This is a genomic window from Paraburkholderia sp. GAS32 (assembly GCF_050434225.1).
In the GTDB taxonomy this organism is placed as follows: domain Bacteria; phylum Pseudomonadota; class Gammaproteobacteria; order Burkholderiales; family Burkholderiaceae; genus Paraburkholderia; species Paraburkholderia madseniana.
In genome coordinates this window covers 1-112,038 of sequence record NZ_JBNPVS010000017.1, presented here as the reverse complement: position 1 = coordinate 112,038, position 112,038 = coordinate 1, and the positions used below count along the sequence as shown (strand labels likewise).

Sequence of the window (112,038 nt, the reverse complement as noted above, 5' to 3'; positions counted from 1 at the left end):
CGCCTTGCTCGATACGCCGGATGGCGCGACCACGGTCGTATCCGGGCAGCAGCTCGGTACCGAGCGCGTCACGCGGCTCGACGCGCTCAGCATCACGCTGGTCAATGGCGGCGCGACACGTACGCTGGCACTGGCGGAGACGTCCTGATGAGGCTGATGAAACCGTTCGGTCTCGCTGCCTCGCGTGTCGGCGTTCGTGTGTGGTTTGGTTCTGGCGTGTGTCGCGGCTTGCCTGGAAGGATGTGTGGGAGCCCGTTTCGCAACGTGGCTCGCAGCTCGATTCACAATTCGCTTTGCGACCTGCTTCGCGGCCTGGTCGCATGCATGGCGATAAGCCTCGGCATCGCGCACGCTTCAACCCCACCGTTGCCGCCGCTGCCCGCATACATGCCGCTCGACGACGCCATTGCGCCGCCCGATGCTCGATACGACGTGCCGCCGTTACCACGCGGCACCGCTGCTGAAGTACCCAACCCGTTCCGCGACAATTCCGTAGACGACTCCGTCGCTGACTCTGGCGTATCCCGAGCGGCGGCAACCGCTGACATCGGACGCGCCGACGACCTGGCCGGCGACGCAGACGGTTCACTGCCGCTACGGAGGCAATCCGCGGCGTCGGCGCACAACAACGCCACTGGAATCTCGGCGCTCGAAGGGCCGCCGGTGCCACTGCCTCCGCTTGCGCGCCTGAGCGACGCACCGAAAACGCAGGCAGACGCCAAACTCGCCGCCGACGACAAACCGATTTCGCTTAACTTCCAGCGCGCGGAACTCGGCGCGGTGCTCAACGCGTTCGCCCAGTTCACCGGCCTGAACATCGTCGCGAGCGAGAGAGTGCGTGGCGCCGTATCCCTGCGACTCGACAAGGTGCCGTGGCGCACCGCTTTCGATACCTTGCTCGACGTAAACGGGCTCGCCATGGAGCGCCACGGCAACGTGATCTGGGTCGCGCCGATCGCGGATCTGGCTGCGCGCGAACGGCAGCGTTTCGAAGCGCACGCGAGAGCCGCTGACCTTGAGCCGCTCGCAAGCCGCACGTTCGAGCTGCACTACGCTCGGGCCGAAGACGTGCGGCGCTTGCTGACCGGTGCCGGAAACCAGCGCGTGCTGTCCAAACGCGGTGCCGCGACTGCCGATCCGCGCACCAACCTGTTGTTCGTCACCGATCTCGAAGGACGCCTCGCGCAAATCACGGCGTTGCTTGCGTCCGTCGACCGGCCAACCCGTCAGGTATTGATCGAAGCGCGTATCGTCGAGGGTGAGCATGGTTTTTCGCGCAATCTCGGTGTGCGGCTCTCCATGGCGGCCACCAACGCCGACGGCACCGCCAGAGGCTTGACGGGCGGCACGGACGGCACCGTGTACGATCTGTCGGCGCGGCCGATTTCCGGTTTCGACGCCGCCACCGCCGGGCTGACCTTGTTCGCAGCCGGGGCGACGCGGCTCCTGAACATCGAGCTGAGCGCGCTGGAGGCCGAAGGACGCGGCGAAATCGTCTCGAGCCCCCGGGTCGTGACGGCGGACCGGATGAAAGCGGTCGTCGAGCAGGGCACCGAGCTGCCCTATCAGGCGAAAGTGGGGCAGGGCGTGTCGGGCGTGCAGTTTCGCCGCGCCACGCTCAAACTGGAGGTCGAGCCGCAAATCATGCCGGACGGCAGAGTGGTGCTGGACCTCGACGTCGCCAAGGACAGCGTCGGCGAGCAGACCGACGCCGGGCCCGCGATCAACACCAAACACGTGCAAACGCGCGTCGAAGTCGAAGATGGTGGTACGGTGTCGATCGGCGGAATTTACGCGACCGACAACCGGGACGATGTGACGCGGGTGCCGGTCCTGGGCAAAATACCGGTTTTAGGCGCGCTTTTCCGCCATCGGGCCCATCGGGACCAGCGCAGTGAACTGGCAGTTTTCATCACGCCGCGCGTCGTTCAGACAAATTAGGGGCACGCTGCCGCCGCTCTCCCGCGGCGGCCGGCAGGCTCGACAAGGCAGCCGCTTTGCCAGTAAGCTGCGGCACGAACCATACCGGATTAGCCAGAGGGACACCGTTGCAAGCGCGGGACGCACACGCCAATGTATTTTTTGTAGGGCTCATGGGGGCAGGCAAAACCACCGTGGGCCGGGCCATTGCGCGCCGTCTCGATCGCCCGTTCTTCGATTCCGACCATGAAATCGAGGCGCGTACGGGCGCGCGCATCCCTGTGATCTTCGAACTGGAAGGTGAAGCGGGCTTTCGCGATCGCGAGGCGCATGTGATTTCCGACCTGACCGGGCGCGAAAATATCGTGCTGGCCACAGGCGGCGGCGCGGTGCTGCGGCCGGAAAACCGCGAAGCGCTGCAAAATCGGGGCGTGGTGATCTATTTGCGCGCCAATCCGCACGATCTGTGGCTGCGCACCCGGCGCGACAAGAATCGCCCGCTGTTGCAAACCGAAGACCCCAAAGCGCGCCTCGAGGCGCTCTACGAAGTGCGCGATCCGCTATACCGGGAATGTGCGCACTTCGTGATCGAAACTGGCCGGCCTTCGGTCAACGGACTCGTCAACATGGTTCTGATGCAGCTCGAGATGGCCGGCGTCGCCAAACATCCTGCGTCATAATGGACCGTATGATTACCGTCAATGTCGAACTGGGCGAGCGCGCCTACCCCATCCATATCGGTGCCGATCTCATCGGCCAGACCGCGTTGTTCGCGCCGCATATCGCCGGCAGTTCGGTCACGATCGTCACGAATACCACGGTCGACCCGCTTTACGGCGACAAGCTGCGCGCCGCGCTGGCGCCGCTCGGCAAGCAGGTCTCCACGGTCGTTTTGCCCGACGGCGAAGCGTACAAGAACCTCGAAACCCTGAACCTGATTTTCGACGCGCTGCTGGGCTCGCGCGCCGATCGCAAGACCACGCTGATTGCCTTGGGCGGCGGCGTGATCGGCGACATGACGGGGTTTGCCGCGGCCTGCTACATGCGCGGCGTGCCGTTCATCCAGGTGCCGACTACGTTGTTATCGCAGGTGGATTCGTCGGTGGGCGGCAAGACGGGCATCAACCACCCGCTCGGCAAGAATATGATCGGCGCGTTCTATCAGCCGCAGGCCGTGATCGCCGACATCGGCGCGCTGCGCACGCTGCCGGCGCGCGAACTGGCCGCGGGCGTCGCCGAAGTGATCAAGACCGGCGCGATTGCCGACGCCGGTTTCTTCGGCTGGATCGAAGCGAACATCGAGGCGCTCAATCGCTGCGAGCCCGAAGCGCTGGCCGGGGCGGTCAAGCGCTCGTGTGAGATCAAGGCTTCGGTCGTGGCGCAGGACGAGCGCGAAGGCGGGCTGCGCGCGATCCTCAATTTCGGCCACACGTTCGGCCATGCGATCGAAGCCGGACTCGGCTACGGCGAATGGCTGCACGGCGAGGCGGTCGGCTGCGGGATGGTGATGGCGGCGGACCTGTCCGTGCGCATGGGTTATCTCGACGAAGCGGCGCGCAAGCGTCTGGTCGATGTGATCGTTGCCGCGCATCTACCCACCCGGGCGCCTGCGCTCGGCGAGTCGCGTTATGTCGACCTCATGCGGGTCGACAAGAAGGCGGAAGCCGGCGCGATCAAATTCATTCTGCTGAAGCGTTTCGGTGAGACGCTGATCACCCAGGCGCCCGACGCCGAGGTGCATGCCACGCTGGTCGCCGCCGTCTAAACCGACTCGGCAGAGGCTTAGCAGCAAGGCAACACGCACCAGCGTCACGAGGCGCCGCCCATGTTTCGGAGAATCCGGTGACTGACAGGCGCAGCGACGATGTAAAGCATGACCCCGCAGGCACGCCGGTGAGCGGCGTGCCTTCGCAGGAAGCACTGGAAGCGCATCTCGCGCCGTATGCAGCGCATTCCGCGCAGTCGCGCGGCCGCCACTATCCCGAAGCCGCGCCAAGCGCGCGCACCGAATTCCAGCGCGATCGCGACCGCATTGTCCATTCGACGGCGTTCCGCCGGCTTGAATACAAAACTCAGGTATTCGTGAATCACGAAGGCGATCTGTTTCGCACGCGACTCACGCATAGCCTGGAAGTCGCGCAGATTGCCCGTTCGGTGGCTCGCAACCTGCGCGTCAATGAAGACCTCGTCGAAGCCATTTCGCTTGCGCACGATCTCGGTCATACGCCGTTCGGCCATGCGGGCCAGGATGCGCTGAACGAATGTATGCGCGAGCATGGCGGCTTCGAGCACAACCTGCAAAGCCTCGCGGTGGTCGACGATCTGGAGGAGCACTACGGCGCGTTCAACGGCCTGAATCTCTGCTTCGAAACGCGGGAGGGTATTCTCAAGCACTGCTCGCGTGAGAACGCGCGGCGGCTCGGCGCGCTCGGCGAGCGCTTTCTGGAGGGGCGGCAGCCTTCCATCGAAGCGCAGATCGCCAATGTCGCCGATGAGATTGCGTACAGCAACCACGATGTCGACGACGGCTTGCGCTCAGGCTTGCTCACGGTGGAGCAGCTTGCCGAAGTCGAGTTATGGCAGACGCACTACGTGGCGGCGCGCGGCGACTTTCCGCAGATCGAAGGGCGCCGGCTGATTCACGAGACGGTGCGCCGCATCATCAATACGTTAATCGTCGACCTGATCGATACGACCTCGCTCAATCTTGCAAGGCACGCGCCAGTCTCGCTGGACGCAGTGCGCGCCGCACCGCCGCTGGTCGCGCATAGTGAAGCGATCGCCGCGCAGGCGGCGGCGCTCAAGCGGTTTCTGTTCAAAAACCTGTACCGCCACTATCGCGTGATGCGCATGGCCAACAAGGCGCGTCGCGTGGTGGCCGGTCTGTTCGATGCGTTCACCGAAGATTCGCGGCTATTGCCACCCGGTTATCAATCGACGGACGCGTCGCAGCAACCGCGCCTGATCGCCCATTACATCGCGGGCATGACGGATCGATACGCGGTGAAGGAGTATCAGCGGCTGTTCGTGATCGACGACAACTGAACGGGCCCCGCCGACGGGTGTCGGTGCAAGAAGTCCGCCGGCAGGTAAGGCTACCAGTGGGAGTCGGCCCGTCTCGCTGCTCGTTGCAACATCCCGCCTACCGCAGCCGCGACGCGAACAGCGCGCCGGCAATCAGCGCAACGCCGCCGACGATTGCAATTGTCTGCCAAGGGTTTTCATGCACGTAGTCGTCGGCATCGGCAATCGCCACTTCAGCGCGTTCGCGCATGGCTTCACGGGTGTCGTTCAGGCGCTCGCGTGCTGCGCCGAGCTGCTTGTGCAGTTTGCTGCGCAGCGCCACCGCGTCGGCCTGGGTGCCGTCCGCCAAGGTGGATTCGAGTTCCGACATCAGCGTGCGCAGTTCACCTGCGATATCTGCGGCCGCATGGCGGCTACGGCGAGCAATACGCCGCGCACGGCGGCTCGTGGTGGTCCAGGATTCGCCGAGGGCGTCTCGCGTGTTCGGAAGTGTTGTCATGGTCGCTCCGTCGATGAGGATGATAAAAGTCTCCGCATACTCATGCGAAACATGGCGTCACGCAACTTCGATGCCAAAGGCTGCGCGGTGTTCCAGCGAGGTCATCACACACGTGCCGACGGTTGCTGGCGGCAGAAATTGCACTGGAAAGGTCGATCGGTGGTCAAAATTACAACGCATCCGGCATTTACCAAAATAGGTGACAGAGGCATAGAATCAAAAACGCCGTCACGTGTGTGACGGCGTTTGGCCGAGGTGCGGACTGTTCGCGACGGTTCGATCCATGCAGGCACAGCCTGCCTCCCTAGAAGACGTAACCTATCTTCGCGAAAGTAACGATCGGGTTGAGTCTGATTTTTGCCTCGGACGTCACGGTCAGGTTGCCAACCGGAGTCGCAGCGTTCGAGGTCAGTTTCGCGGTTACGCTGAGCGGTATGTATGAGACGGAGAGGCCTGCGAACCAGTGTTTGGTGAACGCATAGTTGAAACCGAGATTAAACACCGGTGCCCAGGAACGATCCGTCGATACCGAGGTCGGACCATGCAGTACGCCTTGTTCAAACGCAGTGTTGGTGATCTTCGCGTCCGTGAACCAGACGTACGTGACGCCGAGCCCGGCATACGGTCGGAACGCCGCGGTGGCGTCGTTGAAGTAGTATTTGAACAGGAGAGCAGGACTCCATTGCTTCGCGGAGCCGAGCGTACCGAATTGCCCGAAGGTGCCTGTGCCTAGCAGGTTGAATTTCGGCGGAATGCCAATTTCGGCTTCCGCGGAGATGTGATCGGTGACAAAGTAGCCTAGGCTTAAGCCGAGGGTGTCGGAGCTGTCGATGCCAGCGCCTGTGCCGGGTACTGAGATGTTGACGGGTGTCCCGCCGACGCTTGTTTCTTTCAAAGGATCGCTACTGTCTTGAGGGGCGAAATGGAACCACCCCGTCGTAGCGTAAAAACTGCCGGCCGATTGCGCGTGAGCTGCCGTCATGCAGGCGAGCGCCGCGATCCCCGTTATGGCCTGTTTTAATTTCATATGTGCTCCTCCAAAAAAGGCCCGCTCATTATGACCACAACGTTTGAAACAAACCATACGCGGCAGTTAGAGCTTTCTCCCTAAGCGCCGGGCGGTTTCTGGCTAAGCCGCGCCGCGCCGAACCCAGCGCCCACGCGGCTTTTCGGACCTTCGGGTATATACCAACGCGACTATTGGATACTCCAGCATGGCACGGCTTGCACGTCTCTATGTCCCTGACCAGCCGCAGCACGTCATCCTCCGTGGACTCGATCAGCAGCCCGCATTTGTCGACGACCAGGACTACGAGCTTTTCATCGACTGCTTAAAAGCGGCTTCACGCGACCATCACTTGTCCATCCACGCGTATGCGTTGATGCCGGGCTCAGTCCAACTGCTCGTCACACCCACTGAGGAGTCGAGCCTGCCGAAGGCAATGCAGGCGGTGGGGCGCCGCTACGTTGCGCACTTCAACCGGCGTTATGCGCGTCGCGGCACACTGTGGGAGGGCCGCTACCGTGCCACGGTAATCGAAGGGGAGCGGTATTTCCTGCTGGCGAGCCGCGTTGTCGAGATGTCGCCGGTGCGCGCCGGGCTTGTAAGCGCGCCCGAGGACTACCGCTGGTCGAGCTACCGCCATCACATCGGCCTCACGCTCGACAGCCTGATTACCGACCATCCGTTGTACTGGTCGCTCGGCAATACGCCGTTCGAACGACAGCGCGCCTACCGGGAGTTGTGCGAGCAACCGCTCGACGAACGCGAAGCCAGTCAGCTTCAGCAGGCCACCCTGAAAGGCTGGGTTTTGGGCAGCGACACCTACCGCGAATGGGCGGCGCGGGCGGCCAACCGGCGCGTTTCGCCGCTGCCGCGCGGGCGGCCGCGCAAGGTCCGCGAAACGCCGCAGACGCAATAAAGCGTTCCATATCAAAGGGCTGCACCCGAAACGGCATCTTCGCATGCCGTTTTCTTCTGCACCTTTTTGATATGGCACCAATAAAAAATAGCCGCAATGCACCAACTTGATAATTGGGGCTCGAACATCACGTTTTATTTGCTATTCCGTTGATTCGTCGCGTATATTCCGAATTTCGGCACTTTTTGGCACGCGTAGCATTCAAGCGTACTGAGTCGCCGTCGCGGTTGCGGTGCGCACTGCGGCAATAGAAAACGGTTTTAACGGCCTGTCCGGCCCCTCACAGACGGTGTCCCCATGAACGACCACCAGCAACCGACTCACCCGGTTCCCGCCGCGCAAGGTCTGTACGACCCGCAAAACGAACATGACGCCTGCGGCGTCGGCTTCGTCGCCCATATCAAGGGCAAGAAAAGCCACGAGATCATCGAGCAGGGCCTGAAGATTCTCGAGAACCTCGACCACCGGGGCGCCGTCGGCGCCGATCCGCTGATGGGCGACGGCGCGGGCATCCTGATCCAGATTCCGGACGGTTTCTATCGTGAGGAAATGGCCAAGCAGGGCGTCGTGCTGCCGCCGAACGGCGAGTACGGCGTGGGCATGGTCTTCCTGCCGAAGGAACATGCATCGCGTCTCGCCTGCGAACAGGAGCTGGAACGCACGGTGAAGGCCGAAGGCCAGGTCGTGCTGGGCTGGCGCGACGTGCCGGTCGACCACACCATGCCGATTTCGCCCACCGTCAAGGCGAGCGAGCCGCTGATTCGCCAGATCTTCATCGGCCGCGGCAAGGACATCATGGTGACCGACGCGCTCGAGCGGAAGCTGTACGTGATCCGCAAGACCGCGAGCCACCGTATCCAGGCGCTCAAGCTCAAGCACGGCAAGGAATACTTCGTGCCGTCGTGCTCGGCGCGCACGGTCGTCTACAAGGGGCTGCTGCTGGCCGGCCAGGTTGGCGTGTATTACCGCGACCTGCAGGACGAGCGCACGGTGTCGGCGCTGGCGCTGGTGCACCAGCGCTTCTCGACCAACACGTTCCCGGCGTGGGAACTGGCTCACCCGTACCGCATGATCGCCCACAACGGCGAAATCAACACGGTGAAGGGCAACGTCAACTGGCTGAACGCCCGTACCGGCGCGATCGCGTCGCACGTGCTCGGCGACGATCTGCCCAAGCTGTGGCCGCTGATCTACCCGGGCCAATCCGACACAGCATCGTTCGACAACTGTCTCGAACTGCTGGTGATGGCCGGCTACCCGCTCGTCCACGCGGTCATGATGATGATCCCGGAAGCGTGGGAACAGCACACGCTGATGGACGACAACCGCCGCGCGTTCTACGAATACCACGCCGCGATGATGGAGCCGTGGGACGGCCCCGCCGCGATCGCCTTCACCGACGGCCGTCAGATCGGCGCCACGCTCGACCGTAACGGCCTGCGTCCGGCGCGCTACATCGTCACCGACGACGACCTGGTCATCATGGCGTCGGAAGCGGGCACGCTGCCTATCCCCGAGTCGAAGATCGTCAAGAAGTGGCGTCTGCAGCCGGGCAAGATGTTCCTGATCGACATGGAACACGGCCGCATCATCGACGACAAGGAACTGAAGGACAACCTCGCCAACGCCAAGCCGTACAAGAGCTGGATCGACGCCGTGCGCATCAAGCTCGACGAAATCGAGCCGAAGGCCGAAGACGTCGTCACGGAACGCCGCGAAGCCGCTGCTTTGCTGGATCGCCAGCAGGCGTTCGGCTACACGCAGGAAGACCTCAAGTTCCTGATGGCGCCGATGGCGCAAGCCGGTGAAGAAGCCGTCGGCTCGATGGGCAACGACTCGCCGCTGGCGGTCATGTCCAACAAGAACAAGACGCTCTATCACTACTTCAAGCAGTTGTTCGCGCAAGTCACGAACCCGCCGATCGACCCGATCCGTGAAAACATGGTGATGTCGCTGGTGTCGTTCGTCGGTCCGAAGCCGAACCTGCTGGACACGAACAACATCAACCCGCCGATGCGTCTCGAAGTGTCGCAGCCGGTGCTCGACTTCAAGGACATCGCCAAGATCCGTGCGATCGATCAGTACACGGGCGGCAAGTTCAGCTCGTACGAACTGAACATCTGCTATCCGGTGGCCTGGGGCAAGGAAGGCATCGAAGCGCGTCTGGCTTCGCTGTGCGCGGAAGCCGTCGATGCGGTCAAGTCCGGCTACAACATGCTGATCGTGTCGGACCGCAAGACCGACCGCGACAATGTGGCGATCCCGGCGCTGCTGGCCACCGCCGCGATCCATACGCACCTCGTCCAGCACGGTCTGCGCACGAGCGCGGGTCTCGTCGTGGAAACCGGCTCGGCTCGTGAAACGCACCACTTCGCGTTGCTCGCGGGCTACGGCGCGGAAGCCGTGCACCCGTACCTCGCGATGGAAACGCTCGGCCAGCTCGCAGCGGGCCTGAAGGGTGACCTGTCGGCGGAAAAGGCGGTCTACAACTTCACGAAGGCGGTCGGCAAGGGCCTGCAGAAGGTCATGTCGAAGATGGGCATTTCGACCTACATGTCGTACACCGGCGCGCAGATTTTCGAAGCTGTGGGTCTGGCTGAAGGCCTTGTGTCGAAGTACTTCAACGGCACCTCGTCGAAGGTCGGCGGGATCGGCCTGTTCGACGTCGCGGAAGAAGCGATCCGTCTGCATCGCGACGCGTTCGGCGACAACCCGGTGCTCGCGAACATGCTCGACGCGGGTGGCGAGTACGCCTATCGCGTGCGCGGCGAAGAACACATGTGGACGCCGGATGCGATCGCCAAGCTCCAACACTCGGCGCGCAGCAATTCGTACCAGACGTACAAGGAATACGCGCATCTGATCAACGATCAGACCAAGCGCCACATGACGTTCCGCGGCCTGTTCGAATTTAAGTTCGATCCGGCCAAGGCGATCCCGCTCGACGAAGTGGAATCGGCGAAGGACATCGTCAAGCGTTTCGCCACCGGCGCCATGTCGCTGGGCTCGATCTCGACCGAAGCCCACGCCACGCTGGCTGTCGCGATGAACCGCATCGGCGGCAAGTCGAACACCGGCGAAGGCGGCGAGGACGTGAACCGTTATCGCAACGAACTGCGCGGCATTCCGATCAAGAACGGCGACACCATGAAGTCGGTGATCGGCGATGAAGTGATCGTCGACATTCCGCTGAAGGACGGCGATTCGCTGCGCTCGAAGATCAAGCAGGTGGCGTCAGGCCGTTTCGGCGTGACGGCGGAATACCTCGCGTCGGCCGATCAGATCCAGATCAAGATGGCGCAAGGCGCGAAGCCGGGCGAAGGCGGTCAGTTGCCGGGCCACAAGGTGTCGGAATACATCGGCAAGCTGCGTTACTCGGTGCCGGGCGTCGGCCTGATTTCGCCGCCGCCGCACCACGACATCTACTCGATCGAAGATCTGGCGCAACTGATTCACGACCTGAAGAACGCCAACTCGGCCGCCAGCGTGTCGGTAAAGCTGGTGTCGGAGTCGGGCGTCGGTACGGTGGCAGCGGGTGTCGCCAAGGCGAAGGCCGATCACGTTGTGATCGCCGGTCATGACGGCGGTACGGGTGCATCGCCGCTGTCGTCGGTGAAGCATGCCGGTACACCGTGGGAACTGGGTCTGGCGGAAACGCAGCAGACGCTGGTGCTGAACCAGCTTCGCGGCCGTATCCGCGTGCAGGCCGACGGTCAGATGAAGACCGGCCGCGACGTCGTGATCGGCGCGCTGCTCGGCGCGGACGAATTCGGCTTCGCGACGGCGCCGCTGGTCGTCGAAGGCTGCATCATGATGCGCAAGTGCCACCTGAACACCTGCCCGGTCGGCGTCGCGACGCAAGATCCGGTGCTGCGTGCGAAGTTCCAGGGCCAGCCGGAACATGTCGTCAACTTCTTCTTCTTCGTTGCGGAAGAGGCGCGCGAAATCATGGCGCAACTGGGCATCCGCAAGTTCGAGGACCTGATCGGTCACGCCGAGCTGCTCGATATGAAGAAGGGCGTCGAACACTGGAAGGCGAAGGGTCTCGACTTCTCGCGCGTGTTCTATCAGCCGCAGGTGTCGGCAGACGTGGCACGCAAGCACGTCGACGTGCAGGACCACGGTCTCGACCGCGCACTGGATCACGTGCTGATCGAGAAGGCCAAGGCCGCCATCGAGAAGGGCGAGCACGTCTCGTTCATCCAGCCGGTGCGCAACGTGAACCGTACGGTCGGCGCGATGCTGTCCGGCACGATCGCGAAGAAGTACGGCCACGACGGCTTGCCTGACGACACGATTCACATCCAGTTGAAGGGCACCGCAGGCCAGAGTTTCGGCGCGTTCCTCGCGAGAGGCGTGACGCTGGATCTGGTTGGCGACGGCAACGACTATGTCGGCAAGGGCCTCTCGGGCGGCCGCATCATCATCCGTCCGACTAACGATTTCCGCGGCAAGTCCGAAGAAAACATCATCTGTGGCAACACGGTGATGTACGGCGCGATCGAAGGCGAAGCGTTCTTCCGCGGCGTCGCCGGCGAGCGTTTCTGCGTGCGTAACTCCGGTGCGACTGCGGTCGTCGAAGGCACGGGCGACCACGGTTGCGAATACATGACGGGCGGCACTGTGATCGTGCTCGGCGAAACGGGCCGTAACTTCGCGGCCGGTATGTCGGGCGGTATCGCTTACGTGTACGACCCGGACAGCACGTTCGCGGGCAAGTGCAACAAGTCGATGGTCGCGCTCGATCCGGTTCTGCAACAGGCTGAACAGGAACGCACGGTCGACAAGGGCTTGTGGCACAGCGGCGCAACCGACGAAGCCCTGCTCAAGGGTCTCATCGAACGTCACTTCCAGTTCACGGGTTCGCCGCGCGCGAAAGCGCTGCTGGAAAACTGGGATGCGTCGCGCCGTCAGTTCGTGAAGGTGTTCCCGACCGAATACAAGCGCGCACTGGGCGAAATGGCTGCGAAGAAGGCGAACAAGGAAGTACTCGCCGCTTAACTGACCCGCCCGCGGCTCGACCCGCAGACGTCACACTTAGCCGTACCCGCCGCGCTCGACGATTCGATTGTTCGACGCGGCGGGTGTAGATCACCTCACCTGATACAGATAGAGAAGAGAACCACATGGGCAAGGCAACCGGTTTTCTCGAGTATGAGCGCCGCCACGAGGCGTACGAAGCTCCGCTCACGCGTGTGAAGCACTACAAGGAATTTGTCGCGGCACTGACCGACGACGAAGCCAAGATTCAAGGCGCACGTTGCATGGACTGCGGCATTCCGTTCTGCAACAACGGCTGCCCGGTGAACAACATCATCCCGGACTTCAACGACCTGGTGTTCCATCAGGACTGGAAGAACGCGATCGAAGTGCTGCACTCGACGAACAACTTCCCCGAGTTCACGGGCCGCATCTGCCCGGCGCCGTGCGAAGCGGCATGTACGCTCGGCATCAACGACGACCCGGTGGGCATCAAGTCGATCGAACACGCGATCATCGACAAAGCGTGGGCCGAAGGTTGGGTCGCGCCGCTGCCGCCGAAGCACAAGACCGGCAAGAAGGTCGCCGTGGTCGGATCAGGCCCCGCCGGTTTGGCCGCCGCGCAGCAACTCGCGCGCGCGGGGCACGATGTCACCGTGTTCGAAAAGAACGACCGGATCGGCGGCTTGCTGCGTTACGGCATTCCTGACTTCAAGCTGGAGAAGTGGCTGATCGACCGCCGCATGCGTCAGATGGAAGCCGAAGGCGTGACGTTCCGCGCCAACGTGTTCGTCGGCAAGGCGGATTCGCTGCCGGAACACATCGGCAACACCGCGAAGGAAACCATCACACCGGCCGAGCTGAAAGAACAGTTCGACGCGGTCGTGATCGCCGGCGGTTCGGAAACGCCGCGCGATTTACCAGTGCCGGGCCGTGAACTGGAAGGCATCCACTACGCAATGGAATTCCTGCCGCAGCAGAACAAGGTCAATGCCGGCGACAAAGTCGCGAACCAATTGCTCGCCAAGGGCAAGCATGTGGTCGTGATCGGCGGCGGCGATACGGGTTCGGACTGCGTCGGTACGTCGAACCGTCATGGCGCGAAGAGCGTCACGCAATTCGAACTGCTGCCGCAACCGCCGGAAGAGGAAAACAAGCCGCTCGTGTGGCCGTACTGGCCGATCAAGCTGCGCACGTCGTCGTCGCATGACGAGGGCTGCTCGCGCGATTGGGCTGTTGCTACCAAGCGCCTCGAAGGCAAGAACGGCAAGGTCGAGAAGCTGATCGCGGCGCGCGTCGAATGGAAGGACGGCAAGATGCAGGAAGTGCCGAACTCGGAATTCGAAATGAAGGCCGATCTGGTGCTGCTGGCCATGGGCTTCACGCAACCGGTGTCGCCGGTGCTCGAAGCGTTCGGCGTCGACAAGGACAACCGTGGCAACGTGCGCGCGTCGACTGAAGGCGACAAGGCGTATTACACGTCAGTGGACAAGGTCTTCACCGCGGGCGATATGCGTCGTGGCCAGTCGCTCGTAGTGTGGGCGATTCGCGAAGGCCGTCAGTGCGCACGCTCGGTCGATGCGTTCCTGATGGGTCATTCGGAACTGCCGCGCTAACGTCTCCAGCTGGTTTTCGCTCTTCAACGCGGAAACCGGCCACTGCTTGCAGGAAGAGGTGGAGACGACAAAGCCGTAAAAACAAAGCCGGGCACCTGAGAGGGTGACCCGGCTTTTTAATTGCTACTTCCGATAGCGCGCCAACGTCAGCCCTTCCAGATCGATCTCCGGCGTGCGCTGCGTAATCAAATCCGCGACCACCCGGCCCGAGCCCATCGACATTGCCCAGCCCGTCGAGCCGTGCCCGAGATTCAGCCACAGATTCTCCACACCGGACGGGCCGAGTAGCGGCGTGCCATCGGGTGTCATCGGCCGGCGGCCCACCCAGAAATGCGCGGAGGTCGGATTGGCCGCGTGCGGAAACCAGTCCCTGAGCACTTTCATCAGCGTCTGCAAGGCCTGTTCGCGCAAGGTCGTCTGGCGATTGCCGAGCTCCGCGGTGCCGGCCACGCGCAGGTTGTTGCCGAAGCGCGTGATCGCCGTTTTCAGCGACTCGTCCATCAGTGCCGCATGCGGGGCCTTTTCATCGTCGGTGACCGGCAGCGTCGCCGAGTAGCCTTTGACCGGGTAGAGCGGCACCTTCACCCCGAGCGGCGCGAGCAGCGCTGCACTGTCGACGCCCAGCGCCACCACTACCGCATCCGCTTGCAACGTCTCGCTGCCGCGTTCGCTGTCGACATGCACCGCGCGAACCGTACCGCCTCGCACATCGAGCGAGCTCACCCGTGTATCGAAGCAAAAGCGCACGCCGTTGCGCTCACAGATCGCGCGCAATTCGCGGGTGAAGCGGGCGCAATCGCCGGCTTCGTCGTCGGGGAGGTAGAGACCCGAGAGCGGCGTTTGCCGCGCCCAGCGCAAACCCGGTTCGATCTCAACGCACTGCGCCGCGCTGACTTCACGATGCGCAATGCCCGCGTCGCGCAGTACCGCCAGCGCCGGTTGCGCGAGCTCGACGTCGTACTCGCTGCGGAACAATTGCAGATAGCCCTGGCTGCGGCCATAGTCGAACGGATGTCGGCCACGGAATTCGTGCAGGCACTCGCGGCTGTAATAAGCGATGCGTTGCATGCGCTGCTTGTTGACGCGAAAACGTTCGAGGTCGCATTCACGCAGCCAGCGCGCGATCCAACGCCATTGAGCCGGATCCAGGGTGGGGCGGAAAATCAGCGGTGAGGCCGGCTCGAACAGATACTTGAGGATCTTCGCCGGCATGCCGGGCGCGGCCCACGGCGTCACATAGCCTGGCGCGATCACGCCGGCGTTGCCGAAGCTGGTGGAGAGCGCGACGTCCGGCTCGCGCTCGATCACGGCGACGTCGCAGCCTTGCTGGCGCAGATAAAACGCGGTGGCGACGCCAATGACGCCGCCGCCCAGAACAATCGTTTTCATGGTTGTGTACAGCGATTTTCAGGCGATGGGGCTGGTCGCACCAAGCACTTTACCCTTGGTCTCCGGCAGACACACCGCGGCGACGATCACCAGCAGATAGCCCGAACCGGCGACGATACCCATCGCCTTAACCAGCGTCATGGTTTGCGACAGCGTACCCACCAGGATCGGAAAGAACGAGCCGAGACCGCGGCCCAGGTTGTAGCAGAAGCCCTGCCCCGAGCCGCGGATCGCATTCGGATAGAGCTCCGACAAATACGCGCCGACTCCCGCGAAAATCCCCTGCACGACGATGCCGAGCGGGAAGCCGAGCGCGAGCATCATGCCGTCGGTGATCGGCAGCATCGTGTAGACCATGCCGAGCACGAACGAGCCGATTGCGAACAGCACGAACGACGCGCGCCGGCCGATCTTGTCGCACAGAACCGCTCCGACCATATAGCCGGTGAACGAGCCGACGATCAGCACGATCAGATAGCCGCTGGTGTTGAAGACCGACAGATGCCGCACGGTCTTCAGATAGGTCGGCAGCCAGGTGGTGATCGCGTAATAGCCGCCGAGCATGCCGGTGCACAGCACGCTGCCTAGCAGGGTGGTTTTGAGGTGCGGGAAGGAGAAGATCTGCAGGAAATGCGAGGTATCGAAGCCGCTTTCGCGAGCGCGGCGCGTTTCGAGAAAGATTTCTGGATCGCTGACATTGCGGCGAATGTAGAAGATCCACAGCGCGGGCAGCAGGCCGATCCAGAAGCAGGCGCGCCAGGCGACCTGTTCCGGCAGCAGCGCGAAGAACGCCCAATAGATGATGGCCGCCGCGGCCCAACCGAACGACCAACTGCTCTGCACGGTGCCGACGGCTTTCGCGCGATGCTGAGGTGAACGGATGGTTTCGGCCATCATGATCGTCACGACCGACCATTCGCCGCCGAAGCCGATGCCTTGCAGCGTTCGGGTGGTGAGAAGTTGCCAGAACGAATGGGTGAAACCTGACAGGCAGGTGAAAATCGCGAAGGTGGCGATGGTCCACTGGAGGACACGGACGCGTCCGTAACGGTCGGCCAGAATGCCGGCGAGCCAGCCGCCGATCGCCGACGAAATCAGCGAACTGGTCGCGATCATGCCGGCTTCGCTTTTGGTCATGCCCCAGGTCGCGATCAGCGTCGGGATAAGGAATGAGTAGATCATGAAGTCGAACGCGTCGACTGCGTAGCCGCCGAAGCCAGCGTAGAGGGTGCGGCGTTCGCGCTGGGTCAGTTCGGTGAACCATTGGAGAGAGGGCATGTTTTTTTGTGGTCTCCAGGCGGTTTTCGCCTTCCGGCGGCTTGATCGTGAGTTTTTTGTATTCTAAGGGGATGGGGTGTTGTGCGGCCAGTTGTGGTCAAAAATGGCGGCGGCATAAGAAACTCCATTCCGGTTCCTTACGAACTACTACCATGTAACCCAAAAATTATTTTCCGCCGTTAAACTGCGCCGGCAGCACTCGAGCTGCGAAAGTCCTCCTCACGCCCGCGCTCGTCACCCTTAATGCACGCAACCGCAAAAACCTGCTCGCCATCCCGCCACTCCGCGAGCACGCCTTTGCGGGCTTATCAGTCGCGCCGCACATTCCTGAAATCGTCGGCAAGCGTGTTGCTGCTCTCCGGCATGAGCAGTTCACTGCTGTCGGCTTGCGGGGGCGGAAATCTGGACGCCGATCAGCCGGAAACGCCACGCCTCACCTCGGTGAGTAACTTCCGCGATGTGGCAGGCGCGGCCGCCGGCTATCCCACGGTTGACGGCAAGCAGATGCGCCGCGGCGCCTTTTATCGCGCGAACGCGCTGACCCTTAGCGCCGCCGACACGGCCGCGCTCGACAAACTGGGCATCGCTTCCGTCTACGATCTGCGCACGCCCGGCGAAACCGCGCGTACCGCGGATATCCTGCCCGCCGGTGCGACATCGCAAGCGCTCGACGTGCTGGGTGTCAGCGACTTCGTCGCCCCAACGTTCGACACGGCAGGCGCCGCCGTCGCGTTCATGGAAGCCCAGGCGCGCGCCTATGTCACCGGCGCCGCCCAGCGCGTCGGCTACGGCGAGCTCCTCACGCGACTCGCCAATGGCGCGGGCGCGCAACTGTTTCATTCCAATGCGGGTAAAGATCGCGCCGGCTGGGTCGCGGCTCTCCTGCTCAGCATTGCCAACGTGCCGCTCGACGTCATCATGCAGGACTATCTGCTGAGCAACGTCTATCTGGCTCAGTCGATTGCGGCGCAGACCGCGACGGTACGCGCGCAGGACGGCGACGCGGTCGCCACGATCGAGTCGCCCTTGTTCACTGTCCAGGACAATTATCTGCAGGCGGGGTTCGATCAGGTGCAGGCGAGCTACGGCACGATGGCGAGCTATCTGACACAAGGCCTGGGCCTGTCTCAAGCGACGATCGACACGTTGCACGACCGCCTCGTCGTCTGACTCGCGCTCGCTGCGCCTGGTGTTGCGCGGACTACGCCGGCAGGTATAGACGAAAAAAAGTCCGCCCCAAATAAGCGGGCGGACAGAGAAGGGCGGCATCGAGGTTGCCGGGAGCCACTATAAGGTCGCAACCATCACAAAAGCCCATCCAGTAAGGGCATGTAAGTGCCCGTGCTCAACGCCGCTTCACCCTTCTTGATCATCCTTACGCGTATGCCGGTCCAACCGGCAATTCGATTCGTACTTCCAGCCCGCCTTGCGCGTGATTGCGCACATGGCAGCGTCCGCCGCGATCGTGCGCGAGCCGCGCGACAATCGCGAGACCCAGGCCGCAATGACCTTCGCCCCCGCGTGCCGCGTCGAGCCGTACGAACGGTTTCATCGCCGCGGCGATGCGGTCGTCGGGAATGCCTGGGCCGTGGTCGCGCACGCTGATCACCCAATGCCGTTCATCGCGCGCCGTGGCGATATCCACCGGCGGTGAGCCGTGCTCGAGCGCGTTGTCGACAAGGTTCGTGACCAGCCGGTCGAGCAAGGTGCGCGGCAGCGTGAACGACGAACCGGCGCGCAGATCGAGCGTGAAGAGCGGCGTCTCGGTGCTGTCGCTGGCGGAAAACTGTTCCTGCAGGAATTCGTCGACTTCGACCGGCGGCCCTGCGTCGGCGGACTGGCCCGCAAACTCCAGAAACTGCTGGACGATGTTGGTCAGCGAGTCGACGTCGCGGATCAGGCCGGCGCGCTCGTTTTCCGCGACCAGTACGCTCGCACGCAACTTAAGCCGCGTGAGCGGCGCTTTCAGATCGTGCGCGACGCCGGCCAGCATCACCGCCTGGTCGTCTCCGGCTTCGTTCAGGCGCCGCATCATGTCGTTGAAGGAGCCGATCAGATCGCGCAGTTCGCGCGGGCCCTGCACGGTCACGGGTTCCGGCCGGCCACCTGAACCGAACGCGCGGGCGGCATCGGCCACGCGCGACAGCGGCCGTTGCATCTGCCAGACCGCGAACAGCGACAGAATCAGCGCGGCCAGCAGCATCGAGATGGATTCGACCACGAAGCGCGGGCGCGGCGGCACGTCCACCGGCACGACAACCCAGTTCGATTTGCCGGGGAACAGCACCCATAGCTGCGGCGGGCGCAGGTCGTCGACGGCGATTTGCGTGCCGGGCGGCAGGTTCTCGCGCAAGTGCCGGCTCAGTTCGACCAGCGGACGCTGATCCGGCGTGCGCAGATGGACGCTCGACGGCATGTTCCAGGTGGGCACGAGGTGCACGCGCATGGCGGGCGCGAGCGCGGCGCCCTTCATCGGCTCGCCGTTGATAGCTTGCAGCACGAGCAGAATGCCGCGCGCGAAGCCGTCGATTTCGTGGCGCGGCGGCTGCATCACCACCAGCACGAACCACCCGGCCTGAATCGCGAACAACACCGCTGCCGACAGTAACGCCATTCTGCCGAACAGCGTGTTCAGCGGGTTTCTCATGCGCTTGAGGCAGCCTCGTCGGCGAACGGCGTGCCGTCGGCGTCGGGCACGAATACGTAGCCTTTGCCGCGCACCGTCTGCACATAGCAGGGATTGGACGGGTCGTCTTCGATCACGCGGCGCAGGCGCCAGATCGGCACGTCGAGGCTGCGGTCGCGGAAGGCGAGATTGTCGCGATGCACGAGATCGTGGATCAGCACGCGCGACAGCACCTTGTACGGATTGTTGACGAAAATCTTTAGCAGGGCGAACTCGCTGTCGCGCAGCGGCAGCTTCGAGTCGTCGCGTGACAGCGAGCGGGTGGCGAAGTCGAGTTCGAACGGCCCGAAGCGATACGGCTTGCGGGCTTCCGGCGCGCTCGTAGTGGACGGCCCGCGGCGGCGGAGCACCGTATGGATGCGCGCGAGCAGTTCGCGTGGGTCGAACGGCTTGGTCAGGTAGTCGTCCGCGCCGAGCGAAAGCCCGACGATGCGGTCGGCCACCGTACCGCGCGCCGTCACGAAGATCACCGGAATGTCGTCGCCGGCGGCACGCAGCGCAGTGAGCGCGCGTAAGCCGTCGGTGTTCGGCATCATGATGTCGAGCACGACGACCGACGGCCGTTCACGTTCGAGCCGGCGTTGCAAATGGGTGCCGTCGTGCAGCACTGACGCGTCGAAGCCGTTCGTCTGCAGAAACTTGCAAAGCAGATCGCGCACAACCGGGTCGTCGTCGACGATAAGGACCTGTGGATTCATGGCGAAATTCTAGACTGGCACGCGCGGCGCGCGACCGACTGTTTTCTTACCAATGCTTACGCAAACTCGCGCTGTGCCCGCCGGTCCGGGCGTGAGGCCCGTCAACAAAGGCTCACGGCATATTTCACGGCCGCCACATCTGGCAACGCATCTGCAATGCGTTGGCCCATTTGCCCATGCGCAGCGCGGCGTGGAAGTCATTTTGCACCGCTGGAATTCCTCCGGGGAAAGAATCTGCGCGCAATTGCTACTGACGGCAAGGGGTCGCAACGGGTCGTAAGAACCGCGGAAAAGCGCGCGTTCCTTCGCGCATCGCCACCGCGTGCGCGGCGAGATGATTCGTCGTGCAGTACGTTGCGCCGCATGTCGAAAACAGCCTAACGCCTTGGGCCCACGGCAGGCGGCGTGAAATCGAAACCTAGCGCCACGCGAGGCTCATCATGACCGTTCATAGCAATCTCAGCTCAACCCGCTTTTCTTCGCTCGCGCCCACGCCGCCAGCGGAAAAACCCGCAGCCCCAAACAACTCGCTGGCCACGCCGCAAGCACGGGAGTCCGCCAGCGAGGCGCTCCCGTCGCTGCCGTCGGGGCTGGTCGGGCATCACGTCAACACGACTGCCTGACGCACCGAGGCCCGTGTGTCGACCCCGAGCATTCCTGACTGTTTCATCCGTGTCGCTGCGTGGTTGACGCTCGGCGCGGCGCTGCTGCCACTCGGCGGCTGCGCCGTCGCCGCGCTGCCGTGCCGGCTGACAGCGGCCACGCTGAAAATCGTCCCGGTCGTCGGCCATGCCGCGGCCACCCCGTTCGACATGTGTTCATCTGCCATCGACTGAATCATGAGATCCAAACGGATTGCCTGCGCGCTGGCGCTGCTGGGCGGCGCGCTCTCGATGCTCGCTGAGGCGCAGCCCGTCGCGCGCGAAGCGAATGCGGCCAGCGCCGCGTCGAAGGCTGCTTCCGCTGACGCACGCCGGCGCTCGCAGGACACGCCGTTCGCCTTTCGCGGCATTGCGCTCGGTATCACGCTCGACGAGTTCCGCGCGGGTTCGACCGTGCGCGCTACGCCGATTGGCAGCGTGCCCGTCTGCGAGACAGACGTGCAGGCAGGTGCGCTCGGCATGCGGCTGAAATCGCGCGAGAGTCTGACGGTGGCCTGCCGCTGGGCGCATCGTGCGGACGATGGCTGGGCGGTGTCGCAAGCCGTCGTCGACGGTGCGCCGGCATTGGAGCATGTGCTGCGCTTTGCGCGTGTCGACGGCCAGAGCGCGCTGCGTCTGTACGAGATTTCCTTTGTGATCGACGAGATCACCGCCGAAGACTTGCGCGACGCGCTCGCGGACCGCTATGGCACGCCGCGTCTGGTGACGCAAAGCGTGTCGTCGTCGGGCGCGATGCCGGTCTACGTTTGGGAAAACGCGGTGAGTTCGATCACGTTGTGCTTTCTGCCGGGCACTCGCAACGGCACGCTCACCTATCTGCTGAAAGGCTCGGACGCATGGGTGAAATCGGTCGTGCGGCAATGGCAGGCGAGCGGCGCCGAGGCGGGGTGATGTGCCGCCTCACCTGTCGCGCTGGTTGCGGGCGCATGCGTGGCTCAGATTGCATCGTTGAACAAAGCATCGGCACCACGACTGCAAAGTCCGTTTTTTACCCGGCCGACCCGGCCAAGGAGCATGCATGACTGCGCTACGTCTCACTGTCGCGCTAGGCGTGGCGGCCTGCCTCGCGGCTTGCGGGAGCGGCCAACAGCCGTCAATCGTCGAAACGCCGATGTCGCCGCCGCTCGCGTCGGCGCCGCTGAACGTCAATTCGCAGGGCGCGATCTATCAGGCCGGCGCGCCCTTGCTGCTCTACGAAACACCGCGTGCGCAGCATATCGGCGATGTGCTGACGATCCGCTTGTCGGAATCGTACAGCGGCAACAATAGCGCGACCGCTGCCGCGAGCCGTTCGAGCAGCATCACCGCGACTGCAGCCGATCAGTCGACCAACGCAGCCGCGCGGCTCGCGAGGCTGTTCAACATCGGCTCGGCCAGTACTGACTACAAGGGGCAGGGCAGTCTCACCGACGTCAGCGGCATGACCGGCACGTTGGCCGTGACCGTGATCGGGACGATGTCGACCGGCAATCTGGTGGTGTCGGGCGAGAAGGTGATCGCGATGAGCGGCAACCGCGACCGCTTGCGCCTGTCGGGCATCGTCAATCCGAAGGATATCGAAGCAGGCAACTATGTGGCGTCGAGCAAGGTCGCGAATGCGCGCATCGAGCAGGCCGGCGTGGGGATGGTGTCCGACTCCACCACGATGGGCTGGCTGCAGAGAATGTTTCTGAGCGTGCTGACGTTCTAGCGTCGACGCGGTGTGCGCGAGATGCGAGACACGCCGCGTAGGTTTACCTAAGTCCGAGGCCTGGCGCCGAGGTCTCGCCAGGCAAACATCACGCAAGCGGTGGCGCGTTACGTTCCGCTGCGCCGATTTCACCGTCCGGCACGAACACGTAGCCGCGTCCCCAGACGGTCTGCACATAGCGAGGCTCGGACGGATCCACTTCGATCAGCCGCCGCAAACGCCAGATCGAGACGTCAAGGCTGCGGTTGCGATGCACCTCGCTATTGCCGTGCAGTTTCTCCAGCAACTGCGCGCGCGTGAGTACGCTCATCGCGTGCGTGACGAACACCTTGAGCATCGCGAATTCGCTCGAACGCAGCGCAATCCGCTCACCGTCGCGGCGCAATTCGCGCGCCGGAAAATTCACCTCGAAACGACCGAAACGATAGGGCGCGCGTTGCTCCGGCGCGCTCGGCGCAATCGTGCCGCGGCGGCGCAGGACCGTGCGAATCCGCGCGACCAGCTCGCTCGGTTCGAATGGCTTGCCGAGATAATCGTCGGCGCCGAGTTCGAGGCCGATCACGCGGTCGATCGGATCGGCGCGCGCGGTTAGCAGGATCACAGGAATATCGTCGCCGGCGACGCGCAATGCACGCAACGCGCTAATGCCGTCGAGCTCCGGCATCATGATGTCGAGCACGACCAGCGCGGGACGCTCGTCCTGCAAGCTGCGCTGCAGCGCCATGCCGTGTTCGAGCGTGGACACCTTGAAGCCACGCCCCAGCAGATATTCGCTGACGAGCTCGCGTACGACGGGGTCGTCGTCGACGACCAGAATGGATTGGTTCATCCAGGTCATCTTAGTGATCCACGCGCGCGGCGCAAAGCGCGAAACGCTTTCGAATCCTTGCTCGCGTAAGAGAAAGCAAGCAGGCCGTGCGCCTAGTTTGCCAGCGACGTCTGGATGGTCTGCATCGGCTGCCGGGCCAGATCGGTCTGATCGACCACCATCTTGTCGATCAGACCATTGAGCTTGGTCGAGGCGGTAGAGAAGCGGTCGGTGTTGAGGCCGCCGGTCTGGTAACGCGCGGTGACGAGAATGCGCCCGTGCTGGATCAGCGTCAGATCGATGATCGACAGATACTGGATCGTTTCGTCGCTGAACGAACGGCGGCCGTAGTCGATCGCGGCGTTGTAGACGAGGCGCGCTTCGCATACGGCGGGTGAGGTGCCCGGATTGTAGACGTCCGAACGAATACCGCGCCGGTCGAGCGCAAGCTGCAGCGCCGGCACGAAATCGCCGACCGTCACAGTCTGATTCACTTCGATGCAGACGTTATGCACGTTCGCCGGCCGGCCGTTGACGAAGGTCGGCGACGAGTAGTTCGCCGCGATCGCGTAGCCGGCCTGAATCACGGAGCCGGTGGCGTCGGCCGCCGAGATCAGCGTCCACGCGCAGCCGTTCAGACCGAATGCGAGGGTCGCCGAGGCGGCGAGCCACGCACAAGGCCGCCGCAACATGACCCACGCGGCCATTGGGGCCCGCGTGAAAGCGTAAGCGCACAAGCTCGGCATAGAGGTCATGATGCGGTGCCTTGTGGCGGTGAGGAAGTGCGGCGAATGACAACGGGTCTCAGCGGAAAAGCAGCGGAACGTGGCAAAAACGGCCGACGCTCAGCGCGTGACGCGCAGGCGCAGTTCGTTTTGCCCTTGCACGCTGGCCGTCACGTTCACGCGCCGATCTTCGGTGGTCACGATGAAATGTTGACGCGTCGGCGTGTTGACGTCGTGCACGACGTTGGGAAAGCAGGCAGCGATATCGGCGCCGAATTCTTCGAGCGGATCGTTGACGACACCGTCGGCTTGCCAGTGTGCGCGCCAGTGGCAATCGTAGGCGTGCGTGTTGGCGCGGCAGTCGTCCACGGCCGATACGCCCGGCAGTTGCGCGGCAGGTTGCGCGTGCAACTGCTTGAAATCGGGTGCGTCGACGATGTGTTTGAGCGCGGGGCAAACATCCGCCGGCTCATTGGGCTGGGTGGCTTGCGCAGCGTACGCGGCGCTCGTGAGCAGCAGGGCTGCGCCAAGCGCAAGCGCTGCGCGCTGGGTCAAAGGATGGAAGCGGCGATCGAATGACATGTGCGGAGAGTCCAGTAGCAGTGAGGGGCGGGGCGGGCGGCGCATGGTACAGCCCGCACGACTATCGTCGCTGCTACAGGGGATTTTCAAAGCGCGGAACAGCTTGCCCGCTTCGCAAATGCTTTCGAACTGTTCTCGCGTGTTTCCGGATGTTGCGGCGTGCTGCCTAGCCGAGCGTCAGGCCGCCGTCGATATGGATCACCTGGCCGGTGATGTGACGCGCTTCGTCGGAGAGCAGGAAGGCGATCAGCGCGGCGATATCCGCGGGCTCGGCGACGTGACCGAGCGGTGTCGCTTCGGCGGCGCGAGTCCACACCGATGCATTATCGGCACTTGGGCCGCGATCTTTACGGGTATAGCCGGGCGCCACGCAATTGACCGTCACGCCATGCGGCGCAAGTTCGGCGGCTGCGGTTTTAGCCAGTGACTCGAGCGCCGCTTTCGCTGCAGCCGTTGCGGCGAACGGCGCATCCACGCGATAGCGATGCGCGACGAACGAACTGAGCGCGACCACGCGACCGCGCTTCGAGGTTTCCAGGGCGGGCGTTGCACGCTTGACGAGCGCGGCGAACGCGGCCGGCATGGCGGCGAAGGCGGCGCTGAACACGTCAGCGTCGAGTGCGTTGAGCGTTTGCCGTTGCGCGTGGCCGGCGTTCGCTACCAACTGATCAAGCGCGCCGAAGCTCGCGAGCGTTTGATGAATCACGTGCTCGGCGGCGCCGCGTTCGGCGAGATCGCCGAATACCGTCGCGCAGCGCGCGCCGTTTGCGCTGCAATCGGCGGCGACTTGTGTAAGACGCTGGCGCGCTTCGTCGTCGGCGCCGCGGGCGTGCAGCATCAACGCGGTGCGCGGCGCGGCGATGCGCCGGGCCAGTGCGGCGCCGATGCCGGAGCCCGCGCCGGTGATCAGGACGACCCGATCGAGTTCGGCACCGCTCATGCCGGTCGTGCTGCTCGCGTCACCGGTGCCGCTCATGTCGCTCGCGTTGTTCATGCTGTTCACGCTGTTCACGCGGCAATCGGTTCGCCCGAGCGCTCGACGTCGAGCGTTTCGCCATGGAACGCCGCCAGCGATTCGCGATGTGCGACGCTCACGATCGCCGCCTGCGGCAGTCGCTCGGTGAACAGGTGATAGAGGCGTGCTTCGTTTTCCGAATCGAGCGCGCTGGTTGCTTCGTCGAGGAACAGATAGTCCGGCTTGTGCAGCAGCACACGGGCGCCGGCGAGACGTTGTTGTTCGCCCGGCGAGAGAACGCGTGTCCAGTGTCCCGATTCCTGCAGGCGGTCCGCGTATTCCGACAGGTGGCAGGTGACGAGCGCTTCGCGGCATTCTTCGTCGGTGTAGGTGTCAGCAGAGGACGGATAGGTGAGCGCGGCTTTCAGCGTGCCAATCGGCATGTAGCTGACCTGCGGGATGAACATCATGCGCGCGTTGACCGGTGCGTCGATTGAGCCGTCGCCGAACGGCCACAAGCCGGCGAGTGCGCGCATCAGCGTGCTCTTGCCCGAGCCGGACGGACCACGCACCAGCCAGCGCGAGCCCGGCGTGATCGCGATATCGCGGATGCGCGACAGCGGGTTGCCGTTCGGCAGCGCAAGCTGAAGGCCATCTGTGGAGAGCTTGTCTTCGTCGACAAAATGCAGGTTGATGCCGCCGTGCGCGGTGGCGGGCGACACTGATTCCTTCAAACGCGGCGCATGCACGACGCGGCTGAATTCACGCAACCGGTTCACGGTAGCGCGCCACTCGACCAAGGTGCCGTAACTGTTGATGAACCACGAAAACGAATCGCTGACGGTACCGAATGCGCTCGAAATCTGCATCAGCACGCCGAACGTGAAAGCGCCCGCGAAGTAACGGGGTGCTGCCACCACCAGCGGAAAGATGATCGCGATCTGGCCATAGAAGCTCAGCACGAAGGTGAGCCGCTTGGTGTACTTCATCACCTGCCACCAGTTGTCGCGGATGCGGCCAAACAGCGATTGGGTGTTCTTCTTCTCGGTCTCCATACCATCGTAGAAGGCGATCTGCTCGGCGTTTTCACGCAGACGGATCAGGCCGAAACGGAAATCCGCCTCGACTTTCTGCGCCTGGTAATTGATCGACACGAGCGGATGGCCGACCTTCTGGATGATCAGCGAGCCGACCACCGCGTACAGCGCCGCGGCCCACACCATGTAGCCCGGAATCTGTATCGGCATGCCGCCGAGCGAGACGGTCAGCGCACCGGCCAGCGACCACAGGATCGTGATGAACGACACCAGCGTGACGACCGTGGACAGCAGGTCGAGCGTCAGCGAGAGCGTGGTGGTGGCGAACGATTGCAGGTCGTCGCTGATCCGCTGGTCGGGGTTGTCAGCGAGCCGGTCGCGTTCGATACGGTAGAAGGCGCTGTCGTGCAGCCACTCGTTGAGATAGCGCGTGGTCAGCCACTGGCGCCAGCGGAAGCCGAGCATCTGGCGCAGATAGCGGCCGTACACGGCCAGAATGATGAAGCCGAACGCAAGCCCCGAGAACACCATCAGCAGATGCGGGAAGTCGTGGACGTTCTTGGTCTGCAGCGCGTTGTAGAAGTCGGCGCTCCAGCGGTTCAGGCGCACGTTGATCCACACGACGAGCAGATTCATAACGATGATCGCGATGAGCAGCCCCCACGCCGTTTTTCGTTCTTCGGAAACCCAGTAAGGTTTGATCAGGCTCCATGCGGAGACTTTATCGTCCGGCGGCAGCGCGGGGCTGGAAGCGGTATTCGGTGTCATGAGCATCCTGGTGAAGTGCTGGCCCGTGCCGGGCGGGCCCCAGTCGGGCCGGCCCCACGGCGGGTTTGCGGTGCGTGCCCCGGGCGTCGTGCTCGACGAACGCACGTCCGGGTAAGCGCCCGATTCTGGCGCGAAGCCCTTAAGTGAAAATTAATTTCCGCTCAGAGGTCCCGCCTCGATGCCGCTGGCGCTCGGGCGGCGAAGCATGTCACCCGCGCGCCAGCGGCATCCGGTCCTGGCATTGTGCCAGAGCGTTGCAGTCGGCCGTATTGATGAATCGAAAGATAGTGACGGATCAACGGCGTGTGCCCGCAGAGGCCGTTGGTTTGCGGGCGCTGCGCCTTTTATGGTCTAATGACCTTCGACGAAACAGGGGTGCTTTGCCCACAGGCTGCGTGATTTTCATGCAGCGGCGGCGAGGCTGAGAGAGACCCTTTGCACCCGATCCGGGTAATACCGGCGCGGGAAGTTTCCGGAAGCAGCCAGTCTTCCATTCCCCGCCGGGCGGCGTCCGTCATTGGACGTGCTTATTGCCCGGCCGGCCTCACCCGCCGGTTTCGTCCTGGGTACGTGCGTTTCTTTGCCGTACGGAAAGGACTCGATGACCGCCTATTCTTCAGACATGTGTTTTGCTCTTCGCCACGCTTTCGTCGGTTGTGTTCGCGCGCCGTGCTGCTTTAGCGTTGCTTGCCGCTGTGACTCGGAGTGCGCGCGATGAATCGTTCTGCTCAACCCGATTTCGCCGTGCTCGGCGGTGGGCTGTGCGGGCGCCTCGTCGCGTGGCGTCTCGCCGGTGAAGGGCATCGCGTGGCGCTCTATGAGCGCGGCGATGCTGCAGGTACGCAAGCGGCGGCCTGGGTCGCCGCCGCCATGCTGGCGCCGCTGGCCGAAGCCGCCAGTGCTGAACTGCTGATCACCCGTCTCGGCGCGAGTTCGCTCGATTCCTGGCCGCGAGTGCTGGCCGAATTGCCCGAACCAGTGTTCTTCCAGCGCAATGGCACGCTCGTCGTATGGCATCACGCCGACCGCACCGAAGCGCCACTGTTCGAACGCCGGGTGCGCTCGAACGCGCCTGCTGAATTGCTCGACGGCGGTTTCGTGACGCTGGCGGGCGCTCAGATCGGCGCCGCCGAGCCCGCATTGGCGGGCCGCTTCAACCAGGGCTGGTTGCTGCCGCGCGAAGGCCAACTGGATAACCGTCAGGTGCTGACCGCGCTCGCCGCGGGCCTCGCCCAGCGCGGTGTCGAAACGCACTGGAACACGCCGGTCGACGATCATGCGCTGCCGTCCGCACGCATTACGATCGACTGCCGTGGGTTGGGCGCGAAGTCTGTGCTGCCCACGCTGCGCGGCATTCGCGGCGAAGTTGTACGCGTGCATGCGCCCGGTATCAAGCTGACGCGGCCGGTGCGCCTGCTGCATCCGCGCTACCCGCTGTATATCGCGCCGAAGCAGGACGATCTCTACGTGATCGGCGCCACCGAAGTGGAAGGCGAGGACATGTCGCCGGTCAGCGTGCGCTCGGCGCTCGAGTTGCTGAGCGCTGCGTTTTCCGTGCATCCCGGCTTCGGCGAGGCACGCATCCTCGAACTGAATTCGCAGTGCCGCCCGACTTTGCCGGACCACCGTCCGGCCTTGCTGTGGGATGGCGCGCAGACATTGCGCGTGAACGGCCTGTACCGGCACGGCTACATGATCGTGCCCGAAGTCGCCGACGAAGCCGTGCGCTTCGCCGCGGCGCTGCTCGACGGCCGCATTGGCGACGCCGATGCTTTCGCCGACTGGCAAAGTGCCGCGCGCTGGAGCGAGCTGTTTCAACTGGACTCCACGCGGGAGCCGGCATGAGCGTTGCGCGCCTGCTGGCGAAATAGCCGCGGGATAAACAAGCGCGCGCCGCTGCCCCACTCGATTGAACCGTATTCGAACACCATGGACATTCATATCAATCAAAAGTCGTTGTCGTTGCCCGAAGGCGCGACTGTCGCCGATGCGCTTGCCGCGTTCGGCGCGCGTCCACCATTCGCGGTCGCGCTGAACGGCGACTTCGTCGCACGTACCCAGCATGCGGCGCGCGCGCTGCAGCCGGGCGACAAGCTCGATGTCGTGCAACCCGTGGCCGGCGGTTAAGCCCCGCGCCACGCCTTGCCGGAGACCAGGATTATGCAAATGACTGCCCCCCAAACCGCCGACGCGCTCACGCTCTACGGCCAGACTTTCGCGAGCCGTGTGCTGCTCGGCACCTCGCGCTATCCATCGCTGCAATCGCTGTCCGATTCGATCGACGCGGCGCAGCCCGGCATGGTGACCGTCGCGCTGCGCCGGCAGATGAATGAAGGCGGCGCCGAAGCCGGTTTCTTCGACCTGCTCAAGCGCCACGGCGTGCCGCTGCTGCCCAATACCGCCGGCTGCCTGACCGTCGGCGAGGCGGTGACGACCGCACATATGGCGCGTGAAATCTTCGAAACCGAGTGGATCAAGCTCGAACTGATCGGCGACGACTACACGCTGCAGCCCGACCCGGTCGGATTGATCGAAGCGGCTGCACAGCTGATCAAGGACGGCTTCAAGGTGTTGCCGTATTGCACCGAAGATCTCGTGATCGGCCGCCGCCTGCTCGATGCGGGCTGCGAGGCGCTGATGCCGTGGGGCGCGCCGATCGGCACCGGCAAGGGCGTGATCAATCCGTACGGCCTGCGCGTCTTGCGCGAGCGCTTGCCCGACGTGCCGCTGATCGTCGATGCCGGCCTCGGCGTGCCGTCGCACGCGGCGCAAGTGATGGAGTGGGGCTTCGACGGCGTGCTGCTGAACACCGCCGTTTCCCAGGCGACGCATCCTGACGCGATGGCGCGCGCCTTCGCGCTGGGCGTCGAAGCGGGCCGCCAGGCTTTTCTGGCGGGGCCGATGGCCGAGCGCGAAAGCGCGCACGCGAGCACGCCGGTGGTCGGCATGCCGTTCTGGCATCAAGACGGGAGCGCCGCATGACGCAAACTTTGCCTTTGACCGGCCGCGACCTCTTCTGGCCGCCTGCTGACGAACTCACCGAAGCTGCCGAGCGGATCCGCGCCCGCTTGGGCGAGTGGCCGCCGACCCATGCGCCGTGGCGCATCTGCCTGACCGCGCCGGACGAGCCGAACGGCGGCGACCTGATCATCGTCGCCGACGCGCAGCAGCATGGCGAGCAAGTGGCGCGCTGGCAGGTGCAGGGCGCAGGCGTGATCGTCGCCGCCGAGAACGCGGCGACGTTGCATCTGGGCGGCGAGAAATACAGTCTGGAAGGCCATCTGGCGGAAGATTGGATCCCCGCGCTGGCTGCGTTTCTGGACTGCGGCTTCGATCCGCACGACGCGCTGGTTTTGGCGCTGGCGTGGCGCGACGGCGACGAAACCAAAGCGGAGGACGCATTTCCGGCCGATATCGCGCACTTCCCACGCCTCGCTGGTCTGCCGGCTGCGCCGACGCAAGCGTTCGCGCATTGCCCTGACCGGCTCGGCCTGTACCCGGTGCTGCCGACCGCGGAGTGGGTCGAACGGGTGGTGGGTTTTGGCGTGAAAACGGTCCAGTTGCGCCGCAAATCGGCCGAACCTGCCGACGAACTGAAGCGCGAAATCGCCCGCTGTGTCGCCGCGGGCCGTGAGCACGATGCCCAGGTGTTCATCAACGATCACTGGCAAGCCGCGCTGGAAGCGGGCGCTTACGGCGTCCACCTTGGTCAGGAAGACGTGCATACGGCCGATCTGCCGGCACTTGCCGCCGCCGGCATCCGCCTCGGTTTGTCGACGCACGGCTTCTACGAGATTCTGAAGGCACTGCATTTCCGGCCAAGCTACATTGCATTGGGCGCGGTGTTTCCGACCACCACCAAGGTCATGCCGACCGCGCCGCAGGGCCTCAAGCGTCTGGTGCGGTATGTCCGCCTGCTCGACGGCGTCGTGCCTCTGGTGGCGATCGGCGGAATCGATCTGCAGGTGCTGCCGGACGTGCTGGCGACGGGCGTGGGTTGCGCGGCCGTGGTGCGCGCCGTGACCGAGGCCGCCGACCCGGCTGTCGCTGTTTCTGCGCTGCAACATGCGTTTACGCAATAATCGTCAAGTTCAGTAAAGGGACAGGGCACCTCACGGCAGCATTTCCATGATGGCCCTATAATTCGGCCTTCCGTGTAAAAGGACTGTCAGTTTCGTGTCTTCCTCCCCCGAGACCTTACTCGAGCTGCGCGACGTCGACTTCGGTTATGGCGACCGGCTCGTCCTGTCGAACCTGAATCTGCGCTTCAAGCGCGGCCAGGTCGTTGCGGTTATGGGCGGCTCGGGTTGCGGCAAAACAACGGTGCTGCGTCTGATCGGCGGTCTGGTGCGCGCGCAGCGCGGCCAGATCCTGTTTCATGGCCAGGACATCGGCCAGCAGACGCGCGACGGCCTCTACGCGCTGCGCCGCAAGATGGGCATGCTGTTCCAGTTTGGCGCGTTGTTCACCGATATGTCGGTGTTCGAAAACGTCGCCTTCGCCTTGCGCGAGCACACCGACCTCCCCGAAGAACTGATCCGCGACCTCGTGTTGATGAAGCTCAACGCGGTCGGGTTGCGCGGCGCGCGCGACCTGGCGCCTTCGGAGATTTCGGGCGGTATGGCGCGGCGTGTGGCGCTCGCCCGGGCGATTGCGCTCGACCCCGAGCTGATGATGTACGACGAGCCGTTCGCCGGCCTCGATCCGATCTCGCTCGGCATCACCGCGAACCTGATTCGCGCGTTGAATCAGGCGCTTGGCGCGACGTCGATCCTCGTCACGCACGACGTGCCGGAATCGTTCGCGATCGCCGATTACGTCTATTTCCTTGCCAACGGCGGGGTGCATGCCGAAGGCACGCCGGCTGAGCTGCGCGCGTCGACCGATCCTACGGTGCGCCAGTTCATCGACGGCGCGCCGGACGGCCCGTTCAAATTCCACTATCCCAGCAAGACGCCACTCGCGGCGGACTTCGGCATTGGCGGAGGTCAGTCATGATCAGCGCGCTTGGTCGCTCGGTACTCGACGGGCTGGGCACGGCCGGCTACGCCACGCGGTTCTTCTTCCGGCTGCTGCTCGAGTTTTTCCCATTGCTGCGCCGGCCGCGCCTTGTCACGAAGCAGATCCACTTTGTGGGTAATTATTCGCTGGTGATCATCGCCGTGTCGGGGCTGTTCGTCGGCTTCGTGCTCGGCTTGCAGGGCTATTACACGCTGAACCGTTACGGTTCCGAACAGGCATTGGGCCTCCTGGTCGCGCTTTCGCTGGTGCGCGAACTCGGGCCGGTGGTCACGGCGCTTCTGTTTGCGGGCCGCGCCGGCACGTCGCTCACGGCCGAAATCGGCTTGATGAAGGCGGGCGAGCAATTGACCGCGATGGAAATGATGGCGGTGGACCCGGTCAAGGTCGTCGTCGCGCCGCGCTTGTGGGCCGGGATTATTTCCATGCCGATTCTGGCCGCGATTTTCAGCGCGGTCGGCGTGTTCGGCGGTTATGTGGTGGGTGTGCTGCTGATCGGCGTCGACGCCGGCGCGTTCTGGTCGCAGATGCAAGGCGGCGTCGATGTCTGGCGCGACGTGGGCGCCGGGGTCATCAAGAGCGTGGTGTTCGGCCTCGCGGTGACCTTTGTGGCGCTGTTTCAGGGCTACGAAGCCAAGCCGACGCCGGAAGGCGTGTCGCGCGCCACGACCAAGACGGTCGTGTACGCGTCGCTTGCGGTGCTCGGCCTCGATTTTCTGTTGACCGCACTGATGTTCAGCTAAAACTGCGCTGCACGTTTCCGTTCGGCGGGCGCGCCTCGGTTTGCGCGTCACGGGAGCGGGAGCAGCGTGGCGGATTCACTTTGGGATGACGATGAAAAAGACTGCTCTCGACTTCTGGGTCGGCCTGTTCGTGGTGTTGGGTTTCGTGGCGTTGCTGTTTCTCGCGCTGAAGGCCGGCAACATGAGCTCGTTGTCGTTTCAGGCAACGTACCCGGTCAAGCTCAAGTTCGACAATATCGGCGGACTGAAGGCGCGCGCACCGGTGAAGAGCGCGGGCGTGACGGTCGGCCGGGTTGCCTCGATCGGCTTTGACAGCAATGCGTATCAGGCTGTCGTCACGATCGATATCGACAAGCAATACCCGTTTCCGAAAGACACGTCGGCGAAGATCCTGACCTCGGGTCTGCTCGGCGAGCAATACATCGGGCTCGAACCCGGTGGCGATAGTGAGATGCTTAAAGCGGGTGACACGATCTCGATGACACAATCGGCAATCGTGCTGGAAAACTTGATCGGACAATTCCTGTATAGCAAGGCCGCGGACTCGGGCGCATCCAAGCCGGGCGCGGGTTCGGCCACACCTGCGGCCGCCCCTGCCACGGCACCCGCGTCGGCGGCGCCGACTCTGCCCGCCTCTGGCGCGGCCGGTCAATAAGGAGAAAAAAAATGCAGACCCTACGCAAACGAGGCGTGCGCACCGTCCAGATAGCGACCTTCGCGCTCGCGGCCGCTACGCTCGCCGGCTGCTCGACCGTGCAGACGCCGACCAAGGGCGATCCGCTCGAGGGCTTGAACCGCACCATCTTCACCGTCAACGACAAGCTCGATCAGTACGCGCTGAAGCCGGTCGCGAAGGGCTACGTCTTCATCACGCCGCAGCCGGTGCGCGACAGCGTCACCAACTTCTTCTCGAATATCGGCGACGTCTACATCGCGGCGAACAATCTGCTGCAGTTGAAGATCACCGATGGCGTCGAAGACATCATGCGGATCGTGATCAACACGGTGTTCGGCGTTGGCGGTCTGTTCGACGTGGCGACGCTCGCTAAACTGCCCAAGCATGACAACGACCTCGGCCTGACGCTCGGGCACTACGGCGTGCCGCCGGGTCCTTACCTCGTTCTGCCGCTGTTCGGTCCGAGCACGGTGCGCGACGCGGTCGGCTCGATCGGCAACTACTATGTGAATCCGCTCAGCTACATCAATCCGCCAGGCCTGACGTGGGCGCTGTACGGCGTGAACGTGATCAATACGCGTGCGAACCTGCTGAACGCGAGCGATGTACTGGAAGGCGCCGCGCTGGATAAGTACTCGTTCGTGCGTAACGCGTATCTGCAGCGCCGCCAGTATTTGTTGTCGGACGGCAAGCAGTCGCAGTCGCTGCCGAACTACGGCGACGAAGCGCCGCTGCCGAAGTACGACGACGTCGATAGCGGTGCGGCTGCGGCGCCAGCAGGCACGCAGGGTGCTGCCGCGAAAGCATCGGCTGCGTCCGGTGCGGCCGCCGCAACGCCGCCGCAAGCTGCTTCGGCGGCTGGCGCAACCACGGGCGCAACCGGCACGGCGGCTGCGCCTGAAGCCGCCTCCGGCGGCTCCGAAACACCGCCGCTCGACCTGAACGGCGGTCCGGAAACGACGCAGATTCCGGCCGGCCAACTGGTTCCGCCGACGCGTTTCAACTTCCCGTCATTCAAATTGCGTTGATCGTGCGGCCGTAACACCTCGATACGACTCTCGCAGTTTGCGCATGGATTGCTGCTGAACTCGCGTGTTAATGTCGGCTCCAACGGTTGCACTATTTTTAAGGCAAGCAAGGTTCGATATGAAAAAACTATTCCTGATTCCGTTGTTCGCAGCGCTGTTTTCGTTCGCCAGTGCCGGTGCCTCGGCGCAAACGGTGGACTCCAATTCGCCGGACGGCCTGGTCAAGACCGTCACCCAGCAGGTGATCGATGCGATCCACGCCGACAAGTCGATCCAGCAAGGCGACATCACCCACATCACTCAGCTCGTCAACGAAAAGATCCTGCCGTACACCGATTTCCGCCGCACCACGCAACTGGCGATGGGCCGCAACTGGCGCACCGCGACGCCGGAGCAGCAAAACGCCGTCGTCGAGCAGTTCAAGATGCTGCTGATCCGCACGTATTCGGGCGCGTTGGCACAAGTGCGCGACCAGCAGATTCAGTACAAGCCGTTCCGCATGAACCCGGACGACACCGACACGGTGGTGCGCTCGGTGGTGATGAACAACGGCTCGCCGATCGAACTCGACTATCGTCTGTACAAGACGCCGAACGGCTGGCGTGTGTATGACATCAACGTGCTCGGCGCGTGGCTGATCCAGGCGTATCAGCAACAGTTCAGCGAACAGATCCAGCAGAAGGGCGTGGACGGACTGATCCAGTTCCTCACGCAGCGCAATCAGCAACTGGCCGCGGGCAAGCAGTCGTGAGCGAAGTGCTGAACGCCGTCGTCGCAAGCCGCTTCGAAAGCGGCGCGACGCTGACCCACGAGAGCGCGAAAGCCGCGCTCGAGGCGGGTTTGCAGCGCATCGCAGCGGGCGCGACCGGCGTGGATTGCGCGCCGCTCGCGCAATTCGACTCGTCCGCGCTTGCCGTCCTGCTCGCGTGGGAGCGTGCCGCCCAGGCGCGCGGCATCGCGTTCGAGATCGTCAATCTGCCGGCTGGTCTCGCCAGCCTCGCACAAGCCTACGGCGTCGATACCCTGTTATGTCGACCGGAGTTAGCGCTTTAGCGGTTACTCCGGTCCCATGCTGCTTGCAGCGCGCGCGACATTGACGCTCCCCTAGCGTCACTTCCAATCGCCCCGGCCGAGCCGGGGCTGCCGATTTTTGCCCTATAATCAAACGTTTTTCGGGGCATATAACCGGCCCCAATTTCGTCCCTTCCAGCACTTTTGCGCCCCCTCGGGGCTCCTTTAGGCGCCGCGACGCACGCGGCCCACAGTCATGTCAGCCATAGAAATTCGTAACGTCAAGAAGCGCTACAAGGATTTGCAGGCGCTCAAGGGCGTCAGCCTCACGGTGGAAGAAGGCGAGTTCTTCGGACTGCTCGGTCCGAACGGCGCGGGCAAGACAACGCTCATCAGCATACTCGCGGGTCTCGCGCGCGCCGATGAAGGCAGCATTGCGGTGCGCGGCCATGACGTAGTCAGCGATTTTCGCGACGCGCGCCGCGCGCTCGGCGTGGTGCCGCAGGAGCTCGTGTTCGATCCCTTCTTCACGGTGCGCGAAACCTTGCGCATCCAGTCCGGCTACTACGGGCTGCGCAACAACGACGCGTGGATCGACGAGATCATGGCCAATCTCGACCTCACCGAGAAAGCTGACGCCAATATGCGCGCGCTGTCGGGCGGCATGAAGCGCCGCGTACTCGTGGCGCAGGCGCTGGTGCACCGGCCGCCGGTGATCGTGCTGGATGAGCCGACCGCGGGCGTCGACGTCGAGTTGCGTCAAACCTTGTGGAAATTCATCTCGCGCCTGAATCGCGAAGGTCACACGATCGTGCTGACCACGCACTATCTGGAAGAAGCCGAATCGCTGTGCGACCGCATCGCGATGTTGCGGCGCGGCGAGGTCGTCGCGCTCGAGCGCACCAGCACGCTGCTGCAGCGCTTTGCGGGCATGCAGCTGTTCCTGCGTTTTACGCAAGGTGTGTTGCCGGCCGAGTTGCGTCCGCTCGAAGTGGAAAGCGGCGCGGGTAACGGCAATGGCCGGCAGCATCTGCTGCGGCTCGCGAGCTATGACGACGTCGAGCGGATTCTCGCGCAGTGTCGCGCAGCGGGCTGCGCATTCGAAGAAATCGAGGTCCGCAAAGCCGACCTCGAAGATGTGTTCGTTCAGGTGATGAACGGTCCGGAAGTGATCGAGGGGCTGGCATGAGCGGCTTTCGCACGCTGTTTTACAAGGAAATCCTGCGTTTCTGGAAGGTGTCGTTCCAGACCGTGCTGGCGCCGGTCATCACCGCGCTGCTGTATCTGACGATTTTCGGCCACGCGTTGCGCGGTCACGTTCAGGTCTATCCGGGCGTCGAGTACACGAGCTTTCTGATTCCCGGTCTCGTGATGATGAGCGTGCTGCAGAACGCATTTGCGAATAGCTCGTCCTCGCTGATCCAGTCGAAAATCACGGGCAACCTGGTGTTCGTATTGCTGCCGCCGTTGTCGCACTACGAGATGTTCGGCGCGTATGTGCTCGCCGCCGTGGCGCGCGGATTGGCGGTCGGCTTCGGCGTGTTCATCGTGACGATCTGGTTCGTGCCGGTCAGCTTCAGCGCGCCGCTTTACATCATCGCGTTCGCGATTTTCGGCGCGGCGATCCTGGGCACGCTCGGTTTGATTGCCGGCATCTGGGCCGAAAAGTTCGATCAGCTTGCCGCATTTCAAAACTTTCTGATTATGCCGCTCACGTTCCTCTCGGGCGTGTTCTACTCGACGCATACGCTGCCACCGGTGTGGCGCGAAGTGTCGCGGCTCAATCCTTTTTTCTACATGATCGACGGCTTTCGCTACGGTTTCTTCGGGATGTCGGATATCAATCCGCTCGTGAGCCTTGCGATCGTTGCCGGTTTCTTTGTGGTGCTGGCCGTGGTGGCGATGCGCATGCTCGCCTCCGGCTACAAACTGCGCCACTGATCAGGAGCATCTCTCATGTTGCCGACTCCCGAACAGGTCAAGCAATACATCGCGGCTGGGCTCGCTTGCCAGCATCTCGAAGTCGAAGGCGACGGTCAGCATTTCTTTGCGACCATCGTTGCCGAGAGCTTCGAAGGCAAGCGTCTGATCCAGCGCCATCAACTCGTGTATGCGGCGCTCGGCGACCGCATGCGCGAAGAAATCCACGCGCTCAGCATGAAGACGCTGACGCCCGCCGAATGGCAGAACGCGTAATCTGGAAATTTAGTGCGAATTACTCAAGAAGGGCGCGACGCCGGTAGCGGCGCGTCGAACACAGTCAAAGCGGGCCCGGCTGAAGTCCGGGTCAATCAGGAACTGACAGGCATGGATAAACTCGTCATTGAAGGTGGCTACCCGCTGTCGGGTGAAGTCGTCGTCTCAGGTGCCAAGAACGCGGCGTTGCCGATTCTGTGCGCGAGTCTGCTGAGCGCGGAGCCGGTGCATCTGGAGAACGTGCCCGACTTGCAGGACGTGCGCACGATGCTCAAGCTGCTCGGCCAGATGGGCGTGCAGATCGAGAGCGGCGAGGGCTGCGTGTCGCTGGATGCGTCGAAGGTCGATAACCTCGTCGCGCCGTACGAAATGGTGAAGACCATGCGTGCGTCGATCCTCGTGCTCGGCCCGCTGGTCGCGCGCTTCGGTCACGCTCGCGTGTCGCTGCCGGGCGGCTGCGCAATCGGCGCGCGTCCGGTGGATCAGCACATCAAGGGTCTGCAGGCCATGGGCGCCGAGATCACGATCGAGCACGGCTTCATCGAAGCGCGTGCGAAGCGTCTGAAGGGCGCGCGCATCGTGACCGACATGATCACCGTGACGGGCACCGAAAACCTGCTGATGGCAGCGGTGCTGGCCGAGGGCGAAACGGTCATCGAGAACGCCGCGCGTGAGCCGGAAGTGGGTGACCTCGCGCATCTGCTGGTCGAGATGGGCGCCAAGATCGAAGGTATCGGCACCGACCGTCTGGTGATCCAGGGCGTCGACAAGCTGCATGGCGCAAAGCACACGGTGATTCCGGATCGTATCGAAGCCGGCACGTTCCTGTGCGCGGTCGCGGCTGCCGGCGGCGATGTGACGCTGCGTAAGGTACGTCCGCTGATTCTCGAAGCCGTCACCGAAAAGCTGCGCGAAGCCGGCGTCACGATCGAAGAGGGCGACGACTGGATGCGTGTGCGCATGGACAAGCGTCCGAGCGCGGTGAGCTTCCGCACGTCCGAATATCCGGCGTTCCCGACCGACATGCAGGCGCAGTTTATGGCGCTCAACACGCTCGCGGACGGCACCTCGCAAGTCGTCGAGACGATCTTCGAGAACCGCTACATGCACGTGCAGGAATTGAACCGCCTCGGCGCGAACATCACGATCGACGGCAACACCGCGCTCGTGACCGGCGTCGAGAAGCTGTCCGGCGCGAAGGTGATGGCGACCGACCTGCGTGCGTCGGCGAGCCTCGTGATCGCCGCGCTGCGTGCCGAAGGCGAAACGTTGATCGACCGTATCTATCACCTGGATCGTGGTTACGACCGGATGGAGACCAAGCTCAACGCCATCGGCGCCAGGGTGCGCCGTATCTCGGGGAGCCAGGCATGAGTTCGATGCCGCAAACGTCGTCGTCGCCGGCGGTGAGCGCACCGCTCACGCTGGCTTTGTCGAAAGGGCGTATCTTCGAAGAGACGCTGCCGCTGCTCGCCGCAGCCGGCATTGAAGTCGCCGAAGATCCGGAAACCTCGCGCAAGCTGATTCTGCCCACTACGGATGCGAATGTGCGCGTGATCATCGTGCGCGCCACGGACGTGCCGACCTACGTCGAATACGGCGCAGCCGACTTCGGCGTGGCCGGCAAGGATGTGCTGCTTGAGCACGGCGGCAGCGGACTGTATCAGCCGGTCGATCTGGATATCGCGCGTTGCCGGATGTCGGTCGCAGTGGCGGCCGGTTTCGACTACGCGAACGCGGTGCGCCAGGGCGCACGTCTGCGCGTGGCGACCAAATATGTGGAAACCGCACGTGAGCATTTTGCCGCCAAGGGCGTGCACGTCGATCTGATCAAGCTGTACGGTTCGATGGAGCTGGCGCCGCTGGTCGGCCTCGCCGATGCGATCGTCGACCTGGTGAGTTCCGGCAATACCTTGCGCGCCAACAATCTTGTCGAGGTGGAAGAGATCATGCAGATTTCGTCGCGCCTCGTTGTGAACCAGGCAGCGCTGAAGCTCAAGCGCGCGGCGCTGCGGCCGATCCTCGACGCGTTCGAACGCGCGTCGAAGGCCGGCGCTGCGGCCTGAAAAGTTTGACTACGCTCGTTTGACCACGCTTTAGCGCGCCTTACCGAAACGGATACCCGTATGTCTATCAAGATTCGCAAACTCGATTCCAGCGCTCCCGACTTCCAGAAGTCGCTGCATGCGGTACTCGCGTTCGAGGCGAGCGAAGACGAAGCAATCGAGCGCTCGGTCGCGCAGATTCTGAACGACGTGAAGGCACGCGGCGACGCCGCGGTGCTCGAGTACACGAGCCGCTTCGACCGCGTCGAGGCGAAGAGCGTCGCGGCGCTCGAGTTGCCGATGTCCGAACTGGAGGCGGCGCTCGAAGGCCTCGAGCCGAAGCGTCGCGCAGCGCTCGAAGCGGCGGCGGCGCGCGTGCGCGGTTACCACGAGAAGCAGAAGATCGAGTGCGGCAGCCATAGCTGGCAGTACACGGAAGCTGACGGCACCGTGCTCGGCCAGAAGGTCACGCCGCTGGATCGCGCGGGTATTTACGTGCCGGGCGGCAAGGCGGCGTATCCGTCGTCGGTGCTGATGAACGCGATTCCGGCGCGCGTGGCCGGTGTGCGCGAAATCGTCATGGTTGTGCCCACGCCGGACGGCGTGAAGAATCCGCTGGTGCTGGCGGCCGCCTTGCTGGGCGGCGTGGATCGCGTGTTCACGATCGGCGGCGCGCAGGCGGTGGGCGCAATGGCATACGGCACGGAAACGGTGCCTGCGGTCGACAAGATCTGCGGCCCCGGCAACGCGTATGTCGCGTCGGCCAAGCGCCGGGTGTTCGGCACGGTCGGCATTGACATGATCGCCGGGCCGTCGGAAATTCTCGTGCTGTGCGACGGCACGACGGACCCGCGCTGGATCGCGATGGACCTGTTCTCGCAAGCCGAGCACGACGAACTCGCGCAATCCATCCTGCTGTGTCCGGACGATGCATTCATCGCCCGCGTACGCGATGCGATCAACGAACTGCTGCCGAGCATGCCGCGCCAGGACGTGATCCGCGCTTCGCTCGAAGGCCGCGGTGCGTTGATCAAGGTGCGCGATATGGCCGAAGCCTGCGCGATCGCCAATGACATCGCGCCGGAACACCTCGAAATCTCCGCGCTGGAACCGCATCAATGGGGCCAACTGATCCGCCATGCCGGCGCGATCTTCCTCGGCCGCTACACCAGTGAAAGCCTCGGCGACTACTGCGCGGGGCCGAATCACGTGCTGCCTACGTCGCGTACCGCACGGTTTTCGTCACCGCTGGGCGTCTACGATTTCTTCAAGCGTTCGAGCGTGATCGAGGTCAGTGCGGAAGGCGCGCAGACGCTTGGCGAGATCGCCGCCGAACTCGCTTACGGCGAAGGCCTGCAGGCGCATGCCCGCAGCGCCGAATACCGGATGCGGCAGAACGGCTAAGCGCGGCTGACCGCGACGAGCCGGAGTACGGAGCAGGCGGGCATCGAACCGATGTCCGCGAACCCTGCCGACGGATTTCGCGCGGTTTCCCGTTAAATAACGACAATACAGACCAACCTGGGGCAGTCCGCAAGCCGCCGATACCCGCCGGCGTCTCCCGCGCGGCCCGGTACACTGACTTATGACGACACCTCAAGACATCATCCGCCGCGACGTGCTCGCGATGACGAGCTATCCGGTTCCGGACGCCACGGGCTATATCAAGCTCGATGCGATGGAAAATCCGTTTTCGCTGCCTCCGGTGCTCGCCGCCCATCTCGGCGAGCATCTGGCCGGCGTTGCGCTGAACCGTTACCCGGCGCCGCGCCCGGAAGCGCTGATCGAAAAGATCAAGCGCGTGATGGGTGTGCCCGCGGGTTGCGACGTGCTGCTCGGCAACGGCTCGGATGAAATCATCAGCATGGTGTCGGTGGCGTGCGCGAAGCCGGGCGCCAAGGTGCTCGCGCCGATGCCGGGTTTCGTCATGTATCAGATGTCCGCGAAGCTGGCGAATCTGGAATTCATCGGCGTGCCGCTGAAGCCCGATTTCACGCTCGACACCGAAGCGATGCTGGCGGCGATCGCCGAGCATGAACCGGCGGTCATCTATCTGGCCTACCCGAACAACCCGACCGGCACGCTGTACGACGGCGCGGATATGGAGCGCATCATCGCCGCGGCGAACAAAAGCCTGGTGGTGATCGACGAGGCTTATCAGCCGTTCGCGCAGCAAAGCTGGCTGCCGCGCGCCGATGCCTTCGACAACGTCGTCGTGATGCGTACGGTGTCCAAGCTCGGTCTGGCCGGCATCCGCCTGGGTTATCTGGTCGGCAAGCCCGCCTGGCTCACCGAATTCGACAAGGTGCGGCCGCCCTACAACACCAACGTGCTGACGCAGGCCGCCGCCGATTTCCTGCTCGACCACGTCGACGTGCTCGACGCCCAAGCCGAGCAACTGCGTGAAGAACGGACGAAACTCGCGCAAGCCGTCGCCCAATTACCGGGCGCCGAAGTGTTTCCGAGCGCCGGCAACTTCCTGCTGGTGCGGGTGCCTGACGCATCCGTTATGTTCGAAACGCTGCTGGCAGCACGGGTTTTGATCAAAAACGTGAGTAAAATGCATCCATTGCTGGTCAATTGCGTGCGTTTGACCGTGGGTTCACCGGAAGAAAACGCCCAATTGATCGCTGGACTGAAACTCGTGCTGCATTGAACGGCGAGCTGAATGGCCGCGTGAGCGCTTTCCCCTACTGCGAAAAGTGCGCGCGGTCCGCCGTGTTCCCATCCCACACTACTATCGCTTTCTAGCTAGATTCGAGGAATTACCATGCGCCTTGCGGAAGTCGTTCGCAACACAAGCGAAACGCAGATCCGTGTGAAGATCAATCTGGACGGCACCGGTCAGCAGAAGCTGGCCACCGGTGTGCCGTTTCTTGATCACATGCTCGACCAGATCGCACGCCACGGGTTGTTCGATCTCGACATCGAAGCGCATGGCGACCTCGAAATCGACGACCACCACACGGTTGAAGACGTCGGCATCACGCTCGGCCAGGCCGTCGCGAAGGCAATTGGCGACCGCAAGGGCATCCGTCGCTACGGTCATTCTTACGTGCCGCTCGACGAAGCGCTGTCGCGCGTCGTGATCGATTTTTCCGGACGCCCGGGTCTCGAATTCCATGTGCCGTTTACGCGCGCGCGCATCGGCACCTTCGACGTCGATCTCTCCATCGAATTTTTCCGCGGCTTCGTCAATCACGCCGGCGTCACGCTGCACATCGACAACCTGCGTGGCCTGAACGCCCATCATCAGATGGAAACGGTGTTCAAGGCCTTCGGGCGTGCATTGCGTATGGCCGTCGAGATGGACGAACGCGCGGCGGGACAGATTCCGTCGACCAAGGGCAGCCTTTAAGCGCTCATTTACCAGCCTCGTGACCAGGACCGGCTGCGCTTGCCCGCACCCGGTGTGCGATGGATATTCTGAAGTCGTTTATTTCGCTGCTGGCGTTGATCAACCCGGTCGGCGCCATCCCGTTCTTTATGAGCCTGACGGCGCTTCAGAGCGACGTCGAGCGGCGCAGAACCATCCGCATCGCGGCAATTTCGGTGTTCTGCGTGATTGCGGTGACCACGCTGCTCGGGCAGCAGATCATCAGCTTCTTCGGCATTTCGGTCGGGTCGCTCGAAGTGGGCGGCGGGATCATCATGCTGCTGATGGCCATCAACATGCTGAACGCGCAGATCGGCAACAGCCGTTCGACGGAGGAAGAGCGCGATGAGGCCGAGCAGAAGAACAACATCGCGGTTGTACCGCTGGCGATCCCGCTGTTGACCGGTCCGGGCGCGATCAGCACCACGATCATTTATGCGGCCGGCTCGGCGCACTGGTACGACCGGCTGAGCCTGGTCGCGATCGGTGCGGTGCTGGCGGCGATCTGCTTTTTTTCGTTGCGCCTCGCCGAACCGATTGCCCGTTGGGTCGGTCGCACGGGTATCAACATCGGTACGCGGCTCATGGGTTTGATGTTATCGGCGCTGGCGGTGGAATTCATCGTCGATGGATTGAAGGCATTGCTGCCTAACTTGAAATGAAAACTTCGATAGCGATTGTGGATTACGGAATGGGCAACCTGCGCTCGGTTGCCCAGGCGCTACGCAAAGCCGCGCCGGAGGCGGACGTGGCGATCGTCGATCAGCCGGAAGCGATCCGCTCGGCCGACCGCGTGGTGCTGCCCGGCCAGGGCGCCATGCCTGACTGCATGCGCAGTCTGGCCGAATCCGGCCTGCAGGAGGCGGTCATCGAGGCCTCGCGCAGCAAGCCGCTGATGGGCGTGTGCGTCGGCGAGCAGATGCTGTTCGACTGGAGCGCCGAGGGCAATACGCCCGGTCTGGGTCTGTTGCCCGGCAAGGTGCTGCGCTTCGACCTGGAAGGTCAGGTGCAGGACGACGGCTCGCGCTTCAAGGTCCCGCAAATGGGCTGGAACCGCGTGCGCCAGGCGCAGCCGCATCCCTTGTGGGACGGCGTCGCGGATAACGCGTTCTTCTACTTCGTGCACAGCTACTACGTCGTGCCGGACAACGCCGCCCATACCTCGGGCGAAACGGTGTACGGTGTGCCCTTTACCTCGGCGGTGGCGCGGGATAACATCTTCGCGACCCAATTCCACCCGGAAAAGAGCGCCGAAGCGGGGCTGCGCGTGTATCGCAACTTCGTGCACTGGAAGCCGTGAGCGCCTTTCTTCATCCTGTTGTCCTACGCCGTTCCGCCATAAGCGGGGTGTTGGCGGTGCGCCACAACCGCAGCAAGACGATTCCGCTCCATGCGTTCCAATACGGCGCTCCGCAAGGGCGTCGAAAGAGTTGTACTAAACTAGCGAAACGGCGTTATGGCGGGCTGGCTTGTCAGCCGCTGCCGCCGACCTTCAACCACCTCCCAGACAACACCCGATTGCTATGCTGCTGATTCCCGCCATCGACCTGAAAGATGGTCACTGTGTACGCCTCAAACAGGGCGATATGGACCAGGCGACGATATTTTCCGAGGAACCGGCGGCGATGGCCCGGCATTGGGTCGATCGCGGCGCCCGCCGTCTGCACCTCGTCGACCTGAATGGCGCGTTCGCCGGCAAGCCGAAAAACGAAGACGCGATTCGCGCGATCATCGAGGAAGTGGGTGGCGAGATTCCCGTCCAGCTGGGCGGCGGCATCCGCGATCTGAACACGATCGAGCGCTATCTGGACGACGGTTTGTCGTACGTCATCATCGGCACGGCTGCGGTGAAGAATCCCGGCTTCCTGCAGGATGCGTGCACGGCTTTCGGCGGCCATATCATCGTCGGTCTGGATGCGAAAGACGGCAAGGTCGCGACCGACGGCTGGAGCAAGCTGACCGGCCATGAAGTGGCCGATCTGGCGCGCAAGTTCGAGGATTACGGCTGCGAGTCGATCATCTACACCGACATCGGCCGCGACGGCATGCTCCAGGGCATCAACATCGAAGCCACGGTGCGCCTCGCCCGCGCGGTGAAGATTCCGGTGATCGCGAGCGGCGGTTTGTCGAACCTCGCGGACATCGAGTCGCTCTGCGAAGTCGAGGACGAAGGCATCGAAGGCGTGATCTGCGGTCGGGCAATCTACTCGGGCGATCTGGACTTCGCGGCGGCGCAAACCCTCGCGGACCGGCTGCGCGAATCGGACGACGCTTAAGGCTCCAGGTTCGAGGCGTCGTGTTCGACTCGGAATCGACGCAGCAGCGGACTTGGACTGGACTAGAAGCGGCGGACGCAACGGCGCGTCCCGAAAGCGCGTCAAGCCGCTTGCTGGTGCCTTCGGCACATTTCCGGCTTCCGGCCTGACGCGGCGAGCAGCGCCGGCACAGTGCCGCTCGTGAAGATTCAGGCGAGCGGCCTCATCAGCGGTATTGGCAGAATTGCACGATTATGGCTCTAGCTAAACGCATCATCCCCTGTCTCGACGTCACGGCTGGCCGCGTGGTCAAGGGCGTCAACTTCGTCGAACTGCGCGATGCGGGCGACCCGGTCGAAATCGCGCGCCGTTACGACGACCAGGGCGCCGACGAACTGACCTTCCTCGACATCACCGCCACCTCCGACCAGCGCGATCTGATTCTGCCGATCATCGAAGCGGTCGCCTCCCAGGTGTTTATTCCGCTGACGGTCGGCGGCGGCGTGCGCGCGGTCGAAGACGTGCGGCGGCTGTTGAACGCGGGCGCGGACAAGATCAGCATGAACTCGTCGGCGGTCGCGAATCCGCAACTCGTGCGCGACGCGACGGACAAATACGGCTCGCAATGCATCGTCGTCGCCATCGACGCGAAGCGCGTCTCGGCGGACGGCGAACCGCCGCGCTGGGAAGTCTTCACGCACGGCGGGCGCAAGGCTACTGGTCTCGAAGCCGTCGAATGGGCGCGCAAGATGGCCGAACTGGGCGCGGGCGAAATCCTGCTGACCAGCATGGACCGCGACGGCACCAAGAGCGGCTTCGATCTCGCGCTTACGCGGGCGGTGTCCGATGCGGTGTCGATTCCGGTGATCGCCTCGGGCGGCGTCGGCTCGCTGCAGCATCTGGCCGACGGCATCAAGAGCGGCCACGCGGACGCAGTGCTGGCCGCCAGCATCTTCCACTACGGCGAACACACCGTGGGCGAGGCCAAGCGCTTCATGGCCGATCAAGGCATTTCGGTGAGGTTGTGACGTGGTGAATCCCTCAGCAGTAGAGTGGCTCGACAAGGTCAGGTGGGACGCGAACGGCCTCGTGCCGGTGATCGCGCAGGAAGCATCGACCAACGACGTGCTGATGTTCGCGTGGATGAACCGCGAAGCCTTGGCGAAAACCGTCGAAACCGGCCGCGCGGTGTATTTTTCGCGCTCGCGCCAGCGCTTGTGGTTCAAGGGTGAAGAGTCCGGCCACGTGCAGCATGTGCATGAAGTGCGGCTCGATTGCGACGAAGACGTCGTGCTGCTGAAGGTCGAGCAGGTGTCGGGCATTGCGTGCCACACCGGCCGCCACTCATGCTTTTTCCAGAAATTCGAAGGCACGGTTGAAGATGGCGACTGGGTCGCCGTCGATCCCGTGTTGAAAGATCCCGAACACATCTACAAATGACGCAATCCACGCAATCCACCGAATCGGCTTCGTCTACCAAGGACACGCTGCTGCGCCTCGCAGCCATCATCGACAGCCGCAAGGGCGGCGATCCGGACGTCTCGTACGTGTCGCGCCTCTTCCACAAAGGCGATGACGCGATTCTCAAGAAGATCGGCGAAGAGGCCACCGAAGTCGTGCTGGCCGCCAAAGACACTCGCCACGGCGGCGCGCCGAAAGCGCTGGTCGGCGAAGTGGCGGACCTCTGGTTCCACTGCCTCGTGATGCTGTCGCATTTCGACCTGAGCCCGGCTGACGTGCTTGCCGAACTCGAGCGCCGCGAAGGCCTGTCGGGCATCGAAGAAAAGGCGCTGCGCAAGAGCCGCGAGCGCGAAGAGAACGGCGACTGATTGTCGCCACCTTGACGTTACCTTGTCCGCCGCGTGTTGAAGTGGCGAACGTCGGCACCCACATTGCACTGAACGAATAGGATCGCATCCTCGGGAGGACGCAAGCATGGAACAGTCGCAAGGAAATTATCCGCCGCCGGCCTACCGCAACGCGATCGAGCCAGAGCGCGAACGCAGTCTGCGCACGCTCACGCATGTCCTGTACGCGCTGTATGCGGTTCACTGGCTGACGGGTGGTCTGACGATTCTGATCGCGATCATCATCAACTACGTGAAGCGGCCTGATGTAGTGGGCACGCCCTACGAAGCGCATTTCGAGTGGCAGATCCGCTCGTTCTGGATGGCCTTGCTGGGTTATGCGATTGGCGCTGTGCTGCTGTTCGTGGTGATCGGCATTCCGGTTCTGTGGGCCGTCAGCATCTGGATGTTGTACCGTATTATCAAGGGCTGGCTGTATCTGTACGATAACAAGCCGCTCGCGAACCCGCGTGGCTGGTTCTGAGTTGGGTCCGGCTGCGGCCGGGCCGGATATGAGCCGTGCCGCACGACGCTTCGCGCTCTAGCCATACTGTGTCAGGAATACGATGAGCCACGACCCGAACTGCCTTTTCTGCAAGATCGCCGCCGGCGAGATTCCGTCGACCAAAGTCCACGAGGACGAAGAGTTTGTTGCCTTCCGCGACATCCGCCCGGCCGCTGAAACCCATGTACTGGTGATTCCCCGCAAACACGTCGCCACGCTGTCGAATTGCACCGAAAGCGAGGCACCGCTGCTTGGTAGAATGCTAGTTCTGGTGGCGCGTCTGGCCGAGCAGTTGGGCGTGGCGTACACCGGTGGCGAAAGCGGTTTTCGCACGGTAATCAATACGGGACCGGGAGGCGGGCAAGAGGTGTATCACCTACATGCGCACATTCTCGCCGGGCCGCGTCCGTGGCAGCGCATGGGCTGACAGGTTGGGCTCGTAAATAACCGCCGGCTGCGAGGCGCGCAGCGAGTTTTGGCCGCTGACAATAGCGGAGCCGTTGTTTTTGCTGCACTGTAACGACGCCGACGCGATCGTCAGGTCAAATGGCACACCGTGTCGCGGGTTGAATCGAAACAGCTCGCGGCAACGTATAGATGGAGCGTACGCGCTTCGATTCACGCCGCAAGGCGCACGAGTTTTGCCGCATCACGTGCGGTGTCGGGGTTAAGGAGAGTAGTCATGGGTTCGTTGAGCATTTGGCATTGGCTGATCGTGTTGTTGATCGTGGCGCTCGTGTTCGGCACGAAGAAGCTGCGCAATATCGGCACCGATCTGGGTGGCGCTGTGAAGGGCTTCAAGGAAGGCATGAAGGAAGCCGAAACGCCCGCAGGCGAAGCGCAGCAGCGCGAACTGCCGCGCAATGGCACGGTAGATGTGGATGCGAAGGAAAAGACGCCGCGTTCCGGCGATTACCGCTAAGCCGCGGCCCAACCGCGTTACTGACGGACACTCCACTTCATGCTGGACCTCGGTCTAACCAAGATGGCGCTGATTGGCGTCGTCGCGCTGGTCGTACTTGGGCCTGAGCGCCTGCCTCGCGTCGCCCGCACGGCCGGCGCGTTGTTCGGCCGCGCGCAGCGGTATATCAACGACGTGAAGGCCGAAGTCACCCGTGAAATCGAACTCGACGAATTGCGTCGCATGAAAACCGAGTTCGAAGCGGCGGCGAGCAACGTCGAAACCAGCGTTCAGGACAATCTGCGCAAGCATGAAACCGAACTGAACGACGCGTGGAATAGCGGCACGTCGGTGTCGCCAAGCATTGCCGGCGGTGCGCTTGAAGATGCCGGCAATTCGCCGTGGCAGACCACCACGCCACCGGCAGGCGCTAAACGCAAGAACTGGCGCGTCAAGCAGACCGCCATGCCCACCTGGTACAAGCGCGCCACCACGCGCCGCACGCGTGTGCAGTCGGGCGCTGCGCGCGTGGCGCGGCATACGCCGGCCAGCATGCGTCGCCCGACGCGGTTCTTCTGATGATCAGAACGACAATCTCTAACCGAGGGCCGGTGTGAGCGACCCCCAGCAAACCCAGGACGAAGGCACTGAAGAGACCTTCATTTCCCACCTCGTTGAATTGCGCGACCGTATCATCCGCGCCGGCCTTGCCGTCATCGTGGTGTTTGTCGGGCTCGTGTATTGGGCGCCGGATATCTTCCGGCTGCTGGCGCGGCCCTTGATGCAGAATCTGCCGAAGGACGGCAAGATGATCGTCACCGACGTCACCGGCTCGTTCTTCGTGCCGATGAAGGTGACCATGATGGTCGCCTTTGTGATTGCGCTGCCGGTCGTGCTGTACCAGATCTGGGCATTCGTCGCGCCGGGTTTGTACCAGCATGAGAAGAAGCTGGTCGGGCCGCTGGTGGGCAGCAGCTACACGCTGTTCCTGTGCGGCATGGCGTTCGCGTACTTCGTGGTGTTTCCGACCATCTTCCGCGTGATGGCGCACTACAACGCGCCGCTCGGCGCGGAGATGAACACCGATATCGACAACTACCTGAGCTTCGTGCTGACCATGTTCCTCGCGTTCGGGGTGACGTTCGAAGTGCCGATTGTCGTGGTGCTGTTGGTCCGCATGAACGTGCTGACCATCAAGAAGCTCAAGGAAATCCGTCCGTATGTGGTCGTGGGCGCGTTCGTGATTTCAGCGGTGGTGACGCCGCCGGACGTGTTCTCGCAGCTCATTCTGGCGATTCCGCTGATCGTGCTGTATGAGGCGGGGATCATTGCGGCGCGGTTGATTGTCGGCAAGCAGAAACCCGTGATTGCGGAAGACAGTCCGCCGGGTTGAACGGCAGCACAGAGAGACAAACAAAAAGGGCAGTCCATCACGGACTGCCCTTTTTGTTTTGCGGTGCCCACACCACTGGCCGCTATCTATCGCTTCTCAACCGCCGTCGTCGTCCTGCTGATCGCCGCCGCCGTTATCTTCTGCCGGTTGCTTCGGCGGAGGCGGGCGCTTGCCGATGGTCACGTCCAGATCCATCGTGTGGCTCTTGCGCACCAGGTGAACCTTCGCAGCCGTGCCCGGCTTGATCTGCGCGATGACGTTCAGCAGACGTGTGGTGTCGGTGATCTCCTGGCCGTTCACGCTTACCAGAATGTCACCCGGCTTGATGCCAGCACGGTCGGCCGGCCCGTTCTTCAGCACGCCCGCGACAATCGCGCCCGACTTCTGCTCGAGCCCGAACGATTCGGCGATTTCAGGCGTCACGTCCTGCGGCTCCACGCCGATCCAGCCGCGCGTGACCGAGCCCGTCGTGATGATGCTCTCCAGCACGCTGCGCGCGGTCGAGACAGGAATCGCAAAGCCGATGCCGAGCGAGCCGCCCGAGCGCGAATAGATGGCGGTATTGATGCCGAGCAGATTGCCGTTCACGTCGACCAGCGCACCGCCCGAGTTGCCCGGGTTGATGGCCGCGTCGGTCTGAATGAAGTTTTCGAACGTGTTGATGCCGAGGTGATTGCGCCCGAGCGCGCTGACAATGCCCATGGTCACCGTCTGACCGACGCCGAACGGATTGCCGATCGCCAGCACCACGTCGCCCACGCGCGTCTGGTCCATGCGGCCGAGCGTGATGGTGGGCAGGTTGGTCATGTTGACCTTCAGCACGGCCAGATCGGTCTCAGGATCGACGCCGATCACCTTGGCGTTGGTGGTGCGGCCGTCGGCAAGCGCGATTTCGATCTGATCGGCGCCGTCCACGACGTGCTGGTTCGTTAGAATGTAACCTTCCGAACTCACTATCACTCCCGAGCCCAGATTCGACGCGGGTTGTTCCTGCTGCTTGCCTTTGTTCTTGTCACCGAAGAAATAGCGGAACAACGGATCTTTCGCGCGCGGGTCGGGCGGCAGTGAGCCATCCTTGCTGGAGAACACATTGACGACCGCGGGCATGGCTTTTTGCGCGGCGTCTGCATAGGACGCCTGTGCAGGACCCGTGCCGATGCCTGGCGCCACTTCCCGAAGGGCGACGATCGGTTCGGCGAGTTGCTTGCCGAATTGCCCTTGACGCTGGAGCCACTGCGGTTTGAGGGTCGCAATGATGAACATCAGCGCCAACAGCACAGTCACCGCTTGGGCAAAGAACAGCCAAAAGCGTCTAAGCATCTGAAGACTAGAGGTTTATATGGATCGGATCGAACTTGAATTGTACTTGAACAATCTCCTTGAAACCGCGCGCTTCAAGGACTATTGCCCCAATGGATTGCAGGTGGAAGGGCGCCGCAGGATCAATAAGCTCGCGACCGGCGTGACGGCTTCAGTGGCCTTCCTCGAGGCCGCGCTCGACTGGGGTGCGGACGCGGTGCTGGTCCATCACGGCTACTTCTGGCGCAACGAGGCGCCGCAGATCACCGGGCGCAAACACGCGCGCCTGAAGCTGCTGATTGCCAACGACCTGAACCTGTTCGCCTATCACCTGCCGCTGGACGACCATCCCGAGTTCGGCAACAACGCGCAAATCGGCGCGAAGATGGGCTGGATCAGCGACGCGCGCTTCGGCGAGAACGATCTCGGCTGGCTCGCCACGTTGCCGATGCCGATCACGCTCGCGCACTTCACCGCGCAAGTCGAGCAGACGCTCGGCCGCACGCCGCTCGTGTTCGGCGACCCGGATCGCGAATTGCGCCGCGTGGGCTGGTGCACGGGCGCCGCGCAAGGCATGTTCGACGCCGCGATCAATGCCGGCGCTGATGTCTACCTGACCGGTGAAGTGTCGGAGTCGGTGATGCACACCTCGGCGGAAAGCGGCGTGGCGTTCCTCGCGGCCGGCCATCACGCCACCGAACGTTTCGGCGTGCAAGCGGTGGGCAAGCATCTGTCCGAGCAGTTCGATATCGAACACGTGTTTATCGATATCCCCAATCCCGTCTGAATTGAAAATCGGCATTAGAGAAGAAAAAGGCACGAATAACGCAGAGGGCACTTAAAAGGAGATGCGAAAAAGTTTGCGATCCGTACGGAGAAACCCTGACTTATCAAGGGCTTCGCACGGTTTTTGGCAATGGGGCCTTGTAAATGCCGACTCCATTCGCGCAAACTAGCGGCGGTAGAAGCGACGTGAAGGAAAAATCCAACTCAGAAGTGGGGCGTGTAATGCGAGACAAGGAAGATGAACGCGTCGACGGCGGCCGCCGTACCTGGCTGATAGCGACGACCGTAGCAGGTGGCATTGGAGGCGTTGCCACTGTCGTACCCTTTGTTAGTTCGTTTGCACCATCTGAAAAGGCCAAGGCGGCAGGCGCCCCGGTCGAAGTCGATATCAGTGATCTCAAGCCCGGCGACATGAAGACCGTGGCCTGGCGCGGTAAGCCGGTGTGGATCATCAATCGCACTGACAGGATGCTCGCCGATGTCCAGAAAGCCGATAAGGAAGTAGCGGATCCTCTCACCAAGAATCCTTTTTCGATGCCGTTGCCGGAGTACTGCAACAACGAATTCCGTTCACGCACCGACCACAAGAACCTTTTCGTCGCCGTCGCCGTGTGCACCCATCTGGGCTGCACGCCGACGCCGCGCTTCCAGGAGGGCGCGCAGCCCAATCTTCCCGACGACTGGCCAGGCGGCTTCCTGTGCCCTTGCCACGGCTCGACCTATGACATGGCCGGCCGCGTCTTCAAGAACAAACCTGCGCCGCAGAACCTCGACATCCCGCCTTACATGTTCACCTCGGCCACGGGCCTCGTGATCGGCAAGGACGAGAAAGGAGAAGCGTAATGGCGATCGAACACGAAGTAGAGACGACCGGGCTGGTCGGCTGGATCGACCGCCGGTTTCCCATGACGTCCACTTGGAAAAAGCATGTTTCCGAGTACTACGCGCCGAAGAACTTCAACTTCTGGTACTTCTTCGGTTCGCTCGCGCTGCTGGTGCTGGTCAATCAGATCGTCACCGGCATCTTCCTCACGATGAACTACAAGCCCGACGCGACGCTCGCGTTCTCGTCGGTCGAGTACATCATGCGCGAGGTGCCGTGGGGCTGGCTGATCCGCTATATGCACTCCACGGGTGCGTCGATGTTCTTCGTCGTCGTGTATCTGCATATGTTCCGCGGACTGATGTACGGCTCGTACCGCAAGCCGCGCGAACTGGTGTGGATCTTCGGCTGCGCGATCTTCCTGAGCCTGATGGCCGAGGCGTTCTTCGGCTACCTGCTGCCGTGGGGCCAGATGTCGTTCTGGGGCGCGCAGGTGATCGTGAACCTGTTCTCGGCGATTCCGTTCATCGGGCCGGATCTGTCGCTGTGGATTCGTGGCGATTACGTCGTCTCGGACGTCACGCTGAACCGCTTCTTCGCTTTCCACGTGATCGCGATTCCGCTGGTGCTGATCGGGCTGGTGGTCGCGCACCTGGTGGCGCTGCATGAAGTGGGGTCGAACAACCCGGACGGCATCGAGATCAAGGCAAAGAAGGACCCGGACGGCATTCCGCTCGACGGCATCCCGTTCCACCCGTACTACTCGGTGCACGACTTCATGGGCGTGTCGGTGTTCCTGATCATCTTCGCCGCGATCATCTTCTTCGCACCGGAGATGGGTGGGTACTTCCTTGAAGCGAACAACTTCATTCCCGCCAATCCGCTGCAAACGCCGCAGGAAATTGCGCCAGTGTGGTACTTCACGGCGTTCTATGCGATGTTGCGCGCCACCACCGATCCATTCAAGATCGTGCTGATGATCATCGTCGCGCTGCTCGGCCTGTTCGCGCTGGTGCGCGCACGCGGCAAATGGAAGCTCGGCTTGCCGGTGCTCGCGGTTCTGGTGGTTCTGGCCATGGCGTTCACCGAATCGAAATTCTGGGGCGTGGTGGTGATGGGCAGCGCGGTGATCTCGCTGTTCTTCCTGCCGTGGCTCGACCGCTCGCCGGTGAAGTCGATCCGTTACCGGCCGTTTTTTCACAAGGTGTTCTACGGGATCTTCGTGCTCGCTTTCCTGACGTTGGGCTTCCTCGGCACCAAACCGCCGTCGCCCGCCTCGACGTTGATTGCTCAGGTGTGTGCACTGATCTACTTCGCGTTTTTCCTCGGTATGCCGGTCTGGACGCGGCTTGGCACGTTCAAGCAGCCGCCCGAGCGGGTGCGGTTCAAGCCCCACTAATCGCGAGCCCGGAGAACACGAAATGAAAAAACTGCTTTCGACGTGCGCGCTGATCGGCGCGACACTGCTCGCGGTGCTGGCCGGAGCGGTGCACGCGGACGAGAATTTCCCTCTCGACCGCGCGCCCGATAACGCGGAGAATTTTGCTTCGTTGCAGCACGGCGCCCAATTGTTTGTAAACTACTGCCTGAATTGCCATAGTGCGAATCTGATGCGCTACAGCCGGCTGACCGATCTCGGCATTACGCCGAGCGCGATCCAGTCGAACCTGCTGTTCACCACGGATAAAATCGGCAACACCATGACCGTGGCGATGCGCCCGGACGACGCGAAAGCGTGGTTCGGCGCGAGTCCGCCGGATTTGTCGGTGGAAGCGCGGGCGCGCGGCAAGGACTGGCTGTACACGTACCTGCGCAGCTTCTATCGCGACAATACGCGGCCGACCGGCTGGAACAATCTGGTGTATGAAAACGTGAGCATGCCTCATGTGCTGTGGCAGCTTCAGGGGCAACGTACCGCGAAGTTCGGTGACGAAACCGACGAAAAAACAGGCGAAACGGTGCACAAATTTGTCGGCTACCAACAGGTCACGCCGGGGACGATGTCGCCGGTAGATTATGATTCTGCTGTGGCCGACCTCGTGTCGTACCTGTCATGGATGTCCGAACCGACGCAGAAAACCCGCAGACAGCTTGGCGTGTGGGTGCTGCTGTTCCTCGGCATTCTGAGCTTTTTCGCCTGGCGACTGAACGCTGCGTACTGGAAACATATCAAATAATCACGCCGTTACCCGGCGTGGGGCCGGCGCCAGGAAAAACCTGTTGAACGGTTTTTCCGCGCGCTGGCCTTTCAGCTTTTTGAGGAAACGTAAACATGATGGTTCTGTATTCCGGCACAACTTGCCCGTTCTCCCAGCGCTGCCGGCTGGTGTTGTTCGAAAAGGGCATGGACTTCGAGATCCGCGACGTCGACCTGTTTAACAAGCCGGAAGACATCGCTGTGATGAATCCGTATGGTCAGGTGCCGATTCTCGTCGAACGGGACCTGATTCTGTACGAATCGAACATCATCAACGAGTACATCGACGAGCGCTTCCCGCACCCGCAACTGATGCCGGCCGACCCGGTTCAGCGCGCCCGCGCCCGTCTGTTCCTGCTGAACTTCGAAAAGGAACTGTTCGTTCACGTCGGCACGCTCGAAAACGAAAAGGGCAAGGCTGCTGAGAAGAATCACGAGAAGGCACGTCTCGCGATCCGCGATCGCCTGACGCAGCTCGCACCGATCTTCCTGAAGAACAAGTACATGCTCGGCGAAGAGTTCTCGATGCTGGACGTCGCGATCGCGCCGTTGCTGTGGCGTCTGGATCACTACGGCATCGAACTGTCGAAGAACGCTGCACCGCTGATGAAGTACGCCGAGCGCATTTTCAGCCGCCCGGCTTATATCGAAGCGCTGACACCTTCGGAAAAGGTGATGCGTCGTTGAGTTTGGCTTTGGGGTGAGGGCGCCGCGTCTCGATTGTTTTCCGCGCGCGCCCCAACCCGGTAAGAGGACTGTTGATGCAAGAGATTTCCACCAAGCCTTATCTGCTGCGCGCGCTGTACGAGTGGTGCACGGATAACGGCTACACGCCGCATATTGCGGTCCGGGTCGACAATCAGACGCGCGTGCCGCGGCAGTTCGTGCGCGACAACGAGATCGTGTTGAACATCAGCTTCGAGGCGACCAACCAGTTGCAGATGGGCAATGAATGGATCGAGTTCAGCGCGCGCTTCTCCGGCAAGTCGCACAAGATCGAAGTGCCGATCGCCAATATTCTCGCGATCTACGCGCGGGAAAACGGGCAGGGCATGGCGTTCCCGGTCGAGTCGGCAGGCGGCGAGGCGCAGGATTCAGGCGCCGATGCGGAACTGGCGGACGAGACCGAAGCACCGGCCGCGCCCGTCAGCGTGGCGCCGCGTGCGGTCGAACCGTCGTCTGCCGCGGATGCCGCCAAAGCGGAAACCGCGACGGACGGCCCGCAGCCTGACGATGATGGATCGAAAGGTGGCGGAAGGGCTCGCCTCAAGATCGTGAAATGAAGTAGAATCACGGCCTCATGCCGGCTTAGCTCATCAGGTAGAGCGCTTGACTTGTAATCATGAGGTGGCGGGTTCGAGTCCTGCAGCCGGCACCAGTAGTGCGAAAGCGGGTTTCTGAATAATTTCAGAAACCCGCTTTTTTATTTGGGGCGGGGATTTCGCAGGCTGGATGAGAGGCGGAAACGGCTCATTTTTGCCAGATCTCATTCACCTTGTCGATTGTGGACATTTTAGTCTACGAATTGCCCGCAGACCGCCGCAAAGGGCGGTGGCATCGGCCTTGTTCAGGCATCCGCCCACAGATACCGCCCCGCGAACCCGACTGGGAGAGGTACTATTCGGGCGTCAGTCGGCATCACGATCAGTCACTCCGGCGGGCAACGCCCCCGAGACGCGAGTTTTCACCGCGTCACTCCCGCAACACAGACCCCACCTTCATCATGACCAGCCCCGCAACCATCACCTGGCCCGAAGCCGACGGCCCCCGCACTGCGCGTTGGCGCTCCGAAGCCGCGGTGCCGCCGCCCAAGCGCGTTGTGGTCGCCGATGACCGCACCACTGCCGACTCTGCCTATCGTCTCGCGTGCGAAGGCACCGCCCTGCTCTGGAACGGCGACTTTCAGAACGCCCGCCAATTGCTGCAGGCGGTCACGCGCCGGCTGGAGCGCAAACCGCGCAAGCACGGCGAAACGCCGATCGACGCGTTCAACCTGCATCGTCAGGCTCAATCGCAACGCGCCCGCACGCTCGGCATGATCCTGATTCCGCTCGACGCTGCGTACGCAATTCCGCTGCGCCGCGCGCCTGAAGTGCAGCAGGCCTGTATCGAAACCTATGGGCCGTCTACCGACGAACCCTCGGTCGTGTCGCTGCGCGAATTGCTCGGTCTGATCGGTGCGCACGAGTGGCGCAAGAAGGGTGTGGAAATTCCCGTGCTGGGTGAGCGCATCCATCCGCACTACGGCGTGTTTTCGCCGGTGCGCGGTGAATATGCGGATCTGGTGGCGCGCACGCCGCTGCCGTCATTGAACAAGGCGTTCGATATCGGCACCGGTACGGGCGTGCTGGCTGCGCTGCTCGCCAAACGCGGTGTGAAGAAAATCGTCGCGACCGACCAGGACCCGCGAGCGCTGGCCTGCGCGCGCGAAAATCTCAAGCGTCTCGGCTACGATCAGCAAGTCGAGGTCGTGCAAGCCGATCTGTTTCCGGAAGGCCGTGCGCCGCTGGTGGTCTGCAATCCGCCGTGGGTGCCGGCGCGGCCCGCCTCACCGATTGAATACGCGATCTACGATTCGGAAAGCCGCATGCTGCTCGGTTTTCTGGACGGGTTGGCGGAGCATTTGTCGCCGGGCGGGGAAGGCTGGCTGATCATGTCAGACTTCGCCGAGCATCTCGGCTTGCGTACGCGCGAGTGGTTGCTTGCCGCCATTGAAAAGGCGGGGCTGACCGTGGTGGGTCGCGAGGATATTCGTCCACGGCACCCGAAGTCGACTGATGAAACCGACGCGCTGCATACGGCGCGCAAGGCTGAAGTGACGTCGCTCTGGCGTCTGAAGGCGCGCTAAACGGTGGCGCTCGAAGGGAGCGCGATGCCGCGTAATGAGGCGCGGCTGAAGAACGGCGTGTCAGACCGGCACGCCGCGCGCCTTGAGATACGCTAATGCGCCGCGTCCGGCCGCGAGGCCACTGGCGAAGCAGGCGGTCAGCAGATAACCGCCGGTTGGCGCTTCCCAGTCGAGCATTTCACCCGCGCAGAACGCGCCGGGCAGATGCTCGATCATCAAATGTTGATCAAGCGCTTCGAAGGGGACGCCGCCTGCGGTGCTGATCGCTTCCGCGATAGGCCGGGCGCGCGTGAGTCGCACCGGCAACGCCTTGATCGCGTGCGCGAGGCCATTCGCATCGGCGAAGGCTTCCTTCGACAGAACCTCATGCAATAAGGCCAGTTTTACGCCTCCAATGCCGACTCTGCCATGCAGGTGAGTCGACATGGAGCGCGAACCGCGCGGTCGCGTGACCTCGGCCACGACACGCTCCAACGTCAAGCCTGGCACCAGGTCCAGCTCGATCGTGACGTCGCCATCGGCAAGAATCCGCTCGCGGATGGCAGCCGACAGCGCGTAAATCAGGCTCCCTTCGAGGCCGGTTTCGGTCAGAAGTATTTCACCTTGTCGATTGTGGACTTTATTGTCTACGTCAGTGAGCGTGATGACCACGGATTTCACCGGCTGACCGGCGAAACGCTCGCGCAGATAGGGACTCCAGTCCGCATCGAAGCCGCAGTTCGCGGGCCGCAACGGCGTCACCGGCACCTCGCGTGCGCTCAGGAGCGGCACCCAGGCGGCGTCCGATCCGAGCCTCGGCCAGCTTGCGCCACCGAGTGCGAACACCACGGCATCGCAGGTCACGCGTTGCTCGCCGTCGGGTGTTTCGAAGCGCAACGTGTGCGTCGCGGTGTCGCCGTCGCCGTTGTCCCAACCGGTCCACTTGTGGCGCATGTGAAAGCGCACGCCAGCTTCTCTCAACCGATGCAACCACGCTCGCAGCATCGGCGCCGCCTTCATATCGGTCGGAAAAACCCGCCCCGAACTGCCGATGAAAGTTTCGACGCCAAGCTCATGCAGCCAGGCCCGCAAGGCGTCGGGACCGAACAGGCCGAGTAGCGGCGCGATTTGTTCGCGGCGTGCGCCATAGCGGCCAAGAAACGGCTCGAGCGGTTCCGAATGCGTGATGTTCATGCCGCCTTTGCCCGCCATCAGGAATTTGCGGCCGACCGATGGCATCGCGTCGTAGACGTCGACTTGCACGCCGTGCTGGGCGAGCGCCTCGGCGGCCATCAAGCCGGCGGGGCCGCCGCCGATCACGGCGACGCGGGCGGAATCGAAGGAGGATGACATGCGGTCCTGCGGATGAGCGGGGGGCGGCGCGTTGGCCTGATCTGACAATCGGGCGGCGCGAAGGGCGCTATTTTCACACCGCCGGCAACTCAGGGCAAACGGCGCGCGGCGAACGGGTAACGAGCTAACGTGCCAGCGCGAGCCAGCGGCCGAAAAGAGCTGGGTTCGGGCGTGTCGCAATCCCCTGCGCTCACGTTTGCTCCTTCGCTATTCACTCGCGCGAACTATACTTTTCAAACAGCTTCCACTGGACGCGGTCCGCTTCTTTCCCGCGTCACACTACCCCACCGCTCTCATTTCGCCGGGCACGGCCAATGCAGCCGCGTTGCGGCTGGCAACGTGGTCTGCGCGCCCGCTGTTTGTCTGGATGTTTCGACGTTTGATCAGGAGATTGCCATGACTCGCAAATACATCGACTGCCGCGAGTTTCCGAGCGAAATGAATTGCACCGTTGCCCTGTCCGCCGACAGCGAGAGCGAATTGCTCGACGCGGCCGTGCAGCATGCGGTCTCGGTGCACAAACATACGGACTCGCCGGAACTGCGCTCGCAGCTCAAGACGCTCTTTCATGAAGGCAGTCCGCCGATCGAGGCGCCGCGAGGGTGATTCGTTGTCCTTTTCCTTGAGGATGAAGGCCTGCTGACCAGCACGAACGGCGGCGCGCCGCTCGTGCTGGTCGCGGCGTTGTCTGGGCGTCCTAACCGGGATATGCCTCATCCACCTTCAGTCCGGCGAGCTTGAAAATCACCCGCAGCGTTTGCGGTTTGATGTCGCGACGCGAAGCGAGCGTCGTCATCACGAAGTCGAGTACTTTCGCGTACTTCAGCATCGTCAGGCACGTTTCCATGTCGACGCTGCCGTCGCGCATGACTTCGGCCAGCCGCAGCATTTCGGTGGAAATGTCGCGTGCCATTTCCAGTTCGAGCTGCTGCTTTTCCGACCACGCAGGGGTGGCGGTGAGCTTCGCCAGCATTTCCTGAAACTTCTGCTCGACGTTTCCGTTGGGTACCGTGTCCATTGCTGCCTCTTCTATTTTCCAGGCGCGCGTCCGTTTGAGATCGCGGCGCGCTGCTGGTTACGTAACGTTCGGTCCGTGTTCCGGGACCGTCCTCCCCACATGCATTCGGTTCGCGTGATCGAAGCCACGGCCGGCAGCTTGTTGTTATGCGCGGCACGGCTTACGCCATCGGGTGAGCCGGCCCGCAAGATGCTTTCAAGCCACATCGGAATACGTCCCGCATATTGCGTTTTGAGCAGGAAGTGTTCCAGGTTTGTGGCGTTTCTCGCAGGGTCGACGCGACTCCTCAGGTGAGCGGGCTGCGCTTTGGGTAAACTGGCAGCAACTTTTCCTTTTTTCCGTCATCTGTCGCACGTTCGCGTTGCAATCGATGGCGGTCTCCCACGATGTCCAGCAAAACCCACGAAATCCGTCCGAACCAGTCCGTCGAGTTGTTGAAGGAGCTTCACATCCTCACGCGCGACGGCAAGATGAACCAGGACAGCCGCCGCAAGCTGAAGCAGGTCTACCACCTGTTCCAGTTCATCGAGCCGCTGCTGAAAGACCTCAAGGACCAGCAGGGTGCGGTGACGCTCGTCGACCATGGTGCCGGCAAGTCATACCTAGGTTTTATCCTGTATGACCTTTTCTTCAAGGAGTTTCAGGACGCCGCTGGTGGGGCGTCGCACATTTACGGCATCGAAACGCGCGAGGATCTCGTGACGAAATCCGAGGAGCTGGCCGGGCGGCTCGGCTTCAAGGGGATGTCGTTCCTGAATTTGTCGGTGGCGGAGTCGATTACGTCAGACCGTTTGCCGGCGCAGATCGATATCGTGACGGCGCTGCATGCGTGCAATACCGCGACTGACGACGCGCTCCGGTTTGCTCTGGAAAAGCGTGCGAAGTACATCGTGGTGGTGCCGTGTTGCCAGGCCGAGGTGGCGGGGGTTTTACGGCAGAACAAGAGTAAATCGCTGGGGAATGCGTTGACCGAGATCTGGCGGCATCCGTTGCATACCCGGGAATTTGGCAGCCAGATTACTAATGTGTTGCGCTGCCTGCAGCTTGAAGCGCATGGCTATCAGGTGAGTGTGACCGAGCTGGTCGGGTGGGAGCATTCCATGAAGAATGAGCTGATTATTGCCCAGTTCAAGGACCTGCCGAGACGGCGGCCAACGGAGAGGCTGAATGAAGTGATGGAGACGCTCGGGATCGAGGAGCTGAAAGAACGGTTCTTTGTCTCGGCCTGATCCGTCCTGCGGCGGTGGCTTTTTCGTAGCCACCGCGCGAATTACTTTTTCATCAATTCATTCCAGCCTTTAAGACCAATTCGCCGAAGCGTCTCCTGATTCCGCTCATAAATAGCTTCCGCGTCGGGAAAAGCCTGAACGGCTCGTTCGATACTATCTTCGCGAAGCAGATGCAAAATCGGATAGGGCGCGCGATTCGTATAGTTCTCGATATCGTCGGGCTCGCTGCCTTCAAACTGATAATGCGGGTGAAAGCTGGCAATCTGAATAATGCCTTCCAGCCGAAGTTGCTTGATCATTCTTTCGGAAAAAAACAGGCAATCGTTATAGTCGAGAAAATCGCTGAGCGCGCCCGGTATCACCAGAAGCGTGGTATCCACCGCGTCAGGATTCGCCGCGACGAGTGTCTGAATCTCGGTTTCGAGATCGGCTAACACTCCTTCCATATCCACGGCATCGCTCACGGCATAGCGAATCTGCCCCTTCACATGCACGGCTTTGGCGAAGGGGCACAAATTGAGCCCGATCACGGCCTCCGTCAGCCAATGACGAGTGGCGGCGATAACAGCATCATGAGATTCGGCGGGCGACGACATGGCAAGCAGCGAAAGAGGAAAGTGCCATTCTAACGGCGCGCAACGGCACCGATCCGCACGCGGCCACAACAGGACGGCCCAATCCTCACCTCGCTTGCGTCCCGCGGCACGCCGCGGCGATCAACTGCGCCGCCACCTTCGGTGCGGCAAGAATCGGCCCGCAGCCCGGGCCGTAGGTCTGGCTGGCCGCGTACACGCCTTCGATCATCAAACCCAGTCCGTTGGCCAACGCCACCGGATCGTCGGCGCCTGCCGCGGTTGTCAGTTCCAGAAGCCGCGCCATCAGCCGTTCCTTGTTGCGAAACACGAATTGCCGCGCCGGATGCGTCGTGTCGGAAAACTCCACCGACACGTTCACGAAAGGACAGCCGCGGTAATCGTCAACCGATGCGCGCACCGCCAGGTCGTCGAAATATTGCTGAAGCTGCCTCGCCGGTTCGCCTGGATGCTTGGCAAAGCTTTTCTCCACATAGCCGAAAAACTGCTCGTCCTTGCGTTCCAGATACGCCATCACCAATTCGTCCTTCGACGAGAACTGGCGGTACAAGCTCATCTTGTTCACACCCGCGCGCTCGACCACCGCGTCGACGCCGACCGTTCGCACACCCTCGCGATAGAACAGTTCGTCCGCGGCGCGCAGCAGATGCTGCTGCGCCTCCGGGCCGGCCGTCTGCGTGCCGCGTGCTCGCCGTGCGCCGGTTGGCTTGAGGGTTTCACTATCGGACATGGATGCCACCTGAATTGAATTGATGCCTTGACATGTTACCGACCAGTAACTAACATCGCAACACCATTGTGACAGATCTGTCACAAGTCCTTTACCGAAGTCGTAACAATGCGAGCGGCGCGGCCTGCGGGGCAGGCGTCGATTGGAGAACTGATGAACTGGGCAGCGAGACTGATTGGCGGACGTTTCCACTACGGCTGGTTGACCGTGGCGGTGGTATTTCTGGTGCTGCTGGCGGCGGCGGGCACGCGCGCCACGCCGAGCGTGATGATGGTGCCGCTGGAGCACCAATTCGGCTGGAGCCGTGCGACGATTTCGCTCGCCATCTCCGTGAACATCGCGCTGTACGGCCTGATGGGGCCGTTCGCGGCCGCGGCGATGCAGCGCTTCGGCGTGCGTCCTACTCTGCTGATCGCTCTCGGCACGATGGCGGCGGGTGTGGCGTTGTCGTCGCTGATGACGCATCCGTGGCAGATGGTTCTGATCTGGGGCGTGATGGTCGGCGGCTCGACGGGGGTGGCGGCGCTGTCGCTGTCGGCGACGGTGGTGACGCGCTGGTTCACCACACATCGCGGCCTCGTGATGGGGATTCTCACGGCCAGTTCGGCGACCGGCCAACTGGTGTTCCTGCCGATGCTCGCGGCCATCGCCGAGCACTACGGCTGGCGCCAGGTGGTGTGGGTCGTCGCGGGCGCGGCGGCGGTTGTATTGCCGCTGGTCGCGTTCCTGTTGCCGGAGCGGCCCGCGGACATGAAGTTGCGCCCGTTCGGCGAACCGGGCGACTCGCCGATTTCCAATTCCGTGACCAAGCAGAATCCGTTGGCCATCGCCTTCGGCACGCTCGCGATGGCGAGCAAGACGCGTGACTTCTGGCTGCTGTTCTTCAGCTTCTTTATCTGCGGCGCGAGCACCAACGGTTACGTCGGCACGCACCTGATCGCAATGTGCGGCGACTACGGCATGAGCGAAGTGCAGGGCGCCTCCTTGCTCGCCGCCATGGGCATCTTCGATCTGTTCGGCACGACGCTGTCGGGCTGGCTGTCGGACCGTTTCAATAGCCGCGTGCTGTTGTTCTGGTATTACGGTCTGCGTGGTTTGTCGCTGATGTATCTGCCGCACGCCTTCGGCATCGATTTCTTCGGGCTGCCGTTGTTCGCGGTGTTTTATGGACTCGACTGGATCGCCACTGTGCCGCCCACCGTGCGTCTCGCAACCGATGTCTACGGCAAGGAAGCGGCGCCGGTCGTGTTCGGCTGGGTGGTCGCCGGCCACCAGCTCGGTGCGGCCTTCGCGGCGCTCGGCGCGGGCATGCTGCGCGCGAGCCTCGGCACGTACACGGTGGCGTCGATGATTTCCGGCGGGCTGTGCCTGGTTGCCGCAGTGATCGTGCTGCGGATCAACCGGCCAGCCAAGGTGCCGGAGCCGCAAGCGGCGTAAAGCTGCGGCCCTGTGCACTGCGAACAAAGCGCCCTAGAGCAAACGGCCTCATACGAGGCCGTTTGCCATTGCAGCAGAAGTGAAAACTAAGTGTGCACTTGTTGGAGCGCTAGCGGCTCAGCCCGGTTATGCTATGAAGCCCCGGGCAGCCGCCCGTCGATCATGAATTTCGACCGAGAGAAGCGCATGACCAACAAACCCGCCCCTACCGCAGTTGCTATTCACGAGCTGATTGCAGGTCGCTGGAGCCCGCGCGCCTATTCGAGCGAGCCGGTGAGCCGCGAGGATCTGCATTCGGTGCTCGAAGCGGCACGCTGGGCGCCGTCTTCGTATAACGCGCAACCGTGGCGTTTCCTCGTATTCGACCGTAGCGTCGATGAAGTCTCGTTCAAGCAGGCTTTCGCCACGCTGGTGCCGTTCAACCAGGGTTGGAATGCGTCGGCGCCGGTGCTGATCGCGGTGACCACGCACACGCTCACCAACAAGGGCGAAGTGAACCGTTGCGCGCCGTACGACGCGGGTGCCGCCGCGATGGCGCTGGTGCTGCAGGCGCATGCGCTCGGCCTGGCTGCGCATCAGATGAGCGGCTTCGATCCGAACGCGTTCCGCACGGCGTTCAAGCTGCCGACCGACGTCGATGTGATCGCGATCATTTCGCTCGGCCATTACGGCGACGTCGATAAACTCGATCCGGTGCTGCGTGAGCGCGAGAAGTCGGTGCGTCAGCGTTTGCCGCTTGCTGACATCGCTTATGGCGGTGGCTGGAAGAAGGCGTTCTGAGCATCTTGCAGCCTTGGTGGTGACAAAAACGCGCGGCGCTGACCGCGCGTTTTTCATTCCGGATTGTCAGCGGCGTTCTAAGACACGTCGTTCGTTTCCCTGCATCTGAGTCGTTCGAGGCGCGTGCTTCATTCCTCGCCGTCCGCGACGCTCGAAAGCGGCGTGGCGACGTTCTCAAGCGACTTGCGCTCCGCATCCACACCCCAGATCGCGGCGATCACCGCAGCGGCGAGCATCAGCCCCGAGCCGACCAGATAGCCCACAAACACTTCGCTGCGCTGATGTGTATCGATCAGCCGGCCGAAGAACGCCGGCCCGATGATCCCACCCAGCGCCGTGCCGAACGCGTAGAACACCGCGATCGCCAACGCGCGGATTTCCAGCGGAAATGATTCGCTGACAGTCAGGTACGCCGAACTCGCGGCTGCCGAGGCGAAGAAGAAAACGACCATCCACGCGATCGTCTGCGTCACGACGGTAAGCATGTGCTGCTCGAACAGATAGCCGCTCAGCGTCAGCAGGATGCCGGACAGCGCGTAAGTCGTGGCGATCATCTTGCGTCGCCCGATGACGTCGAAGAGCCGACCGAGTACCAGCGGTCCAAGAAAGTTGCCGAGCGCGAACGGCAACAGATACCAGCCGATATGTTCGCCCGGCACCTGATAGAACTCGGTCAGCACCAGCGCATAGGTGAAAAAGATCGCGTTGTAGAAGAATGCCTGCGCGGTCATCAACGACAGGCCGACCAGCGCGCGCCGTCGGTGCACGTTGAACAGCGTGTGAAACACCTCGCGCAGCGGCGTATGTCCGCGTGCCCGCAGTCTTAGCCGCGTGAGGTCGTCGTCGGCGAGTGCATGGCCTTCGCCTCGAAAGCGCGTTTCGATGCCGTCGACGATCGAATGCGCGTGACGTTCGCCGCCATGCGTCAGCAGCCAGCGCGGACTTTCGGGCACCCAGATGCGCATCGGCAGAATCCCCAGCGCCAGTACCGCGCCGATGAAGAAACAGGCGCGCCAGCCCCAGTCGCCCGGCAGCAGATTCGGGTCGAGCAGGATCAGGGAGCCCGCCGCGCCGAGCCCCGCGCCGACCCAGAAGGTGCCGTTGATGCCAAGATCGGTCCAGCCGCGCACCCGGGCGGGCGTGAATTCCTGGATCGTCGAATTGATCGCCGTATATTCACCGCCGATGCCTGCACCGGTGAGAAAGCGAAACAGCAGAAAACTGGCGAGATTCCACGAAAAAGCAGTCGCCGCGGTAGCGGCCAGATACAACGCGAGCGTGATGAAAAACAGCCTGCGACGGCCGAGCCGGTCGGTCAGCCAGCCGAAGCCGAGCGCGCCGAGCACGGCGCCGGCAATGTAGGCGCTGCCGGCGAGGCCCACGTCGGCGTTGGTAAAGCGCAACGATGGACTAGACTTCAACGCACTCGCGACAGCGCCTGCGAGCGTCACTTCGAGACCGTCGAGCAGCCACGTCACGCCCAGCGCGACGACGATCTGCGAGTGAAAGCGTCCCCACGGCAAACGGTCGAGCCGCGAGGGCAGGTCGGTTTCAATGACGGCGGCGTTTTTCTCGTGGACAGCGGCGGTAGGCGGCGCGCTCATTGCTGCAAGTCTCCTGATTATCGAAAATTGGCGCGTATCCTGTCGAATTCAGCAATTTTTGTTCCGTCGAGCGGACCTTGGTCAGTATTGCGGGCATCCCGGAAAGCGTCAGTTGATGCTGATTGGGCTTTCGTGATACAAAGCCGCTCCCCTTTCTGTCCGCGCCAGCCGTGAGCGGCGATTCCTGCCATGAACTATTGCGCGATTGACTTCGGTACTTCCAATTCGGCCGTGGCCGTCCCTGATGGCGCTGCGCTTAGGCTTGCGCCGGTCGAGGGCGCCTATACGACGCTGCCGACCGCCGTCTTTTTCAACACCGACGAAGACACCCGCGAATTCGGGCGCGCGGCGTTGGCGGCCTACATCGACGGTTTCGACGGCCGTCTGATGCGCTCGATGAAAAGTATTCTCGGCTCGCCGCTCGCCGAGAATTCGACCGATCTCGGCGATGGTTCGGCGATCAAGTACACGGACATCATCGCGATTTTCGTCGACCATCTGAAGCGCTCGGCCGAGAAAAGCACTGGCGGCCCGATCAGCCGCGCCGTGCTGGGCCGTCCCGTGTTCTTCGTCGACGACGATCCGCGCGCGGACCAGATGGCGCAGAAGCAGCTCGAAGCGGCGGCGCGGTCAGTCGGTTTGCGGGAGATTCACTTTCAGTATGAGCCGATCGCGGCTGCGTTCGACTACGAATCGCATCTGACGGAAGAGGGGCTCGTGCTGGTGGCCGACATCGGCGGCGGTACGTCGGACTTTTCGCTGGTGCGGGTGGGGCCGGAGCGGGTGAAGCGCGTCGAACGCAAAGACGACGTGCTGGCCCACCACGGTGTGCATGTTGCGGGCACGGATTTCGACCGCCGTGTCGAACTGGTGACGATCCTGCGCGAACTCGGCTATCAGACGCTCGACCCCGAAGGCCGTGAGATTCCGAGCCGTATTTATTTCGATCTGGCCACCTGGCACCTGATCAACACGGTCTACGCCCCGAAGCGCGTCAGCGAACTCGCGCTCATGCGGCATCTGTTCCTCCAGACCAAACATCACGACCGCCTGATGCGCGTTGTGGAACGCCGCTTGGGCCATGCATTGGCTGCTCACGCGGAAGAAGCGAAGATCGGCGTCGCGGCGGGTGGCGAGACCGTGATCGACCTCGACGAGGTGGAAGACGACCTGCGCCTGGCATTCGACGAAGCGCAACTCATCAAGGCCGGTCAGGACGAGACGCAGCGCATCGTGCAGGCGGCGCGCGATACGGTGCAGGCGGCCGGAGTGGCCCCGCGCGACGTCAACGCGATTTACTTCACGGGTGGCTCGACCGGATTAGCGTTTCTATCGGGCGCATTGGCCGCGGCATTTCCGGATGCCAAAGCGGTATTCGGTGACCGTCTCGCCAGCGTCGCGACAGGTCTCGGTATTCACGCGCGGCGTCTGTTCGGATAACCAAATTGATCAAACGCATACTGCGGAGATAATCGCCGCATACTGTTACGACGAATATAAAAAAAACCCCGCCGAGGCGGGGTTTTTTGCGTCCAGAAGGAAGCGTGCTTGCTTACACCGGCTTGATGTTAGCAGCTTGCTTGCCCTTCGGGCCCGTCTTCACTTCAAACGTAACCTTTTGGTTTTCTTGCAGCGTCTTGAAGCCTTCCGTGCGGATTTCCGAGAAATGCGCGAACAGATCTTCGCCGCCGCCGTCCGGCGTGATGAAGCCAAAGCCCTTTGCGTCATTGAACCACTTGACGGTACCGGTTTCCATATTACTTGTTCCTAAAGATGGTAAATAAGGCCGAAGCCCAATGGGTGCGCATGAAAATCAAGGAAGGGGGTAATGGGACCAACCGGAGTACCGTTGATGGGCGAACTACGAAAGACCAATTCACTCGCCGCTTGAAATCCTGCCCGAACGTTATACGGCGATTTCGGGCGAAGGTCAACACTCTTGTCCCAACTTTACAAGATTTTGATGGATTGGCGTAGAAGTTGCTTACAAAGCTTGCTATTCGTCCGAGAATTTTGCTAGGGAGAACCCTTAGTTTCGCTGCAACGTGCGGGTGCAACCGTTAAACTACGCGCCGCGCGTCGGTTGCACCTTATTTTGGGCCGTCGCGCACGCATGCGCGTCACCCCGTCCCCAACGCCACAAGCGATGTCACGCGGTGTCGGCATGGTTTAGATGCAATCTGCATGGGACCGGAGTAAGTGCTTAACCACCGGTTCCGGCCGACATAGGAGAAGATGTGAAAAGTTCTATACAACGGAACATCGGACCGGTCGCGCTGTTGCTGACCGGCTTGGGTTCCATCATCGGATCGGGCTGGTTGTTCGGCGCGTGGAAGGCTGCAAAAATTGCCGGGCCGGCTGCCATCTGTGCATGGGTCATCGGCGCGGTGGTGATTCTCGCGATTGCCTTGACCTACGCAGAACTCGGCGCGATGTTCCCGGAGTCCGGCGGCATGGTGCGTTACGCGCGCTATTCGCACGGCGCGCTGGTTGGGTTCATCAGTGCATGGGCCAACTGGATCGCCATTGTCTCGGTGATTCCAATCGAGGCAGAAGCATCCATTCAATATATGAGCACCTGGCCGTATCCATGGGCGCATGCGCTATTCGTGGATGGGTCATTAACGACCAATGGGCTATTGCTGTCCGCGGCCCTCGTGATCATTTACTTCTTGCTGAATTACTGGGGCGTGAAGCTGTTCGCGCGCGCCAATTCGGCGATCACGGTCTTCAAGTTCCTGATTCCGGGTGCGACGATCGCTGGTCTGATGCTGTCGGGTTTCCACAAAGAAAACTTCGGCGAAGTGAGTACCTTTGCGCCGTACGGCTGGTCGGCTGTGCTGACAGCCGTGTCGACGAGCGGCATCGTGTTCGCCTTCAACGGCTTCCAGAGCCCGATCAACCTCGCCGGTGAAGCGCGCAATCCGGCCAGAAGCGTGCCGTTCGCGGTGATCGGCTCGATCCTGCTGGCGCTGGTGATCTACGTGCTGCTGCAGATCGCGTACATCGGCGCGGTGAACCCGGGCGATGTGATGAAGGGCTGGAGCCACTTCAACTTCGCTTCGCCGTTTGCCGAACTGGCCATCGCGCTGAACCTGAACTGGCTGGCTATCCTGCTGTACGTCGACGCGTTCGTCAGCCCGAGCGGTACCGGCACGACTTACATGGCGACCACCACCCGCATGATCTACGCGATGGAGCGCAACAACACGATGCCGAAGATGTTCGGCAACGTGCACCCGTTCTACGGCGTGCCGCGTCAGGCGATGTGGTTCAACCTGCTGGTGTCGTTCATTTTCCTGTTCTTCTTCCGTGGCTGGAGCTCGTTGGCGGCGGTGATCTCGGTCGCGACCGTGATCTCGTACCTGACTGGCCCGATCAGCCTGATGGCGCTGCGCCGCGCGGCGACGGATCTGGAGCGCCCGCTGCACATTCCGGGCATGAAATTCATTGCGCCGTTCGCTTTCGTGTGCGCGTCGCTGATCCTGTATTGGGCGAAGTGGCCGCTGACCGGCGAAATCATTCTGTTGATGGTCGTCGCGCTGCCGGTCTACTTCTATTTCCAGGCGAAGTCGGGTTTTGGCGGTTGGGGGCGTGACCTGAAGGCTGCATGGTGGCTCGTGGCCTACCTGCCGATCATGGCGATTCTGTCGCTGATCGGCAGCAAGGAGTTTGGCGGCCACGGCCTCCTGCCGTACGGCTGGGACATGCTGGTGGTGGCCGTGTTCTCGCTGGTGTTCTACTACTGGGGCGTGAATAGCGGCTACCGTTCGGAATACCTCGAAGAACGTCAGACGCACGACGAAGTGCTTGAAGGCATAGGCGCACACTAAGGTGCTGCGCTGAGCCCTTCGCCGGATCGCCGGACCGCCGGATCGTCATGATTCGGCCCGGTATGAAAAAAGCCCGCCTGAGTTGCTCAGGCGGGCTTTTTTGTTGGCGGCGCTTTGGCCTTGGTTAGACCTTGCTTCGGCGTTACTTAGGCGTTGAATCAGGCGGTGCCGAACACGTAATTCGTCATGGCGAGCGAGCGCTGATAGGTTCCGAGCGACTGAATCGCCAGCGAATAATCGTCGTCCGCCGCACCCAGTGCCGCGAACACGGGCAGCAGATGCTCGTCGGTCGGATGCATCAGCACCGCGTGCGGCGCCTGGCGGCGGTAGTCAAGCAACGCGTCGATGTCGTGCGCGGCGAGCCTGGCCTCGAACCAGTCGGTGAATTCGGCCACGCGCGGATCGGCATCTCCCGGGCGCGCGGAAAAATCCGCAGCGCGCAGGTTGTGCGTGATCTGGCCCGAGCCGATCACCATCACGCCGTCATCTTTCAGCGAGCGCAGCGCGCGACCCACCCGGAAGTGATGGGCGGCGTCCATGTGCGGCTGGATCGACAGTTGCGCGACCGGTATGTCGGCTTCCGGGAACATCAACAGCATCGGCACCCAGGCGCCATGGTCGAGCCCGTGCGGCTGGGCGTCGGCAAGGATGCCGTGTTCGCCGAGCAGCACCGCGGCCCGGCGCGCCATATCGGGCGCGCCGGGAGCCGGGTACTGAATCTCATACAACTGACGCGGGAAGCCGTAGAAATCGTGGATGGTCTCAGGCGCCGTGGACGTGCTCACCACCGGTTGCGCCGTGCCCCAATGGGCCGACAGCATCAGCACGCTCTCAGGGCGCGGCAATTGCGCCGACAGTGCGCCGAATTCGGCGGACGGCAGGGAAGGGTCGATCGGCAGCGTAGGTGCGCCGTGGGAGAGGTAGAGCGACGGTAAGCGATTCATGGCAGCAACGCCGCCGCGGGAATGCGGCGCGGAAGTAGGGTTGCTATCAATATAGGTCTGTACCGGCGTTTGATAAACGGGTAAAAACGGAATTGATTGTGTCGTCGGTGTTGTTAATGGCCATGGAGCGATTGTGGCGCGCCGCTCGTTAGGCCGTGGCAATGCATGGCGCCTGCCTTCGCGCCACGCGCGGCGGCAGTATGTCGTCCTGCGAATTATTCCTGCGTGCCGCGCAAACCTTGCCACGCCGGCGACATGGCCGGCCCCAACGCGAATAGATCCAGCACGCGCGCCACCGTGTGATCGACCATTTCGTCGATCGTCGTGGGTTGGTTATAGAAAGCAGGCAAGGGCGGAAAGATCACGCCACCCATTTCGGTGACAGCCGTCATATTGCGCAGATGCGCGAGGTTTAACGGCGTTTCGCGCACGAGAAGCACGAGCCTGCGGCGCTCTTTGAGCGTGACATCGGCGGCTCGGGTGATCAGGTTGTCGGAAAAACCGTGTGCGACGCTTGCCAGCGTCTTCATCGAGCACGGCGCGATCACCATGCCATCGGTCGCAAACGAGCCGGACGCGATACTTGCGCCGACGTCGCGCACCGAATGGACGACATCCGCGAGCGGATGCACGTCTTCTTTGCTCAACTGGAGTTCGTGCTGGATATTGAGCCACCCAGCGCTCGAAATCAGCAGATGGCTCTCGACGCCGCCCAGCCTGCGCAACGTCTCAAGCAACCGGATGCCGTAGATGGCGCCGGTCGCGCCGGTAATCGCAACGATCAGCCGGCGTGGCGCCGCAGCACGTGTTTCCATGGCTCGCGGCGCCTTATCGGAGGACAACAAAGGTTCGGACAGCGGCTGCTTAGGCCGCGGCGAACAGTTGCTGCAGTTCGCCCGATTCGTACATTTCCATCATGATGTCCGAGCCGCCGACGAATTCGCCCTTCACGTAGAGCTGCGGAATGGTCGGCCAGTTCGAGAACTGCTTGATACCCTGGCGGACTTCGTCGTCTTCGAGCACGTTGACGGTCTTGATTTCGCCGACGCCGCACGCCTTCAGGATCTGGATGGCGCGGCCGGAAAAGCCGCACATCGGGAACTGGGCGGTGCCCTTCATGAAGAGCACGACGTTGTTTTCGTCGACGATTTGCTTGATGCGTTGTTGCGTATCCATGACTGACCTTGCGGTTCCGTTATGTGTAGGGAATAGGCTGAAATGATAGCGGATTTCGGTAAGACCGGCCGAGGGCAGCTTTGCCACCTCGGCGATTAGGGCCATTTATCGAGGTCAGCCGGGCCATCGTCCGCCGCTGATTCGCTCGATGCCGGCGAGATCCTGCTCCGAGCGGACTTGCGTAAAACCCTGCACCGTCAGTAGACCGCGCACGGCTTCCGCCTGATCGTACCCGTGTTCGATCCACAATACGCCGTTGGCGGCCAAACGTGTGGGCGCGCCCGCGACGATCTTGCGGATCGCGCTGAGGCCGTCGGCTTCGTCGGTGAGCGCGCCGCGCGGTTCGAAGCGCAGATCGCCTTCCGACAAATGCGGATCGCCGCTCGCGATATACGGCGGATTGCTGACGATCACGTTAAAGCGCAATGCTGCGTCGAGCGAGCTGTACCAGTCGCTTTGCTGCAAGTCCACGGCGCTACCGGGGCGTTTGGCATCAAGCAGGCGCGCGGCATTACGTCTGGCCACCACCAGTGCTTCGGCGGAACGGTCCAGCGCCCAGACCTGCGCGTCGGGCCGCATCGACGCAATGGCCACGGCAATGGCGCCGGTGCCGGTACCCAGATCGAGCACGCGCGGCCGCGAGACGTTTTCCATCGCCGCCAACGCTGTTTCGACCAGCAATTCGGTTTCGGGACGTGGAATCAGCACGTCCGGCGTCACTTCGAAATCAAGCCCGAAAAATTCGCGCGCGCCGACCAGTTGCGCCACCGGCTCACCGGCGACACGCCGTGCCTCCAGAGCCCGGTATCGTTCGATTACCGGGCCGTCGAGAGCCTCATCGCTGCGCGTAATCAATTGCGTATGCCGCCAGCCGAGCACGTGCGTGAGCAGAATCCGCGCTTCGAGTGACGGCAGTGGCGAGGCGCGCAACAGCGCGGCAGGTGTGACCAGGTCCATTCGCGCTTAGTCCGCGTCGCCCAGCGATGCCAGCAACTCGGCCTGATGCTCGCTGACCAAGGCCGCGATCAATTCGTCGAGATCGCCGTCCATGATTGCGTCGAGGCGATACAGCGTCAGATTGATCCGGTGATCCGTCAGCCGTCCTTGCGGGAAGTTGTAGGTGCGAATCCGCTCCGAGCGATCGCCCGAGCCGATCAGGCTCTTGCGGGTCGCGGCTTCCTTCGCCTGCTGCTCGTGCGACTGCTTGTCCTTGATGCGAGCGGCTAACACCTTCAGCGCACGATCCTTGTTCTTGTGCTGCGACCGGTCGTCCTGACATTCGACGACGATGCCGGTCGGCAAGTGCGTCACCCGCACGGCCGAGTCTGTCTTGTTGATGTGCTGCCCGCCCGCGCCGGACGCGCGGAACGTGTCGATGCGCAGATCAGCCGGATTGATCTCGACTTCGCCGATTTCGTCCGCTTCCGGCATCACCGCGACCGTGCACGCCGAAGTGTGAATGCGGCCCTGCGTTTCGGTGGCCGGCACGCGTTGCACGCGATGGCCGCCCGACTCGAACTTGAGCTTGGAATAGGCTGCTTCGCCGGCGATCCGCACGATCACTTCCTTGTAGCCGCCGAGGTCCGATTCGCTCGCCGACATCATCTCCACTTGCCAGCGATTACGCTCGGCAAAGCGCAGGTACATGCGCAGCAAATCGCCGGCAAACAGTGCGGATTCGTCGCCACCGGTACCGGCGCGGATTTCGAGGAAGATGTTGCGGTCGTCGTTCGGGTCTTTCGGCAGCAGCATTTTCTGCAATTCGGCGCCGAGTTTTTCCATCCGCTCGCGCGCCGCGCGAATTTCTTCTTCCGCGAAGTCGCGCATCGACGCGTCCGCCAGCAGTTCCTGCGCGGTCGCCGCGTCGTTCATCGCCAGGCGCCACAGCGCGTAATGCTCAACAACCGGCCCGAGCTCGGCGTGTTCACGCGTGAGCTTGCGGTATTGGTCGAGATTCGAGGTGATGTCCTCGCGGCTCAACAGGTCGTTCAGTTCGGCCAGCCGGGTAGTGAGCTGGTCGAGCTTGCGTTGCATGCTCGTTTTCATCGGACGGGTATCGGAGCGGACTCCGGCAAAGACGACGACTAGGGGAGTGGGCAGATGCCCTGGTCAGAAGCATGTCGCGGGCCACTCAGTGTGGCGCGGACGGTGCGGCGGTGGCTGCGCCGCTAACGCTCCGTAGAACCGGAGTGTTTGTAGAAACCGCTCATCAATTCGATAAGCGTGTCACGGTTCTCGCTGCTCGCACGATTAAGCGCGTGCGTGGGGCCGTGGATCAGTTTGTTGGTGAGCGATTGCGACAACGCTTCGAGCACCGCTGCCGGGTCCTCGCCGCGTGCGAGCATTTTCTGCGCGCGTTCGACTTCGGCGCGACGCAGCACGTCGGCCTGTGTATGCATGTGGCGGATCACCGGCACGATGCTGCGTGCGTCGAGCCATTGCATGAAGTTCTGCACACGCGTTTCGATGATCGCCTCGGCCTGCGCGACCGCGGCTTGCCGCGACGCATTGCCTTCGCGCACGATCGCGCCGAGATCGTCGACGGTGTACAGGAAAACGTCTTCGAGCTTACCGACTTCGGGTTCGATATCGCGCGGCACGGCCAGATCGACCATGAAAATCGGCCGGTGACGGCGCGCTTTCACGGCCCGCTCGACCGCGCCCAGACCGATGATCGGCAGGGTCGACGCGGTGCACGACACGATGATGTCGAACTCGTGCATGCGGGCAGGCAGTTCCGAGAGCGGAATGGCCCGGCCGTTGAAGCGTTCAGCGAGGCGGGTGCCGCGCTCGGCCGTGCGATTGGCGACGACGAGTTCGCGTGGCTGCTGTGCCGCGAAGTGCGTAGCGCACAACTCGATCATTTCGCCCGCGCCGATGAACAGCACGCGCTGGTTTGAAATCTTGTCGAAAATCCGTTGTGCGAGCCGCACGGCGGCTGCCGCCATGGAAACCGACTGCGCGCCGATTTCGGTAGTGCTGCGCACTTCTTTCGCAACGGCGAAGGTGCGCTGGAACAACTGGTTCAGATAGGTGCCGAGCGCACCGGCTTCAGACGCCGTGCGCACCGCGTCCTTCATTTGTCCGACGATTTGCGTCTCGCCCAGCACCATCGAATCGAGTCCCGAGGCAACGCGGAACGCGTGGCGCACGGCTTCCGACTGCGGCAGCGCGTATACGTGCGGCGCGAGTTCGTCGACGGGGAGGTTGTGGTACTTCGAGAACCACTGGATCGCGGCTTCACGCACGGCCTGGTCGTCGGTCGCGCAGTAGAGTTCGGTGCGGTTACAGGTGGACAGAATCGCAGCTTCCGGGGCCGTGCGGGCGGTGCGGCCAAGCCAGACGCTCTTGAAGGTGTCCAGTGCAGGCTTGATCTGTTCGAGCGGAAACGCCACGCGTTCGCGCAAGGCGACAGGCGCAGTGTGGTGATTGATTCCGATCGTTAGAAGCTGCATATGGGGAGCTATGGTTTAGCTCAATATTATAGCGTTTCCACAATTCTTACATTGTGGATGCGTCACCCGGCCCCCACAATGGCGTCCGGCGGGATGGCGTCGAGTTGGTAGCCATAGCCGTAGAGCGGTGTCAGGCAGTACCCGTGCTCGGGTCGCAACTGCAACTTGGTCCGCACGCGCGATGCGTGGGTGTCGACGGTGCGCGACTGTACGTCGCGGCGGCGAGTCCAGACCGTTTCGAGAATATGCGCGCGCGACACCGGCCGTGACAGATTGGAAAACAGCAGCAGCGCAAAGCGGAACTCCTTCGGCGTCAGGGCGACCGTCTGATTACGGAAGCTGACGGCGAACTGCGCCGCGTCGAACGCATAGCCGCCGATCGTGTCGCGCCGCCGGTTGGACGGTCGCCGCAGGCCCGCGCGCCGTAGCAGCGCGTCCACTCGGGCCAGCATTTCCGGGCCGCGGACCGGTTTGGTCAGACAGTCGTCGGCACCGGCGTGCAGCACGGCGACAATCTGGCTCTCGCGTGGCTCCGACAGCAGCACGATCACCGGCAAGTTCGGCAGGATCGAGCGGGCGCGCGGAATCAGGTCTTCGGCGCAATGGTCGCCGGCCCAGTTTTCAGTGATGAGAAGATCGAAGAATTCGTCGGCGGCGCGATGAAGAAACGGCGTGCTCGCTGTGAAGTACTGGCACGCATGGCCGCCGGCAAAGATCAGCCGGCCGACCAGGGTGGCGTGCCGTAAATCCGGCTCGATAAGGGCGATTCGCATGGCACGCTTTCAGCTTGGCAATTACCCGGACTAGGTTTCTCCGTAAGGCTTACAGCTTGCCTAACATCACCCCGACCCCTAAACTCAACCGCTATGCGGAAAGCGCCGTGCTGAACCTCTATAGTTAATGAGACAAAAATGCTATCTGTGTTGGCCTCTTGCGCCCATGAGACGAATCTGAAATTGCGCGAGACCTGGCGCTAATGGGGTGGCCCGGAATCCTGGTGTTGGGCGCGGTGATTGGCCTGGCGGGTTGGTGGCTGCATCCGCTGCGCCGCTCGAGCCGCGCCTTATGGTGGGTGGCGCTCCTGACCGGCGTGCTGGGCGCGGGTGTTGCGCGCATGGCCGGCAACGTGGTTGGTCTCTTTCATGATGGCGATACGCTCGAATGGCCGGTATGTACCGCCATCGCGCTGGTCGCCGTTGCCGTGACGGTCGGCTTGCTTTCCCGTCGATGAATACTTGCAGGTGACTCCGATGAATGCCCGACTTCCCGAAACTTCCTCCATCCCCGAACGGCTCGCGACATTGCGCAATGCGATGGCGCACGAAGGTGTAGCCGCCTATCTGGTGCCGTCCGCAGATCCGCATCTTTCCGAATATCTACCAGGGCGCTGGCAAGGCCGGCAGTGGTTGTCGGGCTTCACCGGCTCGGCCGGCACGCTCGTCGTGACCGCCGATTTCGCCGGCGTGTGGACCGACAGCCGCTATTGGGAACAAGCCAACGCACAACTGGCCGGCACCGGAGTTCAGTTGATGAAGATGACCGGCGGCCAGCAGACCGCGCCGCATTTCGAATGGCTGGCGCAGAACGTCGCGACCGGCGACACAGTCGGTGTGGACGGTGCCGTGCTCGGTGTATCGGCGGCGCGCGCTTTGAGCCAGACGCTTGCCGCGCGCGGCGTGAAGCTGCGCACGGACGTCGATCTGTTCGACGCGATCTGGCCGCAGCGCCCGTCGCTGCCCGCCGCCGAAGTGTTCGAGCATGCCGCGCCGCACGCGAGCGTCGCCCGTTCGGAAAAGCTCGCGCAGATTCGCCGTGCGATGGCGGAAAAGGGCGCGCAGTGGCACTTCATTTCCACACTCGACGACCTCGCATGGCTTTTGAATCTGCGCGGCGCCGACGTCAGCTATAACCCGGTGTTCGTGGCGCATGCGATGATTGGTCCGGAAAGTGCGTCGCTCTTCGTCGCCGATGGCAAGGTGCCCCAAGCGCTGGCCGATGCGCTCGCACGCGACGGCATCAGCGTCGAGCCCTACGCGAAGGCCGCAGAAGCGCTGGCCGCGCTGCCGGCCGGAAGCACGCTGCTGATCGACCCGCGCCGCATTACCTATGGCTCGCTACAGTCGGTGCCGGCCACGGTGAACGTCGTCGAGGCGGTCAATCCGTCCACGTTCTTCAAGTCGCGCAAGACCGAGGCGGAAGCGGAGCATGTGCGCGAGACGATGGAACAGGATGGCGCGGCGCTCGCCGAATTCTTCGCGTGGTTCGAAGGCGCGCTGGGGCGCGAAACGATCACCGAACTGACGATCGACGAGCGCCTGACGGCAGCCCGTGCGCGCCGTCCGGGCTTCGTGTCGCTGAGCTTTGCGACGATCGCTGGCTTCAACGCGAACGGTGCGATGCCGCACTACCGCGCGACCAATGAGTCGCATTCGGTGATCGAGGGCAATGGCCTGTTGCTGATCGATTCGGGCGCGCAGTATCTGAGCGGTACGACCGACATCACCCGCGTTGTGCCGGTCGGCACCATCAGCGAGGCGCAGCGGCGCGATTTCACGATCGTGCTGAAAGGCACCATGGCGCTGTCGCGCGCGAAATTCCCGCGCGGCGTCCGTTCGCCGATGCTCGACGCGATCGCCCGCGCGCCGATCTGGGAAGCCGGCGCCGATTACGGTCATGGCACCGGTCACGGCGTGGGCTATTTCCTGAACGTGCACGAAGGCCCGCAGGTGATTTCGCACTACGCGCCGGCCGAACCGTGCACCGCGATGGAAGAAGGCATGATCACCTCGGTCGAGCCGGGTATCTACCGGCCGGGCCAGTGGGGCGTGCGGATCGAAAACCTGGTGCTGAACGTGCCGACGGAGAAAACCGAGTTCGGCGATTTCCTCAAGTTCGAGACGCTGACGCTGTGCCCGATCGATACACGCTGCCTCGACCTGTCGCTGTTGCGTGACGACGAGCGCGCGTGGCTCAACGCCTATCACGAGATGGTGCGCACGCGCCTGTTGCCGCATGTGTCGGGCGAGGCCAAGGCGTGGCTCGAGTTGCGTACGCAAGCTATCTGATCTCATCGCCACGACCTTACTGACGGAGCGTGCATGGCCATCAAGGCAGTCGTGTTCGATTTCGGCGGCGTGCTGATCGACTGGAGCCCCGAGTACCTGTATCGCCGGTTGATCCCTGACGAAACGCAGCGCCGCTGGTTTCTGACGCACGTTTGTTCGATGGATTGGGTGATCCGTCAGGACGGTGGTCAGCCGATCGTCGAGGGGACAAACGAGCTGATCGCGAAGTTTCCCGATCACGCGCCACTGATCCGCGCGTTTTACGAGCGCTGGCACGAGATGGTGCCCGGCGTGCTGGAAGAGGGCGTGGCGATCATGGGAAAGCTCGAAGCGGCCGATGTGCCGCTCTTCGGGCTGACGAACTGGTCGGCGGAGACGTTTCCGTATGCGTGGGAGCATTTCCCCGTGCTGCGGCGTTTCCGCGACATCGTCGTGTCGGGCCGGGTGAAGCTGGTGAAGCCCGATCCGGCGATCTTCGCGGAAATGCGTCAGCGGATCGAGGCGCAACTGCCGGGCATCCAGCCGGGCGAACTTGTCTTCATTGACGACAATCTGAAAAACGCCGAGGCCGCGACGACACTCGGCTGGCACGGTGTGCATCACACGAGCGCCGCAAAAACGGAAGCAGGACTGCGCGAATTGGGCTTGCCGGTCTAAGCGCGAGATGCCGCGTTCCGGGGATGCCGGTTAAAGCGGCGACGCATGGCGCGTCTTCGCTTTAATGGCACCGCCTGCGTCGGCCCAAGTCTGCCTACTGACCGAGCAGATTTTTCAACGCGTTACCCAATCCTTTCACTGTCTCCCCGGCGCCCTTCGCCAAGCCTTCGACGCTCACGCCCATCGCTTGCGCAAAACCGGCGCCAAGGCGCGTCATCAGACTTTCCTGCACCGAAAACTTCGGGTCGCGCAAATTCCCATCCAGGACGAAATGTAGCGTGATGTCGCCGTTGTGCATCTTGAGCGCGGCGATGGCGGCTTGGGTCGGAATCGACATGAAGGTGTCGAGCGGGTTGTCGCTGTCGGCGAGTTGCAGATGGTGGATCGTCACCGTGCCGGGTGCATGCAGTTGAAAGTTGCGCACCGTCGAGTCGACTGTCAGGTCGACTGTGCCGCCCGTCACTTGCGCCTTCGCGCCGGTTTTTTTCAACAGGTACGGATCCAGCATGACAACATCGACGCCGCGCAATGTGCTGGTGGTCTGCGAATCCTTGCTGGCAATCTTGATCCACCCGCCGAACGAAACGGTGCCAGTATGCGTTGGGCCCTTGATCGAGCCGGTGACGCTGACGTTGGTCGGTTCGGTGAGCGCGGGCAGATGCAGGTGATCGACAGCTGCGTTGGCGTTGCTGACCGTCACTTTGAATGCCGGCGGGCCGACCGTCATGTCGTAAAAATGAAAGTTGCCTTGCTCGAAGCTAACGTGATCGACCAGCTTTTCGCGGGAGCCGGGGGTTGCCGCGCCGCTGGCTCCCTCGTCGTTCGAGCCGTTGATCGGGCCGTTGATCGATTGCCGCAGATTCGGCATCAGGCGGATCGCACCGTCCTTGGTTCGCAGTACGGCGATGTCGAAGCCGCGCACCACCACGCTGCGAATATGCATGCGCCGCGCGAGCAGATCGCGGATGTCGGGCGTGATGGTGATTTCGTCGGCACGTAGCGGATCGCCGGCGGGCCAGCCGGGCGGCGCCTTGAGCAGAACGTTGGTGAGATGGACGGAAGTGAGGCCGACCCGGATGCTTTCGGCGCTGCCTAATGGTCCGAGCGCCACAATGATGCGTTCTTTGACTTCGCGCTGCGCGAACTGCAGCGCACCGACCGCGACGACGATCAGCACCAGCAGCAGGCCACCTGCGGCAATCGCCCAGCGCTTGCCCTTCGACATCGCCATGCTTGCCTCCTCGTCGCCGCGCTGGGCGGCGTGGGTGTGATCGGCCGGTGTGTGCGCCCGTTGGACGCACAATTATTTGATAGGGCGAAGTTCCTGCATCCCGCCGGGACGACGTGTATCACCGCCGTGGCACGCAAGGCGTGTGCCCTACCACCTATCCGCAAACGAACGGTAATTGCGGCGTACAACGATGAGCAAAATGACCGGGCAAATGGCTGGCCAAACGGCCGGCAAAACGCGCCGACCGGGCGGTCAGCAAAGTGGCTCACAAAATGTCAGCAATAAAGAGACCCGCAAAACAGCCCGCTCATCAGCCAACGAGCGGGCCGTCAGGCTAGCGATTTATCGTGCGATCGGCTTGTAGCGCAGACGCTTCGGACGTGCGGCTTCTTCACCGAGGCGGGCACGCTTGTCCGCTTCGTATTCCTGGTAGTTGCCGTCGAAGAACGTGATTTGCGAATCGCCTTCGAATGCCAGGATGTGTGTCGCGATCCGGTCAAGGAACCAGCGATCGTGCGAGATCACCATGACGGAGCCGGCGAACTCGAGCAACGCGTCTTCGAGCGCGCGCAGCGTTTCGACGTCCAGGTCGTTCGACGGTTCGTCCAGCAGCAGCACGTTGCCGCCCGCGATCAGCGTTTTCGCCAGATGCAGCCGGCCGCGCTCACCGCCCGACAGATTGCCAACGGTCTTCTGCTGATCGCCACCCTTGAAGTTGAAGCGGCCGATGTACGCCCGCGAAGGCGTTTCGTACTTGCCGACGGTCAACACGTCCGCACCGCCGGAGATTTCTTCGAACACGGTCTTCGAGCCGTCGAGCGCGTCGCGGCTCTGATCCACGTACGCGAGCTTGACCGTCGGGCCTTGCACGATCTCACCCGAATCCGGCTGCTCACGGCCGGTGAGCATGCGGAACAGCGTCGACTTACCGGCGCCGTTCGGACCGATGATGCCGACGATCGCGCCCGCCGGAACCTTGAAGCTGACGTCGTCGAGCAGCAGGCGATCGCCATACGACTTGCTGACGTTCTTGAACTCGATGACTTCATTACCCAGGCGGTCGCCGACCGGGATGAAGATTTCCGAGGTCTCGTTGCGCTTCTGGTAGTCCTGGCTGTTCAGTTCCTCGAAGCGGGCGATACGCGCCTTCGACTTTGCCTGACGGCCCTTCGGATTCTGGCGCACCCACTCCAGTTCCTTCTTGATCGCCTTCTGACGCGCCGATTCCGACGACTCTTCCTGCTTCAGGCGCTCTTCCTTCTGGTCGAGCCAGCTGCTGTAGTTGCCCTTCCAGGGAATGCCGTGACCGCGGTCGAGTTCGAGAATCCACTCGGCGGCGTTATCGAGGAAGTAGCGATCATGGGTGACGGCGACGACGGTGCCCGGGAAGCGTGTGAGGAACTGTTCGAGCCAGTCGACCGATTCCGCATCCAGGTGGTTGGTCGGTTCGTCGAGCAGCAGCATGTCCGGCTTTTCGAGCAGCAGCTTGCACAACGCGACGCGGCGCTTTTCGCCGCCCGACAGATGTTCGATCTTCGCGTCCCACGCCGGCAGACGCAGCGCGTCGGCGGCGATTTCGATCTGTTGTTCGGCGCTGCCGTCGGTGGTGGCGAGAATGGCCTCGTACTTCGCCTGCTCGGCGGCGAGCGCGTCGAAGTCGGCGTCCGGCTCAGCGTAGGCTGCGTAGATTTCGTCCAGTTTCTTTTGTGCGCCGAAGACGTCGCCGAGACCTTCCTCGACCGCTTCACGCACCGTCTTGGTCGGATCGAGCTTCGGTTCCTGCGGCAGATAGCCGATGTTCAGGTTCGGCATCGGCGTGGCTTCGCCCTCGATGTCCTTGTCCACACCGGCCATGATGCGGATCAGCGTCGATTTGCCCGAGCCGTTCAGGCCCAGCAAACCGATCTTCGCGCCGGGGAAGAACGACAGCGAGATGTCTTTCAGGATTTGACGCTTGGGCGGCACGATTTTGCCGACCCGGTTCATGGTGAAGACGTATTGGGCCATTTGCTTGCAATAGACGTTGACGACGCCGGCCGCGTGGGGGCGGGCGGTCGTGGGTGGATGGGTAATGGGTGTTGTAGCCGGGCGGTGCGCCCGGTGCCAGCCGGCGCGGCGTCGAACTCGGCGTCGAACTTCGCGACGCCCCGCGCGCGGGCGGGTTGTGCAGATGGCATTGTACTTCGGGGCGGGGGTGGGGCGGCAGAGGGCACCCCTCGCGACGTCAGTTCGCGCGCCGTCCACTCCCCGGATCGAAGAAATGCAGATGCTGCGCGGGCAGCGAGACTTGCAGCGCTTCGCCAGCCGGGGGGCGGTGCGTGTGCGGCAGCCGCACGGTCACGTCGTGCTTGCCCCAGCGGCCGTGCGCGAGGTTGTCCGCGCCGAGCAGTTCGCAGGAATCGACGGTCAAGGTGGCGTTGGATGCGTCCGCTTGACCCGGCGTCATGTGCTCGGGGCGAATGCCGAGCGTCCATTCGCGGCCCTTCGCAACTTCCCGGCCGATCGATGCCACGCCTGTAAGCGGCAGCTTCGGACCGTTGCCAGCCACTTCAAACGTCAAGCCGTCGTCCGACACGCGGCCTTCCAGCAGATTCATCCCCGGTGAGCCGATGAAGCTCGCGACGAACACCGTCGCCGGCCGCTCGTAGACCTCGGTCGGCGCGCCGATCTGCTCCGCGTGACCCTTGTTCATCACGATTACGCGCTGCGCCAGCGTCATCGCTTCAATTTGATCGTGGGTGACGTACAGGCTGGTCGTGGCAAGCCGTGCATGCAGGCGCTGGATTTCGAGGCGCATTTGCACGCGCAGGCGTGCATCGAGATTGGACAGCGGCTCATCGAACAGAAACACCGCCGGCTCGCGCACGATCGCGCGGCCCATGGCGACACGTTGTCGTTGCCCGCCGGACAACTCGCGCGGCTTGCGTGCGAGCAGCGGACCAAGCTCGAGAATCTGCGCCGCAGCGTCCACGCGCTTCGCAATCTGCGCGCGATCGACGCCCGCAATCTTCAGCGCGTAGCCCATGTTTTCGGCGACGCTCATATGCGGATACAGCGCGTAGTTCTGGAACACCATCGCGATGTTGCGATCTTTCGGCTCCAGGCGATTGACCACTTTGCCGGAGATCGAGACGGTGCCGTCGGAGATGCCTTCGAGCCCGGCCACCATCCGCAGCAAGGTCGATTTGCCGCAACCCGACGGACCGACCATCACGACGAACTCGCCGTCCGAGACGTCCACATCGATGCCGTGCAACACGAACTGTTTGCCGTCGTAGGTCTTTTTAACGCCTTGCAGAGTCAGTGCAGCCATGCTGTTTTAGCCTTTTCGTTGCTTGCCGCGCGTGCCACGCTTTGCGCGGCGTTCTTTATTTGTCCAACGCCGAAGCTCGCCCAAGCTGCGCGAGTTACTTCTCCGAGTCCACCAGTCCGCGCACGAACCAGCGTTGCATCGTCAGCACGACGGCGAGCGGCGGCAGCATCGCGAGCAGCGTCGCGGTCATCACGAGATGCCATTCGGTTGCGGTATCGCCGGAGGCGATCATGCTTTTGATGCCGACCACGGCCGTGGTCAGCGATTGCTGGCTTGTAATCAGGATCGGCCATAGATACTGATTCCAGCCGTAAATGAACGTGATGACAAAGAGCGCCGCCATGTTCGTTTTTGACAGAGGCAGCACCACGTCCCAGAAGAATCGCATAGCGCCCGCGCCGTCGATACGCGCCGCTTCCATCAGTTCATCGGGCAGCGTCATGAAGAATTGCCTGAACAGGAACGTGGCGGTGGCCGATGCGATCAGCGGCAACGTCAACCCGCTATACGTATTGCTCATATGCATCGACGACACGACTTGCACGGTCGGAAAGATGCGCACTTCGACCGGCAGCATCAGCGTGACGAAGATCAGCCAGAACGACAGATTGCGAAACGGAAAGCGGAAAAACACGATCGCATACGCGGAGATCATCGAGATGGCGATCTTGCCGATCGAAATCACCAACGCCATGACGAGGCTGTTGAACAGCATGCGGCCGAACGGCGCCGCCGCATTGCCGCTGCCATGCGACCAGACCGTCGAGATGTTCTCGAATAGATGCGTACTCGGCACTAGTGACAGCGGCACGCTGAACACCTCGTGCTCGCTCATCGTCGCCGCGCAAAACGCGACGTACACCGGAAACACCACCAGCACGACGCCGAGAATCAGCACCGCATGGCAGAAGAGGTCGAAACCGCGGCGGTTCTCGATCATGAGTATTGAACCCTGCGTTCGATGAAGCGGAATTGCACGACCGTCAACGCGACGACGATCACCATCAGGATGACGGACTGCGCACCCGAGCTGCCGATGTCCAACCCCTGAAAGCCTTCGGCGAAAATCTTGTAGATCAGCGTGCGGGTGGATTGCGCCGGGCCGCCGCCGGTGGCGGCGTCGATCACCGGGAAGGTATCGAAGAACGCGTAGGTGATATTGATCACCAGCAGGAAGAAGCTGGTCGGCGAAAGCAGCGGCAGGGCGATGCCGAAGAAGCGCCTGACCGGACCGGCGCCGTCGATGGCCGCCGCTTCGATCAGCGAACGCGGAATCGCCTGCAAGCCGGCATAGAAGAACAGAAAGTTATAGCTAACCTGTTTCCATACCGAAGCCAGGACCACCAGAAACATCGCCTGGCCCGCATTCAATGCGTGATTCCACACGATGCCGTACTTGGCGAGCGCATAGGTGACGAGGCCGATGCTCGGGTTGAACAGGAACGACCACAACACGGCGGCGATCGCGGGCGCGACCGCATACGGCCAGATCAGCAGGGTCTGATAAGCCTTGGCGCCGCGTGTCACGCGATCCGCGCAGACCGCCAGCAGAAGCGAAATCACCAATCCGAACACGGTGACGAGCGCACAGAAAATCAGCGTCGTATTGAACGACGACAGGTAAAGCGGATCGGCGAACAACTGCTTGAAATTGGCGAGCCCGACAAACTCGCTCGACGTGCCGAAAGCGTCCTGACTCTGCGTGGATTGCCACAGCGCTTCGCCTGCCGGCCACAGAAAGAACAGCAGCGTGATCAGGAGTTGCGGCGCGACGAGCAGGTAGGGCAGCACGCTGGTGCCGAAGCTGGAGCGCTTTTCCATCGAAGTTTCCTAGGTTCTGCTGCAACAACAGGTTTCGGTGCGGGCGCACCGAAACCTTGCCGGTTCGTGCTTGGTTAGTTACCGGCTTTCTCGAAGCGGCGCAGCAACTCGTCGCCACGCGACACCGACGAATCGAGCGCTTGTTGCGGCGTCTTCTTGTCCGCCCACACCTGTTCGAGTTCTTCGTCGATCACGGTGCGGATCTGCGGCATGTTGCCCAGACGCAAGCCTTTCGTGTACGGCAGCGGCGGTTTGTTGAGCATCTGCTTGATCGCGGTATCGCTGCCCGGATTCTTCTCGTAGAAGCCTTGCTGCTGGGTCAGCTGATACGCGGCGGTTGTGACCGGCAGATAGCCGGTGTCCTGGTGCCACTTCGCGGCAACCGGCGCCGACGACAGATAAGACATGAATTTCGCCACGCCCTTGTACACCGCCGGATCTTTACCCGACAGCACCCACAGGCTCGCTCCGCCGATGATCGCGTTCTGCGGCGCGCCCTTCACGCTGGCGTCGTACGGCATCATGCCGGTGCCAAAATTAAACTTCGCGTACTTCTTGATCGTGGCAAGCGAGCCCGACGAGTTCGTGATGATCCCGCAGTCACCGCTATAGAACTTCGACACCGGTTCGTCCTTGCGGCCGACGTACGTGAAGGTGCCTTCCTTCTGCATGTTCTGCAGGAACTGGATGTGCGCGACCTGCAGCGGCTTGTTGAATTCGAGCTGCGCGTCGGCGCCGTCGAACCCATTGTTCTTCGACGCGAACGGGGCGCCATGCCAGGCGCTATAGTTTTCGAGCTGAATCCAGCTCTGCCAGCCCGACGAATAACCGCACGCCATGCCCGACGCCTTCAGCTTCTGTGCGTCCACCTGCAATTCGGCCCAGGTTTTCGGCGGCTGATTCGGATCGAGCCCGGCTTTCTTGAACGCGTCCTTGTTGTAGTACAACACTGGCGTCGAGCTGTTGAATGGCATCGAGATCAGTTCGCCGGTCTTGGAGTCGCTGTAATAGCTGGCGATGGTCGGCACGAAGGCCTTTTCGTCGAGCGGTACGCCGGCTTGCTTGAATACTTCCGAGACCGGGATCACGGCTTTCTTCGCCTGCATCATTGTCGCGGTGCCGACTTCGTAGACCTGCAGAATGGCCGGCGCGTTGCCGCTGCGATAAGCCGCGATGCCGGCGGCGAGGGTTTGGTCGTAGCTGCCCTTGAACACCGGTACGATCTTGTAGTCGCTTTGCGACGCGTTGAACGCGTTGGCGATGTCGTTCAGACGCTCACCGAGGGCGGCTTCCATGGCGTGCCAGAACTGGATTTCAGTGGCGGCATGGGCTGCCTGGCTAATGCCGAGGCTCAGCACGGCGGCAACGGAAAGTGAACGGAATAACGGCTTGCAACGCATCGATTGATCTCCTTGTCGGAACGGGCGCAGATGGGAATCGCGCGATTCTATTTGTGTTCGATGACAGTCCGGCGTCAGGTGCCTGGCGGAGGCCCGCTTTTTGACAGGCGCCGACTGCCGCAATTTAACATCGGCTGTCACGAAACGGAAACAATGCACGCTTGATCAGCGTGCTTATTAATCAGGATTCCAGATGCAGAGTTCAGTACGATTGGCGGTTTTCGGCTCGATAGCGAGTCTCATCCTGCTCGCGGGATGTGCACTGACGCCCACCACGACGAATAACGGGCCGTCGACGGTGACCTCGTTGCCGAAGATCATCGCGCATCGCGGCGGCACTGGCGACGCGCCCGAAAACACGCTCGAAGCGATTCGGCAGTCGATCGCCCATCGTGCCGACGCTATGTGGCTTACGGTTCAGTTGAGCAAGGACGGCGTGCCGGTGTTGTACCGCCCGGCCGATCTGTCGGCATTGACCGACACGAAAGGGCCGGTGTCCGCATTCACGGTGGCAGAACTCGCGCGTATGAACGCCGGCTGGAATTTCCGCCGTGGCGACGCGTATCCCTATCGTGATCACCCGATTGGTATTCCGACGCTGCGGCAAGCGTTGCAAGCAATTCCGCCCGCCATGCCGATCATCCTCGATATGAAAGCGCTGCCCGCCGCGCCGCAGGCGCTGGCGGTGGCACGTGTGCTGGACGAAGAAAACGCGTGGCCCCGCGTATCGATCTATTCGACGGAAGCGGACTATCAGCAGAGTTTCGCCGTATATCCACATGCCAAGCTGTTCGAGTCGCGGGACACGACACGGGCGCGGCTCGTGCGCGTGCTGCTCAACCAGGGTTGTGTGGACGCGCCGGCTGAACACACCGCCACGGCGTTCGAATTGCACCGGCAGATGACGGTGGTGGAAAAATTCACGCTTGGCGAGGGACGCTCGGATGTGCAGGCAAGCTTGTGGACGCCCGCGACGGTCGCGTGCTTCCGGCAGAAGCCCGATGTGCGGATCGTCGCGATCGCGGTGAACGACCCGGACGATTATCGGGCGGCGGCCTGTCTGGGGATCGACGCGGTGCTGGTCGATTCGCCGCTGCAGATGGCGGCAGTCAAGGCAAGTATGGCTATGCCGCTGCGATGTGAGGCCCGGCAGGGGGCGCAGAGCAGGCAATAAAAAAGCCCGCATTTCGCGGGCCTTCTTCTTCCATTACGGCGGAGTTCAGCCTTTCGCTGGCCACCGCCTGACGCCGAGGCGAAGCCTCAAACGTTGAACAGGAAGTTCATCACGTCGCCGTCATGGACGACGTATTCCTTACCTTCCGCACGCATCTTGCCGGCTTCCTTCGCGCCTTGTTCACCTTTGTAGGTGATGAAATCGGTGAAGCCGATCGTCTGCGCGCGAATGAAGCCGCGCTCGAAGTCGGTGTGAATCGCGCCTGCTGCCTGCGGTGCCGTGTCGCCGACATGGATCGTCCATGCGCGCACTTCCTTCACGCCGGCCGTGAAGTAGGTTTGCAGGCCCAGCAACTTGAAACCCGCGCGGATCACGCGGTTCAGGCCCGGCTCGTGCATGCCCATGTCGGCGAGGAACACTTCCATATCCGCTTCTTCGAGGTCGGCGATTTCCGCTTCGATCGCGGCGCACACCGCAACGACCGGCGCGTTTTCCGCTGCCGCGAACTTCGACACCGCGTCCAGATGCGGGTTGTTCTCGAAACCGCCTTCCTTCACGTTGGCGACGTACATGGTCGGCTTGGCGGTGATCAGGCAGAACGGCTTGAGCGTGGCCTTTTCTTCATCCGACAGGTCGAGCGCGCGGACCGGCTTGGCCTGGTCGAGTTGCGCGCGCACCTTTTCCAGCACGGCGGCGTTCTTGATGGCTTCTTTGTCGTTACCCGACTTGGCGGCCTTCGAATAGCGCGACAGCGCTTTTTCGACGGTCGCGAGGTCGGCCAGCGCCAACTCGGTGTTGATCACTTCGATATCCGACAGCGGATCGACCTTGTTCGCGACGTGGATCACGTTGTCGTCTTCGAAGCAGCGCACCACGTGCGTGATCGCATCGGTTTCGCGGATGTTCGCGAGGAACTGGTTGCCCAGACCTTCACCCTTGCTCGCACCGGCCACGAGACCGGCGATGTCGACGAATTCCACCACGGCCGGCAGGATGCGCTCCGGTTTGACGATTTCGGCGAGGGCCTTCAAACGTGCGTCCGGCACTTCGACAATGCCGACGTTCGGCTCGATCGTGCAGAACGGGTAGTTTTCGGCGGCAATACCCGCCTTGGTCAGCGCGTTGAACAGGGTGGACTTGCCGACGTTAGGCAAGCCGACGATGCCGCATTTGAGGCTCATGGAAATCCTTCAGTGAATCAGTAAGTTGCGTGATGCGCTCGACGCTGTGTGCAGGATTCGGAAAGCCTTCGCGTTTGGCGGGGCGAAGCGAGTGCAGCGGAGCGGGACAAGACACCAGACCGGGGCGTTGCCTCGACGATTCTGGGCGAGTTTTGTCACGAAAAACGCAATTGTAACCCGTTCGGATGGGGTTCTTGATCTGCCTGCGGTAAAGCGGGGCGCTCGATCCGTCCCCCGCAACCCCCGCGGCTATAATGCGCGGATGAACGCACACCACCAGACCTTTGATGCCGCCGTGATCGGTGGCGGGCTCGTCGGCAAGACCGCGGCGCTGGCGCTGACGCAAGGCGGACTGCGCGTGTCGCTGCTCGCGCAACCCTGTGCGGCGCTGGCCGCCGGCGCCACCTTCGACTCGCGGGTCTACGCGCTGTCGTCGAGTTCACAGGCTCTGCTGGAGCGGTTGCGGGTCTGGCAGGCGCTCGATCTGTCCAGGCTCGGGCCCGTCTACGACATGCGCGTCTATGGCGATGCGCATGCTGAACTCCACTTTTCCGCGTTTCAGGCGTCCGTGCCGCAACTGGCGTGGATCGTCGAGTCGTCGGTGATCGAGCGCGCACTGGATGCCGCGCTGCGTTTCCAGCCGAATCTCACCTGGATCGACACGCGTGCGCAGGCGCTCGACTTTACCGCGGATGGCGCGAGCGTCGGTCTCGCCAACGGCAACGTGCTCGAGGCCGATCTGGTGGTCGGCGCGGACGGGGCGCATTCGTGGGTGCGCGCGCAGATTGGCTCGAAAATGGACCGGCGCGACTACAAGCAAACCGGCGTGGTCGCGAATTTCAAGGCCGAAAAGCCGCACAGCGAAACCGCCTATCAATGGTTCAGGGACGGCGAAATCATCGCGCTGCTGCCGATGCCGGACGGCCACGTGTCGCTGGTCTGGTCGGCGCGCACCGAGCACGCCGAGCAACTGCTCGCGCTCGATCCGGCGCAACTCGCGGCTGAAGTCGAGCGCGTGACGGGCGAGCAGTTCGGCGCTTTGGAATGCGTGACGCCCGCGCAAGGCTTCCCGCTCGCGCTGCAAACCGTCGATAAGCTCGTGGCGCCGCACGTCGCGCTGGTTGGCGATGCCGCGCATCTGATTCACCCGTTGGCGGGCCAGGGCATGAACCTCGGTTTGCGCGATGTCGCGGCGCTTGCCGAGACGGTCGCCGGCAAGGAAGCGTTCCGCGATCTCGGCGACATGGTGCTGCTGCGCCGCTACGAGCGTGCCCGCCGCGAAGACATCCGCGCGCTGATGATCGCCACCGACGGCCTGCAAAAGCTCTTCTCGGCGCCCGGTCCGTTTGCCAAGGTATTGCGCAATACCGGCATGGCATTTGTCGGCGCGCAGCCGTTCATCAAGCGCTGGCTGGTGTCGGCCGCGCTAGGGTAAAGCGGTCTACCCGGCATACCCAGCCGGCGAGACGGGTATCATGAACGGATGGACGCCATTCTGGTCAGACCAGAAACGTCCCAAAAAACGCGCGTCACGCGCGATCGAACTCCAGGAATTAAGCATGAAAAAATCCTTCCGCATCGCGGCCGTCGCGCTCGCGATCGCTGCCGTGGCAATCGGCTGCTCCGCGCAGGCCGACCAAGCCACCGACAAGCTCAAAGCCACCCTGCAAACGCGTCTGACCGACGTGACGATCAAGAGCGTGACGAAGTCGCCGGTTGCCGGTCTCTACGAAGTGAATCTCGGCACGCAGATCATCTATAGCGATGCGAATGGCGATTACCTCATGCTCGGCGACATTGTCGACGCGAAGACCCGCAAGAATCTGACCGAAGCGCGTCTGGCGGAGACCAACCGGATCGACTTCGCGAGCCTGCCGTTCGCGAACGCGGTGAAGGTCGTGAAGGGCAACGGCGCGCGCAAGATCGCCGTGTTCTCCGATCCGAACTGCCCGTACTGCAAGCAGCTCGAAACCACGCTCAAGTCGATCGATAACGTCACGGTCTACACCTTCCTGTACCCGGTGCTGTCGCCGGATTCGACCGCCAAGTCGAAGTCGATCTGGTGCTCGACCGACCGCGCGAAGGCGTGGGAATCGTGGATGCAGGATCGTCAGGCGCCCACGGCAGCCGGCACCTGCGACACCGCCGCGATCGACAAGAACCTGGCGCTCGGCCGCGCGATGAACGTCGACGGCACGCCCACGGTGTTCCTCGCCGACGGTCGCCGCCTGCCCGGCGCCGTGCCGGCCGACCGGCTGGACAAGGAAATGTCCGCCGTGCGCTGAGCACGCAGCACCAGTCGAAGAAAGGAGGCGCGCAGTGCGCCTCCTTTCACATCAAGTCCGCACATCCCCGCCTGAAATCACCTAATCGCCGCCGATGAAGCCGATCCGCTACACCATCGTTCCGAAGCAACCCGCCGCCCACCTGTTCGAAGTCACCGTGACCGTCGCCGATCCCGATCCGGCCGGCCAGCGTTTCATGCTGCCGGTTTGGATTCCGGGCAGCTACATGGTGCGCGAATTCGCGCGCAACATCGTCACGTTGCGGGCTACCAATGACGCCGGCCGCAAGGTGCGTGTCGAAAAGACCGACAAGCACACGTGGCAGGCGGCGCCGGTCAAAGGCGCGCTGACGCTGCGCTACGAGGTGTATGCATGGGATCTGTCGGTGCGCGCTGCGCATCTTGATGACACGACGGGCTTCTTCAACGGCACCAGTGTATTTCTGTCGCCGCTCGGTCACGAGGACGCGCAGTGCGTGGTCGATATCCAGAAGCCGGAAGGCGCGGCGTATCGCGACTGGCGCGTCGCCACGGCGTTGCCGGAAGCGCGCGGCACGAAGCGCTATGGCTTCGGCGAGTATCGCGCGCAGAACTACGACGAGTTGATCGATCATCCGGTGACGTTGGGCGAATTCGCGCTTGCAACCTTCAAGGCGCACGGCGTGCCGCACGACATCGTGATCGCAGGTCGCGTGATCGGGCTCGATATGGCCCGTCTGTCCGCCGATCTGAAGCGTATCTGCGAAACGCAGATCGCGCTGTTCGAGCCGAAGTCGAAGAAAGCGCCCATGGATCGCTACGTGTTCATGACGCAGGCCGTCACCGATGGCTATGGCGGACTGGAGCATCGAGCCTCGACGGCGTTGATCTGCAACCGGGGCGATCTGCCGGTGGAAGGCCGCGACGCGCCCACCGAGGGCTACCGAACCTACCTCGGTCTGTGCAGTCACGAATACTTCCACACCTGGAACGTGAAGCGCATCAAGCCGGCCGTGTTCGCGCCGTACGACCTGAGCGTCGAAAACTACACGTCGCTGCTGTGGCTGTTCGAAGGCTTCACTTCTTACTACGACGATCTGATCCTCGTGCGCAGCGGCCTGATCTCGCAAGACGACTATTTCGGCCTGCTCGGCAAGGTAGTCGGTGGCGTGCAGCGTGGCAGCGGCCGTCTGAAGCAGACGGTGGCCGAAAGCTCGTTCGACGCCTGGGTCAAATACTATCGGCAGGATGAAAACGCGCCGAATGCGATCGTCAGCTATTACACCAAGGGCTCGCTCGTCGCGCTTGCGTTCGATCTGACGATTCGTGCGCAGACTAACAACCGCAAATCGCTCGACGACGTGATGCGCCTGCTGTGGCAGCGCTTCGGGCGCGACTTCTACCGCGGCAAGCCCGTCGGTGTCGAAGAAAGCGAGATCGAGGCGATTTTTGCCGAAGCGACCGGTGTGCAACTGGCCGAGTTGTTCGCTGAAGCCGTACACGGCACGCGCGATCTGCCCCTCGATACGCTGCTCGCGCCTTTTGGCGTCACGCTCGCACCCGAGCTCGAGAAGAATGGCAAGCCGTCGCTCGGCGCGCGCGTGCGCGGCGGCGCGGATTGCACGCTGGCGGCCGTTCACGACGGCAGCGCGGCGCAAAAGGCCGGCCTCTCGGCAGGCGACGTGCTGATCGCGCTCGACGGTCTGCGCGTAACCGGCTCGAATCTTGATTCGCTACTGTCGCGCTATCTGCCGGGTGCGAAGGTCGAGGTTCACGCCTTCCGCCGCGACGAGCTGCGCACCGCGCAAGTCAAGCTGGACGGGCCTGACGTGGCGCGCTACAAGCTGACCGTCAGCGATAAACGGCCTGCCGCGCGCAAGGCGCTGGAGCGTTGGCTGGCAAGCTGATCGTAATCCATGCTGTTGCTAATCGAAAGTTCATGGCGTGGGATTGTTCTATCAGTGCAACAATCCTTCGCTGCCGGATGGCTTTTTCCCGGGTCGGTTAAAAATCACAATGGCTCCACTCGCGCAAAACTGCGCGCCCCTACTGGAGTCAACCATGACCACGATCCTGCAAATTAACTCGGCAGCTCGCTCGCAAGGCGCGAACTCGACGCTTCTCGTCAACGAACTGACCGCAAAGCTGCAACAATCGAATTCGGGCGCGCAAGTCGTCGTCCGTAACCTGCAAGCTGAACCGCTGCCGCACCTGGACGACGCCGTCCTCGGCGCGTTCTTCACGCCGGCTGACCAGCGCACGCCGGAACAAGTCGCGATCGCTGCACGCAGCGAAGCGCTGATCGCCGAACTGCAAGCCGCCGACATCATCGTGATCGGCGCACCGATGTACAACTTCGGCATCTCGTCGCAACTGAAGACGTACTTCGACTTCATCGCACGCGCCGGCATCACGTTCCAGTACACGGCGAACGGTCCGGAAGGCCTCGTGAAGGGTAAGAAGGTTCACGTGGTTTCGGCACGCGGCGGCAAGTATGTCGGCACCCCGAACGACAGCCAAACGCCGTACCTGAAGAGCTTCCTCGGCTTCCTCGGCATGACCGATGTGAACTTCATCTACGCTGAAGGCCTGAACATGGGCCCGGACGCTGCGAGCGCCGCGTTGGCTGGCGCGCGTGAAGCGATCGCTGCTGCGTAAGGTGTGAGGTTTGTCTCGCGCGGCGTGATCGCGGCGCGGTGGAATGAAAAACGCCACGGGGTGTGAATGCCGTGGCGTTTTTGTTTTTGCGGCGGTGGTCTTTGGTAGCCGGTGTCGGTGCGCTTCGCGCGACGAGCGTTATGCCAGCATCTGCGCTTCGTCGGGCAAGCGCCAGTCGATCGGTTCGCGGCCGTGCTTCACGAGATATTCGTTGGCCGACGCAAAGTGCCCGCAACCGAGAAAGCCACGATGCGCCGACAGCGGCGACGGATGCGGTGCTTCCAGCACGTAATGCGACTTGCCGCCGAGCAGCGCGCGCTTGGCTTGCGCATGCGCGCCCCACAGCATGAACACGAGGCCGTCATGACGCATGGCCAGTTCGTGGATCAGCGTGTCGGTGCATTTCTCCCAGCCGCGTTTCGCGTGACTCGCGGCCGAATCGCGCTCGACGGTCAGCACTGTGTTCAACAGCAGCACGCCCTGTTTGGCCCATGTGTCGAGGCAGCCATGACGCGGCGGTTCGTGGCCGAGGCTCGCGGCGATTTCCTTGAAGATGTTGCGTAGCGACGGCGGCGTGCGCACGTTCGGCGCGACTGAAAACGCCAGTCCGTGTGCTTGCGGCGTGCCGCGGTCTTCGCCGTGATACGGGTCCTGCCCGAGGATCACGACTTTGACTTCGTCGGGACTGGTGAGGCGCAGGGCGCGGAAGACGTCGGCGGGATAGACGGTTTTGCCGGCCGCGCGCTCACCGTCGACGAAACGGCACAAGGGCTCGTAGGCGTCGCTTTCGATGAACGGATTGAGGTGTGTGCGCCAAGCCGGGGGCAGGGCGGCGAATTGGGCTTCGAGCGTCGGCGGCGGCGAGCCTGCGGCTGTGCGTGTCGGCTCCGGCTGCGCGGTTGCGCCGGCCGGCGTGGCAGAGGCGTCGCCGAACAACGAGGCTTGCGACGAATTGGAGCGGGTGCGGGAAGCTGAGGTCATGGCGGGGAAGTGTCGCAGCAAATGCGGGCTGGCTCAAGGTGTAGGTGCTGCTCGGGCGCTGTGTACCTCTTGATCACACACGCCGAGGGCTTAAGCCGCCCGCAACTGATACCCGCGTTGTGCCTTGCTAATGTTGTCCGGTGCAAGGCCGGTGACCTGTTTGCCGAGTTCGCTCGCGAGCGTGTTGAGTGCGGCTTCGTCGCCGGATTTCAGTTCGAGTTCGACTTCGGAGATCGGCGCGCGGCGGGTTTCACCGTTCACTTCGGCGAGCACGTCGCCCTGGTCGATCGCGGCTTCGACTTGCGAGCCGTCCAGCGAGACATTCCACAACGTGCGCGTGAAATTCGTGCGGAACAGTTCGATCAACTCCGGCGCCGCCTGACGCAAGGCCTCAGCGGCAGCGGGTTCGTCGCATGCGTGCAGCAGCGTGTCGATTTCGAGTTTCTCGCCCGCGACCGGCATTTCCCACTCGTGCCGGCTATGGAGCCCGTCTTTCGCGTTGCCCACCGTTTTGAACGTTTGCAGCCAGCCGTCCGGCGTATGCCGCAGCCGCAGCGCGCTTTTCGATGTAGCCAGCGCAAGCCCGGGCGTGTCGAAGTAGATATTCGCCAACTCGATCGGGCGACCCGCTTCGCCAGTGCGCGCGACAAACCACTGCGTCGCCGCTTCCACCTGACTCACCGGCAGTGCCAGCTTAATTTCACGTTCCATGCCCATCGTGTGCTCCGCTACGTCCGCTGAATGTTGAAATCGCGCTTAGAAAAACATCCGCGCAAGTTCCACACCCGGCTCTTCCGCACGCATGAACGCCTCGCCGACGAGGAACGTATGCACGTCCATCGCCCGCAGACGTTCGACATCCTGACGCGACAGAATGCCCGACTCCGTGACGACGATACGGTCGTGCGGAATCGATTCGAGCATGCCGATGGTCGTCTCGATCGACGTTTCGAAGGTGCGCAGATTGCGGTTGTTGATGCCGATCAGCGGCGTCTTCAACTTCAGCGATTCCATCAGTTCATTGTGGTCATGCACTTCGACCAGCACCGCGAGGCCCAGCGAATGCGCGAGCGCTTCGAGGTCCTGCATCTGCGAGGTTTCCAGAGCGGCAGCGATCAGCAGGATCGCGTCGGCACCCATCGCGCGGGCTTCGACGATCTGGTACGGATCCACGATGAAGTCTTTGCGCAGCACCGGCAGACTGCAGGCGGCGCGCGCCTCCTCGAGATACGCCACGCTGCCCTGGAAGAACTGGACGTCGGTGAGCACGGATAAGCAGGCGGCACCGTGCTTCTCATACGAACGCGCGATCTCGGCGGGGACGAAGTTTTCGCGCAGCACGCCTTTCGACGGGCTCGCCTTCTTCACTTCGGAGATCACCGCGGCCAGACCGGCCGCGTGTTTCGCGCGCAATGCGCCGACAAAATCGCGGATGTCGCGCGACGATGCTTCGAGGCGCAGCGCTTCGAGCGGCGCGCTCTGTTCAGCCGCGCGGACTTCTTCGCGTTTGACCGCGATGATGCGGTCGAGGATGTCGCTCATGAGTGTCTCGCTACGTAATTACTGCTTGAATTGCTGGGTGAAGCGGATCAGGTCGTCGACCTTCGCGCGTGCCTTGCCGCTTGCGATCGCTTCGCGCGCCAACTGGATGCCGTCCGCAATCGAGGCCGCCACATTCGCCGAATAGAGCGCCGTGCCCGCGTTCAGCGTGACGATCTCACGCGCGACGCCGGGCTTGTTGTCGAGCGCTTCGAGCAACATCACTTTGGATTCGGCCGCGTCGGCCACTTTCAGCGTGCGGTTCGACACCATCTGCATGCCGAAGTCTTCCGGGTGAATTTCGTACTCGTGGATCTGGCCGTCGCGCAGCTCGCCGACTTGCGTCGCCGCGCCGAGCGAGACCTCGTCCATGCCGTCCATACCGTACACCACCAGCACGTGCTTCGCGCCGAGGCGCTGCATCACGCGCACCTGAATACCGACGAGGTCCCCGTGGAACACGCCCATCAGTTGATTAGGCGCGCCGGCCGGATTGGTCAGCGGCCCAAGAATATTGAAGATGGTCCGCACGCCGAGTTCGCGGCGCACCGGCGCGATGTTCTTCATGGCCGGATGATGGTTCGGCGCGAACATGAAGCCCATGCCAGTTTCCGCAATCGACGCCGCCACCTGTTCCGGTTGCAGATCGATGTTCACGCCGAGCGCTTCGAGCACGTCTGCGCTGCCCGACTTGCTCGACACGCCGCGGCCACCGTGCTTCGCGACTTTGGCGCCCGCCGCGGCTGAGACGAACATCGTCGCCGTGGAAATATTGAAGGTGTGCGATCCGTCGCCGCCGGTGCCGACGATATCGACGAAGTTCGAGTTGTCCTGCACCTCTACGTGCCGGGCAAATTCACGCATCACCGTGGCGGCGGCGGTGATTTCGCCGATGGTCTCTTTTTTGACGCGCAAGCCGGTGATGATCGCCGCCGACATCACGGGCGACAGTTCGCCGCGCATGATGAGCCGCATCAGGTGCAGCATTTCGTCGTGAAAAATTTCGCGGTGCTCGATCGTGCGTTGCAGCGCTTCCTGGGGCGTAATCGACATGATTTCGTCTCTCTTTATCAAGCGGTGCGGTGAGCAGTCTTGGACTGCTTCACGAAGTTTTCGAGCAAGGCGTGGCCATGTTCGGACAGGATCGATTCCGGATGGAACTGCACGCCTTCAACGGCCAGTTCCTTGTGACGCACGCCCATGATTTCGCCGTCCTCAGTCCATGCGGACACTTCGAGGCAATCCGGCAGCGATTCGCGTTCGATCGCGAGCGAGTGGTAGCGGGTCACGACGAAGTGCTTCGGCAGATCGGCGAATACGCCTTTGCAGTCGGTTTCGATCGTGCTTACCTTGCCGTGCATGATGGTTTGCGCGCGCACCACGCGGCCGCCGAATGCTTCGCCGATCGCCTGATGGCCGAGGCATACGCCGAGAATCGGCGTCTTGCCGGCGAATTCGCGCAGCACGTCGAGGGTGATGCCGGCGTGTTGCGGGTTGCTCGGGCCGGGCGACAGGCAAATGCGCTCCGGGTTGAGCTTGGCAATTTCGTCCAGCGTGATTTCGTCGTTCCGATAGGTGCGCACGTCTTCGCCGAGTTCGCCGAAGTACTGCACCAGGTTGTAGGTGAACGAGTCGTAGTTGTCGATCATAAGCAGCATGGTGTGTCTCCGGTCAGAAGTCGCTATCGAGGCCGTCTTGAACCTGCTCGGCGGCGCGCAAGACAGCGCGCGCCTTGTTCTCGGTCTCTTGCCATTCGGATTCCGGCACCGAATCCGCGACTACACCCGCTGCCGCCTGCACGTACAGATTGCCGTTTGCGATCACGCCAGTGCGGATCGTGATCGCCAGATCCATTTCGCCGGTGAACGACAGATAACCGACGGCGCCGCCGTAGAGGCCACGTTTCACCGGTTCCAGTTCGTCGATCAATTCCATCGCGCGAACCTTCGGCGCGCCGGACAAGGTGCCGGCCGGGAAGGTGGCGCGCAGCACGTCGAAGTTGGTGGTGCCGGGCTTGAGCTTGCCTTCGACCGAGCTCACGATGTGCTGCACGTGCGAGTACTTCTCGATCACCATCTGATCGGTGACGACCACCGAACCGATCTGCGAAATACGGCCCACGTCGTTACGCGCGAGGTCGATCAGCATCACGTGTTCGGCGATTTCCTTCGGATCGTTCAGCAGTTCGGTGGCGAGTTCGGCATCGCGTTCCGGCGTGTTGCCGCGCGGACGGGTGCCGGCGAGCGGCCGGATCGTCACGATGCGGTCTTCGCCACGCTTTTCCTGGCGCACCAGAATTTCCGGCGACGCGCCGACCACGTGGAAGTCGCCGAAGTTGTAGAAGTACATATAGGGCGACGGATTCAGCGAGCGCAGCGCGCGATACAGCGACAGCGGATTGTCGCGGTACGGCTTGATCAGACGCTGGCCGACCTGCACTTGCATCAACTCGCCGGCGGCGATGTATTCCTTCGCCTGGCGCACGGCGGCCAGATAATCGTCTTTGGCGAACTCGCGGTAGGTCTCGGTGCGCACGCTGGCCGACGTGACCGGCGGCTGCACGGTCGTGCGCAAACGCTGACGCAATTCACGCAGACGCTGCTTGGCTTTTGTGTATGCCTCGGGTTGCGTCGGATCGGAGTAAACCACCAGGTAGAGCTTGCCCGCGAGGTTGTCGATCACCGCGACTTCTTCGGTGAGGAGCAACTGAATGTCCGGCAGGTTCAGATCGTCTTTCGGCGCGGTGTGCGCGAGCTTTTTCTCGATGTAACGCACTGCGTCATAGCCGAAGTAGCCCGCCAGACCGCCCGCGAAACGCGGCAGACCGGGGCGCTGCGCCACTTTGAAGCGGCCCTGGAATTGCTGGATGAACTCGAGTGGATCGCCCTCGTGCGTTTCGACGACTTTGCCGTCCCGCACCACTTCCGATACGCCGTTGCGGGTGCGCAGCAGCGTGCGCGCCGGCAAGCCGATGAATGAATAGCGGCCAAAACGCTCACCGCCCACCACCGATTCCAGTAGGAACGAGTTGGCGCCGTTGCGTTCGCTTTGCGCAAGCTTCAGGTACAGCGAGAGCGGCGTTTCTAGGTCGGCGAGCGCTTCGGCGATTAGCGGAATGCGGTTGAAACCCTCGTTGGCGAGGGACTGGAATTCGAGTTCGGTCATGTTCCGATCCTGTACGTACGTCAGACGGCACTATGCGTCGGACAAAGCGGGGCGTTACGCAGCCGGTCAGGCGTTCGTTCGACGTTTCGACACGATGATACCGACCGGCGCGAGTTTCCCATCGACGCATGCAAGGGGTTTCAGCGCACAGATGTACTTTGCGGGTACACGAACGCCAAATCAACCGATGCAGCGAAACAAGGTGATGGAAAAAACGCGTTAGCGCAGCGAAGTAAAAAACGGTTGCCGAAGACGAGCTTCAGCGTACCTCAGGCGAGGTTAGCGCGACCAGCGACGCCAGGGCCAGGCTCCCCGGTCGATGCTAATCAGACTCCGTTTTTTATTCAGAAACATGAGGATGAGGGACTTTTCAGGTCGTGGAATGGTGCGCTGCGATAGCCTTGGCGGCATCGAGCAGCGAGGCAACTATACCATCGGATTTTATTTCTTGTATAGCTCGGCCGTGGTTGTAGCCGTACGGCAGCGTCAGCGTTGCCATGCCCGCCGCGCGGCCTGCCAGTGCGTCGTTTTCCGAATCGCCGATGGCGACCGTGGTTTCCGGTGTGACGCCTAGCTGCGCCGCGGCGGTGATCATCGGCAGCGGATCCGGCTTCTTTTTCGGCAGGCTGTCGCCGCCGAGCACGACGCTGAAATACTGGCTGAGCCCGTATTGCTCCAGCAATTCGACTGCGAAGCGGTGCGGCTTGTTGGTGACGCAGGCGAGTTTGAGGCCGGCGTCGCGCATGGCGCTGAGGCCGGCTTCGACCTCGGGATACAGCCGCGTGTGCACGCCGTTGATCCTGGCGTACTCCTCCTGATAGATCGCGAGCGCTTCGTCGAAACGGTCTTGTGCGTGGTCCGTTTCGAAGCGCTCGGCCAGCACACGGCGAATCAGATTCTCCGAACCCTTGCCGATGTAGCCGACCACTTCCTCGCGCGAGGTTTCCGCCGCATCGAGTTGCGCAAGCATGCCGTTCAGGCCGGCGGTGAAATCGTCTGCGGTATCGATCATCGTGCCGTCGAGGTCGATGATCGCGGCTTGCAGGCGCGGGCCGGTGAAGGTCGGGGCAGGGAACGGAGTCGTCATCTTTAGTGCGGGATATCAGTGCTCGATCGGTGCGCGATCAGTGCTCGATGTTGGCGAGTGCGGCGCGCATCTTGTCGATCACCGCCTTGTGATCCGGCGCGCCGAAGATCGCCGAGCCTGCCACGAACGTGTCCGCGCCAGCCGCCGCGATTTCGGCGATGTTGTCGACCTTCACGCCGCCGTCCACTTCGAGATGAATCTCGCGGCCGGTCTTTTCCTTGTAAGCATCGATCCGCTTGCGCGCTTCGCGCAGTTTGACGAGCGCCTCAGGAATGAACGATTGACCGCCGAAGCCCGGATTCACCGACATGATCAGCACCAGATCGACCTTGTCCATCACGTAGTCCAGATGGTTCAGCGACGTGGCCGGGTTGAACACGAGGCCGGCCTTGCAACCGTGGTCGCGAATCAGCGACAGCGTGCGGTCGATATGGTCCGAGCCTTCCGGGTGAAAGCTGATCAGATTCGCGCCGGCCTTGGCGAAGTCCGGCACGATGCGGTCGACCGGGCGCACCATCAGGTGTACGTCAATCGGCACGTCCACGTGCGGGCGGATCGCTTCGCAGACGAGCGGGCCGATTGTCAGGTTCGGCACGTAATGGTTGTCCATTACGTCGAAGTGAATCCAGTCGGCGCCAGCGGCGACAACGTTGCGGACTTCTTCGCCGAGGCGGGCGAAATCGGCGGACAGAATGCTGGGGGCGATGCGGAATTGCGTCATGGCGGGGGCGGATGCAAGCGGGAAAACGCTATTTTACCGGTTTGTACGCTTCGGAACCGGCTTGCGGGCGAGTTGAGGCCGACACCGAAAACGCACGGCAAAAGTGACAAAACGCCTTAACGGCCCTTGGCCAGAGGGATTTGTCCGGTTGCGGGCATGCCCCGCATCAAGCAGAATGCCAAACCATAGGCGCCGCTTCGCCAATGTGCCCGCAAACCATTGGCGTTCGGGGCTTCCCGCGATTTTTCACACTCCGTTTCACCAGACCGGAATCAGGATGAGCCAGTACGAATTCAGCGTCTCGGCGCAGGTGCAGTTTCTGCCCGAAGAGTCGGACCCGGAGCGCCGCCAGTATGCGTTTGCATACACGCTGACCATCCGTAACAGCGGTCAGGTGCCCGCGCAGTTGATTGCGCGTCACTGGGTGATCACCGACAGCGAAAACAATGTGCAGGAAGTGAAAGGCCTGGGCGTGGTCGGGCATCAGCCGCTGCTCAAACCGGGCGAGCACTTCGAATATACGAGTTGGGCCGTGATCGCCACGCCCGTCGGCACTATGCGTGGCGACTATTTCTGCGTGGCGGAGGACGGCGAGCGCTTCGACGCACCGGTACCCGAGTTCATTCTGCGGATGCCGCGTACTTTGCATTGAACCGAGGGCGCGGCTCGCGGTCTTTAAAAAGCTTTACGGCGCAGCTTTACAGGGATTTTTGCTGCTTTTGCTGTTCATCGCTGGCGGCGCGGGCGGCCTTCTTCTTGCCGGACGACGTCCAGACAACGATAAAGACGAGCAGGAAGAGCGCGAGGAGCGATTCCAGCGCGAAGATGAGCATCGGGTATTCGTCGAACAGATCAGACATGGCGGTTTCCATCAAGAACGAACATTGTATGCGTTTTGTCCGCACGGCCGGAGCATGGCTCGGCGCGCTTTCGGTGGCGGTAATGCTGGCTTCCTGCGGTGGCGGCGGCGCAGTCCGGCCTTCGGTTTCGCCGCCCACGGGCGCCGCGATTATACCCGGGCAGATCGCCGCGACGCGGCTGACAGCCGTGGCCTGGCAGCAGGTGCCGGGGTGGCAGGACGATTCGCTGATCGGCGCGACGGCCGCATTGCGGCAAAACTGCCTGAGGCTTGCGCGTCAACCGAACTGGGCCCGTGCATGCGCGGCAGCCTCGCAGATCGACGATCTGGACGTCACCAGTGCGCGGGCATTTTTCGAAGCCTATTTCACGCCGTTCCAGTTAGCCAATAACGACGGCACGCTCGATGGTCTCGTCACCGGCTACTACGAGCCGTTGCTGCGCGGTTCGCGCACGCGGCATGGTGTGTATCAGACGGCGCTGTACCGCTGGCCATCAAGTTATCGCGCGGGTGCACCGCTGCCGGCGCGCGCGCAACTCGAGCGTGCGGGTGTGCTCAACGGCAATGAACTCGTGTGGGTCGACGATCCGATCGAAGCGTTCTTCCTGCAGGTGCAAGGCTCCGGGCGCGTCGTGATGGAAGACGGCAGCGTGATGCGGGTCGGATTTGGCGGCACGAACAATCAACCGTACAAGTCGATTGGGCGGTGGCTGCTCGATCGCGGTGAACTGACGCCGGCGCAGGCGACCATGCAAGGCATCAAGGCATGGGCGCGCGCGAATCCGACGCGGGTTGACGCGCTGCTCGATACCAATCCGCGTTTCGTGTTCTTCCGCGAGATGCCGTCCGGCGAGAGTGCGCCGAGCGGCGGTGCGGATGGGCCGATCGGTGCGTTGGGTGTGCCGTTGACGCCGGAGCGGTCGATCGCGGTGGATCCCACTTCGATTCCGCTCGGGACGCCGGTGTTCTTGCAGACCACGCGTCCGTTGACAAACTCGCCGATGAATCGCCTCGTCTTTGCTCAGGACACGGGTTCCGCGATCAAAGGCGGCGTGCGCGCGGATTACTTCTGGGGCCTCGGCGACGATGCCGGCGATCTGGCCGGCAAGATGAAGCAGGGCGGCCGGATGTGGTTGTTGTTGCCGAATTCGTGAAGGTTTGGCGAAGGGGCGGCGGCGGGTTTCCAGGTTCTTAGTTGAATAGCTGAAAACCGCCGCTTGGCTAATTCGCTTGGCATGTTGCGGTATCTGTTCGCGACAAAGCTTCCAGATACGGACTCTGCCGTTGGCGTTGGTTATCCCAGCGTTCGCTCGTTAGCCACGTGCTGTGCTTTGCTCACCGCACGGTTAATCCCGGTTCACGACCAGCACATTTGATAACGGCGCTGACGCCGATCAGCCCCGCTATCAAGCATCAACCTTCGGCGTTTCGGCGCATTGCTTAAAGCCCCGACTTCCGCTTGTCCACCACCCTCCGTGCTTTGCCCACCGAACGCTCGATCCCATTTACAGCCAGCACGTTTACAACTGCGCTCACACCGATCAACGCCTTGATGTCATAGGTCAACGCCTGCTTCGCCGTGGTCAGTGCAGCAGTATCCGGCGCTGATTCCGGGCACGGCTCGACGTTCAACGTCAATACATCGAGCGGGCCTTCCTTCGTCAGCACGATTTGATAGTGCGGCGCGAGGGCGTGTTGCTTGAGTAGCAATTCTTCGATCTGCGTCGGGAACACGTTGACGCCGCGCACGATCATCATGTCGTCCGAGCGGCCCGTGATCTTTTCCATCCGGCGCATGGTGCGTGCGCTGCCCGGCAGGAGGCGGGTCAGATCGCGCGTTCGGTAACGGACGATCGGCAGCGCTTCCTTGGTCAACGAGGTGAATACCAGCTCGCCGAGCTCGCCGTCCGGCAGCACTTCGCCGGTTTCGGGATCGATGATTTCGGGGTAGAAATGGTCTTCCCAGATGGTCGGGCCATCTTTGGTCTCGACGCATTCCGAGGCGACACCAGGTCCCATCACTTCAGACAGACCGTAGATATCCACAGCATCGATGCCCATGCGCTTTTCGATCGCCTGGCGCATGTCATTGGTCCACGGTTCCGCACCGAAGATGCCGAGGCGCAGCGAGCAATTCGCCGGATCGACGCCTTGCCGTTCGAGTTCGTCGGCGATCGACAACATATAGCTCGGCGTCACCATGATGATGTCGGGCCGGAAGTCCTGAATCAGTTGCACCTGCTTTTCAGTCTGACCGCCGCCGAACGGGATCACCGTCAGCCCGGCGCGCTCGGCGCCGTAGTGCGCGCCCAGGCCGCCTGTGAACAGACCGTAGCCGTAACTCACGTGAACCTTGTCGCCGCGCTTCGCGCCCGCGGCACGGATCGAACGTGCGACGAGATTCGCCCACGTATCGATATCGCGCGCCGTGTAGCCAACGACCGTCGGCTTGCCCGTTGTCCCGGACGATGCGTGGATCCGCGAAATCTGTTCCTGCGGCACCGCGAACATGCCGAACGGGTAGCTGTCGCGCAGATCCTTCTTGGTGGTGAACGGGAAGCGCGCCAGGTCCGCGAGAGTCTTCACTTCGCTCGGGTGAACGCCGGCTTCATCGAATTTTTGCCGATACACAGGCGAATTCTCATAAGCGTGGTTCAGCGACCATTTGAGCCGTTCGAGTTGGAGCGCGGCGAGTTCGTCGCGGCTGGCTGTCTCGATGGGATCGAGCGGAAGGGCGGTGGTCATCGAATGTCTCCTTGCTGCCTCAATGCTTGGGTCTGGGGTGCGGTGCGCTTGCGCGCAGAAACCGGGGACTCGCTGCTATCTACTATCTATATAGGTGCTGGCAATCGGTCGCGAACATATCGCGGCTCTGCCGTTCAATCTGCTGTTCAATCGCCGGTAGGAATCAGGTTGCCTTTGATCTGTGCCGATTTGCCGCGAAACATCGCCACGGTCTCCTCTGCGCGATTCGTGACGCGAATATCGTAAATGCCAGTGCGGCCGCTCAGGGTTTGCTCGACCGCTTCGGCAGTCAACACGTCGCCGCCTTTTACCGGCCGCAGGAACTCGATCGAGCAGCTCGCTGCGACGGTGTTGATGTTGTACGTGTTGCACGCGAAAGCGAACGTCGAATCAGCGAGCGTGAAAATCAGGCCACCGTGGCAAATCTGATGGCCGTTGAGGAAATCGTCGCGCACGGCCATGCGCAGGCGCGCGTATCCTGGGCGCACTTCTACGATTTCGAGGCCGAGCGCCCGGCTGCACGCGTCGTTTTCGTACATGGCAGCCGCGGTTGCGCGAGCGAGTTCGTCGGGTGTCATTTGGGCCGCGTGGTTTGCTTGTGCGGACATATCAGCGACCCTCGAAGCGCGGTGCGCGTTTTTCCACGAACGCCTGCACGCCTTCCGCGTAATCGTGCGAAGCACCGAGTTCGCGTTGCAGATCGCGTTCGAGATCGAGCTGCTGATCCAGCGTTTGCGTCGCGCCGGCGCGCATTGCCTGCTTGATCGCAGCGATAGCGCGCGTGGGCTGCTGCGCTAGTTGGGCCGCGAGCTTGCTTGCCGTGGCAGCTAGCTCGGTGTCGTCAACCGCTTGCCAGATCAGCCCCCAGCTTTCGGCTTTCTCCGCGCTCAGTTTGTCGCCAGTGATGGCGAGACCCAAGGCGCGGGCCATGCCGACGCGTTGCGGCAGGAACCACGTGCCGCCCGAATCCGGCACGAGACCGATCTTCACGAATGCCTGAATAAAGTTGGCCGAACGAGCGGCAAGCACGAGATCGCAAGCCAGCGCGAGATTGGCGCCGGCACCGGCGGCCGTGCCGTTGACCGCGGCAATCACGGGCAACGGCAGTGCTTGCAGGCGGCGAATCAGCGGATTGAAATGCGCGTCGATCAGTTCGCCCAGATCGGTCATCGCGCCTGGCGTGAAGTCGAGATCCGCGAGATCTTGTCCTGCGCAGAAGCCGCGGCCCGCACCGGTCAGCACGAGCGCGCGTGCGCCGGACGCTTCGACCTGGCCGAGTGCGTCGTTCAATTCCTGGTGCATCGCGCGGGTAAAGCTGTTGAGCTTGTCCGGGCGGTTCAGTGTGATGGTCGCTACGCGGCTCGATGTATCGATGTCGAGGCGAATCGCTTCATATGACATTGGGTGTCTCCTCAAAGTCTCTTTGATCGGCGGCGCAGTGGGCGAAGCGGCGTTAGTGTCAGAGCCGCTCGATTACCAGTGCAATGCCTTGGCCGACGCCGATACACATCGTGCAAAGCGCAAAGCGGCCGTTGATTCGTTCCAACTGATAAAGCGCGGTAGTGATCAAACGCGCGCCGGAAGCGCCGAGCGGGTGGCCGAGCGCAATCGCTCCGCCGTTCGGATTGACACGCGGATCGTCGTCGCGCAGGCCTAGCGTGCGCAAGACTGCCAGTCCCTGCGACGCGAAGGCTTCGTTCAACTCGATCACGTCGAAGTGCTCGAGTGTCATGTTCAATTGCTTCAACAGCTTTTGTGTGGCCGGCGCCGGGCCGATGCCCATAATGCGCGGCTCCACGCCCGCCGTTGCCATGCCCACCACGCGTGCGCGGCGACGCAATCCGTATTGATCGGCAGCTTCCTGATTCGCGAGCAGCAGCGCACACGCGCCGTCGTTCACACCCGATGCATTGCCGGCGGTCACGCTGCCGTCGGGACGGACCACGCCCTTGAGCTTGCCCAGACTTTCGAGCGACGTTTCACGCGGATGCTCGTCGAGCGTCACGCGTACGGGGTCGCCTTTCTTCTGCGCAATTTCAACGCCGACGATTTCCTGAGCGAGCGTGCCGTCGCGCTGCGCGCGAGCTGCTTTTTGCTGACTCGCCAGAGCAAAGGCGTCCTGATCCGCACGGCTTACGCCGAACTCGACGGCCACGTTTTCCGCGGTCTCCGGCATCGAATCGACGCCGTATTGACGCTTCATCAGCGGATTGATGAAACGCCAGCCGATAGTCGTGTCGTAAATATCGGCCTGCCGTGAAAATGCACTGGTGGCCTTACCCATCACGAATGGCGCGCGCGTCATGCTTTCGACGCCGCCTGCAATCATCAGCCGCGCTTCGCCGGCCTTGATGGCGCGCGCCGCAGTGCCGACCGCGTCCATACCCGAGCCGCACAGACGGTTGATGGTTGTGCCTGACGCAGCCGTGGGCAAGCCGGCCAACAAAGCCGCCATGCGAGCCACGTTGCGGTTGTCGTCACCAGCCTGATTGGCACAGCCATAGATCACGTCGTCGAGGGCTTGCCAGTCGACACTGGCATTGCGTTCGATCAACGCCCTGATCGGTACCGCGCCGAGGTCGTCGGCGCGGACATCCTTCAGGGCGCCGCCGTAGCGGCCGATTGGGGTGCGAATCGCGTCGCAAATGAAGGCGTCGTTCATGTGGGTTCCTGCTGGAACGGATCGGCGGGACTTGCCAACCCGATGTCTCATGTTAGTTAGGGTGCACGGCTCGGTCCATTCGGCCAAACGGCATAGGACGAAAGCCGTGCTTTTGTCTTATGCCATTCAGCCAGCTACCGCCGGCGCCGCTTTCGGTTCAACATGAACGCGACTTTGTACGACGCGGAAGCGGTTTGCGACGAAGGCTGCGTCGGCCAGCGCGGCATTTGCGGCCGGGTTTGCGCCCGTGCCGTGGAAGTCGGAGAAGGCCGCCGACTGATTGACGAATACGCCGCCCGTCAAATTGATCGAGAGTGCTACGCCGCCGCGGATCGATGCTTCGTGCGCTTCGTCGAGCACGGCTTCGTCCGTACTGTAGACCGACAGCGTCAGTGCGCCATGCTCAGCAGCGATTGCGCCGGCAAGGTCGAGCGACTGCGCGGTCGACTCCGTCGCGATCACGAATGAGATCGGGCCGAACCATTCTTTGGTGAACTGCGCGTGGTCGGTGGCGGCGTCCAGTTGGAGCACGAGCGGTGTGCGCACACGGGCGTCGGCAAAAGCCGGATGTTCCAGCGATTGGCTCTCTACTAGAACTCGGCCGAGCTTGCTGGCTTCCTCGATGCGCTGGGTGACACCTTCGTTCTGGATCGCACCGAGCAGCTCAACGGCGCGAGCCGGGTCGGCGACCAGTTTCTGCACGGCGCCGGCGATAGCCTGAGCGACTTCGTCGAAGCCGAGTGTGCCTTCAGCCGTGCGGATGCCGTTGCGCGGCACGTAGATGTTCTGCGGCGCGGTGCACATTTGTCCCGAGTACAGCGCGAGCGAGAAGGCGATATTGCGAGCGGCGGCTTTGATGTCGTCGACCGAGTCGATCACGATCTGATTGACGCCGGCTTTTTCGGTGTAGACCTGAGCCTGGTGTGCATTGCGCTCGAGCCAGGTGCCGTTTTGCGTGCTGCCCGTGAAATCGATCAATTTGATTTCAGGGCGCAGAGCCAGGTCCTGAACCAGCGCACCATCGTTCGGTTCGGTGGCCAGCAGCGTAACAACGTTCGGATCGAATCCGGCTTCGCGCAGTACATCGCGCGCGATGCGCACGGTCAGCGCGAGCGGCAGAATCGCGCCCGGGTGCGGCTTGACGATGACAGTGTTGCCGGTGGCCAGATCAGCGAAGAGGCCCGGATAGCCGTTCCATGTCGGGAAGGTGCAGCAGCCGAGCACGAGGCCCGTGCCGCGCGGCACGACTGTGTAGCGCTTGTGCATCGCAAGCGGTGGATTTTTGCCTTGCGGTTTTTCCCAGTGGGCGTCTGCGGGAATACGGCGCAATTGGTCCCACGCGTACACGACCGCTTCGAGCGCACGGTCTTGCGCATGCGGGCCGCCGGCCTGAAAGGCCATCATGAAAGCCTGGCCGGTCGTGTGCATCACGCTGTAGCCGATTTCGAAGCTGGCGCGATTCACGCGCGCGAGGATTTCGAGGCACACGCCGATCCACGCCTGCGGGCCGGCCGCGCGCCAATCGCGCTGTGCCGCGGCTGCTGCGGAGATCAACGTGTCAGGATCGGCCTTTGGATAGCGCACGCCGAGCGGGAAGCCGAACGGCGAGACCTCAGCGCCGACGGTTTCACCGGTCGACGGCTGGTCCAGTTCGAACGTCTTGTTCAGAAGCGCTTTGAATGCGGCTTCGCCGTCTGCGCTAGCTGTTTCCCCGTACACTTTCGGACTGGGCATCTCGACGAACGGACTCCAGTAGCCGCGCGTTTCGACCGCGGTGAGTGCCTTTTGCAGCGTGTCTTCGTGCTTGGTGAATAGCGGATGTGTCATGGCAGTGGGGCTTGGCTGTACGTTGGGAAAAGCCTGTCGAATAATTGACCGACCGGTTGGTTGGTGAATGGTAGCATTACTGAGACAGCCGCGCGAAGCGTTTTTTGCGCGCCATTAACTATTAGGAGGCGGCATGGCTTACGAAAACATTCTTGTTGAGACGCGTGGACGGGTCGGTTTGGTCACATTGAATCGCCCGAAGGCGTTGAACGCACTGAACGACGCGTTGATGGACGAACTGGGCGCAGCGCTGCGAGAGTTCGATGCCGACGACGCGATTGGTGCGATCGTGGTGACGGGCAGCGAAAAAGCGTTCGCCGCTGGAGCCGACATCGGCATGATGGCGACCTATACCTATATGGACGTCTACAAAGGCGACTACATCACCCGCAACTGGGAAACGGTGCGCTCCATCCGCAAGCCGATTATTGCTGCAGTGGCGGGCTTTGCGCTTGGCGGCGGTTGCGAGCTGGCGATGATGTGCGACATCATTCTCGCCGCCGACACTGCGAAGTTCGGCCAGCCGGAAATCAAGCTGGGCATCATGCCGGGTGCTGGCGGCACGCAACGGCTCCCGCGTGCGGTCTCCAAGGCGAAGGCAATGGATCTCTGCCTGACCGCCCGCTTCATGGACGCTGCTGAGGCCGAGCGTGCCGGATTGGTCTCGCGGGTGATTCCCGCGGCTTCGCTGCTTGACGAGGCGGTGGCTGCGGCCGCGACCATCGCTGAATTCCCGTTGCCGGCGGTGATGATGATCAAGGAATCGGTCAACCGCGCATACGAAACGACGCTTGCAGAGGGCGTGCATTTCGAGCGCCGCCTCTTCCATTCGCTCTTCGCTACGGAAGATCAGAAGGAGGGGATGGCCGCGTTCGTTGAGAAGCGCAAACCGGTTTTCAAGCATCGGTAATACGCTTGTCAAAATAACGCTTGCAAGGGGCCGTCCGGCTCGCTAGAATCTCGCTCTTTCGTGCTTCGGACTCCGGGGCACGGGGAGCGGGAGAGCCAGCAGTGGCAAGGCTTTGCGCGATGTGAGCGGGTTCAGGAAGTTAGAAAAACCTGTTGACGGCGTAGCGAAAGTTCTTCATAATCTCGTTTCTCTGCTGCTGATGCAGCGACGCAGAACGAAGCGGTGCCGGGTGGTTGTGATGTTGACGGTTGATGTCAATGTTGCGTGGTGCTGGTCCGGTAGTGAATGCGTAATCGATCTTTAAAAATTAACAGCCGATAAGTGTGGGCGCTTGATGCGCGACGCGCCGGTGGACTCTTCGGGGTCTGCCGGAAGCGAAAGTATCAAGTCTCACACGAGTATTAAAGGAAGGTTTTCCTGTCGGGGTGGATTCACGCCGGCAGGTTAATCATTCGTCAGTA

General features: G+C 62.6%; 112 protein-coding genes, 1 tRNA gene and 1 riboswitch (1 of these 114 only partly in view). Of the genes, 67 read left to right on the top strand and 46 right to left on the bottom strand.

Annotation, left to right across the window (positions count from 1 at the left end):
• The 5 genes from P3T25_RS21385 to P3T25_RS21365 all read left to right on the top strand — a co-directional run.
• Positions 1-148, top strand: partial view of a hypothetical protein gene (locus P3T25_RS21385; RefSeq protein WP_429358915.1) — the end only. It extends 776 nt beyond the left edge of the window; only the last 148 of its 924 coding nucleotides appear in the window; its start codon lies beyond the left edge, outside the window; its stop codon occupies positions 146-148.
• 176 nt (positions 149-324) lie between these two features.
• Entirely contained in the window at positions 325-1,941 is a 1,617-nt protein-coding gene (pilQ, locus tag P3T25_RS21380) for a type IV pilus secretin PilQ (RefSeq protein WP_171926394.1), read from the top strand.
• A 107-nt stretch (positions 1,942-2,048) separates the two neighbouring features.
• The gene (locus tag P3T25_RS21375) at positions 2,049-2,600 is read left to right on the top strand and encodes a shikimate kinase (RefSeq protein ID WP_154560936.1); all 552 of its coding nucleotides are present in this window, start codon (positions 2,049-2,051) and stop codon (positions 2,598-2,600) included.
• Positions 2,600-3,685 (top strand): 3-dehydroquinate synthase, encoded by a 1,086-nt coding sequence (aroB, locus tag P3T25_RS21370; protein ID WP_154560938.1) that lies wholly within the window; start codon positions 2,600-2,602, stop codon positions 3,683-3,685. The genes P3T25_RS21375 and aroB overlap by 1 nt, the downstream gene beginning before the upstream one ends.
• Before the next feature lie 77 nt (positions 3,686-3,762).
• A complete protein-coding gene (locus P3T25_RS21365; RefSeq protein ID WP_429358914.1) occupies positions 3,763-4,965 on the top strand; it encodes a deoxyguanosinetriphosphate triphosphohydrolase in 1,203 nt (400 codons plus the stop codon).
• A 97-nt stretch (positions 4,966-5,062) separates the two neighbouring features.
• Here P3T25_RS21365 and P3T25_RS21360 read toward each other — a convergent pair whose 3' ends face one another.
• Together P3T25_RS21360 and P3T25_RS21355 are read right to left on the bottom strand one after the other, a co-directional pair.
• The gene (locus P3T25_RS21360; RefSeq protein ID WP_154560940.1) at positions 5,063-5,443 is read right to left on the bottom strand and encodes a DUF883 family protein; all 381 of its coding nucleotides are present in this window, start codon (positions 5,441-5,443) and stop codon (positions 5,063-5,065) included.
• 304 nt (positions 5,444-5,747) lie between these two features.
• The gene (locus tag P3T25_RS21355) at positions 5,748-6,470 is read right to left on the bottom strand and encodes an OmpW/AlkL family protein (protein ID WP_154560942.1); all 723 of its coding nucleotides are present in this window, start codon (positions 6,468-6,470) and stop codon (positions 5,748-5,750) included.
• A gap of 187 nt (positions 6,471-6,657) precedes the next feature.
• Here P3T25_RS21355 and P3T25_RS21350 point away from each other — a divergent pair, with 187 nt between their 5' ends.
• The 3 genes from P3T25_RS21350 to P3T25_RS21340 all read left to right on the top strand — a co-directional run bounded on the left by P3T25_RS21350 (position 6,658) and on the right by P3T25_RS21340 (position 13,961).
• Entirely contained in the window at positions 6,658-7,365 is a 708-nt protein-coding gene (locus P3T25_RS21350; RefSeq protein WP_054036587.1) for a transposase, read from the top strand.
• Between the two features lie 297 nt (positions 7,366-7,662).
• On the top strand, positions 7,663-12,366 hold the full coding sequence (locus P3T25_RS21345) for a glutamate synthase-related protein (protein ID WP_266239764.1): 4,704 nt from the start codon (positions 7,663-7,665) through the stop codon (positions 12,364-12,366).
• Between the two features lie 125 nt (positions 12,367-12,491).
• Entirely contained in the window at positions 12,492-13,961 is a 1,470-nt protein-coding gene (locus P3T25_RS21340) for a glutamate synthase subunit beta (protein ID WP_154560946.1), read from the top strand.
• Between the two features lie 123 nt (positions 13,962-14,084).
• Here the strand turns inward: P3T25_RS21340 and P3T25_RS21335 are convergent, their stop codons facing one another.
• Positions 14,085-15,350: a D-amino acid dehydrogenase gene (locus P3T25_RS21335; protein WP_154560948.1), complete on the bottom strand. Its 1,266-nt coding sequence runs from the start codon at positions 15,348-15,350 to the stop codon at positions 14,085-14,087.
• An 18-nt stretch (positions 15,351-15,368) separates the two neighbouring features.
• On the bottom strand, positions 15,369-16,628 hold the full coding sequence (locus P3T25_RS21330; RefSeq protein ID WP_266239761.1) for an MFS transporter: 1,260 nt from the start codon (positions 16,626-16,628) through the stop codon (positions 15,369-15,371).
• A gap of 243 nt (positions 16,629-16,871) precedes the next feature.
• Between P3T25_RS21330 and P3T25_RS21325 the strand changes: the two genes are divergently transcribed.
• Positions 16,872-17,798, top strand: coding sequence for a tyrosine-protein phosphatase (locus P3T25_RS21325; RefSeq protein ID WP_154560952.1), 927 nt, complete (start codon positions 16,872-16,874; stop codon positions 17,796-17,798).
• Between the two features lie 205 nt (positions 17,799-18,003).
• Here the strand turns inward: P3T25_RS21325 and P3T25_RS21320 are convergent, their stop codons facing one another.
• Positions 18,004-19,275 carry an ATP-binding protein gene (locus tag P3T25_RS21320; protein WP_429358913.1) on the bottom strand — a complete coding sequence of 424 codons (1,272 nt, stop codon included), beginning with the start codon at positions 19,273-19,275 and terminating at the stop codon, positions 18,004-18,006.
• Positions 19,272-20,012, bottom strand: a complete 741-nt coding sequence (locus P3T25_RS21315) for a response regulator (protein ID WP_115781190.1) — start codon at positions 20,010-20,012, stop codon at positions 19,272-19,274. Before P3T25_RS21315 ends, P3T25_RS21320 begins: the two co-directional genes overlap by 4 nt.
• A gap of 440 nt (positions 20,013-20,452) precedes the next feature.
• Here P3T25_RS21315 and P3T25_RS21310 point away from each other — a divergent pair, with 440 nt between their 5' ends.
• The 4 genes from P3T25_RS21310 (at position 20,453) to P3T25_RS21295 (ending at position 22,364) form a co-directional block, all read left to right on the top strand.
• Positions 20,453-20,635 (top strand): hypothetical protein, encoded by a 183-nt coding sequence (locus P3T25_RS21310; RefSeq protein ID WP_154560956.1) that lies wholly within the window; start codon positions 20,453-20,455, stop codon positions 20,633-20,635.
• Between the two features lie 45 nt (positions 20,636-20,680).
• Positions 20,681-20,848 (top strand): DUF6726 family protein, encoded by a 168-nt coding sequence (locus P3T25_RS21305; RefSeq protein ID WP_323135781.1) that lies wholly within the window; start codon positions 20,681-20,683, stop codon positions 20,846-20,848.
• 3 nt (positions 20,849-20,851) lie between these two features.
• Complete coding sequence (locus P3T25_RS21300; RefSeq protein WP_429358912.1) at positions 20,852-21,565, top strand: hypothetical protein; 714 nt, start codon at positions 20,852-20,854, stop codon at positions 21,563-21,565.
• A gap of 127 nt (positions 21,566-21,692) precedes the next feature.
• Positions 21,693-22,364, top strand: coding sequence for a flagellar basal body L-ring protein FlgH (locus P3T25_RS21295; RefSeq protein ID WP_429358911.1), 672 nt, complete (start codon positions 21,693-21,695; stop codon positions 22,362-22,364).
• 88 nt (positions 22,365-22,452) lie between these two features.
• Here the strand turns inward: P3T25_RS21295 and P3T25_RS21290 are convergent, their stop codons facing one another.
• The 5 genes from P3T25_RS21290 to P3T25_RS21270 all read right to left on the bottom strand — a co-directional run bounded on the left by P3T25_RS21290 (position 22,453) and on the right by P3T25_RS21270 (position 27,239).
• The gene (locus tag P3T25_RS21290) at positions 22,453-23,193 is read right to left on the bottom strand and encodes a response regulator (protein ID WP_154560964.1); all 741 of its coding nucleotides are present in this window, start codon (positions 23,191-23,193) and stop codon (positions 22,453-22,455) included.
• Between the two features lie 92 nt (positions 23,194-23,285).
• Positions 23,286-23,927, bottom strand: coding sequence for a hypothetical protein (locus tag P3T25_RS21285; RefSeq protein ID WP_429358910.1), 642 nt, complete (start codon positions 23,925-23,927; stop codon positions 23,286-23,288).
• Positions 23,928-24,017: 90 nt separating this feature from the next.
• The gene (locus P3T25_RS21280; protein ID WP_429358909.1) at positions 24,018-24,479 is read right to left on the bottom strand and encodes a hypothetical protein; all 462 of its coding nucleotides are present in this window, start codon (positions 24,477-24,479) and stop codon (positions 24,018-24,020) included.
• Between the two features lie 166 nt (positions 24,480-24,645).
• Positions 24,646-25,419: an SDR family NAD(P)-dependent oxidoreductase gene (locus tag P3T25_RS21275; RefSeq protein ID WP_429358923.1), complete on the bottom strand. Its 774-nt coding sequence runs from the start codon at positions 25,417-25,419 to the stop codon at positions 24,646-24,648.
• Positions 25,420-25,487: 68 nt separating this feature from the next.
• Entirely contained in the window at positions 25,488-27,239 is a 1,752-nt protein-coding gene (locus P3T25_RS21270; RefSeq protein WP_154560970.1) for an ABC transporter ATP-binding protein/permease, read from the bottom strand.
• Positions 27,240-27,600: 361 nt separating this feature from the next.
• Positions 27,601-27,724, top strand: a riboswitch (TPP riboswitch).
• A 229-nt stretch (positions 27,725-27,953) separates the two neighbouring features.
• Here P3T25_RS21270 and P3T25_RS21265 point away from each other — a divergent pair.
• From P3T25_RS21265 to tatC, 29 genes are all read left to right on the top strand, one after another.
• Positions 27,954-29,084: an FAD-dependent oxidoreductase gene (locus P3T25_RS21265; protein ID WP_429358908.1), complete on the top strand. Its 1,131-nt coding sequence runs from the start codon at positions 27,954-27,956 to the stop codon at positions 29,082-29,084.
• Between the two features lie 84 nt (positions 29,085-29,168).
• Positions 29,169-29,366, top strand: a complete 198-nt coding sequence (gene thiS, locus P3T25_RS21260; RefSeq protein WP_063497513.1) for a sulfur carrier protein ThiS — start codon at positions 29,169-29,171, stop codon at positions 29,364-29,366.
• Between the two features lie 39 nt (positions 29,367-29,405).
• A complete protein-coding gene (locus P3T25_RS21255) occupies positions 29,406-30,221 on the top strand; it encodes a thiazole synthase (protein WP_429358907.1) in 816 nt (271 codons plus the stop codon).
• Positions 30,218-31,321: a thiamine phosphate synthase gene (gene thiE / locus P3T25_RS21250; protein ID WP_429358906.1), complete on the top strand. Its 1,104-nt coding sequence runs from the start codon at positions 30,218-30,220 to the stop codon at positions 31,319-31,321. The genes P3T25_RS21255 and thiE overlap by 4 nt, the downstream gene beginning before the upstream one ends.
• Positions 31,322-31,415: 94 nt before the next feature.
• Positions 31,416-32,237 (top strand): ABC transporter ATP-binding protein, encoded by an 822-nt coding sequence (locus P3T25_RS21245; RefSeq protein ID WP_168435726.1) that lies wholly within the window; start codon positions 31,416-31,418, stop codon positions 32,235-32,237.
• Positions 32,234-33,001, top strand: coding sequence for a lipid asymmetry maintenance ABC transporter permease subunit MlaE (mlaE, locus tag P3T25_RS21240; RefSeq protein ID WP_054036607.1), 768 nt, complete (start codon positions 32,234-32,236; stop codon positions 32,999-33,001). Before P3T25_RS21245 ends, mlaE begins: the two co-directional genes overlap by 4 nt.
• Before the next feature lie 91 nt (positions 33,002-33,092).
• Complete coding sequence (mlaD, locus tag P3T25_RS21235; protein ID WP_154560976.1) at positions 33,093-33,656, top strand: outer membrane lipid asymmetry maintenance protein MlaD; 564 nt, start codon at positions 33,093-33,095, stop codon at positions 33,654-33,656.
• An 11-nt stretch (positions 33,657-33,667) separates the two neighbouring features.
• Positions 33,668-34,705 carry an MlaA family lipoprotein gene (locus P3T25_RS21230; protein ID WP_154560978.1) on the top strand — a complete coding sequence of 346 codons (1,038 nt, stop codon included), beginning with the start codon at positions 33,668-33,670 and terminating at the stop codon, positions 34,703-34,705.
• A gap of 118 nt (positions 34,706-34,823) precedes the next feature.
• Positions 34,824-35,456: an MlaC/ttg2D family ABC transporter substrate-binding protein gene (locus P3T25_RS21225; protein WP_154560980.1), complete on the top strand. Its 633-nt coding sequence runs from the start codon at positions 34,824-34,826 to the stop codon at positions 35,454-35,456.
• Positions 35,453-35,758, top strand: a complete 306-nt coding sequence (locus P3T25_RS21220) for an STAS domain-containing protein (RefSeq protein WP_097390546.1) — start codon at positions 35,453-35,455, stop codon at positions 35,756-35,758. The genes P3T25_RS21225 and P3T25_RS21220 overlap by 4 nt, the downstream gene beginning before the upstream one ends.
• 214 nt (positions 35,759-35,972) lie before the next feature.
• Positions 35,973-36,905, top strand: coding sequence for an ABC transporter ATP-binding protein (locus P3T25_RS21215; protein ID WP_154560982.1), 933 nt, complete (start codon positions 35,973-35,975; stop codon positions 36,903-36,905).
• Positions 36,902-37,657, top strand: coding sequence for an ABC transporter permease (locus P3T25_RS21210; RefSeq protein WP_093643443.1), 756 nt, complete (start codon positions 36,902-36,904; stop codon positions 37,655-37,657). The genes P3T25_RS21215 and P3T25_RS21210 overlap by 4 nt, the downstream gene beginning before the upstream one ends.
• 15 nt (positions 37,658-37,672) lie before the next feature.
• Positions 37,673-37,912 (top strand): BolA family protein, encoded by a 240-nt coding sequence (locus P3T25_RS21205; protein ID WP_054036615.1) that lies wholly within the window; start codon positions 37,673-37,675, stop codon positions 37,910-37,912.
• Positions 37,913-37,930: 18 nt separating this feature from the next.
• Complete coding sequence (gene murA, locus P3T25_RS21200) at positions 37,931-39,286, top strand: UDP-N-acetylglucosamine 1-carboxyvinyltransferase (RefSeq protein WP_429358922.1); 1,356 nt, start codon at positions 37,931-37,933, stop codon at positions 39,284-39,286.
• A complete protein-coding gene (hisG, locus tag P3T25_RS21195; RefSeq protein ID WP_093643445.1) occupies positions 39,283-39,978 on the top strand; it encodes an ATP phosphoribosyltransferase in 696 nt (231 codons plus the stop codon). Before murA ends, hisG begins: the two co-directional genes overlap by 4 nt.
• Before the next feature lie 60 nt (positions 39,979-40,038).
• Complete coding sequence (gene hisD / locus P3T25_RS21190) at positions 40,039-41,361, top strand: histidinol dehydrogenase (protein WP_429358905.1); 1,323 nt, start codon at positions 40,039-40,041, stop codon at positions 41,359-41,361.
• Positions 41,362-41,542: 181 nt separating this feature from the next.
• Positions 41,543-42,613 (top strand): histidinol-phosphate transaminase, encoded by a 1,071-nt coding sequence (gene hisC / locus P3T25_RS21185; RefSeq protein WP_171926363.1) that lies wholly within the window; start codon positions 41,543-41,545, stop codon positions 42,611-42,613.
• A gap of 114 nt (positions 42,614-42,727) precedes the next feature.
• A complete protein-coding gene (hisB, locus tag P3T25_RS21180; RefSeq protein ID WP_054036619.1) occupies positions 42,728-43,315 on the top strand; it encodes an imidazoleglycerol-phosphate dehydratase HisB in 588 nt (195 codons plus the stop codon).
• A gap of 59 nt (positions 43,316-43,374) precedes the next feature.
• Positions 43,375-43,995, top strand: coding sequence for a MarC family protein (locus P3T25_RS21175; protein ID WP_154560988.1), 621 nt, complete (start codon positions 43,375-43,377; stop codon positions 43,993-43,995).
• Positions 43,992-44,633 (top strand): imidazole glycerol phosphate synthase subunit HisH, encoded by a 642-nt coding sequence (hisH, locus tag P3T25_RS21170; RefSeq protein ID WP_429358904.1) that lies wholly within the window; start codon positions 43,992-43,994, stop codon positions 44,631-44,633. Before P3T25_RS21175 ends, hisH begins: the two co-directional genes overlap by 4 nt.
• Positions 44,634-44,856: 223 nt before the next feature.
• A complete protein-coding gene (hisA, locus tag P3T25_RS21165) occupies positions 44,857-45,609 on the top strand; it encodes a 1-(5-phosphoribosyl)-5-[(5-phosphoribosylamino)methylideneamino]imidazole-4-carboxamide isomerase (RefSeq protein WP_054036624.1) in 753 nt (250 codons plus the stop codon).
• A 233-nt stretch (positions 45,610-45,842) separates the two neighbouring features.
• Positions 45,843-46,616: an imidazole glycerol phosphate synthase subunit HisF gene (hisF, locus tag P3T25_RS21160; RefSeq protein WP_054036627.1), complete on the top strand. Its 774-nt coding sequence runs from the start codon at positions 45,843-45,845 to the stop codon at positions 46,614-46,616.
• A 1-nt stretch (position 46,617) separates the two neighbouring features.
• The gene (hisI, locus tag P3T25_RS21155) at positions 46,618-47,028 is read left to right on the top strand and encodes a phosphoribosyl-AMP cyclohydrolase (protein WP_171926364.1); all 411 of its coding nucleotides are present in this window, start codon (positions 46,618-46,620) and stop codon (positions 47,026-47,028) included.
• Positions 47,025-47,417, top strand: a complete 393-nt coding sequence (locus P3T25_RS21150) for a phosphoribosyl-ATP diphosphatase (protein ID WP_054036629.1) — start codon at positions 47,025-47,027, stop codon at positions 47,415-47,417. The genes hisI and P3T25_RS21150 overlap by 4 nt, the downstream gene beginning before the upstream one ends.
• Positions 47,418-47,523: 106 nt before the next feature.
• A complete protein-coding gene (locus tag P3T25_RS21145; RefSeq protein ID WP_266259532.1) occupies positions 47,524-47,919 on the top strand; it encodes a DUF4870 family protein in 396 nt (131 codons plus the stop codon).
• An 82-nt stretch (positions 47,920-48,001) separates the two neighbouring features.
• Positions 48,002-48,367 (top strand): histidine triad nucleotide-binding protein, encoded by a 366-nt coding sequence (locus P3T25_RS21140; protein ID WP_172167452.1) that lies wholly within the window; start codon positions 48,002-48,004, stop codon positions 48,365-48,367.
• A gap of 255 nt (positions 48,368-48,622) precedes the next feature.
• A complete protein-coding gene (gene tatA / locus P3T25_RS21135; RefSeq protein ID WP_028199650.1) occupies positions 48,623-48,862 on the top strand; it encodes a Sec-independent protein translocase subunit TatA in 240 nt (79 codons plus the stop codon).
• Positions 48,863-48,901: 39 nt separating this feature from the next.
• The gene (gene tatB, locus P3T25_RS21130) at positions 48,902-49,420 is read left to right on the top strand and encodes a Sec-independent protein translocase protein TatB (protein WP_154560998.1); all 519 of its coding nucleotides are present in this window, start codon (positions 48,902-48,904) and stop codon (positions 49,418-49,420) included.
• A 34-nt stretch (positions 49,421-49,454) separates the two neighbouring features.
• Positions 49,455-50,234, top strand: coding sequence for a twin-arginine translocase subunit TatC (tatC, locus tag P3T25_RS21125; RefSeq protein ID WP_168435727.1), 780 nt, complete (start codon positions 49,455-49,457; stop codon positions 50,232-50,234).
• Positions 50,235-50,330: 96 nt separating this feature from the next.
• Here tatC and P3T25_RS21120 read toward each other — a convergent pair whose 3' ends face one another.
• On the bottom strand, positions 50,331-51,554 hold the full coding sequence (locus P3T25_RS21120) for a Do family serine endopeptidase (RefSeq protein WP_429358903.1): 1,224 nt from the start codon (positions 51,552-51,554) through the stop codon (positions 50,331-50,333).
• Between the two features lie 19 nt (positions 51,555-51,573).
• On the opposite strand from P3T25_RS21120, the gene P3T25_RS21115 reads away from it, so the two are divergent.
• The 8 genes from P3T25_RS21115 to P3T25_RS21080 all read left to right on the top strand — a co-directional run bounded on the left by P3T25_RS21115 (position 51,574) and on the right by P3T25_RS21080 (position 58,187).
• Positions 51,574-52,320: a Nif3-like dinuclear metal center hexameric protein gene (locus P3T25_RS21115; protein WP_154561002.1), complete on the top strand. Its 747-nt coding sequence runs from the start codon at positions 51,574-51,576 to the stop codon at positions 52,318-52,320.
• 221 nt (positions 52,321-52,541) lie between these two features.
• Entirely contained in the window at positions 52,542-53,162 is a 621-nt protein-coding gene (gene petA, locus P3T25_RS21110) for a ubiquinol-cytochrome c reductase iron-sulfur subunit (protein WP_154561004.1), read from the top strand.
• The gene (locus tag P3T25_RS21105; RefSeq protein ID WP_154561006.1) at positions 53,162-54,541 is read left to right on the top strand and encodes a cytochrome b; all 1,380 of its coding nucleotides are present in this window, start codon (positions 53,162-53,164) and stop codon (positions 54,539-54,541) included. The genes petA and P3T25_RS21105 overlap by 1 nt, the downstream gene beginning before the upstream one ends.
• Positions 54,542-54,563: 22 nt before the next feature.
• Positions 54,564-55,319, top strand: a complete 756-nt coding sequence (locus P3T25_RS21100; RefSeq protein ID WP_429358902.1) for a cytochrome c1 — start codon at positions 54,564-54,566, stop codon at positions 55,317-55,319.
• Positions 55,320-55,414: 95 nt separating this feature from the next.
• The gene (locus P3T25_RS21095) at positions 55,415-56,026 is read left to right on the top strand and encodes a glutathione S-transferase N-terminal domain-containing protein (RefSeq protein ID WP_006052302.1); all 612 of its coding nucleotides are present in this window, start codon (positions 55,415-55,417) and stop codon (positions 56,024-56,026) included.
• 74 nt (positions 56,027-56,100) lie between these two features.
• Positions 56,101-56,622 carry a ClpXP protease specificity-enhancing factor gene (locus P3T25_RS21090; protein WP_429358901.1) on the top strand — a complete coding sequence of 174 codons (522 nt, stop codon included), beginning with the start codon at positions 56,101-56,103 and terminating at the stop codon, positions 56,620-56,622.
• A 19-nt stretch (positions 56,623-56,641) separates the two neighbouring features.
• Positions 56,642-56,717 (top strand) — tRNA-Thr (locus tag P3T25_RS21085).
• 345 nt (positions 56,718-57,062) lie between these two features.
• The gene (locus P3T25_RS21080) at positions 57,063-58,187 is read left to right on the top strand and encodes a methyltransferase (RefSeq protein WP_154561012.1); all 1,125 of its coding nucleotides are present in this window, start codon (positions 57,063-57,065) and stop codon (positions 58,185-58,187) included.
• 60 nt (positions 58,188-58,247) lie between these two features.
• Here P3T25_RS21080 and P3T25_RS21075 read toward each other — a convergent pair whose 3' ends face one another.
• Positions 58,248-59,519: a TIGR03862 family flavoprotein gene (locus tag P3T25_RS21075; protein WP_429358900.1), complete on the bottom strand. Its 1,272-nt coding sequence runs from the start codon at positions 59,517-59,519 to the stop codon at positions 58,248-58,250.
• 396 nt (positions 59,520-59,915) lie between these two features.
• Here P3T25_RS21075 and P3T25_RS21070 point away from each other — a divergent pair, with 396 nt between their 5' ends.
• Positions 59,916-60,125 carry a DUF1059 domain-containing protein gene (locus P3T25_RS21070; protein WP_429358899.1) on the top strand — a complete coding sequence of 70 codons (210 nt, stop codon included), beginning with the start codon at positions 59,916-59,918 and terminating at the stop codon, positions 60,123-60,125.
• A gap of 91 nt (positions 60,126-60,216) precedes the next feature.
• Here the strand turns inward: P3T25_RS21070 and P3T25_RS21065 are convergent, their stop codons facing one another.
• On the bottom strand, positions 60,217-60,537 hold the full coding sequence (locus P3T25_RS21065; RefSeq protein ID WP_042329129.1) for a hypothetical protein: 321 nt from the start codon (positions 60,535-60,537) through the stop codon (positions 60,217-60,219).
• A gap of 386 nt (positions 60,538-60,923) precedes the next feature.
• Here P3T25_RS21065 and P3T25_RS21060 point away from each other — a divergent pair, with 386 nt between their 5' ends.
• Complete coding sequence (locus P3T25_RS21060; protein WP_171926365.1) at positions 60,924-61,766, top strand: class I SAM-dependent methyltransferase; 843 nt, start codon at positions 60,924-60,926, stop codon at positions 61,764-61,766.
• A gap of 41 nt (positions 61,767-61,807) precedes the next feature.
• Here the strand turns inward: P3T25_RS21060 and P3T25_RS21055 are convergent, their stop codons facing one another.
• Entirely contained in the window at positions 61,808-62,362 is a 555-nt protein-coding gene (locus tag P3T25_RS21055; protein WP_429358898.1) for a DUF1415 domain-containing protein, read from the bottom strand.
• An 85-nt stretch (positions 62,363-62,447) separates the two neighbouring features.
• On the bottom strand, positions 62,448-63,089 hold the full coding sequence (locus P3T25_RS21050) for a TetR/AcrR family transcriptional regulator (RefSeq protein ID WP_171926367.1): 642 nt from the start codon (positions 63,087-63,089) through the stop codon (positions 62,448-62,450).
• A 153-nt stretch (positions 63,090-63,242) separates the two neighbouring features.
• On the opposite strand from P3T25_RS21050, the gene P3T25_RS21045 reads away from it, so the two are divergent.
• Positions 63,243-64,526, top strand: a complete 1,284-nt coding sequence (locus tag P3T25_RS21045; RefSeq protein ID WP_171926368.1) for an MFS transporter — start codon at positions 63,243-63,245, stop codon at positions 64,524-64,526.
• Between the two features lie 186 nt (positions 64,527-64,712).
• Positions 64,713-65,306 (top strand): nitroreductase family protein, encoded by a 594-nt coding sequence (locus tag P3T25_RS21040; RefSeq protein ID WP_429358897.1) that lies wholly within the window; start codon positions 64,713-64,715, stop codon positions 65,304-65,306.
• Positions 65,307-65,434: 128 nt separating this feature from the next.
• Here P3T25_RS21040 and P3T25_RS21035 read toward each other — a convergent pair whose 3' ends face one another.
• Positions 65,435-66,910, bottom strand: coding sequence for an MFS transporter (locus P3T25_RS21035; protein WP_429358896.1), 1,476 nt, complete (start codon positions 66,908-66,910; stop codon positions 65,435-65,437).
• Positions 66,911-67,099: 189 nt separating this feature from the next.
• Here P3T25_RS21035 and P3T25_RS21030 point away from each other — a divergent pair, with 189 nt between their 5' ends.
• Complete coding sequence (locus P3T25_RS21030; RefSeq protein ID WP_429358895.1) at positions 67,100-68,350, top strand: Hsp70 family protein; 1,251 nt, start codon at positions 67,100-67,102, stop codon at positions 68,348-68,350.
• 112 nt (positions 68,351-68,462) lie between these two features.
• Here P3T25_RS21030 and P3T25_RS21025 read toward each other — a convergent pair whose 3' ends face one another.
• On the bottom strand, positions 68,463-68,666 hold the full coding sequence (locus P3T25_RS21025; RefSeq protein ID WP_007180251.1) for a cold-shock protein: 204 nt from the start codon (positions 68,664-68,666) through the stop codon (positions 68,463-68,465).
• A gap of 481 nt (positions 68,667-69,147) precedes the next feature.
• Between P3T25_RS21025 and P3T25_RS21020 the strand changes: the two genes are divergently transcribed.
• Positions 69,148-70,743, top strand: coding sequence for an APC family permease (locus tag P3T25_RS21020; protein ID WP_168435728.1), 1,596 nt, complete (start codon positions 69,148-69,150; stop codon positions 70,741-70,743).
• 158 nt (positions 70,744-70,901) lie between these two features.
• Here the strand turns inward: P3T25_RS21020 and P3T25_RS21015 are convergent, their stop codons facing one another.
• The 7 genes from P3T25_RS21015 to P3T25_RS20985 form a co-directional block, all read right to left on the bottom strand.
• The gene (locus P3T25_RS21015) at positions 70,902-71,687 is read right to left on the bottom strand and encodes a DODA-type extradiol aromatic ring-opening family dioxygenase (protein WP_154561032.1); all 786 of its coding nucleotides are present in this window, start codon (positions 71,685-71,687) and stop codon (positions 70,902-70,904) included.
• Between the two features lie 215 nt (positions 71,688-71,902).
• A complete protein-coding gene (locus P3T25_RS21010) occupies positions 71,903-72,502 on the bottom strand; it encodes a UbiX family flavin prenyltransferase (RefSeq protein WP_154561034.1) in 600 nt (199 codons plus the stop codon).
• 49 nt (positions 72,503-72,551) lie between these two features.
• Complete coding sequence (gene grxD, locus P3T25_RS21005) at positions 72,552-72,863, bottom strand: Grx4 family monothiol glutaredoxin (RefSeq protein WP_012434475.1); 312 nt, start codon at positions 72,861-72,863, stop codon at positions 72,552-72,554.
• Between the two features lie 114 nt (positions 72,864-72,977).
• Positions 72,978-73,820: a peptide chain release factor N(5)-glutamine methyltransferase gene (gene prmC / locus P3T25_RS21000; protein WP_429358894.1), complete on the bottom strand. Its 843-nt coding sequence runs from the start codon at positions 73,818-73,820 to the stop codon at positions 72,978-72,980.
• Between the two features lie 6 nt (positions 73,821-73,826).
• On the bottom strand, positions 73,827-74,909 hold the full coding sequence (gene prfA / locus P3T25_RS20995; protein WP_097390515.1) for a peptide chain release factor 1: 1,083 nt from the start codon (positions 74,907-74,909) through the stop codon (positions 73,827-73,829).
• Positions 74,910-75,031: 122 nt separating this feature from the next.
• On the bottom strand, positions 75,032-76,318 hold the full coding sequence (gene hemA / locus P3T25_RS20990) for a glutamyl-tRNA reductase (RefSeq protein WP_154561038.1): 1,287 nt from the start codon (positions 76,316-76,318) through the stop codon (positions 75,032-75,034).
• A gap of 62 nt (positions 76,319-76,380) precedes the next feature.
• Positions 76,381-77,091, bottom strand: a complete 711-nt coding sequence (locus P3T25_RS20985) for a response regulator transcription factor (protein ID WP_429358893.1) — start codon at positions 77,089-77,091, stop codon at positions 76,381-76,383.
• Between the two features lie 203 nt (positions 77,092-77,294).
• Between P3T25_RS20985 and P3T25_RS20980 the strand changes: the two genes are divergently transcribed.
• From P3T25_RS20980 to P3T25_RS20970, 3 genes are read left to right on the top strand one after another with little or no spacing between them, the layout of a single operon-like run.
• On the top strand, positions 77,295-77,549 hold the full coding sequence (locus tag P3T25_RS20980; protein WP_429358892.1) for a hypothetical protein: 255 nt from the start codon (positions 77,295-77,297) through the stop codon (positions 77,547-77,549).
• 19 nt (positions 77,550-77,568) lie between these two features.
• Entirely contained in the window at positions 77,569-79,383 is a 1,815-nt protein-coding gene (locus P3T25_RS20975) for an aminopeptidase P family protein (RefSeq protein ID WP_429358891.1), read from the top strand.
• Between the two features lie 33 nt (positions 79,384-79,416).
• Positions 79,417-80,040: an HAD family hydrolase gene (locus P3T25_RS20970; RefSeq protein WP_429358890.1), complete on the top strand. Its 624-nt coding sequence runs from the start codon at positions 79,417-79,419 to the stop codon at positions 80,038-80,040.
• Between the two features lie 94 nt (positions 80,041-80,134).
• Here P3T25_RS20970 and P3T25_RS20965 read toward each other — a convergent pair whose 3' ends face one another.
• From P3T25_RS20965 to ugpB, 6 genes are all read right to left on the bottom strand, one after another.
• Positions 80,135-81,271, bottom strand: coding sequence for a DUF748 domain-containing protein (locus P3T25_RS20965; protein ID WP_429358889.1), 1,137 nt, complete (start codon positions 81,269-81,271; stop codon positions 80,135-80,137).
• Between the two features lie 342 nt (positions 81,272-81,613).
• Entirely contained in the window at positions 81,614-83,278 is a 1,665-nt protein-coding gene (gene ettA / locus P3T25_RS20960; RefSeq protein ID WP_171926379.1) for an energy-dependent translational throttle protein EttA, read from the bottom strand.
• A 217-nt stretch (positions 83,279-83,495) separates the two neighbouring features.
• Positions 83,496-84,584: a sn-glycerol-3-phosphate import ATP-binding protein UgpC gene (locus P3T25_RS20955; RefSeq protein ID WP_266259562.1), complete on the bottom strand. Its 1,089-nt coding sequence runs from the start codon at positions 84,582-84,584 to the stop codon at positions 83,496-83,498.
• Positions 84,585-84,678: 94 nt separating this feature from the next.
• Positions 84,679-85,524 carry a sn-glycerol-3-phosphate ABC transporter permease UgpE gene (gene ugpE, locus P3T25_RS20950; RefSeq protein ID WP_171926381.1) on the bottom strand — a complete coding sequence of 282 codons (846 nt, stop codon included), beginning with the start codon at positions 85,522-85,524 and terminating at the stop codon, positions 84,679-84,681.
• Positions 85,521-86,405 carry a sn-glycerol-3-phosphate ABC transporter permease UgpA gene (gene ugpA / locus P3T25_RS20945; RefSeq protein WP_054036671.1) on the bottom strand — a complete coding sequence of 295 codons (885 nt, stop codon included), beginning with the start codon at positions 86,403-86,405 and terminating at the stop codon, positions 85,521-85,523. Before ugpA ends, ugpE begins: the two co-directional genes overlap by 4 nt.
• Positions 86,406-86,479: 74 nt before the next feature.
• Positions 86,480-87,805: a sn-glycerol-3-phosphate ABC transporter substrate-binding protein UgpB gene (gene ugpB, locus P3T25_RS20940; RefSeq protein WP_154566639.1), complete on the bottom strand. Its 1,326-nt coding sequence runs from the start codon at positions 87,803-87,805 to the stop codon at positions 86,480-86,482.
• 193 nt (positions 87,806-87,998) lie between these two features.
• On the opposite strand from ugpB, the gene P3T25_RS20935 reads away from it, so the two are divergent.
• Complete coding sequence (locus P3T25_RS20935) at positions 87,999-88,979, top strand: glycerophosphodiester phosphodiesterase family protein (protein WP_429358888.1); 981 nt, start codon at positions 87,999-88,001, stop codon at positions 88,977-88,979.
• An 86-nt stretch (positions 88,980-89,065) separates the two neighbouring features.
• On the opposite strand, the gene ychF is transcribed toward P3T25_RS20935, so the two are convergent.
• Positions 89,066-90,160, bottom strand: coding sequence for a redox-regulated ATPase YchF (gene ychF, locus P3T25_RS20930; protein WP_154566637.1), 1,095 nt, complete (start codon positions 90,158-90,160; stop codon positions 89,066-89,068).
• 262 nt (positions 90,161-90,422) lie between these two features.
• Here ychF and P3T25_RS20925 point away from each other — a divergent pair, with 262 nt between their 5' ends.
• From P3T25_RS20925 to P3T25_RS20910, 4 genes are all read left to right on the top strand, one after another.
• The gene (locus tag P3T25_RS20925) at positions 90,423-91,595 is read left to right on the top strand and encodes a UbiH/UbiF family hydroxylase (protein WP_429358887.1); all 1,173 of its coding nucleotides are present in this window, start codon (positions 90,423-90,425) and stop codon (positions 91,593-91,595) included.
• Positions 91,596-91,719: 124 nt separating this feature from the next.
• Positions 91,720-92,445 (top strand): DsbC family protein, encoded by a 726-nt coding sequence (locus tag P3T25_RS20920; RefSeq protein ID WP_154566635.1) that lies wholly within the window; start codon positions 91,720-91,722, stop codon positions 92,443-92,445.
• A gap of 94 nt (positions 92,446-92,539) precedes the next feature.
• Positions 92,540-94,330 carry a M61 family metallopeptidase gene (locus tag P3T25_RS20915; RefSeq protein ID WP_429358886.1) on the top strand — a complete coding sequence of 597 codons (1,791 nt, stop codon included), beginning with the start codon at positions 92,540-92,542 and terminating at the stop codon, positions 94,328-94,330.
• A 154-nt stretch (positions 94,331-94,484) separates the two neighbouring features.
• Positions 94,485-95,081: an FMN-dependent NADH-azoreductase gene (locus P3T25_RS20910; RefSeq protein ID WP_154566633.1), complete on the top strand. Its 597-nt coding sequence runs from the start codon at positions 94,485-94,487 to the stop codon at positions 95,079-95,081.
• 138 nt (positions 95,082-95,219) lie between these two features.
• Here the strand turns inward: P3T25_RS20910 and P3T25_RS20905 are convergent, their stop codons facing one another.
• The 8 genes from P3T25_RS20905 to rpe all read right to left on the bottom strand — a co-directional run bounded on the left by P3T25_RS20905 (position 95,220) and on the right by rpe (position 102,574).
• The gene (locus P3T25_RS20905; RefSeq protein ID WP_429358885.1) at positions 95,220-96,062 is read right to left on the bottom strand and encodes a uracil-DNA glycosylase; all 843 of its coding nucleotides are present in this window, start codon (positions 96,060-96,062) and stop codon (positions 95,220-95,222) included.
• Between the two features lie 90 nt (positions 96,063-96,152).
• On the bottom strand, positions 96,153-96,779 hold the full coding sequence (locus P3T25_RS20900) for a CYTH domain-containing protein (RefSeq protein ID WP_429358884.1): 627 nt from the start codon (positions 96,777-96,779) through the stop codon (positions 96,153-96,155).
• 39 nt (positions 96,780-96,818) lie between these two features.
• Positions 96,819-97,604 (bottom strand): indole-3-glycerol phosphate synthase TrpC, encoded by a 786-nt coding sequence (gene trpC / locus P3T25_RS20895; RefSeq protein ID WP_429358883.1) that lies wholly within the window; start codon positions 97,602-97,604, stop codon positions 96,819-96,821.
• Positions 97,605-97,622: 18 nt separating this feature from the next.
• Complete coding sequence (gene trpD, locus P3T25_RS20890; RefSeq protein ID WP_154566629.1) at positions 97,623-98,654, bottom strand: anthranilate phosphoribosyltransferase; 1,032 nt, start codon at positions 98,652-98,654, stop codon at positions 97,623-97,625.
• A 17-nt stretch (positions 98,655-98,671) separates the two neighbouring features.
• Positions 98,672-99,259, bottom strand: coding sequence for an aminodeoxychorismate/anthranilate synthase component II (locus P3T25_RS20885; protein ID WP_054036698.1), 588 nt, complete (start codon positions 99,257-99,259; stop codon positions 98,672-98,674).
• Between the two features lie 13 nt (positions 99,260-99,272).
• Positions 99,273-100,766: an anthranilate synthase component I gene (gene trpE / locus P3T25_RS20880; protein WP_054036746.1), complete on the bottom strand. Its 1,494-nt coding sequence runs from the start codon at positions 100,764-100,766 to the stop codon at positions 99,273-99,275.
• 370 nt (positions 100,767-101,136) lie between these two features.
• Positions 101,137-101,853 carry a phosphoglycolate phosphatase gene (locus P3T25_RS20875; RefSeq protein WP_154566627.1) on the bottom strand — a complete coding sequence of 239 codons (717 nt, stop codon included), beginning with the start codon at positions 101,851-101,853 and terminating at the stop codon, positions 101,137-101,139.
• A gap of 37 nt (positions 101,854-101,890) precedes the next feature.
• The gene (rpe, locus tag P3T25_RS20870; protein WP_028199698.1) at positions 101,891-102,574 is read right to left on the bottom strand and encodes a ribulose-phosphate 3-epimerase; all 684 of its coding nucleotides are present in this window, start codon (positions 102,572-102,574) and stop codon (positions 101,891-101,893) included.
• A gap of 277 nt (positions 102,575-102,851) precedes the next feature.
• Here rpe and apaG point away from each other — a divergent pair, with 277 nt between their 5' ends.
• Positions 102,852-103,226 carry a Co2+/Mg2+ efflux protein ApaG gene (apaG, locus tag P3T25_RS20865; protein ID WP_054036748.1) on the top strand — a complete coding sequence of 125 codons (375 nt, stop codon included), beginning with the start codon at positions 102,852-102,854 and terminating at the stop codon, positions 103,224-103,226.
• A 46-nt stretch (positions 103,227-103,272) separates the two neighbouring features.
• On the opposite strand, the gene P3T25_RS20860 is transcribed toward apaG, so the two are convergent.
• Positions 103,273-103,434, bottom strand: a complete 162-nt coding sequence (locus P3T25_RS20860; protein ID WP_166618334.1) for a hypothetical protein — start codon at positions 103,432-103,434, stop codon at positions 103,273-103,275.
• Positions 103,435-103,462: 28 nt separating this feature from the next.
• On the opposite strand from P3T25_RS20860, the gene mltA reads away from it, so the two are divergent.
• Positions 103,463-104,587: a murein transglycosylase A gene (gene mltA, locus P3T25_RS20855; protein WP_154566626.1), complete on the top strand. Its 1,125-nt coding sequence runs from the start codon at positions 103,463-103,465 to the stop codon at positions 104,585-104,587.
• Positions 104,588-104,873: 286 nt separating this feature from the next.
• Here mltA and paaK read toward each other — a convergent pair whose 3' ends face one another.
• The 5 genes from paaK to paaN all read right to left on the bottom strand — a co-directional run bounded on the left by paaK (position 104,874) and on the right by paaN (position 110,667).
• A complete protein-coding gene (gene paaK, locus P3T25_RS20850; protein WP_154566625.1) occupies positions 104,874-106,178 on the bottom strand; it encodes a phenylacetate--CoA ligase PaaK in 1,305 nt (434 codons plus the stop codon).
• A gap of 146 nt (positions 106,179-106,324) precedes the next feature.
• A complete protein-coding gene (gene paaI, locus P3T25_RS20845) occupies positions 106,325-106,786 on the bottom strand; it encodes a hydroxyphenylacetyl-CoA thioesterase PaaI (protein WP_429358882.1) in 462 nt (153 codons plus the stop codon).
• Position 106,787: 1 nt separating this feature from the next.
• Positions 106,788-107,579, bottom strand: a complete 792-nt coding sequence (gene paaG / locus P3T25_RS20840) for a 2-(1,2-epoxy-1,2-dihydrophenyl)acetyl-CoA isomerase PaaG (RefSeq protein ID WP_171926390.1) — start codon at positions 107,577-107,579, stop codon at positions 106,788-106,790.
• A 58-nt stretch (positions 107,580-107,637) separates the two neighbouring features.
• Positions 107,638-108,840: a 3-oxoadipyl-CoA thiolase gene (pcaF, locus tag P3T25_RS20835; protein WP_171926391.1), complete on the bottom strand. Its 1,203-nt coding sequence runs from the start codon at positions 108,838-108,840 to the stop codon at positions 107,638-107,640.
• A 126-nt stretch (positions 108,841-108,966) separates the two neighbouring features.
• Positions 108,967-110,667, bottom strand: coding sequence for a phenylacetic acid degradation protein PaaN (paaN, locus tag P3T25_RS20830; RefSeq protein WP_429358881.1), 1,701 nt, complete (start codon positions 110,665-110,667; stop codon positions 108,967-108,969).
• Between the two features lie 133 nt (positions 110,668-110,800).
• Between paaN and P3T25_RS20825 the strand changes: the two genes are divergently transcribed.
• Positions 110,801-111,577 (top strand): enoyl-CoA hydratase, encoded by a 777-nt coding sequence (locus tag P3T25_RS20825; protein WP_093643561.1) that lies wholly within the window; start codon positions 110,801-110,803, stop codon positions 111,575-111,577.
• Positions 111,578-112,038 lie beyond the last annotated feature (461 nt).

Coding starts and splice junctions, on each gene's coding strand:
- P3T25_RS21010 (WP_154561034.1), bottom strand. CDS start 72,502: ATGGAAACACGTGCTGCGGCGCCACGCCGGCTGATCGTTGCGATTACC.
- P3T25_RS21225 (WP_154560980.1), top strand. CDS start 34,824: ATGAAAAAACTATTCCTGATTCCGTTGTTCGCAGCGCTGTTTTCGTTC.
- P3T25_RS21075 (WP_429358900.1), bottom strand. CDS start 59,519: ATGTCATCCTCCTTCGATTCCGCCCGCGTCGCCGTGATCGGCGGCGGC.
- P3T25_RS21350 (WP_054036587.1), top strand. CDS start 6,658: ATGGCACGGCTTGCACGTCTCTATGTCCCTGACCAGCCGCAGCACGTC.
- P3T25_RS20900 (WP_429358884.1), bottom strand. CDS start 96,779: ATGGGCATGGAACGTGAAATTAAGCTGGCACTGCCGGTGAGTCAGGTG.
- P3T25_RS21070 (WP_429358899.1), top strand. CDS start 59,916: ATGACTCGCAAATACATCGACTGCCGCGAGTTTCCGAGCGAAATGAAT.
- ugpE (WP_171926381.1), bottom strand. CDS start 85,524: ATGATCGAGAACCGCCGCGGTTTCGACCTCTTCTGCCATGCGGTGCTG.
- apaG (WP_054036748.1), top strand. CDS start 102,852: ATGAGCCAGTACGAATTCAGCGTCTCGGCGCAGGTGCAGTTTCTGCCC.
- P3T25_RS20955 (WP_266259562.1), bottom strand. CDS start 84,584: ATGGCTGCACTGACTCTGCAAGGCGTTAAAAAGACCTACGACGGCAAA.
- thiE (WP_429358906.1), top strand. CDS start 30,218: ATGACGCAAACTTTGCCTTTGACCGGCCGCGACCTCTTCTGGCCGCCT.
- P3T25_RS21065 (WP_042329129.1), bottom strand. CDS start 60,537: ATGGACACGGTACCCAACGGAAACGTCGAGCAGAAGTTTCAGGAAATG.
- P3T25_RS21290 (WP_154560964.1), bottom strand. CDS start 23,193: ATGAACCAATCCATTCTGGTCGTCGACGACGACCCCGTCGTACGCGAG.
- pilQ (WP_171926394.1), top strand. CDS start 325: ATGGCGATAAGCCTCGGCATCGCGCACGCTTCAACCCCACCGTTGCCG.
- P3T25_RS21315 (WP_115781190.1), bottom strand. CDS start 20,012: ATGAATCCACAGGTCCTTATCGTCGACGACGACCCGGTTGTGCGCGAT.
- paaN (WP_429358881.1), bottom strand. CDS start 110,667: ATGACACATCCGCTATTCACCAAGCACGAAGACACGCTGCAAAAGGCA.
- tatA (WP_028199650.1), top strand. CDS start 48,623: ATGGGTTCGTTGAGCATTTGGCATTGGCTGATCGTGTTGTTGATCGTG.
- ettA (WP_171926379.1), bottom strand. CDS start 83,278: ATGGCCCAATACGTCTTCACCATGAACCGGGTCGGCAAAATCGTGCCG.
- P3T25_RS21320 (WP_429358913.1), bottom strand. CDS start 19,275: ATGAGAAACCCGCTGAACACGCTGTTCGGCAGAATGGCGTTACTGTCG.
- petA (WP_154561004.1), top strand. CDS start 52,542: ATGCGAGACAAGGAAGATGAACGCGTCGACGGCGGCCGCCGTACCTGG.
- rpe (WP_028199698.1), bottom strand. CDS start 102,574: ATGACGCAATTCCGCATCGCCCCCAGCATTCTGTCCGCCGATTTCGCC.
- P3T25_RS20910 (WP_154566633.1), top strand. CDS start 94,485: ATGACCACGATCCTGCAAATTAACTCGGCAGCTCGCTCGCAAGGCGCG.
- ychF (WP_154566637.1), bottom strand. CDS start 90,160: ATGAGCCTCAAATGCGGCATCGTCGGCTTGCCTAACGTCGGCAAGTCC.
- grxD (WP_012434475.1), bottom strand. CDS start 72,863: ATGGATACGCAACAACGCATCAAGCAAATCGTCGACGAAAACAACGTC.
- P3T25_RS20905 (WP_429358885.1), bottom strand. CDS start 96,062: ATGACCTCAGCTTCCCGCACCCGCTCCAATTCGTCGCAAGCCTCGTTG.
- P3T25_RS21270 (WP_154560970.1), bottom strand. CDS start 27,239: ATGACACCGAATACCGCTTCCAGCCCCGCGCTGCCGCCGGACGATAAA.
- P3T25_RS21255 (WP_429358907.1), top strand. CDS start 29,406: ATGACTGCCCCCCAAACCGCCGACGCGCTCACGCTCTACGGCCAGACT.
- P3T25_RS21295 (WP_429358911.1), top strand. CDS start 21,693: ATGACTGCGCTACGTCTCACTGTCGCGCTAGGCGTGGCGGCCTGCCTC.
- P3T25_RS21300 (WP_429358912.1), top strand. CDS start 20,852: ATGAGATCCAAACGGATTGCCTGCGCGCTGGCGCTGCTGGGCGGCGCG.
- ugpA (WP_054036671.1), bottom strand. CDS start 86,405: ATGGAAAAGCGCTCCAGCTTCGGCACCAGCGTGCTGCCCTACCTGCTC.
- paaK (WP_154566625.1), bottom strand. CDS start 106,178: ATGACCACCGCCCTTCCGCTCGATCCCATCGAGACAGCCAGCCGCGAC.
- P3T25_RS21115 (WP_154561002.1), top strand. CDS start 51,574: ATGGATCGGATCGAACTTGAATTGTACTTGAACAATCTCCTTGAAACC.
- tatB (WP_154560998.1), top strand. CDS start 48,902: ATGCTGGACCTCGGTCTAACCAAGATGGCGCTGATTGGCGTCGTCGCG.
- P3T25_RS20975 (WP_429358891.1), top strand. CDS start 77,569: ATGAATGCCCGACTTCCCGAAACTTCCTCCATCCCCGAACGGCTCGCG.
- hisA (WP_054036624.1), top strand. CDS start 44,857: ATGCTGCTGATTCCCGCCATCGACCTGAAAGATGGTCACTGTGTACGC.
- P3T25_RS21050 (WP_171926367.1), bottom strand. CDS start 63,089: ATGTCCGATAGTGAAACCCTCAAGCCAACCGGCGCACGGCGAGCACGC.
- P3T25_RS20920 (WP_154566635.1), top strand. CDS start 91,720: ATGAAAAAATCCTTCCGCATCGCGGCCGTCGCGCTCGCGATCGCTGCC.
- P3T25_RS21230 (WP_154560978.1), top strand. CDS start 33,668: ATGCAGACCCTACGCAAACGAGGCGTGCGCACCGTCCAGATAGCGACC.
- P3T25_RS20970 (WP_429358890.1), top strand. CDS start 79,417: ATGGCCATCAAGGCAGTCGTGTTCGATTTCGGCGGCGTGCTGATCGAC.
- P3T25_RS21025 (WP_007180251.1), bottom strand. CDS start 68,666: ATGGAAACCGGTACCGTCAAGTGGTTCAATGACGCAAAGGGCTTTGGC.
- pcaF (WP_171926391.1), bottom strand. CDS start 108,840: ATGAACGACGCCTTCATTTGCGACGCGATTCGCACCCCAATCGGCCGC.
- P3T25_RS21215 (WP_154560982.1), top strand. CDS start 35,973: ATGTCAGCCATAGAAATTCGTAACGTCAAGAAGCGCTACAAGGATTTG.
- trpE (WP_054036746.1), bottom strand. CDS start 100,766: ATGACCGAACTCGAATTCCAGTCCCTCGCCAACGAGGGTTTCAACCGC.
- P3T25_RS20825 (WP_093643561.1), top strand. CDS start 110,801: ATGGCTTACGAAAACATTCTTGTTGAGACGCGTGGACGGGTCGGTTTG.
- P3T25_RS21100 (WP_429358902.1), top strand. CDS start 54,564: ATGAAAAAACTGCTTTCGACGTGCGCGCTGATCGGCGCGACACTGCTC.
- P3T25_RS21095 (WP_006052302.1), top strand. CDS start 55,415: ATGATGGTTCTGTATTCCGGCACAACTTGCCCGTTCTCCCAGCGCTGC.
- P3T25_RS21145 (WP_266259532.1), top strand. CDS start 47,524: ATGGAACAGTCGCAAGGAAATTATCCGCCGCCGGCCTACCGCAACGCG.
- P3T25_RS21030 (WP_429358895.1), top strand. CDS start 67,100: ATGAACTATTGCGCGATTGACTTCGGTACTTCCAATTCGGCCGTGGCC.
- trpC (WP_429358883.1), bottom strand. CDS start 97,604: ATGAGCGACATCCTCGACCGCATCATCGCGGTCAAACGCGAAGAAGTC.
- P3T25_RS21105 (WP_154561006.1), top strand. CDS start 53,162: ATGGCGATCGAACACGAAGTAGAGACGACCGGGCTGGTCGGCTGGATC.
- hisC (WP_171926363.1), top strand. CDS start 41,543: ATGACGACACCTCAAGACATCATCCGCCGCGACGTGCTCGCGATGACG.
- P3T25_RS21340 (WP_154560946.1), top strand. CDS start 12,492: ATGGGCAAGGCAACCGGTTTTCTCGAGTATGAGCGCCGCCACGAGGCG.
- P3T25_RS21150 (WP_054036629.1), top strand. CDS start 47,025: ATGACGCAATCCACGCAATCCACCGAATCGGCTTCGTCTACCAAGGAC.
- P3T25_RS21310 (WP_154560956.1), top strand. CDS start 20,453: ATGACCGTTCATAGCAATCTCAGCTCAACCCGCTTTTCTTCGCTCGCG.
- P3T25_RS21265 (WP_429358908.1), top strand. CDS start 27,954: ATGAATCGTTCTGCTCAACCCGATTTCGCCGTGCTCGGCGGTGGGCTG.
- hemA (WP_154561038.1), bottom strand. CDS start 76,318: ATGCAGCTTCTAACGATCGGAATCAATCACCACACTGCGCCTGTCGCC.
- P3T25_RS21120 (WP_429358903.1), bottom strand. CDS start 51,554: ATGCTTAGACGCTTTTGGCTGTTCTTTGCCCAAGCGGTGACTGTGCTG.
- P3T25_RS21060 (WP_171926365.1), top strand. CDS start 60,924: ATGTCCAGCAAAACCCACGAAATCCGTCCGAACCAGTCCGTCGAGTTG.
- P3T25_RS21275 (WP_429358923.1), bottom strand. CDS start 25,419: ATGAGCGGTGCCGAACTCGATCGGGTCGTCCTGATCACCGGCGCGGGC.
- P3T25_RS21345 (WP_266239764.1), top strand. CDS start 7,663: ATGAACGACCACCAGCAACCGACTCACCCGGTTCCCGCCGCGCAAGGT.
- P3T25_RS21360 (WP_154560940.1), bottom strand. CDS start 5,443: ATGACAACACTTCCGAACACGCGAGACGCCCTCGGCGAATCCTGGACC.
- paaG (WP_171926390.1), bottom strand. CDS start 107,579: ATGTCATATGAAGCGATTCGCCTCGACATCGATACATCGAGCCGCGTA.
- P3T25_RS21355 (WP_154560942.1), bottom strand. CDS start 6,470: ATGAAATTAAAACAGGCCATAACGGGGATCGCGGCGCTCGCCTGCATG.
- mlaD (WP_154560976.1), top strand. CDS start 33,093: ATGAAAAAGACTGCTCTCGACTTCTGGGTCGGCCTGTTCGTGGTGTTG.
- P3T25_RS20980 (WP_429358892.1), top strand. CDS start 77,295: ATGGGGTGGCCCGGAATCCTGGTGTTGGGCGCGGTGATTGGCCTGGCG.
- P3T25_RS21205 (WP_054036615.1), top strand. CDS start 37,673: ATGTTGCCGACTCCCGAACAGGTCAAGCAATACATCGCGGCTGGGCTC.
- P3T25_RS21045 (WP_171926368.1), top strand. CDS start 63,243: ATGAACTGGGCAGCGAGACTGATTGGCGGACGTTTCCACTACGGCTGG.
- P3T25_RS21175 (WP_154560988.1), top strand. CDS start 43,375: ATGGATATTCTGAAGTCGTTTATTTCGCTGCTGGCGTTGATCAACCCG.
- P3T25_RS20935 (WP_429358888.1), top strand. CDS start 87,999: ATGCAGAGTTCAGTACGATTGGCGGTTTTCGGCTCGATAGCGAGTCTC.
- prmC (WP_429358894.1), bottom strand. CDS start 73,820: ATGGACCTGGTCACACCTGCCGCGCTGTTGCGCGCCTCGCCACTGCCG.
- hisG (WP_093643445.1), top strand. CDS start 39,283: ATGAGTTCGATGCCGCAAACGTCGTCGTCGCCGGCGGTGAGCGCACCG.
- ugpB (WP_154566639.1), bottom strand. CDS start 87,805: ATGCGTTGCAAGCCGTTATTCCGTTCACTTTCCGTTGCCGCCGTGCTG.
- P3T25_RS21035 (WP_429358896.1), bottom strand. CDS start 66,910: ATGAGCGCGCCGCCTACCGCCGCTGTCCACGAGAAAAACGCCGCCGTC.
- hisD (WP_429358905.1), top strand. CDS start 40,039: ATGTCTATCAAGATTCGCAAACTCGATTCCAGCGCTCCCGACTTCCAG.
- P3T25_RS21140 (WP_172167452.1), top strand. CDS start 48,002: ATGAGCCACGACCCGAACTGCCTTTTCTGCAAGATCGCCGCCGGCGAG.
- P3T25_RS21210 (WP_093643443.1), top strand. CDS start 36,902: ATGAGCGGCTTTCGCACGCTGTTTTACAAGGAAATCCTGCGTTTCTGG.
- P3T25_RS21040 (WP_429358897.1), top strand. CDS start 64,713: ATGACCAACAAACCCGCCCCTACCGCAGTTGCTATTCACGAGCTGATT.
- mlaE (WP_054036607.1), top strand. CDS start 32,234: ATGATCAGCGCGCTTGGTCGCTCGGTACTCGACGGGCTGGGCACGGCC.
- P3T25_RS20875 (WP_154566627.1), bottom strand. CDS start 101,853: ATGACGACTCCGTTCCCTGCCCCGACCTTCACCGGCCCGCGCCTGCAA.
- P3T25_RS20885 (WP_054036698.1), bottom strand. CDS start 99,259: ATGCTGCTTATGATCGACAACTACGACTCGTTCACCTACAACCTGGTG.
- P3T25_RS20860 (WP_166618334.1), bottom strand. CDS start 103,434: ATGTCTGATCTGTTCGACGAATACCCGATGCTCATCTTCGCGCTGGAA.
- hisF (WP_054036627.1), top strand. CDS start 45,843: ATGGCTCTAGCTAAACGCATCATCCCCTGTCTCGACGTCACGGCTGGC.
- thiS (WP_063497513.1), top strand. CDS start 29,169: ATGGACATTCATATCAATCAAAAGTCGTTGTCGTTGCCCGAAGGCGCG.
- P3T25_RS20915 (WP_429358886.1), top strand. CDS start 92,540: ATGAAGCCGATCCGCTACACCATCGTTCCGAAGCAACCCGCCGCCCAC.
- P3T25_RS21280 (WP_429358909.1), bottom strand. CDS start 24,479: ATGTCATTCGATCGCCGCTTCCATCCTTTGACCCAGCGCGCAGCGCTT.
- P3T25_RS21285 (WP_429358910.1), bottom strand. CDS start 23,927: ATGACCTCTATGCCGAGCTTGTGCGCTTACGCTTTCACGCGGGCCCCA.
- P3T25_RS21090 (WP_429358901.1), top strand. CDS start 56,101: ATGCAAGAGATTTCCACCAAGCCTTATCTGCTGCGCGCGCTGTACGAG.
- P3T25_RS21325 (WP_154560952.1), top strand. CDS start 16,872: ATGCACGCAACCGCAAAAACCTGCTCGCCATCCCGCCACTCCGCGAGC.
- prfA (WP_097390515.1), bottom strand. CDS start 74,909: ATGAAAACGAGCATGCAACGCAAGCTCGACCAGCTCACTACCCGGCTG.
- P3T25_RS20925 (WP_429358887.1), top strand. CDS start 90,423: ATGAACGCACACCACCAGACCTTTGATGCCGCCGTGATCGGTGGCGGG.
- P3T25_RS21055 (WP_429358898.1), bottom strand. CDS start 62,362: ATGTCGTCGCCCGCCGAATCTCATGATGCTGTTATCGCCGCCACTCGT.
- P3T25_RS21335 (WP_154560948.1), bottom strand. CDS start 15,350: ATGAAAACGATTGTTCTGGGCGGCGGCGTCATTGGCGTCGCCACCGCG.
- mltA (WP_154566626.1), top strand. CDS start 103,463: ATGCGTTTTGTCCGCACGGCCGGAGCATGGCTCGGCGCGCTTTCGGTG.
- P3T25_RS21080 (WP_154561012.1), top strand. CDS start 57,063: ATGACCAGCCCCGCAACCATCACCTGGCCCGAAGCCGACGGCCCCCGC.
- P3T25_RS20965 (WP_429358889.1), bottom strand. CDS start 81,271: ATGGCGATGTCGAAGGGCAAGCGCTGGGCGATTGCCGCAGGTGGCCTG.
- P3T25_RS21330 (WP_266239761.1), bottom strand. CDS start 16,628: ATGCCCTCTCTCCAATGGTTCACCGAACTGACCCAGCGCGAACGCCGC.
- paaI (WP_429358882.1), bottom strand. CDS start 106,786: ATGTCCGCACAAGCAAACCACGCGGCCCAAATGACACCCGACGAACTC.
- P3T25_RS20985 (WP_429358893.1), bottom strand. CDS start 77,091: ATGCGAATCGCCCTTATCGAGCCGGATTTACGGCACGCCACCCTGGTC.
- hisB (WP_054036619.1), top strand. CDS start 42,728: ATGCGCCTTGCGGAAGTCGTTCGCAACACAAGCGAAACGCAGATCCGT.
- hisH (WP_429358904.1), top strand. CDS start 43,992: ATGAAAACTTCGATAGCGATTGTGGATTACGGAATGGGCAACCTGCGC.
- trpD (WP_154566629.1), bottom strand. CDS start 98,654: ATGTCGATTACGCCCCAGGAAGCGCTGCAACGCACGATCGAGCACCGC.
- P3T25_RS21015 (WP_154561032.1), bottom strand. CDS start 71,687: ATGAATCGCTTACCGTCGCTCTACCTCTCCCACGGCGCACCTACGCTG.
- aroB (WP_154560938.1), top strand. CDS start 2,600: ATGGACCGTATGATTACCGTCAATGTCGAACTGGGCGAGCGCGCCTAC.